Origin of the sequence: Marinomonas sp. S3726, from assembly GCF_000967665.1 — a bacterium.
Lineage (GTDB): Bacteria > Pseudomonadota > Gammaproteobacteria > Pseudomonadales > Marinomonadaceae > Marinomonas.
Genome location: NZ_JXYC01000006.1, coordinates 57,672 through 173,014 on the forward strand (window position 1 = coordinate 57,672; position 115,343 = coordinate 173,014).

General features: G+C 40.2%; 113 protein-coding genes (2 of these 113 cut by a window edge). 66 read left to right on the forward strand and 47 right to left on the reverse strand.

The window, feature by feature from the left end; translation table 11 throughout:
• Window positions 1-1,124, reverse strand: the 5' portion of a protein-coding gene (locus TW85_RS05630; RefSeq protein WP_084616138.1) for a TolC family protein. The gene continues 340 nt to the left of window position 1, outside the view; only the first 1,124 of its 1,464 coding nucleotides appear in the window; its start codon is at window positions 1,122-1,124; its stop codon lies beyond the left edge, outside the window.
• 277 nt (window positions 1,125-1,401) lie between these two features.
• Here TW85_RS05630 and TW85_RS05635 point away from each other — a divergent pair, with 277 nt between their 5' ends.
• Window positions 1,402-1,725: a hypothetical protein gene (locus tag TW85_RS05635; RefSeq protein WP_046016126.1), complete on the forward strand. Its 324-nt coding sequence runs from the start codon at window positions 1,402-1,404 to the stop codon at window positions 1,723-1,725.
• A gap of 66 nt (window positions 1,726-1,791) precedes the next feature.
• Here the strand turns inward: TW85_RS05635 and TW85_RS05640 are convergent, their stop codons facing one another.
• From TW85_RS05640 to TW85_RS05655, 4 genes are all read right to left on the reverse strand, one after another.
• Entirely contained in the window at window positions 1,792-3,723 is a 1,932-nt protein-coding gene (locus TW85_RS05640) for a calcium-binding protein (RefSeq protein WP_046016127.1), read from the reverse strand.
• A 47-nt stretch (window positions 3,724-3,770) separates the two neighbouring features.
• Window positions 3,771-4,259 (reverse strand): hypothetical protein, encoded by a 489-nt coding sequence (locus TW85_RS05645; protein WP_157196893.1) that lies wholly within the window; start codon window positions 4,257-4,259, stop codon window positions 3,771-3,773.
• Window positions 4,260-4,279: 20 nt separating this feature from the next.
• Entirely contained in the window at window positions 4,280-6,121 is a 1,842-nt protein-coding gene (locus tag TW85_RS05650; protein ID WP_046016129.1) for an ATP-binding cassette domain-containing protein, read from the reverse strand.
• 406 nt (window positions 6,122-6,527) lie between these two features.
• On the reverse strand, window positions 6,528-7,253 hold the full coding sequence (locus TW85_RS05655; RefSeq protein WP_046016130.1) for a sulfite exporter TauE/SafE family protein: 726 nt from the start codon (window positions 7,251-7,253) through the stop codon (window positions 6,528-6,530).
• Between the two features lie 160 nt (window positions 7,254-7,413).
• On the opposite strand from TW85_RS05655, the gene TW85_RS05660 reads away from it, so the two are divergent.
• Window positions 7,414-8,316 carry a LysR family transcriptional regulator gene (locus TW85_RS05660; protein ID WP_046016131.1) on the forward strand — a complete coding sequence of 301 codons (903 nt, stop codon included), beginning with the start codon at window positions 7,414-7,416 and terminating at the stop codon, window positions 8,314-8,316.
• A gap of 336 nt (window positions 8,317-8,652) precedes the next feature.
• On the opposite strand, the gene TW85_RS05665 is transcribed toward TW85_RS05660, so the two are convergent.
• Window positions 8,653-9,390: an SDR family oxidoreductase gene (locus tag TW85_RS05665; protein WP_046016132.1), complete on the reverse strand. Its 738-nt coding sequence runs from the start codon at window positions 9,388-9,390 to the stop codon at window positions 8,653-8,655.
• 68 nt (window positions 9,391-9,458) lie between these two features.
• Here TW85_RS05665 and TW85_RS05670 point away from each other — a divergent pair, with 68 nt between their 5' ends.
• Window positions 9,459-10,115 carry a TetR/AcrR family transcriptional regulator gene (locus TW85_RS05670; protein WP_202904833.1) on the forward strand — a complete coding sequence of 219 codons (657 nt, stop codon included), beginning with the start codon at window positions 9,459-9,461 and terminating at the stop codon, window positions 10,113-10,115.
• Here the strand turns inward: TW85_RS05670 and TW85_RS05675 are convergent.
• From TW85_RS05675 to TW85_RS05685, 3 genes are all read right to left on the reverse strand, one after another.
• The gene (locus TW85_RS05675) at window positions 10,112-10,489 is read right to left on the reverse strand and encodes a DUF427 domain-containing protein (protein ID WP_046016134.1); all 378 of its coding nucleotides are present in this window, start codon (window positions 10,487-10,489) and stop codon (window positions 10,112-10,114) included. The two genes, TW85_RS05670 and TW85_RS05675, sit on opposite strands and share 4 nt — an antisense overlap.
• A 366-nt stretch (window positions 10,490-10,855) precedes the next feature.
• Window positions 10,856-11,083 carry an EF-hand domain-containing protein gene (locus tag TW85_RS05680; RefSeq protein ID WP_046016135.1) on the reverse strand — a complete coding sequence of 76 codons (228 nt, stop codon included), beginning with the start codon at window positions 11,081-11,083 and terminating at the stop codon, window positions 10,856-10,858.
• Between the two features lie 141 nt (window positions 11,084-11,224).
• Window positions 11,225-11,788 (reverse strand): TetR family transcriptional regulator, encoded by a 564-nt coding sequence (locus TW85_RS05685; RefSeq protein WP_046016136.1) that lies wholly within the window; start codon window positions 11,786-11,788, stop codon window positions 11,225-11,227.
• A 178-nt stretch (window positions 11,789-11,966) separates the two neighbouring features.
• Between TW85_RS05685 and TW85_RS05690 the strand changes: the two genes are divergently transcribed.
• On the forward strand, window positions 11,967-12,533 hold the full coding sequence (locus tag TW85_RS05690; protein ID WP_046016137.1) for a dihydrofolate reductase family protein: 567 nt from the start codon (window positions 11,967-11,969) through the stop codon (window positions 12,531-12,533).
• 103 nt (window positions 12,534-12,636) lie between these two features.
• Here TW85_RS05690 and TW85_RS05695 read toward each other — a convergent pair whose 3' ends face one another.
• The gene (locus TW85_RS05695) at window positions 12,637-13,320 is read right to left on the reverse strand and encodes a type 1 glutamine amidotransferase domain-containing protein (protein WP_046016138.1); all 684 of its coding nucleotides are present in this window, start codon (window positions 13,318-13,320) and stop codon (window positions 12,637-12,639) included.
• A 44-nt stretch (window positions 13,321-13,364) separates the two neighbouring features.
• Between TW85_RS05695 and TW85_RS05700 the strand changes: the two genes are divergently transcribed.
• Complete coding sequence (locus TW85_RS05700) at window positions 13,365-14,414, forward strand: LysR family transcriptional regulator (RefSeq protein WP_238326169.1); 1,050 nt, start codon at window positions 13,365-13,367, stop codon at window positions 14,412-14,414.
• Between the two features lie 20 nt (window positions 14,415-14,434).
• On the opposite strand, the gene TW85_RS05705 is transcribed toward TW85_RS05700, so the two are convergent.
• Window positions 14,435-15,343 (reverse strand): EamA family transporter, encoded by a 909-nt coding sequence (locus TW85_RS05705; protein WP_046016139.1) that lies wholly within the window; start codon window positions 15,341-15,343, stop codon window positions 14,435-14,437.
• A gap of 125 nt (window positions 15,344-15,468) precedes the next feature.
• On the opposite strand from TW85_RS05705, the gene TW85_RS05710 reads away from it, so the two are divergent.
• The gene (locus TW85_RS05710; RefSeq protein WP_046016140.1) at window positions 15,469-16,374 is read left to right on the forward strand and encodes a LysR family transcriptional regulator; all 906 of its coding nucleotides are present in this window, start codon (window positions 15,469-15,471) and stop codon (window positions 16,372-16,374) included.
• 81 nt (window positions 16,375-16,455) lie between these two features.
• On the opposite strand, the gene TW85_RS05715 is transcribed toward TW85_RS05710, so the two are convergent.
• Window positions 16,456-16,908 carry a hypothetical protein gene (locus TW85_RS05715; RefSeq protein ID WP_046016141.1) on the reverse strand — a complete coding sequence of 151 codons (453 nt, stop codon included), beginning with the start codon at window positions 16,906-16,908 and terminating at the stop codon, window positions 16,456-16,458.
• 263 nt (window positions 16,909-17,171) lie between these two features.
• On the opposite strand from TW85_RS05715, the gene TW85_RS05720 reads away from it, so the two are divergent.
• From TW85_RS05720 to TW85_RS05800, 19 genes are all read left to right on the forward strand, one after another.
• The gene (locus TW85_RS05720; RefSeq protein ID WP_046016142.1) at window positions 17,172-17,447 is read left to right on the forward strand and encodes a hypothetical protein; all 276 of its coding nucleotides are present in this window, start codon (window positions 17,172-17,174) and stop codon (window positions 17,445-17,447) included.
• A gap of 188 nt (window positions 17,448-17,635) precedes the next feature.
• Window positions 17,636-18,334 (forward strand): 16S rRNA pseudouridine(516) synthase, encoded by a 699-nt coding sequence (locus tag TW85_RS05725; protein ID WP_046016143.1) that lies wholly within the window; start codon window positions 17,636-17,638, stop codon window positions 18,332-18,334.
• A 60-nt stretch (window positions 18,335-18,394) separates the two neighbouring features.
• Entirely contained in the window at window positions 18,395-18,604 is a 210-nt protein-coding gene (locus TW85_RS05730; protein ID WP_046016144.1) for a DUF3565 domain-containing protein, read from the forward strand.
• A gap of 85 nt (window positions 18,605-18,689) precedes the next feature.
• Window positions 18,690-18,836: a hypothetical protein gene (locus TW85_RS26140; RefSeq protein WP_157196895.1), complete on the forward strand. Its 147-nt coding sequence runs from the start codon at window positions 18,690-18,692 to the stop codon at window positions 18,834-18,836.
• A gap of 53 nt (window positions 18,837-18,889) precedes the next feature.
• Entirely contained in the window at window positions 18,890-19,618 is a 729-nt protein-coding gene (locus TW85_RS05735) for an START domain-containing protein (RefSeq protein ID WP_046016145.1), read from the forward strand.
• 113 nt (window positions 19,619-19,731) lie between these two features.
• Window positions 19,732-20,028 (forward strand): TfoX/Sxy family DNA transformation protein, encoded by a 297-nt coding sequence (locus TW85_RS05740; RefSeq protein ID WP_046016146.1) that lies wholly within the window; start codon window positions 19,732-19,734, stop codon window positions 20,026-20,028.
• A 24-nt stretch (window positions 20,029-20,052) separates the two neighbouring features.
• Window positions 20,053-21,057, forward strand: a complete 1,005-nt coding sequence (locus TW85_RS05745; RefSeq protein WP_046016147.1) for a hypothetical protein — start codon at window positions 20,053-20,055, stop codon at window positions 21,055-21,057.
• Between the two features lie 127 nt (window positions 21,058-21,184).
• Complete coding sequence (locus tag TW85_RS05750; RefSeq protein WP_046016148.1) at window positions 21,185-21,700, forward strand: ClbS/DfsB family four-helix bundle protein; 516 nt, start codon at window positions 21,185-21,187, stop codon at window positions 21,698-21,700.
• A 286-nt stretch (window positions 21,701-21,986) separates the two neighbouring features.
• Window positions 21,987-22,406, forward strand: a complete 420-nt coding sequence (gene rbsD / locus TW85_RS05755) for a D-ribose pyranase (protein WP_046016149.1) — start codon at window positions 21,987-21,989, stop codon at window positions 22,404-22,406.
• Window positions 22,407-22,450: 44 nt separating this feature from the next.
• Entirely contained in the window at window positions 22,451-23,956 is a 1,506-nt protein-coding gene (rbsA, locus tag TW85_RS05760) for a ribose ABC transporter ATP-binding protein RbsA (RefSeq protein ID WP_046016150.1), read from the forward strand.
• Window positions 23,953-24,945, forward strand: coding sequence for a ribose ABC transporter permease (gene rbsC / locus TW85_RS05765; protein ID WP_046016151.1), 993 nt, complete (start codon window positions 23,953-23,955; stop codon window positions 24,943-24,945). Before rbsA ends, rbsC begins: the two co-directional genes overlap by 4 nt.
• A 104-nt stretch (window positions 24,946-25,049) precedes the next feature.
• Complete coding sequence (gene rbsB / locus TW85_RS05770; protein WP_046016152.1) at window positions 25,050-25,928, forward strand: ribose ABC transporter substrate-binding protein RbsB; 879 nt, start codon at window positions 25,050-25,052, stop codon at window positions 25,926-25,928.
• 226 nt (window positions 25,929-26,154) lie between these two features.
• Entirely contained in the window at window positions 26,155-27,156 is a 1,002-nt protein-coding gene (locus tag TW85_RS05775) for a substrate-binding domain-containing protein (RefSeq protein ID WP_046016153.1), read from the forward strand.
• Window positions 27,157-27,200: 44 nt separating this feature from the next.
• Window positions 27,201-27,428, forward strand: coding sequence for an ACT domain-containing protein (locus tag TW85_RS26445; RefSeq protein ID WP_238326170.1), 228 nt, complete (start codon window positions 27,201-27,203; stop codon window positions 27,426-27,428).
• Window positions 27,425-27,598, forward strand: coding sequence for an ACT domain-containing protein (locus TW85_RS26450; RefSeq protein ID WP_238326176.1), 174 nt, complete (start codon window positions 27,425-27,427; stop codon window positions 27,596-27,598). Before TW85_RS26445 ends, TW85_RS26450 begins: the two co-directional genes overlap by 4 nt.
• A 13-nt stretch (window positions 27,599-27,611) precedes the next feature.
• Complete coding sequence (locus TW85_RS25330; protein ID WP_052701912.1) at window positions 27,612-28,388, forward strand: helix-turn-helix transcriptional regulator; 777 nt, start codon at window positions 27,612-27,614, stop codon at window positions 28,386-28,388.
• A 65-nt stretch (window positions 28,389-28,453) separates the two neighbouring features.
• The gene (gene fabA, locus TW85_RS05790) at window positions 28,454-28,948 is read left to right on the forward strand and encodes a bifunctional 3-hydroxydecanoyl-ACP dehydratase/trans-2-decenoyl-ACP isomerase (RefSeq protein ID WP_046016341.1); all 495 of its coding nucleotides are present in this window, start codon (window positions 28,454-28,456) and stop codon (window positions 28,946-28,948) included.
• A 170-nt stretch (window positions 28,949-29,118) separates the two neighbouring features.
• Window positions 29,119-29,919, forward strand: coding sequence for a transporter substrate-binding domain-containing protein (locus TW85_RS05795; RefSeq protein WP_052701914.1), 801 nt, complete (start codon window positions 29,119-29,121; stop codon window positions 29,917-29,919).
• 183 nt (window positions 29,920-30,102) lie between these two features.
• Window positions 30,103-30,468 carry a hypothetical protein gene (locus tag TW85_RS05800; RefSeq protein ID WP_046016154.1) on the forward strand — a complete coding sequence of 122 codons (366 nt, stop codon included), beginning with the start codon at window positions 30,103-30,105 and terminating at the stop codon, window positions 30,466-30,468.
• Window positions 30,469-30,542: 74 nt separating this feature from the next.
• On the opposite strand, the gene TW85_RS05805 is transcribed toward TW85_RS05800, so the two are convergent.
• Both TW85_RS05805 and TW85_RS05810 read right to left on the reverse strand, forming a co-directional pair.
• Window positions 30,543-31,325 (reverse strand): transporter substrate-binding domain-containing protein, encoded by a 783-nt coding sequence (locus tag TW85_RS05805; RefSeq protein ID WP_052701917.1) that lies wholly within the window; start codon window positions 31,323-31,325, stop codon window positions 30,543-30,545.
• 342 nt (window positions 31,326-31,667) lie between these two features.
• Window positions 31,668-32,582 (reverse strand): LysR family transcriptional regulator, encoded by a 915-nt coding sequence (locus tag TW85_RS05810; RefSeq protein ID WP_046016155.1) that lies wholly within the window; start codon window positions 32,580-32,582, stop codon window positions 31,668-31,670.
• Window positions 32,583-32,714: 132 nt separating this feature from the next.
• Between TW85_RS05810 and TW85_RS05815 the strand changes: the two genes are divergently transcribed.
• The 3 genes from TW85_RS05815 to TW85_RS05825 all read left to right on the forward strand — a co-directional run bounded on the left by TW85_RS05815 (window position 32,715) and on the right by TW85_RS05825 (window position 35,016).
• Window positions 32,715-33,659, forward strand: a complete 945-nt coding sequence (locus tag TW85_RS05815) for an NAD(P)H-dependent oxidoreductase (protein WP_046016156.1) — start codon at window positions 32,715-32,717, stop codon at window positions 33,657-33,659.
• A gap of 23 nt (window positions 33,660-33,682) precedes the next feature.
• On the forward strand, window positions 33,683-34,249 hold the full coding sequence (locus tag TW85_RS05820) for a nuclear transport factor 2 family protein (RefSeq protein ID WP_084616139.1): 567 nt from the start codon (window positions 33,683-33,685) through the stop codon (window positions 34,247-34,249).
• A gap of 71 nt (window positions 34,250-34,320) precedes the next feature.
• Entirely contained in the window at window positions 34,321-35,016 is a 696-nt protein-coding gene (locus TW85_RS05825; RefSeq protein ID WP_046016157.1) for an SDR family NAD(P)-dependent oxidoreductase, read from the forward strand.
• 322 nt (window positions 35,017-35,338) lie between these two features.
• Here the strand turns inward: TW85_RS05825 and TW85_RS05830 are convergent, their stop codons facing one another.
• A complete protein-coding gene (locus tag TW85_RS05830) occupies window positions 35,339-35,659 on the reverse strand; it encodes a nuclear transport factor 2 family protein (protein WP_157196896.1) in 321 nt (106 codons plus the stop codon).
• 361 nt (window positions 35,660-36,020) lie between these two features.
• Between TW85_RS05830 and TW85_RS05835 the strand changes: the two genes are divergently transcribed.
• On the forward strand, window positions 36,021-36,983 hold the full coding sequence (locus TW85_RS05835) for an aldo/keto reductase (protein WP_046016159.1): 963 nt from the start codon (window positions 36,021-36,023) through the stop codon (window positions 36,981-36,983).
• 253 nt (window positions 36,984-37,236) lie between these two features.
• Here TW85_RS05835 and TW85_RS05840 read toward each other — a convergent pair whose 3' ends face one another.
• Entirely contained in the window at window positions 37,237-37,899 is a 663-nt protein-coding gene (locus TW85_RS05840; RefSeq protein WP_046016160.1) for a GntR family transcriptional regulator, read from the reverse strand.
• 143 nt (window positions 37,900-38,042) lie between these two features.
• Here TW85_RS05840 and TW85_RS05845 point away from each other — a divergent pair, with 143 nt between their 5' ends.
• The 7 genes from TW85_RS05845 (at window position 38,043) to TW85_RS05875 (ending at window position 44,851) form a co-directional block, all read left to right on the forward strand.
• Window positions 38,043-38,555: a TRAP transporter small permease gene (locus tag TW85_RS05845; protein ID WP_052701919.1), complete on the forward strand. Its 513-nt coding sequence runs from the start codon at window positions 38,043-38,045 to the stop codon at window positions 38,553-38,555.
• A gap of 3 nt (window positions 38,556-38,558) precedes the next feature.
• Window positions 38,559-39,845: a TRAP transporter large permease gene (locus TW85_RS05850; RefSeq protein ID WP_046016162.1), complete on the forward strand. Its 1,287-nt coding sequence runs from the start codon at window positions 38,559-38,561 to the stop codon at window positions 39,843-39,845.
• 18 nt (window positions 39,846-39,863) lie between these two features.
• The gene (locus TW85_RS05855) at window positions 39,864-40,898 is read left to right on the forward strand and encodes a DctP family TRAP transporter solute-binding subunit (protein WP_046016163.1); all 1,035 of its coding nucleotides are present in this window, start codon (window positions 39,864-39,866) and stop codon (window positions 40,896-40,898) included.
• Window positions 40,899-40,905: 7 nt separating this feature from the next.
• Complete coding sequence (locus tag TW85_RS05860) at window positions 40,906-41,871, forward strand: C-terminal binding protein (protein WP_162197493.1); 966 nt, start codon at window positions 40,906-40,908, stop codon at window positions 41,869-41,871.
• 29 nt (window positions 41,872-41,900) lie between these two features.
• Complete coding sequence (locus TW85_RS05865; RefSeq protein ID WP_046016164.1) at window positions 41,901-42,551, forward strand: RraA family protein; 651 nt, start codon at window positions 41,901-41,903, stop codon at window positions 42,549-42,551.
• Window positions 42,552-42,624: 73 nt separating this feature from the next.
• Window positions 42,625-43,812, forward strand: coding sequence for an L-dopachrome tautomerase-related protein (locus TW85_RS05870; protein ID WP_046016165.1), 1,188 nt, complete (start codon window positions 42,625-42,627; stop codon window positions 43,810-43,812).
• Between the two features lie 121 nt (window positions 43,813-43,933).
• Window positions 43,934-44,851, forward strand: a complete 918-nt coding sequence (locus TW85_RS05875; protein WP_046016166.1) for a sugar kinase — start codon at window positions 43,934-43,936, stop codon at window positions 44,849-44,851.
• Window positions 44,852-45,129: 278 nt separating this feature from the next.
• Here TW85_RS05875 and TW85_RS05880 read toward each other — a convergent pair whose 3' ends face one another.
• Entirely contained in the window at window positions 45,130-46,032 is a 903-nt protein-coding gene (locus TW85_RS05880) for a LysR family transcriptional regulator (protein ID WP_046016167.1), read from the reverse strand.
• A gap of 163 nt (window positions 46,033-46,195) precedes the next feature.
• Here TW85_RS05880 and TW85_RS05885 point away from each other — a divergent pair, with 163 nt between their 5' ends.
• From TW85_RS05885 to TW85_RS05900, 4 genes are all read left to right on the forward strand, one after another.
• A complete protein-coding gene (locus TW85_RS05885; RefSeq protein WP_046016168.1) occupies window positions 46,196-46,471 on the forward strand; it encodes a DUF1330 domain-containing protein in 276 nt (91 codons plus the stop codon).
• A gap of 180 nt (window positions 46,472-46,651) precedes the next feature.
• On the forward strand, window positions 46,652-46,942 hold the full coding sequence (locus tag TW85_RS05890) for a hypothetical protein (protein WP_046016169.1): 291 nt from the start codon (window positions 46,652-46,654) through the stop codon (window positions 46,940-46,942).
• Between the two features lie 388 nt (window positions 46,943-47,330).
• Window positions 47,331-49,226: a HAMP domain-containing methyl-accepting chemotaxis protein gene (locus TW85_RS05895; RefSeq protein WP_046016170.1), complete on the forward strand. Its 1,896-nt coding sequence runs from the start codon at window positions 47,331-47,333 to the stop codon at window positions 49,224-49,226.
• Window positions 49,227-49,405: 179 nt separating this feature from the next.
• The gene (locus TW85_RS05900) at window positions 49,406-50,437 is read left to right on the forward strand and encodes an oxidoreductase (protein WP_046016171.1); all 1,032 of its coding nucleotides are present in this window, start codon (window positions 49,406-49,408) and stop codon (window positions 50,435-50,437) included.
• Window positions 50,438-50,545: 108 nt separating this feature from the next.
• Here the strand turns inward: TW85_RS05900 and TW85_RS05905 are convergent, their stop codons facing one another.
• A complete protein-coding gene (locus tag TW85_RS05905) occupies window positions 50,546-51,979 on the reverse strand; it encodes a PLP-dependent aminotransferase family protein (protein ID WP_046016172.1) in 1,434 nt (477 codons plus the stop codon).
• A gap of 248 nt (window positions 51,980-52,227) precedes the next feature.
• Here TW85_RS05905 and TW85_RS05910 point away from each other — a divergent pair, with 248 nt between their 5' ends.
• From TW85_RS05910 to TW85_RS05940, 7 genes are all read left to right on the forward strand, one after another.
• Window positions 52,228-52,431: a hypothetical protein gene (locus TW85_RS05910; protein WP_046016173.1), complete on the forward strand. Its 204-nt coding sequence runs from the start codon at window positions 52,228-52,230 to the stop codon at window positions 52,429-52,431.
• A 1-nt stretch (window position 52,432) separates the two neighbouring features.
• Window positions 52,433-53,044 (forward strand): LysE family translocator, encoded by a 612-nt coding sequence (locus TW85_RS05915; RefSeq protein WP_046016174.1) that lies wholly within the window; start codon window positions 52,433-52,435, stop codon window positions 53,042-53,044.
• A 91-nt stretch (window positions 53,045-53,135) separates the two neighbouring features.
• On the forward strand, window positions 53,136-53,477 hold the full coding sequence (locus TW85_RS05920) for a GIY-YIG nuclease family protein (RefSeq protein WP_046016175.1): 342 nt from the start codon (window positions 53,136-53,138) through the stop codon (window positions 53,475-53,477).
• 174 nt (window positions 53,478-53,651) lie between these two features.
• On the forward strand, window positions 53,652-54,464 hold the full coding sequence (locus TW85_RS05925) for an alkaline phosphatase family protein (protein WP_046016176.1): 813 nt from the start codon (window positions 53,652-53,654) through the stop codon (window positions 54,462-54,464).
• A gap of 2 nt (window positions 54,465-54,466) precedes the next feature.
• On the forward strand, window positions 54,467-55,177 hold the full coding sequence (locus TW85_RS05930; protein ID WP_046016177.1) for an HAD family hydrolase: 711 nt from the start codon (window positions 54,467-54,469) through the stop codon (window positions 55,175-55,177).
• 9 nt (window positions 55,178-55,186) lie between these two features.
• A complete protein-coding gene (locus tag TW85_RS05935) occupies window positions 55,187-56,068 on the forward strand; it encodes a LysR family transcriptional regulator (RefSeq protein WP_046016178.1) in 882 nt (293 codons plus the stop codon).
• Between the two features lie 263 nt (window positions 56,069-56,331).
• Window positions 56,332-56,727: a VOC family protein gene (locus TW85_RS05940; protein WP_046016179.1), complete on the forward strand. Its 396-nt coding sequence runs from the start codon at window positions 56,332-56,334 to the stop codon at window positions 56,725-56,727.
• 22 nt (window positions 56,728-56,749) lie between these two features.
• On the opposite strand, the gene TW85_RS05945 is transcribed toward TW85_RS05940, so the two are convergent.
• Together TW85_RS05945 and TW85_RS05950 are read right to left on the reverse strand one after the other, a co-directional pair.
• Entirely contained in the window at window positions 56,750-58,756 is a 2,007-nt protein-coding gene (locus TW85_RS05945) for a RecQ family ATP-dependent DNA helicase (protein WP_046016180.1), read from the reverse strand.
• Between the two features lie 67 nt (window positions 58,757-58,823).
• Window positions 58,824-59,807, reverse strand: coding sequence for a serine/threonine protein kinase (locus TW85_RS05950; RefSeq protein WP_046016181.1), 984 nt, complete (start codon window positions 59,805-59,807; stop codon window positions 58,824-58,826).
• Between the two features lie 167 nt (window positions 59,808-59,974).
• Between TW85_RS05950 and TW85_RS05955 the strand changes: the two genes are divergently transcribed.
• Window positions 59,975-61,732 carry an ABC transporter transmembrane domain-containing protein gene (locus tag TW85_RS05955; RefSeq protein WP_046016182.1) on the forward strand — a complete coding sequence of 586 codons (1,758 nt, stop codon included), beginning with the start codon at window positions 59,975-59,977 and terminating at the stop codon, window positions 61,730-61,732.
• Window positions 61,733-61,878: 146 nt separating this feature from the next.
• Here the strand turns inward: TW85_RS05955 and glgX are convergent, their stop codons facing one another.
• The 4 genes from glgX to TW85_RS05975 all read right to left on the reverse strand — a co-directional run bounded on the left by glgX (window position 61,879) and on the right by TW85_RS05975 (window position 71,400).
• Window positions 61,879-63,966, reverse strand: a complete 2,088-nt coding sequence (gene glgX / locus TW85_RS05960) for a glycogen debranching protein GlgX (RefSeq protein WP_046016183.1) — start codon at window positions 63,964-63,966, stop codon at window positions 61,879-61,881.
• Between the two features lie 73 nt (window positions 63,967-64,039).
• Entirely contained in the window at window positions 64,040-66,208 is a 2,169-nt protein-coding gene (glgB, locus tag TW85_RS05965; RefSeq protein ID WP_046016184.1) for a 1,4-alpha-glucan branching protein GlgB, read from the reverse strand.
• 63 nt (window positions 66,209-66,271) lie between these two features.
• Window positions 66,272-69,391: a glycoside hydrolase family 15 protein gene (locus TW85_RS05970; protein WP_046016185.1), complete on the reverse strand. Its 3,120-nt coding sequence runs from the start codon at window positions 69,389-69,391 to the stop codon at window positions 66,272-66,274.
• A gap of 374 nt (window positions 69,392-69,765) precedes the next feature.
• Entirely contained in the window at window positions 69,766-71,400 is a 1,635-nt protein-coding gene (locus TW85_RS05975; RefSeq protein WP_046016186.1) for a methyl-accepting chemotaxis protein, read from the reverse strand.
• Between the two features lie 284 nt (window positions 71,401-71,684).
• Here TW85_RS05975 and TW85_RS05980 point away from each other — a divergent pair, with 284 nt between their 5' ends.
• Window positions 71,685-72,101 carry a YqaA family protein gene (locus tag TW85_RS05980; RefSeq protein ID WP_046016187.1) on the forward strand — a complete coding sequence of 139 codons (417 nt, stop codon included), beginning with the start codon at window positions 71,685-71,687 and terminating at the stop codon, window positions 72,099-72,101.
• 122 nt (window positions 72,102-72,223) lie between these two features.
• Window positions 72,224-73,066 carry an SPOR domain-containing protein gene (locus tag TW85_RS05985; RefSeq protein ID WP_046016188.1) on the forward strand — a complete coding sequence of 281 codons (843 nt, stop codon included), beginning with the start codon at window positions 72,224-72,226 and terminating at the stop codon, window positions 73,064-73,066.
• An 83-nt stretch (window positions 73,067-73,149) separates the two neighbouring features.
• On the opposite strand, the gene TW85_RS05990 is transcribed toward TW85_RS05985, so the two are convergent.
• Complete coding sequence (locus TW85_RS05990; protein ID WP_046016189.1) at window positions 73,150-73,536, reverse strand: hypothetical protein; 387 nt, start codon at window positions 73,534-73,536, stop codon at window positions 73,150-73,152.
• Between the two features lie 163 nt (window positions 73,537-73,699).
• Between TW85_RS05990 and TW85_RS05995 the strand changes: the two genes are divergently transcribed.
• On the forward strand, window positions 73,700-74,581 hold the full coding sequence (locus TW85_RS05995; protein WP_046016190.1) for an AraC family transcriptional regulator: 882 nt from the start codon (window positions 73,700-73,702) through the stop codon (window positions 74,579-74,581).
• A 19-nt stretch (window positions 74,582-74,600) separates the two neighbouring features.
• On the opposite strand, the gene TW85_RS06000 is transcribed toward TW85_RS05995, so the two are convergent.
• From TW85_RS06000 to TW85_RS06010, 3 genes are all read right to left on the reverse strand, one after another.
• On the reverse strand, window positions 74,601-75,224 hold the full coding sequence (locus TW85_RS06000) for a LysE family translocator (RefSeq protein ID WP_046016191.1): 624 nt from the start codon (window positions 75,222-75,224) through the stop codon (window positions 74,601-74,603).
• Between the two features lie 155 nt (window positions 75,225-75,379).
• A complete protein-coding gene (locus TW85_RS06005; RefSeq protein WP_046016192.1) occupies window positions 75,380-76,180 on the reverse strand; it encodes an AraC family transcriptional regulator in 801 nt (266 codons plus the stop codon).
• Window positions 76,181-76,287: 107 nt separating this feature from the next.
• Window positions 76,288-76,734, reverse strand: a complete 447-nt coding sequence (locus tag TW85_RS06010) for a DUF2798 domain-containing protein (RefSeq protein WP_052701923.1) — start codon at window positions 76,732-76,734, stop codon at window positions 76,288-76,290.
• A 122-nt stretch (window positions 76,735-76,856) separates the two neighbouring features.
• On the opposite strand from TW85_RS06010, the gene TW85_RS06015 reads away from it, so the two are divergent.
• Entirely contained in the window at window positions 76,857-77,285 is a 429-nt protein-coding gene (locus TW85_RS06015) for a MarR family transcriptional regulator (protein ID WP_071210266.1), read from the forward strand.
• A gap of 63 nt (window positions 77,286-77,348) precedes the next feature.
• Here the strand turns inward: TW85_RS06015 and TW85_RS06020 are convergent, their stop codons facing one another.
• From TW85_RS06020 to TW85_RS06065, 10 genes are all read right to left on the reverse strand, one after another.
• Entirely contained in the window at window positions 77,349-78,737 is a 1,389-nt protein-coding gene (locus TW85_RS06020) for an ATP-binding cassette domain-containing protein (protein WP_046016194.1), read from the reverse strand.
• Entirely contained in the window at window positions 78,737-79,540 is an 804-nt protein-coding gene (locus TW85_RS06025) for an ABC transporter permease (protein ID WP_052701925.1), read from the reverse strand. Before TW85_RS06025 ends, TW85_RS06020 begins: the two co-directional genes overlap by 1 nt.
• Window positions 79,540-80,415, reverse strand: a complete 876-nt coding sequence (locus tag TW85_RS06030) for an ABC transporter permease (protein ID WP_238326171.1) — start codon at window positions 80,413-80,415, stop codon at window positions 79,540-79,542. The genes TW85_RS06025 and TW85_RS06030 overlap by 1 nt, the downstream gene beginning before the upstream one ends.
• A gap of 123 nt (window positions 80,416-80,538) precedes the next feature.
• Window positions 80,539-82,053, reverse strand: coding sequence for an ABC transporter substrate-binding protein (locus TW85_RS06035; protein ID WP_071210268.1), 1,515 nt, complete (start codon window positions 82,051-82,053; stop codon window positions 80,539-80,541).
• A 414-nt stretch (window positions 82,054-82,467) separates the two neighbouring features.
• Window positions 82,468-83,244, reverse strand: coding sequence for a hypothetical protein (locus tag TW85_RS06040; RefSeq protein ID WP_046016196.1), 777 nt, complete (start codon window positions 83,242-83,244; stop codon window positions 82,468-82,470).
• Complete coding sequence (locus TW85_RS06045) at window positions 83,234-84,460, reverse strand: electron transfer flavoprotein subunit alpha/FixB family protein (protein ID WP_046016197.1); 1,227 nt, start codon at window positions 84,458-84,460, stop codon at window positions 83,234-83,236. Before TW85_RS06045 ends, TW85_RS06040 begins: the two co-directional genes overlap by 11 nt.
• Window positions 84,460-86,442 carry a (Fe-S)-binding protein gene (locus TW85_RS06050; protein WP_046016198.1) on the reverse strand — a complete coding sequence of 661 codons (1,983 nt, stop codon included), beginning with the start codon at window positions 86,440-86,442 and terminating at the stop codon, window positions 84,460-84,462. Before TW85_RS06050 ends, TW85_RS06045 begins: the two co-directional genes overlap by 1 nt.
• Window positions 86,443-86,594: 152 nt before the next feature.
• Window positions 86,595-88,652 (reverse strand): NADH:flavin oxidoreductase, encoded by a 2,058-nt coding sequence (locus tag TW85_RS06055; RefSeq protein ID WP_046016199.1) that lies wholly within the window; start codon window positions 88,650-88,652, stop codon window positions 86,595-86,597.
• Window positions 88,653-88,787: 135 nt separating this feature from the next.
• Window positions 88,788-89,330 carry a DUF5943 domain-containing protein gene (locus TW85_RS06060; RefSeq protein WP_046016200.1) on the reverse strand — a complete coding sequence of 181 codons (543 nt, stop codon included), beginning with the start codon at window positions 89,328-89,330 and terminating at the stop codon, window positions 88,788-88,790.
• On the reverse strand, window positions 89,330-90,304 hold the full coding sequence (locus TW85_RS06065; RefSeq protein ID WP_046016349.1) for a dipeptidase: 975 nt from the start codon (window positions 90,302-90,304) through the stop codon (window positions 89,330-89,332). The genes TW85_RS06060 and TW85_RS06065 overlap by 1 nt, the downstream gene beginning before the upstream one ends.
• A gap of 443 nt (window positions 90,305-90,747) precedes the next feature.
• Between TW85_RS06065 and TW85_RS06070 the strand changes: the two genes are divergently transcribed.
• The 3 genes from TW85_RS06070 to TW85_RS06080 all read left to right on the forward strand — a co-directional run bounded on the left by TW85_RS06070 (window position 90,748) and on the right by TW85_RS06080 (window position 92,556).
• Window positions 90,748-91,194: a hypothetical protein gene (locus TW85_RS06070; RefSeq protein WP_046016201.1), complete on the forward strand. Its 447-nt coding sequence runs from the start codon at window positions 90,748-90,750 to the stop codon at window positions 91,192-91,194.
• Window positions 91,195-91,245: 51 nt separating this feature from the next.
• Complete coding sequence (locus tag TW85_RS06075; RefSeq protein WP_046016202.1) at window positions 91,246-91,590, forward strand: MerR family transcriptional regulator; 345 nt, start codon at window positions 91,246-91,248, stop codon at window positions 91,588-91,590.
• A gap of 87 nt (window positions 91,591-91,677) precedes the next feature.
• Window positions 91,678-92,556 carry a PhzF family phenazine biosynthesis protein gene (locus TW85_RS06080; RefSeq protein ID WP_046016203.1) on the forward strand — a complete coding sequence of 293 codons (879 nt, stop codon included), beginning with the start codon at window positions 91,678-91,680 and terminating at the stop codon, window positions 92,554-92,556.
• A gap of 91 nt (window positions 92,557-92,647) precedes the next feature.
• Here TW85_RS06080 and TW85_RS06085 read toward each other — a convergent pair whose 3' ends face one another.
• The 3 genes from TW85_RS06085 to TW85_RS06095 all read right to left on the reverse strand — a co-directional run bounded on the left by TW85_RS06085 (window position 92,648) and on the right by TW85_RS06095 (window position 96,987).
• Window positions 92,648-94,501, reverse strand: coding sequence for a hypothetical protein (locus TW85_RS06085; RefSeq protein ID WP_046016204.1), 1,854 nt, complete (start codon window positions 94,499-94,501; stop codon window positions 92,648-92,650).
• On the reverse strand, window positions 94,498-95,940 hold the full coding sequence (locus tag TW85_RS06090) for a hypothetical protein (protein ID WP_046016205.1): 1,443 nt from the start codon (window positions 95,938-95,940) through the stop codon (window positions 94,498-94,500). The genes TW85_RS06085 and TW85_RS06090 overlap by 4 nt, the downstream gene beginning before the upstream one ends.
• A 171-nt stretch (window positions 95,941-96,111) precedes the next feature.
• Entirely contained in the window at window positions 96,112-96,987 is an 876-nt protein-coding gene (locus TW85_RS06095; RefSeq protein ID WP_046016206.1) for a carboxylate/amino acid/amine transporter, read from the reverse strand.
• 138 nt (window positions 96,988-97,125) lie between these two features.
• On the opposite strand from TW85_RS06095, the gene TW85_RS06100 reads away from it, so the two are divergent.
• Complete coding sequence (locus TW85_RS06100; RefSeq protein ID WP_046016207.1) at window positions 97,126-98,064, forward strand: LysR family transcriptional regulator; 939 nt, start codon at window positions 97,126-97,128, stop codon at window positions 98,062-98,064.
• A gap of 82 nt (window positions 98,065-98,146) precedes the next feature.
• Window positions 98,147-98,761: a LysE family translocator gene (locus tag TW85_RS06105; protein ID WP_046016208.1), complete on the forward strand. Its 615-nt coding sequence runs from the start codon at window positions 98,147-98,149 to the stop codon at window positions 98,759-98,761.
• A gap of 60 nt (window positions 98,762-98,821) precedes the next feature.
• On the opposite strand, the gene TW85_RS25335 is transcribed toward TW85_RS06105, so the two are convergent.
• The 3 genes from TW85_RS25335 to TW85_RS06120 all read right to left on the reverse strand — a co-directional run bounded on the left by TW85_RS25335 (window position 98,822) and on the right by TW85_RS06120 (window position 102,192).
• On the reverse strand, window positions 98,822-99,538 hold the full coding sequence (locus TW85_RS25335) for a hypothetical protein (protein WP_052701929.1): 717 nt from the start codon (window positions 99,536-99,538) through the stop codon (window positions 98,822-98,824).
• A gap of 103 nt (window positions 99,539-99,641) precedes the next feature.
• Window positions 99,642-100,568, reverse strand: a complete 927-nt coding sequence (locus tag TW85_RS06115; RefSeq protein WP_157196898.1) for a leukocidin family pore-forming toxin — start codon at window positions 100,566-100,568, stop codon at window positions 99,642-99,644.
• Between the two features lie 694 nt (window positions 100,569-101,262).
• Complete coding sequence (locus tag TW85_RS06120) at window positions 101,263-102,192, reverse strand: endonuclease (RefSeq protein WP_046016209.1); 930 nt, start codon at window positions 102,190-102,192, stop codon at window positions 101,263-101,265.
• A gap of 461 nt (window positions 102,193-102,653) precedes the next feature.
• On the opposite strand from TW85_RS06120, the gene TW85_RS06125 reads away from it, so the two are divergent.
• Both TW85_RS06125 and TW85_RS06130 read left to right on the forward strand, forming a co-directional pair.
• Complete coding sequence (locus TW85_RS06125; RefSeq protein WP_046016210.1) at window positions 102,654-103,703, forward strand: endonuclease/exonuclease/phosphatase family protein; 1,050 nt, start codon at window positions 102,654-102,656, stop codon at window positions 103,701-103,703.
• A gap of 561 nt (window positions 103,704-104,264) precedes the next feature.
• A complete protein-coding gene (locus TW85_RS06130) occupies window positions 104,265-105,971 on the forward strand; it encodes a methyl-accepting chemotaxis protein (protein WP_046016211.1) in 1,707 nt (568 codons plus the stop codon).
• 66 nt (window positions 105,972-106,037) lie between these two features.
• Here TW85_RS06130 and TW85_RS06135 read toward each other — a convergent pair whose 3' ends face one another.
• Window positions 106,038-106,889: a transporter substrate-binding domain-containing protein gene (locus TW85_RS06135; RefSeq protein ID WP_052701931.1), complete on the reverse strand. Its 852-nt coding sequence runs from the start codon at window positions 106,887-106,889 to the stop codon at window positions 106,038-106,040.
• Between the two features lie 233 nt (window positions 106,890-107,122).
• Window positions 107,123-107,620, reverse strand: coding sequence for a MarR family transcriptional regulator (locus tag TW85_RS06140; protein WP_046016212.1), 498 nt, complete (start codon window positions 107,618-107,620; stop codon window positions 107,123-107,125).
• Between the two features lie 157 nt (window positions 107,621-107,777).
• Here TW85_RS06140 and TW85_RS06145 point away from each other — a divergent pair, with 157 nt between their 5' ends.
• From TW85_RS06145 to TW85_RS06165, 5 genes are all read left to right on the forward strand, one after another.
• On the forward strand, window positions 107,778-108,389 hold the full coding sequence (locus tag TW85_RS06145) for a LysE family translocator (RefSeq protein ID WP_046016213.1): 612 nt from the start codon (window positions 107,778-107,780) through the stop codon (window positions 108,387-108,389).
• A gap of 395 nt (window positions 108,390-108,784) precedes the next feature.
• A complete protein-coding gene (locus TW85_RS25340; protein WP_052701933.1) occupies window positions 108,785-110,773 on the forward strand; it encodes an ATP-binding protein in 1,989 nt (662 codons plus the stop codon).
• Between the two features lie 31 nt (window positions 110,774-110,804).
• The gene (locus tag TW85_RS06155) at window positions 110,805-111,233 is read left to right on the forward strand and encodes a response regulator (protein ID WP_046016214.1); all 429 of its coding nucleotides are present in this window, start codon (window positions 110,805-110,807) and stop codon (window positions 111,231-111,233) included.
• Window positions 111,234-111,244: 11 nt separating this feature from the next.
• Complete coding sequence (locus TW85_RS06160; protein WP_046016215.1) at window positions 111,245-111,964, forward strand: HAMP domain-containing sensor histidine kinase; 720 nt, start codon at window positions 111,245-111,247, stop codon at window positions 111,962-111,964.
• Window positions 111,965-111,972: 8 nt separating this feature from the next.
• The gene (locus TW85_RS06165; protein ID WP_046016216.1) at window positions 111,973-113,787 is read left to right on the forward strand and encodes a GGDEF domain-containing response regulator; all 1,815 of its coding nucleotides are present in this window, start codon (window positions 111,973-111,975) and stop codon (window positions 113,785-113,787) included.
• 33 nt (window positions 113,788-113,820) lie between these two features.
• Here TW85_RS06165 and TW85_RS25345 read toward each other — a convergent pair whose 3' ends face one another.
• Window positions 113,821-114,405 (reverse strand): TetR/AcrR family transcriptional regulator, encoded by a 585-nt coding sequence (locus TW85_RS25345; protein ID WP_052701935.1) that lies wholly within the window; start codon window positions 114,403-114,405, stop codon window positions 113,821-113,823.
• A gap of 162 nt (window positions 114,406-114,567) precedes the next feature.
• On the opposite strand from TW85_RS25345, the gene TW85_RS06175 reads away from it, so the two are divergent.
• Together TW85_RS06175 and TW85_RS06180 are read left to right on the forward strand one after the other, a co-directional pair.
• Window positions 114,568-114,933, forward strand: coding sequence for a hypothetical protein (locus tag TW85_RS06175; RefSeq protein ID WP_046016217.1), 366 nt, complete (start codon window positions 114,568-114,570; stop codon window positions 114,931-114,933).
• A 44-nt stretch (window positions 114,934-114,977) separates the two neighbouring features.
• Window positions 114,978-115,343, forward strand: the 5' portion of a protein-coding gene (locus TW85_RS06180) for a GFA family protein (RefSeq protein ID WP_046016355.1). 36 nt of this gene lie beyond the right edge of the window; the window shows 366 of its 402 coding nt (coding positions 1-366); its start codon is at window positions 114,978-114,980; its stop codon lies beyond the right edge, outside the window.

Genomic DNA, 115,343 nt, shown 5'->3' on the forward strand with positions numbered 1-115,343 from the left:
AGAGCCGCTCTATAGATCTGATAACTTTGTGCTGCTTCATATTTCGCTACATCAATCGCAAGGTCTAGCTTTCCTTGCTGGAACAGAGGAATGGTTAGTTGTCCTAATAGCCCCCATACAGGTGACGTAAAAAGTGCAGCAGTAGGAGAGTAAGCCACATCGGTTAAGCTAGCACTTAAACTCAGTGAAGGGAGTAGGTCTTTATAAGCAACTTGAACTTCTAAATCTGCTTGCTCAATGTCATAAAATGCAGACATAAGGTCAGGGCGACGCGCTAAGGTTTGCTCAGGTAATTGCGCTAAAGGAATGAGCACCTCAGGATAATCTGTTGGCATTTGAATATCTTCAATTTTGTTATACCCCAAAAGGCGCATTAAGCTACGTTGGTTTATAGCTAAATCTTCACGATACTGTTCGACCTTTTCTTTAGCACTGGATAAAGAGCTTCTTGCACCATCTAATCCTTCAAGATCACCATTACCATTTTTATAACGGTTTAATAATAGGGATTCGTTTTTTGCTAAGAGCTCAACTCTGTCTTCTTCAACCTTTAATGCTCTTGATTGAGCAATTACCCCTAGCCAAGCAGACATGATTTGAGCAACTAAGGAATCTAATGAGGCTTGATAAAGAGCTTGCTGGCTTGAAAAGGCTTTCGCTGTGGCTTTATTCCCATCTGCTATTTGAGACCATAAGTCAGCTTCCCAACTAACCGTAAGGCCGCCCGTATAGGTATTGTTTTTCTCTTCATCATTGTTGGCTTTAAATGAAGCGTCCACTGTTGGTAGCAAACTATCATCCGCTTGGTTCAACTGGGCCCGACGTATTTTAAGAGTAAGTAACACTTGTTGAAGGTCTGGGTTAGCGCTGATTCCTTGCTCAATCAAAGCCGTTAAGCCTTTATCATCAATTAACTCAGTTAGGCTGGTGGCTTCACCTGAAATCGGTGTGGATTGCCATTGCACTTTTTCTGCTTGCGCTTCAGAGGCTGCCAAACTATTAAAATTCGAAGGTTCATCATCAGAACTTGGCAGGCTTTGACAAGCTGACAGAGTCAAGGCTAATACAGACATGCCTGATAATTTAGCTAACTTGTTATGGGTATTTCTCTTAAAAAGAGGCATAAAGTGTATGGTCTCAAAGAGGATAAGTTAAAATAAAATATATAAGAGAATCATAATACTTAGCTAATACTGAGATGTTTAGCAAAAGCTTGGCTAAGTTGAATTATTTACTTTATTGACAATAAAACCTGAAGAAAGCTGACACAGGGTGCATGTTTGCCTGAAAAAAGGCTAACTTGATACATTTTGTGATATTTAGGCTGAAGGCAAAAGAAAAGGCTAGGAGTAAGGGCGTTAAGCTTCTTATTACACATAATGATAGGGATAATCAGAAATCATGCAATATAAATTGGAAATCTATGCCCCAGAAGCAGAGATAATCAAGATACGTGATCTGCTCATTGAAATGAAAGCGGGCATAGTGGGTAATTATGACAGTGTTATCTCGATTGTTAATATTTCAGGTTTTTGGCGACCTAATGATGCATCTGCGCCTGTCACAGGGGATAAAAACCTGATTAACTTTGGTCATGAAGTCCGTATCGAGGTGCGCTGTGACAAAGAGAGAGTTGCTGCGACGCTCAAAGCTATTCGTCATATCCACCCATACGAAGAGCCTGTTATCAATATTATTCCGCTTGCAAATCATGAGTTTGAATAGGTAGAAATTACCTTTTGGAAAATAACTAAATACGAACTTTCCCTGTTCGTATTATAAGTTGATTACTTAATCAAAGTAGGATTCCCAACAGCCACCATTTACAGTATCTGTTGGTAATAAGCTTAAGTCAGTTGAAGCCGCAACATAGTATTCATTGGAGCCATCAGTACTACATTGAAGTAACTCACTAAAGTAAAAAGTATTAATGCCATCTAGGTATACCCATGTTCCTGATGGATTTTCATCATTTTCCCACCAAATTTTTTGCCAAGTTGCACCATCGGCTTGATAAGGGCTAGCATGAACTGACTCATCAAAGTTCTCTCCCAGACGAATCATTATGATATCTTCTTTATTATTGTATCCAGAGATATCAAAGTTGAAGTCTTTAATAACATCATGAGAGCCGTCAACAACAAAGAGGTCTGTAGAGCCACCTTTAAATTCATTACTTGATGAACTAGTACTATCTCCATCTCCCCAAAGATAATCTTGCCCACCATGGCCAACAATAATATCAGCGCCTCTACCGCCATAAATATAATCTGTACCGCCTGCACCAATTAAAAGATCATCTCCGTCTAAGCCATATAGACGGCCTTCAATTGGATCATCGTCTGTATCGGTAAAGCCATGTACAGCCAAAGCATCTGCATTGTCTGTTCCTGCTATAAACCGGTCAGTGCCATTGCCTGTATCTGCAATATTTGCTCCTTGAAAAAATCGTCCAGCAAACGCGCCATAGATATACAAAGAGTCTCCACTCTCAAGCTCAAGACCGTTAAAAAAATCTTGAGCGCTAGTGTTTGAACTGACATTGAAAGCATCTAGCTGTGAGTCTATGGTGTTAGTATCATATTGGTTTCCATCACCGTCATAATAATTGCTTCCATCTCGAGTTATTTCTAATCGAGTTTTATCAACTACTTCAAAAATCTGCCCTAATGCTGTGTTAAGTGAAACTGAAGTACTATTTAAATTATTGTAAATGTAACTTGAGAAGGATGAGCTAGGGCTTAAAATCGCAACTATTCCGCCATTCCCACCACTTGTTTGGTCAGCGTTTACGGTGAAATCACCATGTGATGTACTTGGCACACCACGAATATCACCAAACTCATCAGAACTGGTAACAATAAATATATCTTGTTCATCAAAATCTAAAAAATCCACATAATCAGCTTGAGATACTTCACTTTGAGAGTCAGTGCCTGCGTTCATTAGACTATTTACAGATGTCATTAAAGCACTGGTACCGGTACTGTACATAGCAGAAACGAGTGGGTTTCCTTGCGTTGCTGTTGATGCGCCAAGGGCGGATGTCCGTAAAATAGTTTGACCAATCCCCCAGTTTTCCCAATCGACAGTAGAGCTAGAGTCTGCGATTGAGCTATCAAAATCGCCAGAGGTGACTATATCTTTACCTGTACCTCCATAAACTGTGTCAATGTCGCTACCGGTTCGTACGCCAGGATCAATAAAGTCGTTACCATCGCCTCCATCTAAGTAATCTTGGTCCCAACCACCAAAAAGAACATCATTATCCGCTCCGCCATAGAGATAATCCTCACCACGCCTTCCTGCTAAATAATCATCTCCATCACCACCATATAGATTTTCACTACCTTGTTCTCCTAGAGCAGTATCATCTCCTTCTTCTCCATATAACCAATGCTCCCTATCTTTATTACAGGTAATTTCCATTGTGTCATTTCCAGATCCTCCATAAACAGTAAAGCTAAAATTTGTAGCCAAATACTCACAGTCTTTGGCTAGAAAATCATCATTACCAGAGCCAAGTTCTGCATATAGGTCCTTGTTCTTATACCCATCAGCTAATCGTACAGCACCACCATTGTATTCCAAATAATCATTTCCGCTGCCCATATAAGCTTCCCAGCTATGGTTGCTATAAAAGCCGTCGTCGGTATTATAATAATACCTATAGAATACTTTAGTGTTGTCTTCATCATTTCCATTATATGTATGCGTTGTCATCTATTATCTCCAAAAAAATTAAAAATTATTCAATGATTTTTATTGTTTTACTCTCGCATTCCTTTCTCCTTTAAGTTGATTATTGAGTCCATTAAATATTCAAATAAAGTACGTTTTTTAGTTTGGATGAAAACTTCAACAGGCAAGCCTGCTCTTAATTTAATTACAGGGTTTTCGATAATGATTTTTTTCGATTCAATCGGAATTTTTACCGTATAATGAAATTTATTAGACCTAGGGTTAAACTCAGTATCCTTTGATATGAACTGAATCTTTCTTTCTATGGGGATTTGTTTTTTAAAGCTATAAGATGAAAAACTTAACCTTACAGAGCTACCTATTTTAACTTGATCAATATCGAGAGGATTTAGCTGTGCTATAACCTCAAAGCCCTTCGATGTATTAGGGCGTACCTCTCCTGAAGCAATAATTGCCCCTGATGTTGGTGCAAAATAAGACCAAATGCCTAATACACCGATAAAAAAGACTATTGCGCTTATACAGATTAAAAGAGGGAAGGTTAATTCACTTAACATAGCGCTTTTCTGAGGTAACATTATGCTTGGCCTATTGTTGAGTTTTTAGAGTTTCTCGAGGTGCCTATTTTCACTTTGTAACCATAGTCATAACGAGTGGCTTTGTTTTCAACACCTCTGTTACTCGTTGACTCTTGAGCTTTGTCATCTGCTTTAATTGACTTGGTGTTTAGCATATTAAGAACATCATCTTTTAAACCTTTTCCAAGTAAACGCCCTTTGTTTAAGACAATTGCTTTAGAGGCTAAATCAATCGTATTGGGTTTATGGCTTATAAAAATAATTAAGTGATTTTCTTGGCTTAAGGCTTTTAGGTTTGTTTTTAAAGACTCACATGCCTGAGCATCTAAAAAGGCATCAGGCTCATCAAGCACTAGAACAAAAGGGCTTTTATACAGTGCTCTAGCAAGCCCGATTCCTTGTTTTTGACCGCCAGATATTTGGGGAGTATTGAGTGCTAGCTTTGTGTTATAGCCATCGGGAAGTTGTTGGATAAAAGAATGTATTCCTGCTTTTTTTGCTGCTACATATACATCTTCCATAGATGCATTGGGATCTAGGCGGGCAATATTTTCCCAAATGGTTACAGGCGCTAGATTCACTTCCTGAGGGAGGTAGCCAATATGAGAAGCGAGATTTTTGGGTGACCATTGATCTAGCTCGTTCCCATCTAGCCTCACTTCTCCATAACTTGGCTTTAAAAGGCCAACAAGAGCTTTACATAAGGTTGTTTTGCCTGCTCCAGAGTGTCCTAAAACCGCTAATATATCGCCTTTTTCTAACTCAAAGTTTATCCCTTGTAATAAGTAACTAGAAGCATGCTTAGCTTGATAATTAGTGGACGATTTACCTGATTTTAAAAGTGTTAAGTTATTGATAGATAATGTGCTTATTGGGTCTTTAGGCTGCTTCTTAAGGGGGGCTTGGCTATGGTAGGTATCGAGTAGTTCAGTCAAGTTTATATAGGCATTGCGCCCAGTAAGTAATTGCGTCCAAGCACTCATAAGTTGCTCAATAGGGCTTAACGCTCGTGACATCAATATTGAGCCCGCAACTACTATTCCAGGAGAGACTTCTCCCTGTAACAATAGGTATGCAGCGATGCCCATAATACCTATTTGTGACAGCATTCTAATGGTTCTCGCTAAAGCTAATAAACTTGAAGATCGTTGCTGTGATATTTGATAATCTGCTTGAGCTTCTGAGAACTTTTCTTGATACCTCGCTATGAGCGAGTCATGCATACCAAGAGCAATTATTTCATCACTATTTTTAATACTTTGATCTAGCCAAATTTGGCTTTGGTTTTGTTTGTTCTGAAAGCTAATCTGGTGTTTTCGAGTACTGAACTCACTAATGCAAGTTAAGCCAATTAAAATGAGTGCAGATATCAGTGTGAATAAACCAAGCCATACATTCATGGAAAATAATAGAATAAGAAATATACAAGCCCATGGTGCATCTAGTATTGGGAGTAAAGACCTACCTCCTATTAAAGATTTAATTTGTGCTAAATCTCGAATCCCCTGAGCCCCTATGATTTTTCCATCATGTGTAGCCGAAAAACTTGCTTCAAGAGTTGTTGGGATTAAACTTTTCTCTAACCAATTTCCTGTTTTAAATAATAATTGAGAGCGGCACCATTCAATCACGCCATATGTGACCAGTGCTATTAAGGCTAATACGCTAATTAAGAAAAGAGTCTCTATTTGAAAGCTAAGCATCACTTTATCAAATATTGCCATCATATAAAGTGGAGCGGTTAAAAGAAGAATATTTGTTAGAGATGATATTAATAAGATTATTAAAAAAGAACGTGAAATATCTTTTTTTAATTTTCTGATTTTATTTGTTTTTTTCAATTTAAATATCCGATTCTATTTGTTTTTTCTAAATTAGAAATTTTTAAATTATTATTTTTATAAGAAATAATTGTTTAAATAAAATTTTTACGGATCGTATGAAAGAGATATTTGTTTGGATAGATACTTTTTTGCAACACTATGTTGCAAAAATAAACCATGAGAGAGAGTTTTAGTATTTTATAAAACGAGATTTTCACAAGAAAAATGTTTAATTTAAAAGAGTTTTTGTATTGCTTTATTTTTTATAACTTAAGTTATAGCTGTTGATAAAAATAATTTAATCTAAGGTGTTATTATATTTATGGCTCTAATTAAAGTTAATTGATTTAATTTTAATTAAATTAATTCTGACTCTGTTTTTTTGTTTTTTCTGCTTCTAGTTGAACTCTTTTTAACAATTGAATTAAGTGAAAAAAATCAACTTAACCGCTGCTATACAGGTCATTCCCCGAATCAAGGTTTTAAACTGTTTAAGGTTAAGTCGTTTGAGCAGTAAATAACCAATACCAGCACCGACTAAAAGAGCTGGTAGGGTAATCAGGCTTTGCTTAGCTAAAGGCCAACTAAGAATGCCTAAAGAAATGACCACGGTAATCTTAATGATATTAATGATTAAAAAGACCCAAGCCCGCGTCGCAACATAGCTGTTTTTACTCAGCTTTTGCTCTAATAAGTAGAGACTAATGATTGGGCCTGCAGCATTTGCCAAAATACTAATAACGCCAGCAAAAAAAGCCATAGAGCGAGAGACAGATTTAGTTTGCATAAAGCTGACTTTTTTCCACTCTAGGTAAGTGCCTAAACCTAAGGTGAAGAGAATAATGACACCAAGCAACTTACTAAAGGTGTTGGCATCAATATGGGCAAGTAGAAATGAGCCGAGCACAATACCCAGTGCCGCCAATGGTAATAAACGTTTTAAGCTTGGCCAAGATACATCAGTACGATAACTACTTACTGCAAGCATATCTGCCACTAAATACATGGGTAATAACACCACAATTGCTTCTGCGCTTGGAAATGCTGTCAAAGTAAGTGTGAGAATAATGAATCCCATCCCACCGGTTGAAAACTTAGAAATACCAGTAATAAAACCTGCAAGAAGCAATACGATTTGGCTGTTATCCATAAAGGTTAATGTATCCTCTAAAAATGAAATAGCTGTCTTAGTTTATGAGCGAAGCTCGAAAGACTAGGAATCTGATGAATTTGAATGAAGCCTATTTTAATTTGCAATATGATCGTAAGATAACGCTATTTTTTGATTAAGATGAAAGGTTTTATCTATCATGAATAATGTCCATCTTTATGCTTTTGTGGCCGTAGTTGAGCAGGGAAGTTTTAGAGCTGCCGCTAATTTTTTACATAAAACTCAATCAACCATAAGCGCTGCGATTGCAAGTTTAGAGCAAGAATTTGAAGTGCAATTACTCAGCCGAGATGCTTATCGACCTGAGCTTACGCCAGAAGGTAAGGTGTTTTATCAAGAAGCGCGTATCACGCTAGAAAAGATGCAAGGACTAAAGGCATTGGGTCATCAGCTAGCATCAGGTATAGGTCCAAATTTGGCCCTGACGCTAAGTGCATCTTGTGTGCAGTTACAAGGTTTAGTGCAGCTACAAATGTTTGTCGAAAAGCACCCAGAAATGCATTTAAGCATGAGTACAGAGCATCTATCTGGCGTATTAGAGTCTTTGCAATCAGGTAAAGCAGATATAGCAATTAGCCCAAATTATGGCTTAGGACAAGAGTTTGAGTTTGTTGAAATAGCCAAACTAAAATTAGTGACAGTGGCAGCCCCTCATTATCTTGAAAACCAAACACAGCGAATCATTCCTCAAGCTGAACTAAAAAACCGCCCTCAAGTTCTAATTGAAGATTCAGGTTCATTGCACCCAATAGAAAGGTTAAATGTGATCCCTAATGGCCAACGTTGGACGGTTAATGACTATATGATCAAACAGAGGCTAATTGTGTCAGGCTTGGCTTGGTCTCGGTTGCCTTATCACATGGTTGAAAAAGAGCTAAAAGAGGGGAGTGTCGAGATGATAGAGGTGGAAGATTTTGCTTCTAATGTTGTATTACCGATTTACCTTATTCGCTTAAAAAGCAATACCTCAGCTATCGCAAACAGTTTTTGGGATTATATGATTAAGGAACCTTCGAATAAGTCCTCCCGTCTCAGCGTGTAAATAAAAGTGCCTAGATTGATGGCGAGGTGTGAACTTAATAGTCATTCTATTGATAAGCACCTCAACATAAAGATAGGGCTTTTAGGCCACGCCCTGCGGGTCTTACAGAAAAAGCGTCACTCTGTGTTGTCCCTTTTCGAAAGGTACCTACATTACATCAAAGTGACGCCTTGCTTGACGCTTTTTCTGAAAAGACTGAGAAGAGGTTACTTAATCGCAGGTTCCTTAAACAATACCAACCAGGCTATAGCGACTAGCACCATGTTAATGAAAAATGGACCTAAGTTATTAATATGTTTAGGTCCATTTTAGAGATAACAAACTATTTAATATGCATTAGCTACCGAGATCTGCCAGTACAATCGATTTAGAAAATTCTTGATAAGCTGTTTCAAACTGTTTTGCCATTGGATCAGGAAATAGATGGAATTGACCTTCTGCTAAGGCTGAAATAACACCTTCGGCAACCGTATTTGCTGATTCACCCTCTGTCATGCCTGCTTTTGCAGCCATATCAGTATCAATAGGCCCAGGGTGTACACTTAAAACTTGAATGTTTTTATCTAAAAGCTGCTCTCTTAACCCTTGAGTAATGGAGTAAGAAGCCGCTTTTGAGGCTGAGTAAGCATCAACGCCTGAGAAGTTGCGGATAGAAACTATGGAATTTAATTGTACAAATGCGCCTCCACCATTTGCTTCGATTACAGGCGTTAATGCTCTTGCAATTCGGACTAAACCAAATAAGTTAATATCTAGCTGTTGTTCTAATGCTTGATCAAACTCCTCTTCGAATAGGTCAGCAATTTCTAGAATACCTGCATTGTTAATAACAACTTCAACATCCTTTGCAGATGTTGCAAGTGCTTTAATTTCTTCAGAATTGCTTATATCAAGCTTAAGGGTGACAACCTTATCACCATATTTTTCAACAAGGCTATCAGTGCTACTTAGGTCTCTTACGGCCAAATAAACTTTTTTAGTGCCATGCTTTAACAAACTTTCAGTGATGGCTTTGCCTATGCCACGGTTTGCGCCAGTTACTAATGCCACTTTATTTTCTACTAATATGCTCATTTTAAATCCTTAAAATATGAATTGTACCGATCGGTAAGGTTGAGCTATTCTGTACCTATCGGTATAGTTTGGTCAAGTGGTTTGATGAAAATAATTTTGAGGCAAGTATGGCGGGTGGTCGTAAGAAAGAATTTGATAAGCAGGAAGCCTTAGTTGAAGCGATGAAGGTATTCTGGAAAAAGGGCTACCTTGGTGCTTCACTCACAGATTTGATTCAGGCAATGGGTATTAATAAGCCCAGTATGTATGCGACCTTTGGAAATAAAGAGCAGTTGTTTTTAACCGTGACAGAGCATTATCTGACACATTTTGCTGCGCCTTCTGTTGTTTATTTATCAGATGAAAGTCTGACTCCCAAGCAAGGGTTGAAAGCATTTCTCATGGCAAGTATTGAAAACCAATGTCGTGATGACACACCTAGAGGGTGCTTTATATCCCTTTGTTCCGTTGAGGCAAAAGGAGATAACCTTCCAGAACAGGCCGAGTCTTGTATTAAAAAAGCAGGTGAAGATACTTTATTCACCTTGCATGCTTTTTTTACCAAACATCATTTAACTCATCATCAAGCGAACTCGAATGCAAAGCGACATAGTCAAACATCACAAGATAAAGCATTGGCAGTTTTTACTTTGTTGCAAGGAACCGCAACCATGGCCAAACTAGGAAAAGTCCCCAGTGAGTTAGAGGCAATGGTAGACATGTTGTTAGATGGTATGGATATCTAACCAATAAGCTCGATTTCTACTTTATTTTGATAAAAAGCGAGATGTCCAATTAAGCTTTCACATTCCAAGAAAGGTGTTTTATAACCCCAAGCAAGGTTTTCGACTGTCTCTTTTTCAAGCTTTAAAGACCAATAGCTTGCATGGCCTTTATAAGGGCAATAGGTAGTGTGCTTATTCTCAGCTAGGAGGGACATCTTGATATCTTTTTCTGGAATGTAAACCACTTTATTTAACCCAGCTTCATCCAAAATAAGTAAATTATTACTCATCGCAATAACGTGACCCTCATAGCTTACCGTTGCAGTTTTATTTGAGGGGGTGATAACAATTTTATGATGGGGGTTATCGATAAACCCTGGAGCCTTATTAAGCATATTTAACCTCTTCTAGATCTTTTAGATATTCGAAATCAATTGCATAAAATGCTGTTTAAATTGACCATAACTGAGTCAGAAAGGCCTTACCAGCAAAGGCTTTGTTCATAGATTTTTGAACAGAGATAGGAACTATTGTTTTACCTTCAGGTGTCCCAAACAGATTACCTTTTTTACCTATCCAACTCTGAGGCAAGCGAGTAATTATCCTGACTGATAAGTTTAGACTCTGAGCTATTCTAAATTTAGTCTAGGTTAGAAGAATACAAAGCGCGCTTGCCCAAAAGCGAGAATGTAAATAAATAGCATGAGCCAATTGCCTAGGATTGAAGCTGTCCCCCTAGGCACATGGCTTGGTGTTACGTGTTAAATCAATTCTTCTAAGCTGATAAAACCATCTTTGTTTTTATCTAACTTATCAAAATAATGGTTCGCCATGGCAATTAAATCGGGTCTGGTAAAATGCTGCTTAAGCTCTTCATCATTACAGTAGAAGCTTTCTAATTCATGCTTTGAAATTTTACCGTCATTGTTACTATCTCGAACAAGTAGGCGTTTATTCGCTAGTTCAATGGCTCTTTCTTGGTTTGTCATAAGTGGTTCCCTAATGTGTAAGCTAAGTTAATAGGCTTAATTTTGAATGCTTATTAAATACAAAAAAGGGAAGATGAACGCGGGCAAATACATGCTAATGAATAGCCTACCTAAATCCTAATTTAAGCCATTCTTCTTGGCTTATTTCACTCCAGAATTTATTCCCAGACAAATGATGTTGATAGGACCTGAAAGTTGTTGTTTATCTAGTTTAAGTGCCGGATTGCAGCTCATAGCAAGGGCATAGCCATGTAAATAATCTGCAAGGAGATCCAATGCACTTTTTTCTTTTTCAGTTGTTAGCTCCAAGGTTAAAAGGATGGCGTTAAAACGCTCTGCAAAAACCTTCGCAGGGTTGTCAGAGTTCATACGCAACAAGGTGTCTAGCAAACCTGGATATTTGGCTAAGAGTGAAAGGTAACTATGAGAGAGTTCTAATAGCTCTGCTTGCCAATCTTGATCTTGTTTAGGGGTGTAAATCTCATCGATAAGAGAAACGGCTATCGCCTCTAATAACGCCGCTTTATTCTTGTAGTAGTGATAAATTGCCATCGCATCTACATCGAGAGCTTGTGCCAGTTTTCGAATTGAAGGCGGTGCACCAGTTTGTGCAAGGAGTGTTTTTGCAGTAGTTAAAATACTTTGTGCATTTAGCCCGGAGCTACCTTTACTTGGGCGTCCTCGTTTCGTGTGTGCTGAACTCATATTGGCTCTTCTATAAAGTGGCGAATCATTCTTATCAATAGGCGATGTTAGATCAAGGGTTAATTATTAAATTTTTTCAGTAGGCATTTTCTTGAGTAAAGATTGACATGAATGAAATATAAATTCTACACTGTAGAAATAAAATATTAATTTCCATATTTAATTGAAGGAAGGTGTCATGAAGTGCTCCGTTTATATTGCGACTAGTCTTGATGGTTATATTGCAAAGCCTGACGGTAGTCTTGATTGGTTGATGAGTGCCGGAAACCCAGAAGCTGATCTAGGAGAAGACGCGGATATGGGTTTTAAAGAGCATATGACAAGCGTTGACTGCATGATAATGGGACGTAAATGCATGCAAGTGATAGATGCAATGGCATTAACATCAGAGCAATGGCCCTATGGTGACACCCGTATTATTGTGTTGAGCAAAACTTTGAAAGAGGTGCCTACAGGCTTAGTGGGTAGGGTCGAAATTTTCTCAGGAGGTATCCCAAGTTTGATGGAAAAACTCGGTGCTGAGGGCTTTAAACATGCTTATGTAGATGGTGGTGTGACCATTCAAAACTTTATTGCACTAGGTTTAATTAACGAAATGACGATTACTCGAGCCCCTGTTTTGATAGGCGAAGGTATTCCGTTATTTGGCAAAATACAAAAGGACATAAAGTTAGAGAAAACGAGCGTAAAAGCCTTTGCGAATGATTTTGTGCAGGAGTTTTATCAAGTAAATTATCTTAATTAATCGATAAAATAAGAAGATAGATAGCAAGTATTAGGCAGCTTAAAGCTGCCTAATCAGGGACCTGAAACTAATTTGTCACTTATTTAAAGCACGACTTAAAATGCTAAAGACGAGTAATAAGCTTTTCAGCTGCTTGTTCAGAACTTGCAGGGTTTTGGCCTGTAATAAGCAAACCGTCTTCTAATGTGAATACATTCCAATCATCTGTTTTTTGATAGTTAGCGCCACGTTTGATCAATTCATCTTCTAATAAGAAAGGCACGATATCTGTTAGTTGTACGGCATCTTCTTCTGTATTACTAAAACCTGTTACGGCTTTGCCTTTTACTAGGAATTCACCTTCTGCATCTTTCAGGTTTAGAAAAGCAGCGCTGGCATGGCAAACCGCAGCAATCGGTTTTTGTGCAGCAACAAAGTTTTCTAACAAACGAATAGAGTCTATATTTTCGGTTAAATCCCATAGTGGGCCATGGCCACCTGGATAGAAAACACCATCAAATTCATCTTGTTTTACATTTGCCAATACTAGGCTATTAGCAAGTTTTGCTTGAGTGTCACTATCGGCATCAAAACGGCGAGTTGCATCGGTTTGAAAATCCGCTAATTCGCTTTTCGGGTCAATTGGTGGCTGGCCGCCTGCTGGAGACGCCAAAGTGACTTCAATGCCTGCATCAATAAAAGCGTAATAAGGAGCTGCAAACTCTTCTACCCAAAAACCTGTTTTCTCTCCTGTATTCCCTAGCTCTGAATGAGAAGTAAGCACCATAAGCACGGATTTAGTTGTCATGTTTCTACCCTAATAATTGTTAAAAATTTAAATATGAATATCGAATGACAGGCAGTTTAGAGTTAAGAGTTAAGTTAAACAATAAGAGTAAATTTGACTTCATTGGTTTAATTATTGATACAATTCCTGAGCTATTAAATAAAATCTCTTTAATAAAAGCCCTAATAGATGTGCAGATGCGAGGTAAGGTGATGGATGTGTCATTTGAGCAACTAAAAAGTATGGTGGTCTTTGCTCAAGTTGTAGAACAGGGAAGCCTGGTGGGTGCCGCCAAGCATTTATCCTTATCCAGAGCAGTTGTTAGCTATCACCTTAAAAAGTTAGAGCAGCAACTAGGTGTGAAACTTCTGAATCGCTCGACCCGTTCCATTGGTTTAACCCAAGAAGGGGAGGCTTATTATCAAAGATGCCGTGTTATTGCTCAGCAAGCCCATGAAGCCAATCAAGCGATAGAGAACCTAAAAGACGAACCAGAAGGTTTGCTTAAAATCACCTGTCCTGTGAATGTTGGCTTACAGCTTATCGTGCCTGCTTTAAACGGTTTTCGTGATCTTTACCCAAAAATAAAGCTCGACCTTATGTTGAGTGATGACGTAGTCAATATTATGAAGCAAGGCATAGATTTGGCGATTCGCGGGGCCGAGTTAACAGACTCGGGTCTGCAGGCAAGTAAGCTTGCCAGTCTGCAAAACTGTTTATGCGCTGCGCCTGATTACCTGAATAAACAAGGGCGCCCTAATACACCTGATGACTTGATTCAGCACGACTGGGTTGTATACAAATTAGCGGCTAACAGCGTGAGTTTAACTAAAGGGAACCGTACTTTTGATATCAAGGTTAGCGGCAGTATTAGCACTAATAATGCCGCAGCACGTACCGCCTTTATTGAAGCGGGCCAAGGCATAGGGCGAGTTCCCTTGTATGATGCTGGCCCTAAAATAAAAGCCGGAAAACTAGAGCGAGTATTAGCCTCTTATAAATTATCTGATATCGAGCTTTATGCGGTATTTCCACCAGGGACAGGCGAGACTAAAAAACTCAGGCTCTTGCTCGATTATTTAAAGTCTCATCTGGCGAAAATAGCGAGTTACTAACTTTCGTTCTGGCTAGGGTTTTAGCTCTTAGTCTTCATTTGAGTAGCGTAACTGATACTTATAAATATCAGTGCGCCGCCTATTGCTTGTACCCAGGTAAAGCCTTCTCCTAAGAAAATAATGGCGAACAGGGCACCAAATAAAGGCTCGCTTCCCATTAGCAGTGATACTTTCGTAGCTGAAATTCGACGCACAGCATAATTTTGAATGAAAAAAGCGAAGAGAGTGCAAAAAAGCACCAAATACAGGGTTATCATCCAAAAGTTGGCATCTTTAGGAAGTTGTATTTGTTCTATCGGTAGGCTGATAAACGCCAAGACTAACGCCCCCAAGCCCACAATAAGAGATTGAATCGAGGTTAAGCTTAAGTTTGTAATCGTTTTATTCTGACATAAAGCCTTAGTGAGAATTACCATTAACCCTCTAAGAAACGCCGCTCCTAAAATCAACCAATCTCCTTGATTCATAGTAATATCCAAGCCTTCTTTATGGGTGAGTGCGATCACTCCCACTAGACTCATCAAGGCTAATAAATAGAGTCTTTTATCCATCCTCTGCTTTGATAAAAAACCTTCTAAGCCCGCTGTCATTATGATGGAAAGGCTAATTAAAAAAGCGGCATTGGCTGCGCTAGTGAGAGAGACCCCATAGACTTCACAGCAAAAAATACCTAAGAGTAAAAAGCCTGTGGGTAGAGCTATCGGCCAATCTTTATTTCGGCCTTCTTTAAAGTCTTTCAAGGTGACATAGAGCAAAATTAAATGGGTTGAAAGGAAACGGATAGCAATAAATAAAAGCACAGAGGTATAAAACAAAGCCGACTTAGTAAGCCCATAGCTTGTCCCCCAGAATAGGGCGACCAGTAATAAAAGCAGCTCCTCTTTAACAAAGAGTCTGAGTATAGGGTGAGTGATGGTTAAGCTTTTCATATAGACCTCTTGGTAGATTGATGCCTCAATAATTGAGGGAAATCGGTAATCGTGTTTGACAAGAGATAGCTTAATTAATAACTTCAAAGAGATAATCTGGTAAAAATGCAAAGGATAATTGCGCTATGGATATAAATAAGGTGATCTCTTTATTAACTGAAATGGCTGTTTTTGTCGCTGTGGTAGAGCAAGAGAGCTTTTCTAAAGCAGGTGAAAAGCTGAATTTAGCACCTTCTTCAATCAGCCGTTCTATTGCAAAATTAGAAGCCGCATTTGGTACTAAACTGTTAGAAAGAACCACGAGAAAAGTAAAACTTAACCCGAAAGGAGCGCAAGTATTCGAGCAATGTCAGTCTATGTTAGCCTCTGCTAAATTGGCTGCAAATGCTGCTCAGTCTTTGGCGGGGGAGGTCTCTGGTGTGTTACGTGTTGCAGCGCCAAAAGCCTTTGCCAAACAAGTGATTAGTCCAATAGCGCTAGACTTTGCAGAGGCTTATCCTAAAGTCACGGTAAAGTTAATGGCAGTAGATCATTTTATTGATCCAATTAGTGAAGAAGTCGATGTGATTATTCACTTTACTCACCACCCGATTGAAGGCTTAGTGGCTAAACACTTATCAACAACCAAGCTGATTGTGTGCGCTAGCCCTGATTACCTAGCAAAAAATGGTATTCCTAAAACACCTGATGATTTAAAGCAGCATGACTGTATTACCCTAGGGGAGGTCGCTGGCGATGATATTTGGCGCTTTCAAAAAGCTGGAGAAAGAGTCAAAGTCCAAGTGCCTGAGTCCTTTTCGGTAAACCACACTCAAGTAAGGCGCGATGCAGCATTAAGAGGTCTAGGAATTGCAACGTTTCCAGATTTCGCCATTCAAGAAACAATCGAAAAAGGTGCACTTATTCCTGTGTTAACGGATTGGCAGGTTTTAGAAAGATACCAAGGGGATATTGTTGCTCAATATGCTCAATCTAAATTTGTGCCTGTCCAGATCCGTACTTTTATTGAATTTCTACATGCTAGGTTTTAGTTCTTATTACCTTTCTTTTTTCTTTTCTGTTCTTTCTTCAGGTTAATCGCTATTCATCCAAAGCTTTTTATCTATGACTCTTTATAAGCTTTTAGAGGAAAGTGACTTTCTACCTCTTTTTAAGGTCATCGCATCACGAATATTCATACCCATTAGGCTTAAGTTAATAAAACCTGCTAATAGTTCAATAGTCTGAAGGGTATAAAAAAGACTATTAAATTCACCATTAATAGCCATTTCCTTCAGAAAATACGCCGCCGGCAATAAGACCAACAAACCATTTAACGCTACAAAAGGCATGCGTTTTTTCTTTGCACCAATCGGGCCAGAAGTGACCTTGGGTGCCATCTTCATTCCCGTCATACCTGTGATAGCCATCAATGGAATAAGTAACCAAATCGAAGCAAAAATGTTGCTTTTAACACTGATAACAGCCGTTTTATCGACAAAAAGCGAGCTAACAAAAAAAGAAGCAATCAAGATAAAGGCGATTAAACCAGAAACTTTATGAATGAGTGGGAGTAATTTTTTCATCTTAATACCTATAATAATTAAGTTGCTAATACAATTGTTGCGTATGCAACTATGTGTTGTCAAATAATTAATGCTCTCTTGTTATTGAGCTTTCGTGCTTTTGGCTGACGATTAACCTTAGAGATAGATAAGAGAGGTGATGGAAGGCAAAGCTTGATATGCTCAGGGAAGAGGCTGTAATTCAGTCTTTATCAGCCAGACTGGTTATTCAACTAGAATGAGTTGTTATCAGACCCGAAACACTAAACTGGCAGAGGCAAGTAATGAGACGATTAAAAGCATGTTTGATTTATTTCGCTATAGCCAGTTTAAGCACCGCATTAGTTGCTTCTCCGACCAAACATGACTTTGAAAAATGTAAAAAGCTTGCTGTTTCATATTTAGACTTTTGTTTACAGGGAAGTGAAAATAAATGTTGGGAAAAGTCCAAAGCGAGCCATAAAGCCTGTCGTATTAAAGTCATGAAAAGTTATCAAGAAATGGGGCCTAAGCGCAAAGCCGAAGAGAACAAACTCAAGCTGCTCAATAAAATGACCTAGCTAAGTCTAAATAGTGGAATCGAGGCTGTGAATGAAAAGAGACGAGCCTTCTTGCTTGCCGAAGAGATCTTTGGATAATGGCTTTCTCTTGATAATAGCTATTTCAAGATAAAACAGCTTTGTTATCTACTCTTACCCTAATGTTTAATGGTTAAACCTACCTATGACCTGCCCACCAGAGATTCTCCATGCGCCTTGATAAATTTGTTTGTAAAAGTACCGAATTAACCAAAGCCGAATCACATGCTTTTATCGAACAAGGGTTGGTGCAAGTAAATCATAAAGTAGTGACCGACATTAAGTCTCAAGTACACCAGAATAATCAGGTTAGCCTTAACCAAATAGCGCTTAACTTACGTCCGTTTCGCTATATTCTCATGCATAAACCTGCCAATACCATTTGCTCAAATTTGGATGAGGTTTATCCCTCTCTTTTTAACTTTCTAGAAACAGATCATAAAGAAGAGCTTCATATTGTTGGCCGTTTAGATGCTGATACCACAGGTATGGTCTTGATTACGGATGATGGGCATTGGTCTTTTAATATCACAAGGCCAGAGAAAGACTGCGTGAAAGAGTATAGAGTCGCTTTATCCCAGCCTCTTGCAGAAAGTGCAATTGAGAGGTTTCAACAAGGGATTAAGCTTCAAGGAGAGGCTGAGTTAACCTTACCTGCCAAGCTATCCTTTATCGATGAAAAGAATGTCACATTGGGTATCACTCAAGGGAAGTTTCATCAGGTTAAACGTATGTTCGCCGCAGTGGGTAACCGTGTTATTCAGCTACACAGACAGAGAATAGGCTCTCTTGAATTAGACCTTGAAGAAGGTCAGTGGCGTTATTTAACCCAAGCAGAAATTGATAGTTTTAAAACAAATGAAACTTAAAACATAATGTTAGGGTCCTACTTATTATCTGAAGTCAGGAGTTAAAGGAGAAGAATAAGCGTGAAACAAGGTATAAAGGCTTACCATCAAGATGAAGAGGCGGATTGGGTTGCTGTATTAGCGTGTGGCCACTTTCAGCATGTACGCCATAAACCGCCTTTTACTAATCGACCTTGGGTGATAACGCAAGAAGGGCGAGACAGTATGCTGGGTTTTGAGCTTAACTGTAAAAAGTGTGACCTTGGTGCACCAAAGGATGAGTTAGGTTAACTTATTAATCGAGTGAGATAAGCGGTAGACTCGTTTAACTTTGTACTTTTTTATTAATGACGTTTCAAGGAATGAGGAGAGTTATATGGAGAGTATGGGAATACTTGGTTTTTTTTTCGGGCTAGTTGCCTTTGCTTATGCACATAAAAGCAAAGCGGATATTGCTAAATTAGAGCAAGACATTGAAGGGCTCAAAACCATGCTCAAACAAATTCAAACGGATAAAAGCTAACGTTTAATAATGTGCTTAAGGCTAATTCATCTAACAACACGAGGTATTAAATATTGAAAGCAAAAATAAAAAATACCTTGTTAAATATGATGGGGAGTAGGTGTTTTAAACCCTTTATTTTGGGACTAACAATCTTGCTTTCCCCTGTTATTAGTTCCAGTTTGCTAGCCGCTGAAGCCGCATCTCAAAAGGTTGAAGATACTCCATGGACCCTATGGAAAGAGACTGACAAGTTAAACCTTTCATTTCGGCCTTATAAAAAGACAGGTTTAATCGAAATACAGGCACAAGCTCGTTTACCTTCTAGCCTGTCCGGCTTCTTATTATTTTTACAAGATTACCCACTTATCCCTAATTGGCTAGATAATGCCAAAGAGGCCTATTTGATAGAACAAGTATCAGATACAGAGAACCTCTTTGTGACTCGTTTTAAACGTATTTGGCCTGTGTCGGAAAGAGAAATGGTGATTCGTTCACGTTATTGGCAAAATCCTGATCTCTCGGTAGAGCTTGCGGTACAAGATGCTAGTCACGAAGTCGACAACCCATTAAATATTATTCGCATAAAACTGATTAAAGCCCATTGGTTACTTTCTCCTATTTCATCTAAGGAGATACAGATTCAACATACGATCATTGCGGACCCCGGTGGCAGCGTGCCTTTATGGTTAGCGAATAAAGTTTCTTTAAGGTCCATGTGGAACACGCTAAATGCCATGGATAAACAACTCAGCACATCCCCTTGGCAGCAAATGCCTATCCCTTGGATTAGAGAAAAGTAATAATAAAGCGCTAGATTCTAGCGATAAGGCATTAAAGGTTTTCTTAACCTAAGTTTTAATAAGCCTGACGCATTTTAATTACAAACAATTTACCTATTACAAAGTATTCAAACATGCCTTCTTCCAATACATTAAAACCTTCAAATAAAAGAATTAGAGACCTAAAAGGGTTTGGACCAAAAAGTGAAGAGATTTTTGCCAAAGTCGATATACATAGCGTTGAAGACTTCATGAATGCAGAACCCTTTGAGCTTTACGCTAGGCTAAAACGTGAAGTCAAAGGCACTGGTCTTAATTCAATTTATGCCATCATTGGTGCAAGAGAAGATCTGCATTGGCAAGAGGTGGCTCGTACACAAAAATCAGAAATACTCATGCGTTTAGATGACATGGGCCTAGCGCCAAAATAGATTAAAAATACTAAGAGACTCACTATGTACACGAATAAAGACTTAAACGATGCGGTGACGCAAGGGACTTTTACCCAGGAGGCGGTCGATAAATTTAAGTCCGATGTGGCGGCAAGAAAAGAGAGTGCCCAAGAGGATAACGAAAACTTTCGGTTAGTAGGGGGCTTTAATGACATCTTTGTTGTGATTGCCTGTGTTCTACTTTTGAGCTCGTCACTTTGGGTGGTGGATTTACAAAGCAAAGCCCTAAGTTATGTGATTTTCTCTGTTATCGCTTGGGGCTTGGCTGAGTTCTTTGTGCGTAAGCGTAAGATGGCACTTCCTGCGATTGTTTTATTGCTCTCCTTTGTCAGTGGTGTGTATTTTGCCAGTATGCACTTCTTCAGCTATTTAAGTTTTAACCAAGCATCCATGATATCTGCATGTCTTGCAGGAGCATTAACTTATGGCCATTGGTTGCGCTTTCGTGTGCCGATTACCATTGCCGCAGCGACTGGGGGTTTTATCATTTATGTTGTGGTCAAGCTTTTACTAAATTATCAAGTAGCGCAAGACTTCATCCTCGCTTTGTTATTTGCCTGTGGTTTTGTTGCTTTTGCTTTAGCCATGTTCTGGGATGCAAGAGACAGACGCAGAGTGACTCATAAGTCAGATGTCGCATTTTGGTTACACCTACTTTCTGCTCCTCTTATTATCCATCCTGTCTTTACGGGTCTTGGTATTTCACAAGGAAACGAAAGCCTCACAAGCATGCTAATTATCGTTAGCCTTTATGTATTGATGACTCTCATTTCTCTTATTGTCGATAGACGTGCTTTCATGGTGTCTTCTTTGGTTTATGTGATTTATGCTATTTTCGACGTGTTAAAAGTATATGGCGATGTGAGTTATGACCTTGCCCTGACTGGCTTTATCATAGGGGCTGCTTTATTGCTTTTATCTGCACTTTGGCAAAAGGCTCGTGCTGGGGTCGTTGCTCGCTTGCCTGAGCAAGTAAAAAATTATGTGCCTGTTATCCCTAATTCATAAACGCTTTGTGACATTTGGCAATAGGGGCTGCTAGTTAGGTTTGAGTTTTAGCGTTAAGCTAGCACTAGATTCAAACCCAAGCTCAAAGGCCCTAATAAGGACGTTTACTCGCATACAGGATGGCAAGATGTCTTCAGTCCCTAAGAACAAAACAGAACTCGAATTAGCGATAGAAACCGCTTTCGATAAGATATTTAAAGATTATCAAAGAGTGCCTGCAGAGTTGAGCCGAACCTTGGGTGTTGAGTCTGGCCATAAAGCCGGTTTGATTAGTGTGTCAGATAGCTTGGCTTACCTTATTGGTTGGGGGCGATTAGTATTAAATTGGCATCAACTCAAAGCCGATAATCAAGAAGTCGATTTCCCTGCGATAGGTTTTGCTTGGAATCAATTAGGTGAGCTTGCACAGCATTTTTATCACACTTATCAGGACTGGCAATACGATGATCTGTTGCAGGAGTTTGAGTCTGTTACCCAACAAGTGCTTTCTCTTATTAAAGCAAGTGATGCTGAAATCTTGTATCAAGCGGGTTGGTATAATGATTGGAGCCAAGGGCGCATGATTCAATTTAATACCTCTTCCCCCATGAAAAGTATGCGCACCAAAGTAAGGCGTTTTATTAAAACTCACAACCTCCCTTAGTTTTTTGAAATAAAGTTCATATCTTATTGTTTTTAAATAACTAAATAAAAAACTCTTTAGTTATTTAACGGTTTACTCCTTTCTTTTTTTATTTAGTTTCTACAATTTTTTTTCTACTTTCTTGTAAAAATATTGCAACTTTAAGGTGCATTTAAGAAAAAATTAACTTATATTTCGATTTATCGAAACGATTGCGCAAACGTTTCGACGATGCAAAATGAGAGATACTTTACGCTTTGTTCCCCAAGAGCAAAGCGGTTTTTTTAAACAGGGTTAGGCCGGATAGATGAAAAAGAGTGCACTGATTAATGCGGAAATATCACACCTGATCGCCAAACTAGGCCATCAGCAAGAGATCACTATTTGTGATGCTGGTTTACCAATTTTAAGTGATAGCAAACGTATCGATTTAGCCTTAATTCCTGGTGTGCCAGATTTTATTAGCAGTGTTAAAGCGACTTTGAGTGAAATGCAATTAGAAGGCGTAATTTTAGCCGAAGAGTTCATGGTTGAAAGTCCAGAATTGCATCAAGCACTACTCGATCTGATTAAAGAAGAGGAAGCGCTGATAGATAAAAAGATCTCCCTGAAATACGTGTCCCATGAGCATTTCAAAATTAGAAGCGCACAAAGTGAAGCAGTTATCAGAACGGGGGAGTTCACTCCTTACGCTAATGTGATTTTACAAGCTGGCGTCGTTTTCTAGTTTCTCTTTAATCGAATTTATCAAAACAAATAATAAGAATTGATATGAAACAAGCAATTTTAACCCTCAATAAAATTGAAAAATCCTTCCCTGGGGTAAAAGCTCTAGATGGTGCTTATTTGAATGTTTATCCGGGTAAAGTCATGGCTTTATTAGGGGAAAACGGTGCTGGCAAGTCGACCTTGATGAAGGTGCTGACGGGGATTTATCAAATGGACAAAGGTGGGATTGAATATCAAGGAAAGCAGGTTCGTTTTAATGACCCTCGCCACTCACAGCTCAGCGGCATTAGCATTATTCACCAAGAACTCAACCTTCTGCCTGAGCTAACCATCGCTGAAAACATCTTTCTTGGGCGTGAAAAGACCAATGTCTTTGGTGCCATTAGCTGGAACAAGATGTACCAAGAAGCCGATGCACTTTTACAAAGATTGAACGTAAAGCATAGTGCCCGCGAAAGGCTAGGCAATTTGAGTCTAGGCGAGCAGCAAATGGTTGAAATAGCCAAAGCGCTGTCGTTCAAATCTCAAGTTATTATCATGGATGAGCCAACAGATGCGCTGACAGATACAGAAACAGCATCGCTATTTGAAGTCATAAAAGAGCTACGCCAAGAAGGCTGTGGTGTGGTCTACATTTCTCACCGTCTAAAAGAAATCTTTGAAATTTGTGATGACATTACCGTATTAAGAGACGGTAAGTTTATCGCTGAACATCCAGTTGCGGATATAGACGAAGAAAGCCTAATAGAAAAAATGGTAGGTCGTCGTCTAGACGAGCTTTATCCACGTATTGGTGTACAAGAGGGTAAGCCTTCTTTAGAGGTAAAAAACCTTTGTGCAGAGGGTGTAAAAGACGTGAGCTTTCGCCTTAATCAAGGTGAAATTTTAGGTGTCTGCGGGCTCATGGGAGCAGGCCGTACCGAATTAATGAAAGTCATTTATGGTGCCCTAAAAAGGGATTCTGGTGAGGTACTTTTAGATAGTAAGTTAGTGAATGCTAACACACCTAAAAAAGCACTGGATTCGGGTATTGCATATATCTCAGAAGACAGAAAAGGTGATGGTCTCGTGCTTGGTTTATCGGTAAAAGAGAATATGTCTTTATGTTCTTTGTCAGACCTTTCCAAAGGCTTACAGCTTAAGCATCAAGAAGAAGCTTCCTCTGTGGCGGAGTTTATCCGTTTATTCAATGTGAAAACCCCAAGTCAAAATCAAATCATCGGTAACTTGTCTGGCGGTAATCAGCAAAAAGTAGCGATTGCCAAAGGTCTGATGACAGATCCAAAAGTGCTTATTTTAGATGAGCCAACCCGTGGCGTAGATGTTGGCGCCAAGAAAGAAATCTATCAACTGATTAACCAATTTAAAGCGAAAGGAATGAGCATTATTTTGGTCTCCTCTGAAATGCCAGAAGTGCTGGGAATGAGTGATCGTATTCTCGTTATGCATGAAGGGCGTGTGAGTGGTGAGTTTAACGCAGCGGATGCAAATCAAGAAAAGCTAATGGCCTGTGCTGTAGGTCGTCAATATAGTGAGGTAACCCAATGAGCTTATTGAATAAGCCAGCATCTGTGACCAATGAGTCATTAGGTAAAACAAACCTATTCAGTAAGGCTTGGTTAATCGAGCAGAAGTCGCTTATTGCGCTTATCTTACTGATAGTTATCGTTTCTTTTTTGAATCCTAACTTCTTTACCATGGGGAATATTCTCAATATTTTGAGACAAACCTCTGTCAACGCCATCATTGCTGTGGGCATGACGCTGGTGATTCTCACCGCAGGAATCGACTTAAGTGTGGGTTCTATTTTGGCTTTATGTGGTGCGTTTGCCGCGACTCTGATCGGCTTAGAAGTCCCTGTCATGTTTGCTGTGCCTATTGCCCTGATTGCAGGGGCGGCCTTAGGTGCGGCAAGTGGCATTATCATTTCCAAAGGTAAGGTGCAGGCATTTATCGCCACCTTAGTCGGGATGACATTACTTCGTGGTGTCACCATGGTTTACACCGATGGACGTCCTATTTCGACTGGCTTTACTGATGTTTCCGACACCTTCTCTCTCATCGGAACTGGCTATCTTTTTGGTATTCCTGTACCTGTCTGGCTCATGGTGTTTGTGTTCGCCAGCGTCTGGTATCTGCTTAATCACACTCGTTTTGGTCGTTATGTTTATGCGGTCGGGGGCAGTGAATCCGCCACCCGTTTATCCGGCATAAATGTGGATAGAGTCAAAATTGGAGTTTACGCCATTTGTGGTTTGCTAGCTGCTTTGGCTGGGCTCATCGTGACCTCAAGGCTGTCTTCGGCTCAACCAACAGCAGGTATGGGCTACGAACTAGATGCGATTGCCGCCGTAGTTCTTGGTGGTACCAGCCTAGCAGGTGGTAAGGGCCGCATTATGGGCACTCTCATAGGGGCGCTCATCATAGGCTTCTTGAATAATGCGTTAAATCTCTTAGATGTGTCTTCCTATTATCAAATGATAGCAAAAGCTGTCGTGATTCTGCTGGCCGTGCTGGTAGACAACAAAAACAAGTAACTCATCGTCACCCTGCCGCATTTATCTGAATGAAGGAATAGGTGGCAGAACCAAGGAAGGTGCCTTATTAGCACCTTCTCATAACTCTAAAAAAGGTAAATAGAATGAAAAAGTTAGTAAGCATGGTATCTGCTGTTTTGGTGTCTGCCTCAGTCAGCTCAACGGTATTAGCACAAGACACCTTGGCAATGGTTGTCTCGACATTAAATAACCCCTTCTTTGTCGCTATGAAAGGTGGCGCAGAAATCGAAGCCGCTAAACTAGGTTATAAACTGATTGTTTTGGACTCTCAAAATGATCCAAGTAAAGAGCTAGCAAACGTAGAAGATCTAACAGTTCGAGGTGTTAAAGCTATTCTAATTAACCCAACCGATTCTGATGCGGTATCGAATGCTATTCGTATCGCGAATCGTTCTGATATTCCTGTACTGACTTTGGACCGCGGTGCGACCCGTGGTGATGTTGTCAGCCACATCGCATCTGATAATGTTGCGGGTGGCGCAATGGCAGGTAAATACATTGCCGACAAACTAGGTGCTAACGTTAAAGTGTTACAACTAGAAGGTATTGCAGGTACCTCTGCTGCTCGTGAACGTGGCCAAGGCTTCATGCAAGCAGTTGATTCAAGCAAGATGAACCTGCTCGCTAGTCAGCCTGCTGATTTCGACAGAGCAAAAGGCCTAGATGTTATGGAAAACCTACTTGCGGCTAACCCGAATGTTGAAGCTGTTTTCGCTCAAAATGACGAAATGGCATTAGGCGCGCTACGTGCAATTAAAGCCTCTGGTAAAGATGTGATGATTGTTGGTTTTGATGGCACTGATGATGGTATTGCTGCGGTTAAACGTGGACTACTAGCCGCAACGGTTGCTCAACAGCCTGGTCTAATTGGCTCTTTGGGTGTAGCAACAGCAGATAAAATTCTTAAACAAGAAACGGTTGCTAAGAACATCGCAGTACCGTTAAAAATTATTGCGAAATAAGCATTTAACGGATTAGTAATGAGAAAGGGGCTTTCATTATAAAGCCCTTTTTTTATGTGTTAATTGTGTAATAGATATCGCTTAAATAGTGACTATCTTTTTGATATTCGGTACTTTTATTCTGCAAACTACAATAAGTTTGAAGAAACTGGGTATACTGGTTTAATTGGATGAAAAGCGCCAAAAGAATTCAGAGCCCTCAAGATGTTTTAAATAAGGTTAATCAATGGCGACAATAAAAGATGTAGCAAAGCATGCTGGTGTATCCACCTCAACAGTCAGTCATGTACTTAATAAAACCCGCTATGTCAGTGAAGATGTATCTAAGCGAGTATTAGCTTCAGTAGAAGATCTTCGTTACGCCCCATCGGCTTTAGCCCGCAGCCTCAAAGTCAATAATACCAAGACATTCGGTATGCTAGTGACCACCTCAGCTAACCCTTTTTTTAGTGAAGTATTAAAAGGCGTTGAAAGACGCTGTTACGAACAAGGCTACAACCTTATCTTGTGTAACACAGAAGATGATATTAACCGCATGAACGCCAACCTAGATACGCTGCTTCAAAAGCGTGTCGATGGACTTTTGCTCATGTGTAGCGAAGTAAACACCGAAGGCTTTTCGCTTTTCTCCCATCACAAACCCATACCAACCGTGGTAATGGATTGGGGGCCAACCGATTTTCCTTGCGACAAAATTCAAGATAATTCCCACCATGGGGGTTATTTAGCCACTCAATATCTTATCGAAAAAGGCCATAAAGACATTGGCTGCATCACAGGTGTGCTAGACAAACAAACTGCCATGCAGCGCTATTCTGGTTATTTAGAAGCCATGGAAGAAGCCAAGTTAACCGTCAATCAAGATTGGATTGCAACCGGTGATTTTGCTTGCGAAGGGGGCGAAAAAGCCTTCTTAGAAATCTATGAGAAAGGGCCATTGCCCAGCGCTTTATTTGTATGCAACGACATGATGGCCATGAGTGTGATTAACGCGGCCAGCAAGAAGGGCATTCGCGTACCTGATGATCTATCTATCATGGGCTACGATGACATTAACCTTGCTAAATATATCACGCCTTCATTGACGACTATACATCAGCCTAAATACGACTTAGGCAAACAAGCAGTAGACATGTTGCTGAAAAAAATTGAGACTAACTCGGATAATAATCAAATAGTTGAGCTTGAACCATGTTTGGTCGAACGAGACAGTGTGAAAAGTCTTTAAACCTAGTTAGAATCCATCGTAAACCTATGAAATGAGGCGTTATTATGTCAGGTGAAACGAATCTCGATACCTTACTCTCAAGCATGCAACCTAATGTATTAGAGCAAGACTATGTTTTTTGTACTGTTCAAAATACTGACCTTGCTAGCAGCCTCAACATGAAACCTATCGCCACCTTTATGGAAGAAGAGGGCCTCACCCTAGTGCTAGAACAGGCCATGGCGGATACTCACAGCTTGCTTACGAATCTGTTTTTAGCTGTATCACACTGACTGTCCATTCAAGCTTAGATGCGGTTGGACTCACCGCCGCCGTTGCCACTAAACTTGCCGAACATGACATTAGTGCCAATGTGATTGCCGCTTATTACCATGATCATATCTTTGTTCAAAAAGAGAAAGCAGACGCAGCGTTGCAGGCGTTAAAAAGCTTTCAAGCTTAATTGCTAACAGAATATGAGTGGTATCTATCAGCCATTTCAGCCTAGCTTAAGCCCGCAAGGGCTCGCTAAGCAGGGCTTTAGATTAAAGATGGCACCCTCTAGCTACCCTCTAAACCAAGTAGTTTATCGTTATTTACAAATCAGTGTGACGCAGGCTTCGCCATACCCTGTCATGCCTGACGGCACTCAAGCTCTCTACTTTTCAAATGCGGGTGTATTAGTTGGAGGGGCATTTGATCATGCCCAGAATATGCAACTACTCGAACCTGGTGATTACTTTGGTGTGTGGTTTTATCCAGCGGCTTTAAGGTCTTTCTTTTGCTTAGACCTTGCTGAGATACAAAACCAATTGGTTGATACGGCTTTCATTTCTAGCCAGCAATTTCATGGCTTACAAGAAGAGATTTATCTGCAAGATGATTTCTCTAATCGGGTAAGTGTTTGTGAGACTTGGCTATTAAAACGTTTTATTCCAGTGAGCCCAAACCAACTTGATCACGCCTTATCTCTTATTCTTCAAAGCAAGGGAACTAGCAAAATACAGCAGGTTTCAGATCAAATTGGTTGGAGTAGCCGTCATCTTAATCGTCAGTTTTTACAGCATACTGGGCTAAGTACAAAATCATTTTCACAAGTTATTCGCTTACAGGCCGCATGGCGTGATTTGGCGAATGTCTCTCAATCCCCAATAGATACGGCATTAGAGCTTGGTTACTTTGACCAAGCCCATTTTATAAAAAGTGTGAAAAAGCACTTGGGTAAAATGCAGTCATCTTTCGATTTTAGTTAATGTCCGATTTTTACAATCCATAAAGAGAACAAAGTTATATGCTGCCTTTTTTAACGGAGGCAGATATGACATTTTCTAACGAAGCAGTATTAGCTCTTTCACAGGGGGATTATTTTGGCAAAGGCAATGCTCAGCTTCCCAGTGATCAAATGTTGATGATTGATGAGATTGACCAACTCAGCAAAGAAGGAGGGCGTTTTAATCGAGGTTATCTAAGTGCCAAGTTTAAAATAATGCCTGAGCATTGGTTTTTTGCTTGTCACTTTAAAGGTGACCCTGTGATGCCCGGATGTTTAGGTCTCGATGCGCTTTGGCAATTATTAGGTGTGTTTTTAGGTTGGTCAGGCCTGCCAGGAAAAGGGCGGGCTTTAGGCGTTGGGAAAGTGAAATTTAGCGGGCAAATTTATCCAGATGCAAAAGAAATACAGTATCAATTGGATATTAAACGAATCATTAAAAAGCCTTTAGCCATGGGAATTGCAGATGGAGTGGTATTGCTTAATGGGCAAGTGATTTATCAAGCAACCGATTTAAAAGTAGGGTTATTAAAGCCTCTTTAGTTTTATTATCTCAGCTAACAACTTTTGAATATCAATATTATATTAGTTAAATCGAATTTAAAGGGTGGATACAGCTTAATGAGTATTGGTTCACCTTTTAATTACTGATAGGATCAAAGAATAAGAGACGATGAACAGTATTCATTAATCCATTATAAATTGAGTTGTTAATGATAAGAAAAATTATAATTACCGGCTTACTCCTCAGCTTTAGTTTAGTGACTCTCGCCACGCAAGAACACACAGTTACCATCTATGGTGATGCTTCATACCGCCCTTATTCATGGGAAGAAAATGGTGTCTTTAAAGGTGTTTATATCGATGTGCTGACGCAAGCCTTTGATAAAATGGATGATTACCATGTAGATTTGGTTGCCGTCCCTTGGGAGAGAGGCTTAAATCTGCTCAACACAGGTAAAGCATTTGCGCTTTTTCCACCTTATTATTACCCAAATCGACGTCCTTATATCGAGCCTTACTCAGCACCTATCTTCACCGAAAAAACCATCTTGGTTTGTAACAAAAGTGTTGATTCATTCAATCGAAAAAGATGGCCAGAAGACTATTTTGGTTTAACCATAGGGCAGAGCAGTGGTTACTTATTAGGTGGTGACGCATTTTTAGATGCCGTAAAAAACAAAAAAATATATATGTCGGAATCACTACGCGCAGAACAAAACTTATTAATGGTAGGAACAGGCAGAATAGATTGTTACGTTAACGATCAGCTAGCCATTGAAACAGAGTTAGAAAGAATTAAAACACGCTTTTCCCATTATAATGCACTGGAAAATATCGATTCAGGGAAAATGGTTTCTTACGAAGAAAGTTACCTAGGTTTTACCAATGTGAATGAAGGAAAGTACCCTTTCAAACAGGCCTTTATTAAAGAGTTTAATCAAATCATCGAAGATATGAAGCTAAACGGCGACATAGACCTCATCATCCAAAAGTATATTCAGCAGCCTTAGTAAAATAGCGCCTTTTTCAACTCACCAATGTGCCTCGTTCCCATTTTCTATTTGGTAAATGGATTAGTTCGAACTCTATTCGACTTGATACCAATATTAGAAAAAGAAGATGTGAGAAGGCTATTTAATGTTTAATAAAGGCTTTATTATTTCTGCTCTTATCAAAAGCAAGAATGGACGCTTATGAAGTTTCTATTATTACTCACACTTTTATTTAATGCAGGTACGCTAATGGCTTACGAACTTCGTATTACGGAAACAAATAAAACATTAGCACAATGGGATGAATATGTTGCTAACAGTGCAGCTCTTACTCGACAAGATAAGGCTGTGATGACCAATCCAAATACGGGCGAAGTAATATCGATCAATACACCAAATGCAGCCGTTGCTCAGAATGGATTGTATTTTTCTCCTATAGTTAATAGAAGAACGGGTGAGCTGAAAATTACGATTGGTAATCCCGATACCCAAGATATTCCATTGATTAAAACTGTGGCCGAGGCGCTTGGTGGCATAGTCACTGGGGAGGAAGGTGAGCTTTATTAATTGTGGTAAAGCTATCGTTAAGTGGATTAGAAAGCGCTATTAATAATGGCGCTTTCTAAGAATAGCCCAGCAATTTAATTACCTAAATAATGCTTCTCTAGCGCTTTATATTCTGATGTTTTTTTATAAGCTTCTATCGCGTTATCGTATTTATCAACTTGGTTAACTAGATTTCCTGCATGGGGAAAGGTGATATAGGCTGGCGTAGTATTTAACGGAGGTGAGAGCACCTCAACTTGATCTAACAAACCAAGCTCTCTTAATTTATATGCTGATGTTAAATCATTCTCGATATAGGCATCTATGCGGTTTGCTAAAAGCATTTTGATTGCCTGTTCTATTTGATTTACCTCTTCAAGTTTCGCCCAAGGCTGTTTGCGGTAATACTCAAATTTGTCATCCACTCGTTTGTCACGATAAAGGGCAATGTCGTGCTTACGCATGAATGCTTCTAAGTCTCCCGAATATTGTATCTTCTTACCCTTAGCTTTAACCAAGACATTTTTTTGATTAATAATATAGGACTTAGGAAAGGTCATATATTCAGAATAATCTCCTTTATCCAGTACTGTCATCATTAGGTCGCACTTACCACTTTTTGCATGACTGACTACTCGCATCCAAGGGCTGTATATAAAGGTTAGCTTCCAATTTAATTGCTTGGATACGCCTTGAAGAATGCGCACGGCAAAACCATCTGGCTCGCCTTCATTATTTAGCATGGTTTGAGGAGGCAGTTGTAATGAGCAAACGCGTACTTCATTTGTCTCTGCTAAAGATGTTGCGCTAATAGTGAAAAGGGTGGTTGCTAAGGTGATACTTGAAAGTGTTTTTTTGGCTAGTTTTTCAAAATTCATAAAGACATTCTTTCTAACGTTTTTAATTATTTTTCTGCTGTCTTTATTATTCTAACGTGTCTCATTGTAAATTTTCCGTCAAATTTAACGCATTTAGTGCTAAATTCGGTTTGATTTTGACTAAGATATCTCTGCTTTTAACCATTCCATAAATACTTTTAAACGGGATAGCTTGGCAGAGTGGGAGTCATAAACCATCTAGTCTTTTGAAAGTCATTGTGCGTATAAGCTGAATCTTTAAGCTATTTGTAGCCAATTGAGCCCTTATATTAAGTGAGAAATATTATGTGTTGAGCAGATGATAATTTTCATGCTTAATGTTAGAAGGTAACAATCTAACTTTTAAATTTCGTTAAGCTCTGTGTTCTCGATAAGAAAATCAACAAGAACACGTATTCTTTTTGCTTTTTGACTATTTTGAGAGAAATAGAGGTATAAGCCTGGATATTCATGCCAGTAGGGGCGAAGAAATGGGATCAATGTTCCTTGTTCGAAATGTTTTTCTACTAAAGGTGCCAGAAAACGTCCAATTCCTACATTCTCAAGTGCTGCGTCAATAATAATATCAGTATCATTAACTATCATTGCACTGGCCATTTCAATCGTAACTGTGCTGCCATTTTGTTCTAGTAGAGTAGGCGCAAGCCTGTTTGAAGTGCCAAATCTGTATTGAATAAGTTTATGCTTTTCCAAATCCTTAAGTGATTGAGGTTTTCCGTATCTTTTTAAATAGGCAGGTGAGGCGAAAAGGGCCTCTTTAAAGGGAGGTGTGAGTTTCCTTGCAACTAATCCTTCTTCAATTCGATCTCCAAATCTAATCCCAATATCAATTCCTTCTTTGATAATATTTACAGAGGCTTCTGATATAGATATTTCAAGTTCAATATCTGGAAATTGCTGACAAAACTTAGGAAAAATTGGACGTATAATGCTTTGATAAACAAATCTTGGAACTGTCATACTAACTTTGCCAGAGGGTGCGCTACTTAAATCATGTACACCTTCAAGAGCATAATCAAGCGTAGCTATTGCTTCTGTAGTGCTTTCCAGTAAGTACTTCCCTGCTTCTGTGAGACTCATTTGACGAGTAGAGCGTCTAAATAGAGGAAGGCCAAGTTTGTTCTCCAATAATTTCAGAGACTGACTTATAGAAGGTGCTGCCATTTCAAGTTTACGAGCTGCACCTCTGATACTTCCTTCATTTGCAATCGTATGAAATATTACTATTTGATTATAGCTTGCCCCCGCGCCTTTCATTTCCCCTCCTTAAATGTTTATTAATGTTAGGAAAAAACTAACAGTCCATTAGCTTTTTGTCATCTAGAAATTAACATAATAGAACTTAGAATAGAATTGTTCACTAAGACAAGGTTCAACATTGGAGTATATATGAGCAACGTAGTCGTAATTTCTGGTCACCCTAATTTAGATGAATCTTGGACAAATAAAGTTATTTTACAGCAACTAAATCAAAGTGCTGAAAGCATTGATATTCGTCGTTTGGATGAACTCTATCAGGACTTCAATATTGATATTGAAGCTGAACAAAATGCTCTGCTTAAAGCTGATATTGTGGTTTTACAGTACCCATATTATTGGTATTCAGTGCCAGCACTTCTTAAAAAGTGGATTGATGATGTTTTTGCTTTTAACTTTGCATATGGTCCAGAAGGAGACAAGTTAAAGAATAAACAGTTTATTCTTTCTTTCACTATTGGTGGACCAGAAAGCTCTTATGATCCGCTTGGCTATAATCACTTTACCATTGAACAACTTGCATATCCTCTGCAGCAATTATGCTATTTATCAGGAATGGTTTATCAGCCTCCGGTTTATTCACACCGTATGGTTTACATCCCAGGTATATATAACACTCAAGAAGAAGTTGAAGAACGTGCTAGAAATCATGCTGATCGCTTATTAAGTCAAATAAACCTATTAGCAAACTCGATTGAAGCTAAATTTGAATTATTTGTTAAACAATGGTTTTACAGGTTTGATGAGTTGCCAGATGTGAACGACTATTTCCTTGAATATTTATCTGAAGATTTTGAGCTAAATTCGTTTGGAGAGATCTTTAAAGGTACTGCTGGATTTAACGATTGGTACAGATCGCTGTTGAACACGTTTAAACCTAGCGTAACGCACCTCATTGAGCAGGTATCTTTAAAACCTGCTGACGGTTCAAAGTATGATGCCGAACTGCGTATACGTGTAAAAGGAGAGCTGAAAAACGGTGAGAGCATTAATCAGCTAGTAAATGAAAACTGGAAAGTATCTGTGAATGAAGCAGGTTCTTTTACTATTCATAGTTATCAGGTGATAGCTGTATAAATTTGACTAAAAGAGGTCTCACTATGAAAAATGTATTAACTCATGTCTTATTACTCGCTGGTATACTTTCTGTTACAGCGAACGCAGGAAATACAAGCTTTACGAACCCTAAAGCAGTGCAGAATACTGTTGAAATTAATAACCCTGCTTTATGGCCAAAGCCAGCTAATCCAGTAGCATCCGGATCTGAAAATAGCGCCGCATTACAAGTCGTTCAAGGCTTTTTTGGGGCTTATGGTAAAGGCGATACGGATGGATTAAGAGAGTTTGTAGCCGATGATGTAGAGTGGCATATTCCGGGGAGACATCAACTTGCAGGAACCAAGCGTGGTATTGATGAATTCGTAGCTTTCTTTAACCAATTGGGTGAAGCCGGTTTTGCTGCAGAGGTAATGATACTTGCTGCCAATGATACTTATGTTATCGATGCTCATCGTGGTTGGAGTACAAAAGCTAAAGATAGCGTTGATTTAAATTGGATCCTTCTTTATCAGATTGAGAACGGCAAGATTAAGCGTGTGCAGAATTTCTCAGGTGATCTTTATGAATCAGACATGTTTTTCAATAAATTTGCTGAATCAATAAAGTAAATATAATGTAGCCTTTTATTAATTACCTTCGAAAGAGTTAATAAAAGGCTACTACCTTATCAAGGTAAGCTATGAAGAATACAAATAACCAAAAAACAGCTTTAGTTACAGGTGGTAATCGAGGTATTGGTAGGGCAATAGTCCAATCGCTTGCTAGTAAGGGGTATAAAGTTATCCTTGCTTGTCGTGATATTGAAGAAGGTTTACAAGTATCCAGAGACATAAAAGGAGATGTTTCAGTCGTTCAGATAGAGCTCTCAACCCCTAAAATACTAGCTAAGCAAATCCGTAAAATTGATGCGAATTTTCCACAAATAGACATTCTTGTGAATAATGCTGGTGTTTGTGAAGAGCGTAATTTCTCGACACTTAGTACATCTGATCTTATGTATTCTATGCAGGTGAATGCTTTATCTGTATATGAACTTATTCAATTCTTCGCAAATAATATGTCCCAAAGGGGCTATGGACGTATTGTAAATGTATCTTCAGGGTGGGGAACTTTTTATGAGGGTCTATGTGGTCCAACAGCTTATTCTATTAGCAAAGCGACATTGAATGCGATAACTAAAGTTGCAGCTCAAAATTATTCCTCTGTTGTTAAAATAAATGCAATGTGTCCAGGGTGGGTGAGAACGCGTATGGGGAGCAATGCCGCAACAAAGCCACCTGAGCAAGCAGCAGAAACCGTTATTTGGTTGGCGACATTAAATGAAGATGGTCCGAGTGGGAAGATTTTTCGTGATAAAAAGCCTATCAATTGGTAGCTATTTGCTTGAAGGTTTTATCTATAGAAAATTTCATATTTGAATTTTTAATTACTTTATCTTAGCTAGGATAAAGAATTTTTAAATTAACACTGTTTCTCAAAGTATATGGTGTACTTTTTGACAAGAATAATATTGAGACTTGGTAATAAAGTTAATTAGTATGAGGGCTATTTTTGTAATTTACGCCTACATTTATGTACTGTATTTAGGTAAGCCTTCAATTAATTGTAGGGTTGTGAATAATAACTGCTTAATTCACAGTCAGCCTTTCGGCTGACTGCATAAGATATCTCTGCAATGATGGTTTCGTAATCGCTTTTTAGCGATAATGTCCAGACCAGTTAATAATTTTCCCTTCTTTAATTTTAAATTTGTATTCAATTGCTGGTTCTGGAAAAGGCCACCCTATAGGCCAGAAAAGGCAATGAACAGAATCTGTTTCAGTACCTTTTAGAACTTTTTCTACTTTGTATTTTCCACCGTAAACATCGCGTTTTACAAACTTAAGTACTTCGTCTTTACCTTCAAAGACCATACCAGCAATATTAACTGTTACTTGTCTGTTAAAGCAGGATAGTAACTTTGTATCATTTTTTTCGGCAACGGCGTCAAAATAACAACGAACAGGCACAGATAACATACTAACTTCACTATTTACATCGAAGTCTTTGAAAGACTGTTGGGCCCAACCGGAGTATGTAATTACAAAAATGATTGAAGCTAGTAGAAAGTGTCGAAATGAAAGTATACGTATGATCATTAAATTTTTCCCTCTCAGATTTAAGAATTTGCTTTAACAATCTACTCAGTAAGTGGCATCTACATAAGGCTGAATTATCCAAACAGTCTGTTAGATATTTATTCACATTAATAAACTTAATTATTGAATGTTGTTAGTTATTACCTAACGGTCTATTAGGTATCCATCACCTAGAACTAATCAATGAAAGCCCTAAAATGTAATTACGAACTGAATAGAACTCTTTAGCGAGGACAGAAATATGAGTAACAATTTTCAAGCAGTTAAACAAATTGGTTATGGTGCTATGGGGCTAGAGGGGTACTATGGTGCAAGTGAAGATGAAGCCGCTATAAAAACTTTGGCGTATGCTATTGATAAGGGCATGATGATTGATACTGCTGATGCTTATGGTGGTGGCCACAATGAAGATTTGATTAAACAAGCGCTGATGAAAGCTGATAAGAAAGCGTTTATTGCTACCAAATTTGGTCTTGTTTTCGAAGAAGATCAAACCGGCAGCACAGTCGACACTGGTTGGGGGTTCCCTTTAACCATTAATGGCACAAAAGAGTATGTAACGCGTGCTATCGACAATAGCCTCAAGCGCCTTGGTGTTGATTGTATTGATCTTGTGTACGCACATTATTTAGACCCTCAAACCTCATTGGTAGAGACTGTATCGGCAATGGCGGACGCAGTAAAAGCTGGAAAAGTAAAAGCTATTGGACTATCTAATGTCACCGCTCAGGAAGTTATTGAGGCGCATAAAATACACCCAATTACGGCAGTTCAGTATGAGTACTCTCTTTTCCGCCGAGAAGCTGAAATTGATATTCTACCTGCAATTAATCGAATTGGCGCATCGCTTGTTTGCTGGTCACCACTTGGCGCTGGCTTCTTAACTGGTCAGGTTCAGCAACTGGAAGAAAATGACTTTCGTAATAACAATCCAAAGATGCAAGGAGAGAACTTTACTAATAATCTACAACGATTAGAAGAAATCAAAAAGGTCGCTGAGGAATATAGTATCACTCCAGCCCAATTAGCTCTCGCTTGGCTGGTTGCTCAGGGTGATAACATCATACCAATTCCAGGAAGCAGAAAAATCACTCGTATAGATGAAAACCTACAAGCGTTATCAGTGAATCTTCGACCTGAAACACTTGCAAAGTTGAATGAAATAGCCCCAGTTGGCGCATTTAAAGGTGGAACTCTAGTTTAATTAATCTGGCTTTATACTAATATTTACCCATGGCTAACGTATATTAGTCATGGGGGTTTTTTATTAAAATTGTATTTTATTCTTGTTAGAGATTTAGTTTATTAGACTAAGATTATATTTTTTATGAACACTAATATCAGTTAAATAACTGAATAACACCATTAACTAGAGTAGAGCAGTAAACTTATGAGTATTAAGTTGAATTTAGTAAATATTTAAAAATATTAATTAGTATGAAAATCAAACAAAAAAATCAAATTGATTTTTTTGTTTCTGCTGACCAATATTCACCTTCTTTTCTATCAATATGTAAATGCAAGATTTTTAAAGCTTTTTCTTCATTTTTTTCTTCGATTGCAGTAAGAATTTCTAAATGTTCTTTATAGCTTTTTGACATATGATCGGGATGTCTTCCTAGCATATTCCTAACTGTTGACATTTTTTGAGAAATTGTCTGATAAGCATCATTTAAGAAACGATTTCCAGAGTGGTCGAAGAATAATTGATGGAACTTTGAATCTAATATTAAATACTCTGTATCATTCTGTTCATTTCGAGCAGAAGTCATTTTATTTGTACATTCTCTAATACTGTTTGAAAAATCTTTAGGGTTATTTTGTATTGCAGATATTAAAGCAGCAGACTCTAAACATGTTCGTGCATCACATAATTGAGCTAATTCATCAGGCTCTAAGCAAAATACAAAAGTTCCTCTTTGGGGTTCAACTGTAACTAACCCTTCCATCTCTAATCTATTGATAGCTTCTCTGACAGGTGTTCGACTTACATTAAATTCTTTAGCAATTTTTACTTCAGAAATCTGGCTTCCAAGCTTCAGTTTCCCAGAAATAATGTCTTCAGTTAACTTTTCAGTAACAAGTTCTGTTAATGATTTAGGCCTTACTATCGAGCTCATTTAACACTCCAGAAAAAAATAACTCTAACTATACGTTAATTTTGTATTCGAAATTTAATCTTTTGAAAAAAAACAATGATTGACGAGTTAGCATACTGTATGCCAGTCTATAAGGACAATAAAAATTAAAGATTGGAACTATTGTGAAAAGAATCGAAAATTTAATTACATCTGCTAATAAAGTGCTCATAGCAGCTTTGCTTGGAATCACATTTTCTATCGTTTTTGTAAATGTGATTGGTCGATATGGCTTTGGGGTTTCAATTTCATGGGCTGAAGAGGTTGCACGTCACTTGATGATTCTTTGTGCTTTTTCTGCTTCAGGTCTTGCTTTGAGACAAGGTCGGTTAGTATCTATAACTATACTCCCAGATATTCTTCCTCAACGTTTTCAATTAGTCCTTCGTTGGTTAATAGTCATTGTAATGTTTGTCTTCATGTCAACCGTTCTATGGCTAGGTGTGGAGTTCGTTCAATTTGGCTGGAATAAAGAAACAATGGCCACAGGGATTTCACGAGGAATACCTTATTTATCCATTCCAATCGGATGCTTTATTTTTCTAGTACAACTTATATTTTTCGCAAAACGTTTTACTCGTTACGAATTTGAGTTTGAAAAAGAAAGTATTGATACCAACCAGGAATTGGAGCGTTAAGTTATGACAAAAACATTAATTATATTATTTTTTTGTACGCTAATATTAGGTGTACCCGTTGCTTTCACAATGGGGATAGCTGGTTTAGTTTCAATTATTGCTTTCGATGTAGTTAACCCGCTAATAGCAGTACAAAGACTATTTAATGGTATTGATAGTTTCCCATTAATGGCTGTTCCTTTTTTTATATTAGCCTCAGAGTTAATGGCTGTTTGTGGGCTTACAACCTCTTTACTAAGGTTTGCAAATGCATTGGTTGGTCATTTAAAAGGGGGCTTAGGTCATGTAAATGTAATGACATCGATGCTTTTTGCTGGTATTTCTGGGTCAGCATTAGCTGACGCAGCAGGTCCTTCAGCTATAGTGATGAGAATGATGCGTAATGCTGGTTATTGCAAATATTATGCAGGTGCTTTGTCTTCAGCTACTGCCACAATAGGGCCAATAATCCCTCCTTCAATACTTGCTGTGATATTTGCTATTTCAACAAGTGGAGTAACGGTTGCAGGGCTATTTTTAGCAGGAATCATCCCCGGCCTATTGCTAGGGGCTGCTCTATCAATAACTAATCATATCATTTCTAAACGAAATAATTATAAAGGCAGAAGTAATAAGGCTTCTTTAAAAGAGCTACGGGTTGCTCTCTTTGAAGCCGCTCCTGCTTTGATTATGCCAGGTATTATTTTAGGCGGAATTATTTTCGGGGTTTTTACTCCAACAGAGGCTGGTGCTGTTGCTTCAGCATATGCATTAATGCTTGGTGTAGCGAAAAAGAAGCTATCTATTAATTCTGTCTATCATGCTTTTACTAAGGCAGCAGTGATTACGTCTTCTGTTTTTCTAATAATTGCAATGGCGTCAATATTTGCTTGGATGCTTACTTATTTACAAATTCCACAACAATTAGCATCAGCTATTAGTGGTCTGACGAGTAATACAATAGCAATTCTCTTTATTTTAGCTGGCTTCGCTCTAATTTGTGGCTTCTTCATTGATACTCTTCCTGCCCTAATAATACTGACTCCTATACTTGGCCCGATAGCTTATAGCGCAGGTATTGACCCACTTCACTTTGGCATGATGCTTATTCTTAACCTCACCATAGGAATGATAACTCCGCCTGTAGGCCCTGTTTTATTCGTCACTGCAACAGTTGGTCAGCTTAAATTAGAAGGGCTTTTTAAAGCAATTTTACCCTTATTGTTTGCAGAGATCCTTGTTCTTTTGCTGGTTATTCTCATTCCTGAGATCAGCACCTTCATCCCAAAGGTATTGGGTTATAGCAATTAATAACATCTGGAGAAAATAATGAAAAAAATATCCAAAGTAATAAATGTAACCGCTGCAATTACTCTTTCTTTATCGGCAGTAACCGCTGCAGCAGAAAGCTCGAAGGTATTAAAGTATGCACACTTTCAATCAGCGGATATGCAATCTCCTAAACATGCAGCAGCTTTAGCTTTTGAAAGCTGTGTAGAAGGAAAAACATCGAACTCTATAGACGTACAAATTTATCCCGCATCTCAACTTGGTGGTGGTACTGCAATTATGGAAGGTCTGGAATTTGGCGTTGTTCAAATGGCAGCAATTCATGATGGACCAATCTCTGCTGCATACAAACCTTTTTCGGTATTAGCAATGCCATATTTATTTGATGACCAAGCTATGGCGTGGTCAGTTATGGATGGCGAATTTGGGCAGAGCATGGCTGAAGATATGCGTAAGAAACTTGGTATTCGAATGTTTGGAGTCGCTGATAATGGCGTTAGAAACTTTACAAATAATGTTCGACCAGTTTCTTCTCCTGAAGATATGAAAGGATTAAAGCTTCGCGTTATGACTGCTCCGGTTTGGATAAAACTTGTTGAGAGTTTAAACGCTTCAGCTATTCCTGTTTCTTGGCCTGAATTACCTGGTGCTCTTCAGCAAGGAGTAGTAGATGGGCAAGAAAATGGTGTAACGAATATTGTTAATGCCTCGTTATACCAACACCAAAAATATGTCTCATTGGATGGGCATGTTTTTAGTTGGCATGCGTATTTAATGAACGATAGCTTTTATGACAGCCTGTCAAATAATGAAAAAAGCTCTGTAAATCAATGCGCTACTATTTCAAAAGTAATTCACAGAGGAATGACTGCATCTCAAGATGCTAATGCCGCTGCAATTCTTTCTGATAAAGGGATGACAGTAGTGCCAGTAAGTCCTGAAGATAAAGCTAAATTTAGAGAATTGGCCCAACCTGTTGTAAGGCAGTTTATTGTCCAAGAAATTGGTGAGGAATGGCCAAACAAACTTGATGCCGCAGTTCAAGATTATCGCAATGAGTTTATTAATAAATAGGTTAACTATGAAATTGTCAAAAATTGTTGTACTCGAGCCCGGTTATTCTTCCTATAAAACTGAATTATCCATTTTGGCTAATCTCAATGTAGAAATGATATCGGTGAGTATGGACTCTAATGTGATAGAAGAGTTGAGAGCGATAGATCCTGATATTGTGTTTTTGAGGGAGAGTAATTTTAAAAAAAATGAAATTGATGCTTGCTCAAATTTAAAGGGGATTATTCGTTATGGAGTAGGGGTAGACAATATAGATTTGCCCTATGCAAAATCTAAGAACATATATGTCGCTAACGTTCCTGACTACGGTGCAGAGATAGAGGTTAGTGAGCATGCTTTAGCTCTTTATCTATCTATACAAAGGAGAATAAGTACACGAGATCGAGAAGTTCGCGAGGGTGTTTGGGGGGTTGGTCAAAATGCGATTATTCCATCTAGAGATAAAGCCATTTTAGGCTTAATTGGATGTGGAAAGATCGGATTAGAGAGCGCTAAAAAATTTAGGGCTCTAGGTTTCTCAAAGGTTATTGCGTTTGATCCATACCTTTCTGAATCTGTAGCTAGCAAAAATGATATTGAAAAAGTTGAACTACCTCATCTTTGCTCTTTATCGGATGTAATTAGTTTACATGCCCCTTTAACGGAAGAGACACATCATATTTTAAATAAAGAAATGCTTGATCTTATGAAGCCAACGACAATTTTGATTAACGTTTCTCGTGGTGGGTTGATAGATGAGCTAGCTCTAGCTAAATCACTTAGCGAAAATAAAATATTTGGGGCTGGAATAGATGTATTTGAGTCAGAAAAAACACCTATTGTTAGCCCCCTTTTATCTGCACCAAACACTATTGTAAGTGACCATACTGCATGGTATTCCGAGCGCTCAGTAGAGATGCTGCAACGTAAGGCTGCAGAGTGTGCTTATGATATTTTAACTGGAAAAGAACCTAACTCTTGGGTAAATCCATAAAATTAAATTAAATATATTAGGAGTATATTATGAATTTTGAAGACTTAATTAGTGGTTTCAGGTCAGTAGCAACTGCTTCAGTTGCTGATGCTGTAGATAAAGTTTCTGGGCATACAGGGTTTCTACCTGAGCAATATAAGCCAAGAATTAATGAAAAGAAAATTGTTGGTCCTGCGGTTACTGTCTTGGAAGGGCCTACAGTTGAATTTCTTCCTCCTGAGCATGCTTTAGATGCAATTGATGAAGCTGAAGATGGATCGGTAATTGTCATTTCAACTAATGGGACTACAGATGTTGCTCTTTGGGGTGGCCTGATGACTGCTGGTGCAGTAGCTAATAAGCTTGAAGCGGCTGTATTAGATGGTGGGGTACGTGATCTAGTTGAAATCAAAAGAGATTTTGATTTTCCTGTTTACTCTAGAGCTGTTCGTCCTGGAACAACTCTTGGAAGAATTAAGACAATCGCCTCAAATGTTGAAGTATCTTTAGGGGGGGTAATAGTGAATCCAGGAGATATCATTGTAGGGGATATTGACGGTGTAGTAGTCGTTCCAAAAGACGACGCTGAAGAAGTATTAGCATTAGCTAAAGAGATTGATTTAAAAGAGGCTGAACAGGCTCGTTTGATCTTAGAGAGTGGCTCTTTAAGAGAGGGCTTAGCTAAGTACGGCCGTATTTAAAGTAATGAGAGTACCTTCGTAGTGCTGCAACACTACGAAGATACAAAATAATAAAAAAACGTGAGAAAAAACTATGAATAAAAAAATTATCCTGATGGTTTTTTGTGCTTTTTTATCGAAATCTATTCTAGCACAGGCAAATGCAGAAAAAGTAATAGAATGGAATAGCCTTCCCTACAAAGTCCAAGATAATAAAGTCAAAGCTTTATGGGAAAAAAGTGATATTTATGGGAAGGCCCTTGTTCAAGGAGTGAAAGTAGACTCAAGAGGAGATATATATGTATCCACCGCTAGGTGGGGAGGAAAAAGTATTCCATCTACTCTTTCAAAACTTGTTAAAAATGAGGAAGAATGGCAATTAGAAGCATTCCCAAATGAATCATTAAATAACCCATCGAATCCTTTAGGTTTAAAATCTGTTCTTGGTTTTGAAATCGATAGAAATGATGTTATGTGGATTTTAGATCAGGGCCATATTAGTGGAAAAATGTCTAAAGGCGATGCTAAATTAATATTATGGGATTTAAAAAAAGATAAAGAGGTACAAAGGTATGTATTCACAGAAAACGAAGCAAACCAGAAATGTTCTTTTTTAAATGACCTTTCTGTAGATAATGATTCAGGCATTGCTTATATTTCTGATAGTGGAATTTTCTGTAATCCATTACATGGCGGAATTGTAGTTTATGATAGTAATACAAAGGCTGCTAAAAGGGTTTTAGATCAGTCAAAATTTACTAATGATGATCCAAATTTCTTTTTTAATATAGATGATCGCGCTGTATTAAAAAATGGAAAAATGCGAACCGGAGCAGATGGGATAACACTTTCATCAGATTACAAAACACTATATTGGACGAACTTAACAGGAAATGCCCTATATAGCTTACCTACTGAAATACTGCGTGATCCTACTTCTAATTCAACAATTATTGAAAACTCTGTAACCTTAGAAACCATATTGCCTTCTAATACTGACGGAATTACTGCTGACAATGCTGGTAACTTATATATGACTGCTTTGTCGTTAGATGGAGTGATGAAATATGACACTTCAACCAGAAAAGTTTCACGATTCATACATAATCCAGAAATGAATTGGCCAGACACACTATCTTGGGGGCCTGATAATTCTCTCTACATTATTTCAAATAATTTAAATGTTTGGGTTGATGGTGATATGAATTTTGATAATCCAAAAGAATCAAACTTTATAATTTGGAAAGCTAATAATGTAGGAAAAAGCTATACCTCTAAATAAAAAACTAAAATTTAGATTATTTAATAAATTAATCATTAGTTAATAAATTACCCTTATTTGATTAATAAAATAAGTATTGCTTTTAAATAAAGTTAATAATTTTTGGATTCAGGAAAAAATCATGTCGACTGAAATACTATGCATTGGTGAGCCGTTATTAGAATTTAATCAAATGGAGAATGGTCATTATGTTCCGGGACACGGTGGTGACACTTCTAATTGTGCAATAGCTGCTGCACGCCAAGGTGCTAAAGTAGGTTATTTTACCTTGATTGGAGATGACTCTTTTGGACAATCATTCAAAGAGTTATGGAAAAAAGAAAACGTTGATACATCTTCAATAAAAGTGTGTAAAAAATCACATACAGGAGTCTATTTCGTGACTCATTCTGAAAAAGGTCATGAGTTTAGCTATTTTCGTGAGGGATCTGCTGCAAGTAAAATGAGCCCCTTAGATCTTCCTGAAAAGGAGCTGAAGAAAGTAAAAATTCTGCATGTTTCAGCAATAAGTCAGGCGATTTCAGATACTGCTGCCGATACAATTTTTAGAGCTATAGAAATAGTTAAAGAAGCTGGGGGCTTAGTTTCTTATGATACTAATCTACGTTTGAAGCTTTGGTCTTTAAATAAAGCTAAATCTATAACACATGAAGCAATGAAGAAATGTGATATTGCTTTGCCTGGTTTAGATGATGCACAGCAGTTAACTGGGTTAAGAGATCCAGATCAAATTGTTGATTTTTATATGAAGCTTGGTGCAAAAATTGTAGCTTTAACACTGGGAAGTGAAGGGTGTTTGGTTGCAACCCAGACAAATCGACAGCTCATTCAGGGTATTAAAGTGGACTCTGTTGATGCAACTGCAGCAGGTGACACTTTCGATGGTGCATTTTTAGCAAGATTAGTTGCAGGAGATGATCCTTTTAGTGCTGCTATTTATGCAAATACAGCCGCAGCTATTTCTACTCAAAATTATGGTGCAGTTAGTCCAATGCCAACTACAGAGGAGGTGAGGTTGTTTATGAAGCCTAGTTTTTAAATTTCATGCATTGTGTTTTTAAACTAAGTTAGAGCCTTTCTGTAATAACTTATTGATAGGGTTCGAAATGACTTTCTACTCTCTTTGCCCTGTAACAAGGGCTTTTTTAAATTGAAAAAAATTGGGAAGATAAAGTTTAATATAAGAATTTGAACTTATTTTAAATATGGCATTTATAATACTTTCTAACAGCAGAATCTTATTATCTTCTTATATAAAAATCATGTCGGTATTTGAGGTGATTGAAAACCTTTAACTTTAAGCTGCAAAACTATTATTTACCGTATCCTCTTTTGAAAGTAGTGCACAACTAGCTGGTAAAAGCGTGTCACATGGGCGGGCTTTTCGGCCATAAATTGATGCAAAAAATAAAAGTGCCAAGCTCTTCCTCTAGTCTCTGGTAACAGGAGTTCAAGCTCTTGTTCTAGAAGGTGGGGTTGTAAGAGAAACTCTGGCAATATAGCAATGCCCATATCATTTAATACCATCTCTAGGGCGGTATTTGGGGTGTTGGTTTTAGCATAATGTGTTGCTTGGTGTGAGATGCTTTCTTCTGTTTTTACATCTAAAAGTTGTAGCTTGTTTTGTTGCCAAGGTGTGGCAATAAACCTGTGTTTATCTAGGTCTTTAAGTCGGTTAGGTATGCCAAATTGTTTCAGGTAACGAGGTGATGCACAAAAGTGTTCGCTTACTTTGCCTATAGATAAAGCACGGTAGTTAGAGTCTTTTAGATTTCCTCCAAAAATAGCGGCATCTAGGTTGTGTTCGATTAAGTCTTGCCAGCGGCCGTTTACCAATATCTCAGGGCTGATTAGCGGAAATTCAGTACACAGCTGAGCCATGGCAGGCACGACAATATTCTTCTCAAAAAAGGGCGGGACTGATACGCGAAAACTGCCACTGGGCTGTTCTTTTTCACTGTCTAATTCTGTGAGTGTCATGCTTAATTGTTCGCTGAGTAACTCACTTTTCGCTAGGAGTTTTTCGCCAACTGAAGTCAGTACCACGCCACGAGTATTTCTTACTAAAAGCTGCTGATCTGTTGCGGTTTCCAGCCGTTTAATTTGCTGACTAATCGCGGACTTGCTCATACCTAGCTTTTTAGCTGCTTGGGTAAAAGAGCGCATTTTGGCTACTTCAACAAAGATAAGTAAGAGAGGAGCAAGTTTAATTGTATTCATGGATTTTATGCTTCTGTGTACATGCTTTTTCATTTTGATTTTATTGTTCATAAATATAAACACTGAGTCTATTTTATGGTTATTGTTTAATAATCTTTGTGTTTCTAAACTAAGTCAACTTTATCGCGCTTTGAGCGCTTTTTAACACTTAGGAGTAATACGAATGACTTGTTTAGTGATTGTTGAATCAAACTTAATCGACCTTGAAGAGCTAGCTAAATACAGTGAGCAAGCCGTGAAAACGCTTGCTGCTTTTGATGGGCACTTTATTACCAAAGGGGATGTGGAAGTACTTCACGGTGACGCTGCTTTTGGGAAAAAAGCGGTTATTCAGTTCCCAAATAAAGACGCTGCTCGTAACTGGTACGAGAGTGAAGAATATCAGGCGCTTATTCCACAGCGTGAAAAAGGTATGAAGAGTCAGTTTCACCTGGTCTAACGCGATAAGCGCGAAACCGCTAACGGCTCCCTTTTACCTACTCTCTTTATGATATTAATGAAGAGAGTAGATGCTTGAGGCTCAATAATGTTCAGGCTCAATTGCGACATAGGTTACTATGGGCGATGATTGTAAAACTTGAGGCTTTATCTCGTATTCCTCAAACCATAGGAAGCTGACATGATACAACTCATCCTACTCTTACTTGTTGCCCTAGCTATTTTGCTGCTGCTAAAAATGGCCAAGAGCACGAAAAGCCAAAAAGCGACCTTAGAAGAAGCCAGAACCTTAGGCTTACAAGAGGCAAGCTTGCATATTAATAACCCTATTTTGTTTGAAGATTATGTTCAGGCAAAAGGCCTACCTAATGATGTTTTAATCACCTTGATAGAAGAAGGAAAAATGCCTTTTTATGAATGGCGTGGCTATACCTTTGTTGAAAACCGTGAACTGGCTCATGCTAGAAAATAGCCATCAGAGCTTTTTGCCACTTCGGCTTTCCCCCCCCTTATTGCTAATCACAATACTTGGTGTTTCTTGAAAGGCTGTAACTATTACTTTTTGTAAACAGATTTTTAAGCATATATCTCATTTTTTATTTTTATTTTTATAGATTTTTGATGAATTAAACCTACTTTAGTAGCAATTTTAAGCTTTTTAGCCGAGATAATATTATTTTTCAGGGTCAAGCTTAACTTTATGCTTTAGACGCTTTTAGACAAAATGATTACGTATAGATTACAAAAAGCTGCTTAACTTCACATTATGCTGATTTGAACTATTATTATTTTTATCAGTGCCCTACATGGATGTTTCTGGCTAATCGCAATCTTTTAGCAGATGAAATAGGTGTACGAGTATGTTTGAGAATCTTAGTTTTAGAATAAAGCTCATTATTTTACTTTTTTGTACAATAAGTGGCTTCATCGTCGTTACCTTAGTTTCCCTCAATGGTTTGAATACCCAACAAGCAGCCTCTGATCGGTTGCAAACCTTGTCCAATATCGAAAGTAATTTAGATTCCCTAGTTTTTTCTATGATGGAAAAACATGACGGCATGTCATCCCTCAATGATGAGAATTATGCGGCTTATGTAGAAGCGATTAACGCGAACAAAGTCGCTTTTTTAGAGAGTTTAGAATTAGACATTGCCAATATAGAGACTGAGCAAGGCCGGGTTGAGCTTGAGAGTACTAAGACTAGCTTGATGGGATACTCTGATTCCCTAACCAATATTATTGAGCAGAGGCATAGCTTAGGTTTTGATAGTAAGTCTGGTATCAAGAATCAGGTGCAAGTGCAGGGTGATATTGTTTTGGCTGAAATTGCATTTTTAAGCTTGGTAAAACGTGAATTTATTAAGGTTCGTGAAGCAGAGAAAATTTATATTTTTGAAACCACACCAGATAATCTGGCTTTATTTGAAGAGACTTTTCAAGGCTTTATAAAACGTATTCAGAACTTTGGTTTAGAGGAAAAGTTTGGTGGCAATATTAATTTATATCTTACTGAGATAGGTAAGTTGACTCAGCAAAACGAAGCGACCCATCTTGCTGAAGAGGCCTTTGTCGGTCAGAAAAAACAGTTTGTCGACAATAGGGTCTCTGTTTCTGAATACCTAGGTAGCTTAAACGCAGAGGCAAAACATTTAGCCAATAAGAGCTTTGATAATGCGATTTATACTTTAATTTTAGTGAGTGTTTTGGTCGCTGTATTCTCTGGTGTCATCATGCTGGCAATAGGTAAGAGCGTGAATAAAACCTTAAGTGAAATCATTAGTGACTTGGTAAAAGTAAAAGAGGGTGACCTTAATGTCAGGCTCTCGATTAATAACAAGCGTAATGATGAATTCGATGCCTTATGTGGCTCGGTCAATGATATGTCTGAAGGCTTAAATAACGTGGTAAGTGGTGTTGTAAATACCACAACGGATGTGAATGAAAAGGTCGCCAATTTACATCTCGCAGTAAACAATATTGCTGACAGTAACCAATCTATCAATACTCAAACTTCGTCTTTAGTGGCTGCTACAGAAGAGATTTCTAATAATATTTCGAGTATTTCAGATACCACGGATAATTTAAGTGCTCAGTCGAAAGATACCTATGAGTCGGCTAAAAGTGGTGCTAAGACAATGGAGGAAGCGCTTCATAATCTGTCTAAAACCACTGAGTTTGTGAATAAAACAGGAGAGCAACTTAATGAGTTGGGTCAGTTATCATTAGATATTGATAGCGTCATTTCTATGATTAATGATTTAGCTGAGCAAACAAACTTGTTAGCACTTAATGCTGCCATTGAGGCGGCACGGGCAGGTGAAGCCGGTCGTGGTTTTTCTGTGGTGGCTGATGAGGTTCGTGCTCTCGCTGAAAAGACCGTGGATGCGACTGCTAAGATAACAAATATCGTCAGTACAATTCAGAACTCAACCAATTCTGCCATTACCACCATGAAGACAGGTCAAGAGAACCTCTTGGCGATTGAAGAGTCTGGTGAAAAAGCAGAAAAGGTCATGCGTGAAATTGAAGGCCTAGCTAAAACAGGGGCTGAATCTGCCAACCATATGGCCCAGTCTATTTTAGAGGTATCCAAAACGGCTGTTTTGATGAATGATGATATGGATAAAATTGCCCAGCAGCTTCAAGTAGATACAGATTCTATTACTATTATTTCAGACAACACTAACCAGATTTACCAACTGGTTGAGCATTTGGATAAGAAAACCAGCGTTTTTAATATTGAACAGCAAGCCTAGAATCACGTTTATCTTGGCTCAAGGACGAGCCTCATAAGGCCTGATAGGCTTTACCTCTATTTTAATCTTCTATTTTTTATCCTGCTTTTTTGGTGTAAATAAGAGATACTAGTTATCTCTACTCCTTAACTTAAACGCTTGTCTTAACAGCAACTTAAGCACACAAACAGGATTAAAACATGAGCATTAAAACGGCCATTGTTGGTTATGGCTTCTCATCGAAAACATTTCATATTCCTTTTATTACGACTACAGACGCTTTTCGTTTTGTGGCTGTGAGCAGTTCCAAGAAAGACGCGGTACTGGCGGATTGGCCAGAGGTCTCTCATTACCAAAGTGCTGATGAGATGATAGTGAACACAGAGGCTGACCTAATCATTATCACTGCACCCAATGACGTGCATTATGCTTTAGCAAAGTTAGCGTTGGAGAATGGTAAGCATGTATTAATCGAAAAACCTTTTGTGACTCGCTCGCAAGATGGTGAAGCGCTAATCAAACTGGCTAAAGAAAAGGGCTTGTTATTGAGTGTCTATCAGAACCGTCGTTATGACGGTGATTTCCTGACGGTTAAGCGTCTGATAGAGGAAGAAAAATTAGGTGAGGTTAGAGTCTATGAGTCTCACTTTGATCGCTTTCGTCCAAATGTACAGCAGCGTTGGCGTGAAGTAGCAACTGATGGCGGTGGTATCTTGTATGATCTAGCGCCACACCTTTTGGATCAAGTAATAACCTTATTTGGTTTACCGCAAAGCCTGAGTGCCAGTTGTAAGGTAATGCGTAAAGGAGGCAGTACAACGGACTATTTCCATTTAACCCTGCATTATCCAGAACGAGAAGTTATTCTAGTTGCTAACCTATTTTGCTCTGGGCCTAACTTAAGGTTTCAAGTACAGGGAGATAAGGCCAGCTACCTTAAGTATGGACTGGACCCTCAAGAAGATTGTTTGAGAGCGGGAGAGCTGCCTCTTGGTGATAACTGGGGTGCCGAGAAGTTAACTGAATTTGGTAAACTTTACGATGACGAAAATGTTGAGCTAATTCCAACAGAAAAAGGCTGTTATCAGAACTTCTTTGCTGATTTGGCTAAGGCAATCAGTACAGGTGATTTTGACCCTATGGGGGCTGAACAGAGCTTGAATAGCATTCGATTGATAGAGTTAGCCCTTGAAAGTGAAGCACAAGGTCAGAGGTTGGATGTGAACTTCTAAGGACTTTTTTATAGTGAAAAGGCTTTTATCTAAAGGCTTTTCACTTAAGTTATCTGTTTTAAAAAGCCCAGTTTTATACCTTGTATGAAATTGGGCTTTTTAGGTTCTTTAATGTGTTTCAGACGCTAGACTTGCCTCTTGTTGTTTAATTAAGAAAGCCAGTTTTCGTATGCCGTCTTCTCGGGTTCTCATATCTTTTTCGCTAAAGTTAAGGCGCATACAATGTCTGTACTTCCCTGTGACTGAGAAGAGTGTACCAGGGGCAATATTGATCTCATGCTTTTGGCATTCCTCTGAGAGCTTCACCACATCGATATGCTTAGGTAACTCAACCCATAGAATAAACCCCCCTTCTGGGAGGCTGATTTTTGTCTCCGCTGGGAAATACTTGTTAAGTGTTTGAATAAAGTGATCTCTGGCTTGACGGTATTCTTGGCGAGAGCGCCTTATGTGCCTGTCATAGCCCCCTGTTTTGATAAAGTCAGCAATGGCGAGCTGTGGCAAAGTTGGGCACATAGAATTACTGACATATTTAATATGAGTCACTTTATCGCGATAACGCCCCGGTGCTATCCAGCCAACTCTTAAGCCTGGTGCGATCGTTTTAGAAAAAGAGGAGCAAAACATGACACGGCCGTCTTCATCAAAGGTTTTGACTGTTTTAGGCCTTGGGAATTGGTAAGAAATATCCCCGTAAATATCATCTTCAATAATGGCAATATCATAACTTTGAGCCAGCTTATAAAGCTTTTGTTTGTTCTCGTTTGGCATGGTGTAGCCAAAAGGGTTGTTACAGGTTGGTGTAACGAGAATGGCTTTAATAGGCCACTGATCAAGAGCCAGTTCTAGCGCTTCTAAACTAAGGCCTGTTACTGGGTGAGTAGGAATCTCAATGGCTTTTAGGTTGGCGGCTTTAATTGCTTGGATCGAACCATAAAAACTTGGGGATTCGATGGCGATAATTTCACCCGCATCAGCAACGGCTCTTAGGCAAACGGATAAGGCTTCTTGGCAGCCAGAAGTGACAACCAAATCACTAGGATGAAGGTGACAGCCAAAACCTAAAGCAAGACGACACAGTTGCTCTCTTAATACTAACGCTCCTTTCACATCGCCATAAGATAAGCTATCGCTAATGTTGTGTTTGGTGAGGTCTGAAAGCTTTTTAAGGAGAGGCTTTAGTGAAGAGCTATCCATATTGGGCATAGCGTGTTGTAGCTGGATATTGCCTTTATTCTCTCTGTTGATCAGCTGGGTGAGTACTTGTTCCCACTGTGACACTTCCATAGGTCTTTGTGGCGGTCGTGAAACCTCGGGCAAGCTATGGTTGTTGCTATTAGGTGTCGCAAAGTAACCTGACTTAGGTCTTGCCTCTACCAAACTCTCCATCTCAAGGTGACGATAGGCTTCCTGTACTGTGGAAATGCTCACCTCATGTTGGCTTGCTAACTGTCTGACAGAGGGCATTTTATCGCCAGTTTGAAAGTAACCTTGTTGGATATGCTCACGTAATTCGTTGGCCAGTTTTTGATAGAGTTTCATAGTGACTGTCTGTTATCAAAGGGAAGTTAGCTTGAATATTAATCAAGATGTTCTATTTATTCCAATACAGATGATGTTTAAAAAGACAATACAGGGCAATTTTAACTTCATCTGTATGGTTTAAATAAGGTGTTTTTGGGTCTGTATTGTTTTTTGAATATTTTTTAAACTGAGTTCACTTAATCAAACCCCATTTATTAGTAATTTAAGTGGGTAATCATAATGTATGAGACAAGAAGGAGAAGACGATGCTATTAATTGCTTTATTTCACAATATCCAAGGCGCAATGAAAACTTATTCAACACGCCGTCAACTCTGCCATTTAAGCCAAGCGCAGCTAAAAGATGTGGCGATTGCACCTCAGGCTGCGATGAAAGAAGCGAAAAAGGCTAATCTATGGTGTCTATTACATGATGTGATGAAACGACAATCAAAAGGTAAGGAGGATTAATATGGAGCTGTCATTTTTCTTTGCCATTGCTTTATTTGCTTTTGTGATGTCGGTAACGCCAGGGCCTAACAACTTAATGTTGCTGGCTTCGGGTGCTCAGTTTGGTTACATACGCACCTTGCCACATATGTTTGGCATCATAATAGGTATGGCGTGTCTGATTAGCTCTGTGCTGGTTGGTTTAGGTGCGGCGTTTGAACTTTACCCTGTTTTGTATGATGTGCTTAAGGTTGTGGGTAGTCTGTATTTGTTATGGTTAGCATGGAAGATTGCTAACGCACCAACGGATGACAATGCTTTGCAATCGGGTGATGTAAAAGCCAGACCCATGCGTTTGCATTCGGCCTCCTTATTTCAGTTTGTGAACCCTAAGGCTTGGACTATGGCGATTGGTAGTGTGAGTACCTTTACGCTAACAGGGGACATGTATTGGCAGTCTGGAATCTGGATCTTGATAGCCTTTGCAACCATGGGCTTTATTGCGATTAGTCTTTGGGCGGGTCTTGGTGTGGCGATTAGACAGTGGCTCACTTCGGTAAAGCGTAAACGTAACTTTAATTGGTTTATGGGGATGATGACGGCAGCAACTTTGATTTTCATTCTGGTAGATTAGTTATATCCTTAGTGGCTGACCATTAGATTTAACCACGCCCATGTAAGCTTAAATACATGGGCTTGATGATGAATACGCGATACAAAAAATTATGACAATAGATGCAGAAGTCCCTCAAGTTAAGGTAACAACTTGTTCTGACGATGAGCAGGTTTGGAGTGTGTATTTAATACGTACACGCCTGAATACCTTGTATGCTGGGGTGACAACAGATGTAGATAGGCGCTTTAAAGAGCACGCCTCAAACTCTAAAAAAGGCGCTCGATACCTAAGAGGTAAAGGGCCTTTGGCGCTTATGTGGCACCAAGCTATAGGTGATAAGCGAGAAGCTATGTCGATCGAATATAAAATCAAACAAATAGATCGTAAGAAAAAGCTTTCGCTTATTCACGGCTCACTCACCTTAGATGATATTTTAGCTCATAATAAGTGAGTTATATTTCATAAAATAACCTTATGTTATAAATATAAGGTTTTCTTGCCAATATTCATAACTAAAACTTTTATTTTTATATATTCTGCTCCTCAAACACTTGGTTGTCTTTTTATTGCTTGGCTTTCTCTTTAAGGAAACAGCTAGCAGAGTTACTTGGTAGGAGCAGAAAGTATGAATAAAGTAATTTTAATTGTGATTGATGGTTTGAACTACCAAGTCGCAAAAGAGTGTATGGGCTTTTTAGCGGCGCTTGAGCAAGCTGGGCAGGGCAAGCTTTATAAAATGGCCTGTGAACTGCCTTCCTTATCTCGCCCTTTATACGAATGTATTTTAACGGGTAGAACACCTTTAGAAAGTGGTATTGTCGATAACACCACGATTCGTTTATCCACTGAAAAAAGCATCTTCCACCTAGCCCAAAAAGCCGGACTTAAAACCGCAGCCGCAGCCTACCACTGGATTAGTGAGCTTTATAATACTTGTCCTTATGATGCGATTAAGCACAGGTTCACTGATAATGAGACTATGCCAATTCAACAAGGTATTTTTTATCATCAAGACCATTATCCTGATCATCACACCTTGTTGGATGGTGAGCATTTAAGACAAAAGCATGACCCAGATTTTTTGTTGATTCATACCATGAACGTGGATGATATTGGCCATAAATTTGCGTTAGATAGCCAGCAGTATCGTAATTCAGCTCGCCGCATGGATGGTTATTTATCTCACTTTTTACCCATGTGGTTAGAGCAGGGTTATCAGATTATGATCACGGCAGACCATGGTATGAACAATGATCATTCACACGGTGGTACCCTCCCTGAGGAAATTGAAGTACCCTTTATGGTCCTTGGCCAGGAATTTTGTCCGCAATCAGATCTACAACCGGTTAAGCAAACTGATATTTGTGGACTCGCCTGCCAACTACTCGGTATAGAAGGGCATGATAAGCATTTTGCTCAGAATATTTTGAAGGGTTAAGCATGACTGATTTACATATTTTTGATCTTGATGAAACCTTAATCGCAGGCGATAGCTCGTCTTTATTTTGCGAATTTATGTGTGATCAAGGTTGGATGGATAAGACAAACTTTTTGGCAGAAGAAGCAAGGCTGATGGATCTCTACCATAAAGGCGAACTCTTGATGCAGGATTATGTGAATCTTCAGGTTGAACCGCTCAAGCAATTCTCAAAACCTTTATTAGAGGCCGGAATTCAAACTTTTGTTAGCCAAGTGATGTTGCAAAAGTTTTACCCTCAGGCGATTGAGCTAATCAAACGGATTAAGCAACAAGGTGATGAGGTGTTAGTCATTTCAGCAACAGTGACCTTCTTGGTTAAGCCTATTGCGGCCTTACTTGAGTTAGATAATGTGTTGGCGATAGATCTTGTGATGGATGAAAACGATATGCCTACCAAGCAAATTGCTGGACAGGTGAGTTACCGTGAAGGCAAGGTTATTCGCCTACAAGAATGGCTGACTGATAATGGGCGTGAATTTGAACATAGCCATTTCTATTCTGACTCGATTAATGATTTGCCTTTGCTTGAGTATGTGGATTTTCCAATCGTTACCAACCCTGATGAACGCTTGGCGCAAATCGCCAATGATAAAAAGTGGCCTATCTTAGATTGGCGCCGTGATGAGGCACTTTCAACAGAATTGCATCGCTCACAAACGACAAGCAATTAACCTTATAAAATGAGTATTAGCCTGTCTGAAATTCGTGCTTTTAATGCTGTGGTTGAACATGGCAATTTTACACGAGCGGCGAGTGCGTTAGAGGTTAGTCAGCCTGCGGTAACGGCTCAAATCCGTAAGTTAGAATCTCGTTCTGGCCATTATTTATTAGAACGAACACCAAACGGATTTGAGCTCACGAATCATGGTAAGCGCCTATATCAAGTTTCTAGACAATATACGGACTTAGGCAATGCTTTAGATGCGGTGCTTTCAGCCGAAAACCAAGGCACTTTACCAAGCATTAAGATTGCTACAGCATCTGCTCTTATTTTTATGCCTTTATTAGCAGAGTTTCGACACCAGTATGGGGAAACCTGCCTAGAGATTAACTCTACAAGCAGTGCCGATTGTTTGTCTCAAGTGCTAAATCGTGAAGTGGATATTGGTTTGTTTCCTCTTGCTAAAAAGCATGCGTCTTTATCTAGCTTCGAGTTTCATCGTCATAAGTTAGTGGCAATTGTTGCTAAGTCCAGTCCACTGCACAAGTTAAAAGAAGTGAGTATCAAAACCTTGGCAGAATATCCTTTAATCTTTTCTGCTCATTCTTGTTACACCCAAGTATGCCTAGAAAAGCTCTTATCTGCGCATGATATCCAAGGTCATAGCCAAATTCGTTTAGATCATAGACATGAAATTTGTGAGGCTGTGATCCATGGCTTAGGAGTCGGTTTTGCGTTTGAACATGATATTCGTGCCGATGATAGATACCTCACTCTCGATATTATTGAAGCAGATGAGCCGGCTGTCGAACATGTGGTTTGGTTAAAAAACCGCAGTGTGATGCCTGCCGTACAAGAGTTTGTTCAGCTTGCTCTTGAGCAAGTGGCCGCTAAGGCCTAGGTAAGCTGAAAGTAAGCCCTCTCGCCTTAGACCCTTGATAAAAACATCTAGATTATTTACCTGTTTGATGACAAGTGTCTTGGTCTTTTAACCTAATAAAAAGAAACCCTAATTAACTTGAAGTTTGCTCTCACTCAAGGCTTGTTTTGCATACGCTCTGGGCCTAAACTGGAGATCGATAACGATTTTGAAGACTAGGAGCTGTCTGATTTTTCAGCGCTTTTTAGTACTGTTTTACACCTTAGGGATAAATTGAGCCTTCTATGATTAGTCATATAGATCATCTAGTGTTAACAGTTTCCGATATTGATGCCTCAGTGAACTTCTTTGTTGAAGTGCTTGGCATGACACCCATTATATTTGCCAATGGTCGCAAGGCGGTGAGTTTTGGTGAACAGAAAATTAATTTTCAAACTGCGGGTCAAGAAATGCGTAATCATGCGCTTGAAGGCTCGGGAGATCTTTGTCTGATTGCTAAGATTAGCCTAGACGAAGTGATTGCTCATCTAAAACATAAACAAGTGGATATTCTAGAAGGGCCTGTCGAGAAGACTGGCGCTATGGGACCTATGATGTCTGTGTATATTAATGATCTGGATAATAACCTGATCGAAATAAGCCGCTACCCTGAAGATGAAGCAGCGGCTCTATCTGATTAAGTTTTAGAAGGCAGGCCTTAGTTTATAAGCCTTGTACTAATTGCCTTAACTTGGCATAGCTTTGATCTTGATAACGAGCAAAACCTGATAAACGTTTTGCTCGACATTTTGTTAGATAAGGCGTGCTGATCCCTGCGAGAAAGCGGCATTTGGTATCTAGGCTCATACTATCTGGATGAAGCTTAAGGGCTGACTGAAAGGCGCTAGCGAGTTCGCTGAGATCTTGTCTAACTTGCTCTGAGTCGATGTCATTCTCATTCATACCTCGCCCGCTAAGTTTGCCTATGCTATTTCCTAAGCAACTTGAACAGTGGCCGCATTGGGCTTGTATGCTTGTATTCTCAGTGCTTTCATTACCAACGCTTTTGTCTCCAAAACTCTCATCACCAAAATAGCGCGCCAAACTTCTGTTTAAGCAGGTGTCTTGTTCGAAGAAGGCAATGAGCTTGGCAATTCGATCAATCTCTGCGTCTTCCTTTTGTTTGAAATAGTCACCAAGCTGAGCCGCAACCTGTTCTTTCTGAGAAAGGTCATATACCTCATAAACTTGTGTTAACTGTTTTGTTTCTAGCTCGATCAAACCTTTTTCACTTAAGTAATCTAAGGCTTTAATTGCTCTGTCTTTAGCGTCTTGTGCCCAAAACTCAAAGTTAGGCTCGCCCCAAACTTTTTTGAACTTGGTCGCTTCGAAAACCTGCATTAAAAAAGCGCATCTATCGGCATCGAATTGGCTGAGTACTTGTGCCATAGGCGTGACAAACTTGTAGCGAAAATGCGCGTAATAGGCGTATTTAGGGCTGATAATGCCCATCAGCTCAAGTTGTACTAACAATGTTTTTAAAGGAAGTTGACGAATATTGGTTTCATTAGAAAGCGCATACAGCTGCATCTCCCAAGTCAGAGTGCGTTGCATCACACTTTGTTGATCAATCAGATCTAATAAATAGGCAATGCTTTCAAGCTCTGGCGTATCCCCATAAACAAAGTTTTCTAAGGTCGAAAGGCCTTCAAGGTTTGCCAAAGTGACACAGTTTGAGGCTTGCCCATCTCGACCTGCACGGCCAATCTCTTGGCTATAGTTTTCGATCGATTTTGGTAGATCATAGTGAATGACATGACGAATATTGGATTTGTCGATTCCCATGCCAAAAGCAATAGTAGCCACTACGGTATTGAGTTTGCCTGACATGAAATCTTGCTGGATTTGCTCACGGCGTTCGCTATCTAATCCTGCATGGTAAGCCTGAGCGGATACTTGGTTGGCTCTTAGCCATTGGGCGATTTCTTCCGCGCTATATTGCAAGGTGACATAGACAATGGCTGGCTCTGCTTCATTTGTTTGAGGAGAAAGGCGTTGTTTCAATGCATTTAATAAGGCTGCTTTTTTATCTACTTGAGGGACACTTAAGACAGTTAAATTCAAGTTGGAACGATAGAAGCCTGTTTGCACTATGTGCTGTTCGTCTATGGCGAATTTTGCCGCCATATCTCGCTTTACTTTAGGAGCCGCTGTGGCGGTTAAAAGCAATACCAAAGGAATATTGAACTGGCGTTGGTAATCAGGGAGCTTTAAATAATCAGGGCGGAAGTTATGACCCCATTCTGAAATACAGTGAGCTTCATCGACTACCAATAACGAGATAGACAGGGTGTGCAGAAAATTACGGAAACTCTCATTATTAAAACGTTCTACCGATACCATGAGTATCTTAATTTGGCCTTCACGTACTTGACGCATAATATCGCGATTTTGATCAGGTGTCTGGCTTGAGTCTAAGCTGGCAGCACCTATGCCTTTGCTTTGTAGAAACTCGACCTGATCTTTAATGAGCGCCAGCAAGGGCGATACGACCAGTGTAATACCGCTAAGCTGAGTGGCACTAAATTGATAACATAAGGATTTACCTGCACCCGTTGGAAAGATAGCTAGGCTAGATTGCCCTGTTAAAACTTGGCGGACACATTGCTCTTGTCCGCCACGAAATTGATCAAATCCAAAGTGTTGCTGTAGGGCAGGTATGAGATTCATAGTTAGCTAATTTTGTCTTATGTTTGTGTGAATTGGTTTTTAATCTATCGCGCTATCTTAGTATTAATTAGTAAGCAGGTGCAGCGAGTTTGCCCCAGTCTTGTATGATGAGCTCTAGGTCATTTAATAGGTTGAGCCAATAGTCTTCACCACTAAACCAAGGGAAGGCCATCGGGAAGGCGGGATCATCCCAGCGGGCATCTAACCAAGCGGCATATTGTACTAGTCGAATGGCTTTTAAACTGTCGATGAGTTCCAACTCTTTTTCATTAAACTCAAAATAGCTTTCATAACCTTCAATTAACTCACTCAATTGTTGCTTTTGTTGTGTCAGATTACCTGAAAGGTGTAACCATAAATCCTGAACGGCTGGCCCTGATTTCGCATCATCAAAATCTAATAAATAGATATCATCAGACCCGTCAACGAGTAAGTTGGATCTGTGGCAGTCCCCATGAATTGGGTACTGTTTAGTAGGCCAAAACTTATCAATTTGAGTTTGAATGAGAGGCAATAACTTTGCATTTATTTTCTCCAATCTCTCATGCAGAAATTTAGGTAAATGCTGGCACTCTTTTAATTGCGTTATTGCCTTGGTGAAGTCAGCAACGGGCGCCATAGCGGGACGTGTTTTAAAATCTGCTGCTTGTAGCCCTTGGTGGATTTGAGCCAAGGTTTCACCGGTAACAAAAAGGTGGTCCATATTATCTGCATCGGGTGCTTTGCCGATAAGTTTGTCATAAACACAGAAGTAGAAACCCTCATATAAAAACAGGCTTTCTCCTTCAATCTGCTTAGGGGCAATCACCTTGATGTCAGCCTGAGCGAGAGCAAAAAGCGCGTCATGCTCTTCTAGAATTTGTTCTTTGCTCCAGCGGTTAGGGCGATAAAATTTTGCGACTAAGGGTGTGCTATCTTCAATACCCACCTGATAAACCCGATTCTCATAACTGTTAAGTGGATAGATTCTGGCATCGCACCAAAGGCCAATGCTTTCAACGGCATTAATGACAAAATCTGGAGTGAGGGCAGAAAAGGGATGATCAGACATAGGAGGCTCAGTTAGCGTAAAAAATAAAACAAGGAAATAACAAGGTAAAGACTGCCTAGAGTAGCAAGCCCATAGGTATTAAGGCCAGTGTTTGTTACTTTAATCATACCTTCCCTAAAGAGTGTTTTATCTAATTGAGAGTTTGGGAAATAGAGTAAGGATTATTAATGAAAAATACCGCAAGTTTGAGCCACTTATTGCCTTTTATTTTGCCTTATAAGAAGCAAATCTTTTTTGCCAGTTTGGCCCTTATTGTGACTGCTGGGGTGACCTTAAGTTTAGGGCAAGGAGTGAGATATCTTATTGATAATGGTATCGCATCAGGTTCGAGTGAAGCCTTATTGGACAGCATAGCCATCTTCTTGGGCTTGGTGGGTTTATTAGCATTAGGTAGCTTTATTCGGTTTTTTCTAGTGTCTTGGATTGGTGAGAAGGTCGTTGCTGATCTGCGTAAAGCCGTGTTCTCTCATTTGATTAATTTGCACCCTGCTTTTTTTGAAGAGCAAAAAAGTGGTGAGATTCAATCTCGTATTACCACGGATACGACACTTTTACAGAGCGTAATTGGTTCATCGGTTTCCATTGCTCTGCGTAATATTTTGATGCTGATTGGTGGCTGCGTGCTCTTGATGGTGACCAATGCCAAACTCACCTTTATTGTGCTTTTGAGTGTGCCCTTGGTGATAGTGCCTATTCTATTTTTTGGTCGTAAAGTACGAAAACTTTCGCGTGATACACAAGATGAAATCGCCAAGGTAGGTGGCCATGTGGGCGAGTCTCTTCGTCATATCAAGGTCGTGCAAAGTCATAACCAGCAAGATCATGATATCGGGCTTTTTTCTAATGTGGTCGAACGTGCTTTTAATGTAAGCGTACAGCGTATTCGGCAAAGGGCCTTTCTTTCTGTTGTTGTCATCGTACTTTCTATGTCGGCCATTGCTGCTATGTTGTGGGTTGGTGGTAACGATGTCATGCAAGGGCGCATCACTGGAGGTGAGCTTGCGAGCTTCTTGTTTTACGCCATTATGGTGGCCGCTGCGGTAGCTGCTATCTCAGAAGTGATGGGTGAATTACAGCGTGCAGCAGGGGCAGCTGAGCGTTTAATCGAGCTGCTACACACACCTAACAAAATCCCCCCAAATGCCGATACGCCGACACAAATTGAAGATGTGCATGGTACTGGTCTTGGTGAAGAAATGATTCGTTTTAATCAGGTGGATTTTGCTTATTCAAGCCGATCTGATAAGGCTATTAGTGAGTTAGATTTAAGCCTGCGAAAAGGCGAGAGAGTCGCGCTGGTGGGGCCATCAGGTGCAGGTAAATCTACCTTGTTAGAACTCTTGTTACGTTTTTATGATGTGGACTCTGGGGCTATCAGTCTATTGGGGCAAAATATTCGTCAGCTTGGCTTAAGTGCTTTACGTGAAAATATGGCCATAGTGCCGCAACATGCCGCCTTATTCGATATTAGTGTGGCTCAGAACATTGCCTATGCAAGACCTGAAGCCAGTATGGAAGATATAGTAAAAGCAGCTAAAGCGGCCTTTGCCCATGATTTTATTATGCAGTTACCAGAAGGTTATGACTCTGATCTTGGTGAAAATGGCGTTAAGCTCTCAGGTGGTCAAATGCAGCGAATTGCCATTGCTAGAGCGATTTTAAAAGATGCGCCAATATTGTTACTTGATGAGGCAACCAGTGCGCTAGATGCGCAAAGTGAGCATCATGTACAGCAAGCGCTTGAGCATTTAATGCAGGGTCGAACCAGTTTAATTATCGCCCATAGGCTGTCTACTGTGGTGAATGCCGATCGTATTATTCTGATGGAGCAAGGCAAGCTGGTGGCTCAAGGTACTCATGCTGAGTTGTTAGAAAACTCACCGCTTTATGCCAAGTTAGCCAAGCTGCAATTTCAGCATGCTTAGTGCTCTTTATTAGGTTTTTTTTCTTTTTTCGTTTTGTATTGTGTTTAAAGAGCCAGTGAATTCACTGGCTCAGTCTTTCCTTTCACTCTCTGCTTTTTGCTTTCTATTTTAGTTCTCTATTTTAGCGCTTTATTCTAGAGAGCGCCTTAGCTTAGTTGGGCCACAAAAACAGATGCATGAGCACACTTAAGGCTAGTGTCATCCAGACTCACACCTTGAGTAGCAAAGAGCAATTTAGTTTGCCATTTGAGTGGTATTTCAAGTGGTGAGTCAGCTAAACGGTTTTCTTTATCAGATGGTGCATTAACCAGGCCGCCCCGATAAAAGCCTAACCAGAGCCTGTCTAAGCTACCTGCATCCTTGCGCCTCTCAAGAATCAAAGAGATAAAATCTCTGTCTTCTTGGTGCCAATCATCATGTGTCATTGGTTCGTTTTTTTGATTGAGCCAGATAACATTGTCTTTAATGTCATGATGAAAAAGCGCGTCATCTTCAAGGCGGCATTCGGCCAAAATTGGATGCTGCTTTCTCAGAGCTAAAAGCTGACTTATTTGGCTTTCTAGCAGATTGCGCTTTGCTGATGTTTTCCAATCTAACCAAGAGATCTCATTATCTTGGCAATAGGCGTTGTTATTGCCCATTTGCGTATTGGATAGCTCATCCCCTGCTAAAATGTGAGGCGTGCCTTGGCTTAAAAGGAGAGTAGCGATCAAGCAGCTTTGTTGATTTAGCCGTTCTTGGTTAATTTGATCCTTGTCGGTTTCCCCTTCATGTCCAAAGTTTCGACTAATATTTTCCCCATGACCATCACGGTTACTCTCTTGGTTAGCGAGGTTGTGTCGACTCTCATAGCTCACTAAATCGTGTAGGGTAAAACCATCGTGATAGCTGACATAGTTAACCGACTGCACCGCGCTTTTATGACCTTTATGAAAGATATCTCGAGACCCCATAATGCGTGTTGCAAACTCTTGCACTTGGGCTTTATCTCCACGCCAAAAGCGTTTGATGTTATCTCTGTATTTATCATTACATTCTAAAAAGGCAGTCGGGAATTGGCCGAGTTGATAGCCATCTGGCCCTATGTCCCAAGGTTCAGAAATGAGGCACGCTTGTGAGATGATAGGGTCTTGTAGCATGGCGCTTAATAAAGGCGCTCGGCTATCAAAGCCATGTTGAGTTCGGCCAAGATCGACCCCAAGGTCAAAGCGGAAGCCATCTACTCCCATTACTTCTAGCCAATAACGCATGCTGTCCATAATGAGCTGAATGCTCTTTGGGTGGTAAGTATCAAAACAGTTGCCGCAGCCTGTGAAGTTTAAGTATTCACCTTGTTCTGAGCGATAGTAGCTCTTGTTATCGATTCCCTTAAAGCTGACATTTGCTTGGTCTAGCTCCCCTTCGTAGGTGTGGTTATAAACCACGTCCAAGATGACCTCAAAGCCTGCTTTATGTAAGCCTTCTACCATGAGCTTAAATTCGGTCACAGGATCTTCAATGGCATACTCATAATCAGGTGTGAAAAAGTTGATTGGGTTGTAGCCCCAATAGTTTGTAAGCCCGAGAGCTTGTAAGCGCAGCTCACTGGCAAAGGCAAAGCAAGGCATTATTTGTAAGCTGGTAATCCCCAAGGCTTTTAGATGCGCTAGGCTTTTAGGCTCAATGAGGCCTAGGTACTTACCTTTGAGTCTCTCATCTATGTCTAGCTGTTGGCTAAAGCCTTTAATATGAAGTTCGTAAAGACTACGACTTTCTGCTTTTATCTTTTTACTAAGGGCTTGCGTGGCTCTTTCATCTTGCTGGCTAACAATGCATTTAGGTACTGAGTGAGCTGAATCTTGCGTATTCATTGCGCCTGTCTTTAGCATGGCGCTTTGATCTGGATGCCAATGGAGCTTGCCGCTGAGCTTTTTCGCATAAGGATCGAGTAGCAACTTATGAGGATTAAAGAGGTGCTGCTCTTTGGGATTAAACTCCCCATCAATACGATAGCCATACAATTGGCCGTCTTTTAGACCGTGTATCTCTGCATGCCAAATACCTTGTGTCTTTTGTTTGAGGGCTATTTGGCACTCGCCTTCTTGATCGTCTGAAGCAAACAAACAAAGGCTAACTTGTTTGGCGTGATGAGAGTAAATCGCAAAATTGACACCTGCCTCAGTGAGGCTTGCTCCCAGTGGGTGAGGATGTCCGGGTGTTTGAATATACTGGTTTTGAGGTTTTTGGTTCTGCATTTATCTACCTGTTTTATCCTTGTTGACTTGTTGGCCCTTTTCATTGAAAAGGGCCTGTACAAGGATTGCTTCGCTAAGCCTTAAGCTTAAGCGCAATTGCTGCAAGAGGCGGAACCTGTAGGCAAAGGCTTTGATCTTTACCATGGCTCGCAATAGCGTCAGTGTTACAACTTGTCGGAATTGGGTACTGACTACCTTTATAGTGCTCAGCATCCGTATTAAATACCATTTGATACTCACCTTCGTCAGGCACACCCACTCGGTATTCATTGTGTGGGTTTGGAGTGAAATTGATGAGTACGACTATCTTTTCATCAGAGTCTTTGGCGCGGCGGATAAAGCTTAGAATGCTGTTGCCTTTATCATCATAGCTTATCCACTCAAAGCCTTGATAACTATGGTCGTAATGCAATGCGGCTTCATCTTGGTAAAGCTGGTTAAGGTCTCGGCAAAGGGACTGCTGAGCTTGATGGTAATCTATGTCTAATAAGTGCCAATCTAGACTCGTATCATGATTCCACTCTCTACCTTGAGCAAGTTCATTACCCATGAAATTAAGCTTCTTACCCGGATGGAAATACATATAAGCCGTAAAGGCTCTCAGGTTAGCGAACTGCTGCCAAGTATCTCCTGGCATCTTGGTTAGCATAGAGCCTTTACCATGTACCACTTCATCATGAGACAAGGGCAATACAAACTGCTCGTCGAAGGCATAGGCTAAGGAGAAGGTCATTTCTCCATGGTGATATTGACGGTGAATTGGATCTTTAGATATGTATTGAAGGGAGTCATTCATCCAGCCCATATTCCACTTAAAACCAAAACCAAGCCCATCAAGGTAGGTAGGCTTTGAGACACCTGCAAAGGCGGTAGACTCTTCCGCTACGGTAAAGCAGCGAGGATGGTTGAGGTAGATGGTTTCATTAAGGCGACGTAAAAAGCTAATGGCTTCATAGTTATGATTGCCACCATCCACATTAGGAATCCATTCCCCTTCTTCACGGGAGTAATCCAGATACAACATAGAAGCGACAGCGTCGACTCGTAGGCCATCAATGTGGAACTCTTCTAACCAGTAAACCGCATTACTGATGAGGTAGTTCACCACATGCTCTTTACCAAAGTCATAGATCAAAGATTGCCATTCAGGGTGAAAACCTTTTTTAGGATCTGGGTATTCGTACTGCTTATCCCCATCAAAGTTGGCTAAGCCATGGCTGTCTGCCGGGAAGTGTGCAGGTACCCAGTCGACAATCACACCTATGCCTGCTTGGTGGAATTTATCCACTAAGAATTTAAAGTCATCAGGATTACCAAAGCGAGAGGTTACCGCATAAAGCCCAACCGGCTGATAACCCCAGGAGCCATCAAACGGATGTTCGGACACAGGTAATAACTCTACATGGGTGTAGGCCATCTCTTTTACATAATTTACCAGTTCGTCAGCATGTTCACGAAAGGTCAAAGGCTGTCCATGTTTGCGACGCCAAGAGCCTAAATGCACTTCATAGATACTCATTGCCTTGTGGTAATGATCAGGCTTTTCTTGGGACATCCAGCTTTTATCTTGCCAAGCATATTGTCCGTTATCCCAAGTTACGCTGGAAAAAGAAGGGTATTGCTCAATTAATCTGGCATAAGGGTCTGTTTTATGAGGAATGAGTTCCCCATGCTTATCTCTTATTTCATATTTGTACTTTTGACCTGTGCCCACATCTGGAATAAATAAACGCCATAGACCTTCGCCGCTGCTGGCCATAGGATGAGCACGGCCATCCCAAGCATTAAAGTCCCCCACCACACTAATAGAGCGGGCGGCTGGGGCATACACACAAAAGCGAGTGCCATCGATTCTAAGCTCGTTGCTAATCTGGCAAAACGCTGGGTTAGCCCCCTGATTAAGGTACATGGTGGCGCTATGATGCGGTACATCATTAAAGGTGGTATCTGTGAATTGATAGGGGTCGAGGCGAATCAGTTCATGATCTTGATATTGGATCTTAAGGCGATAGTGAAAACGCTCTTTTCGCTCTGGCCAGTCTATGTAGAAAAGACCGTTATTTTCTTTACTTACCATGGCGCCAAGTAGGGTGTCGTCTTCAAGGGCGAGGATATCAATCGCCATAGCGCCAGGTTGCCAAACAGTAAGGCTTAACCCTTTTGTCTTTGGGTTGTCTTGTAATCCAAGACAAGCAAAAGGGTCAGCACATCTGGCTTGTTGCAAATCATCTAGTAAATCCATTTCTATCTCCAACTGTTAAATCTGAAAGCATCACCCTTAATCAAGGGTTAAGGCTGATGCGTGCTAACCATGTAGTGCTGCCACAGAAAGCAATAAATACTGGTTGATTTTGCTTGGTGGAAGTTGGGCAAACTCGATTAAAGCGGCATTCTCTTCTTCAGTAAGTGAATAATCATGATGGCTGTTTTGACGCACAAACTCTTCCACACAGTGACTGACAATCAGTGGTAGGTTTACATCGGCTTCAAAAGTGCAATCAGGGTATGTCTCACAGTAAAGTAAATATGCATTCAATGCTTCAAATATCAGGCTTTTATACCAGCTTGGGTGTATGTCATAGGTTAAACGCTCAATTAAGAGTGCAAAGGTGTCTTCCCCTGCGGTCATAGACTTTAACGTGAGCTGACAATTCAATACGGTATCACTTTGTTTGTCGCCAAAAATAATACTTGGAGCATGCTTAAGGCCAGACCATATTTTAGTTAAGAAGGCTTCTGGCAATTTGGTGATCATGCCTTGCTCTAAACGCCAATCAAACCAATCTAGATCTGTCATATCTAAATCATTTTCATCACGTTGTGAGCTGAACATTTCACCATAAGAAAAGCCTGACATCCCCTTATTATGTGCCTGATGTTTCTGGTCTAACACACGCTCAAATATGCGATAAAGCTGATGGGGAGAAAGCTGAGCCAAGGTTAAAAAGGCATCTTCTCCCTCATCCATGCCAGCTTGTTTGGCACAAAGCAGTGCAAAGTGATGCAAGCGAATGGTGCGAACCCCATTGAAATAGTCAGGTTTTGCCCGAATTAGTGCACCTGTTATCGCAATTAACTCGTGGTAAATCACCTTAGCGATGGGGTTAGGTGAGATTCTTTCTATCAGTTCAAAGATCTCGTTTTGATGCAATGGGTTGCGAATATGTATCTCAGCCTTATGGGCTTCGCCTAAAATAAGCTGGCGTTGACGCACTGTGATATCGGCAATATAGGTCGCAAGGTCTGTAGTTGGTTGCATTAAAATCGCAAACAGTTGCCTTACGGCTCCCCAGTTCTCGTGAAGCAGGGCTTGGGTGTAAACAGACTCAAGCACCTTATAAGCGGTAATGGCTGGCGAGCTAAATGGCATGGTTTGCACCAAGGCTTGGCGCTTATGTAGCTCTAGTAAGCAATCAACTGCTAAGGTCATGTTTGGCTTTTGGTTAAGAAGCAATAACAGCTCATCATTAGACTTTAATACCAAAGACATGGATGGATGTTCAAACTCATCTTGTGTGACAGGCCAAGGGGCTTGATGCACACTGAGTTTCGCTTCTAAAGCGTGGCTCTTATCTTTATCTAGGGTGATGCTTCGGCGAATACCAGACTTAAAGGCGTTCTTCGCTGATTGAGGTAAGACTTCATAATTTTCTGTTTCATGATTCTGTAATTGACGCAAAAACTCGAATAGCTGATCACTGTGTTTCATCGCGGCAACAGCATCTTCGATGAAGAGGGTAAACACAGGATTTGCTGGGTAATACCAGTGCTCGTGAATGCTGTCTAATTCGTTGCAGATATAGTCTTTGATTAAGTCTGGGTCTAGCTTGCGATAGTCTTTGTCTTCGTTCTGAATCCAAGATAAACACAGGTAATTCTGCTCATTAATGCAAAACAGCTGTGAGGTTGCCATGCTATTTAAGGCACGAGAAGGGCGGCCGCTTAAACCTAAGCTACTAGATACCCCAAGGTGGCGATAAGTATCAATAAGCTGCTCGCAACTCATGACTTTTAAAGGGGCTATGTCTTCTAAGGTTTGACATAAAACCCCCGCATCAAGCAGACGTTGTTTAGTTGCCTCCGTTTGCGCCAAAATCACCATAGAGGTTTTAACCACGGGCTTTTGGTGTTGTCTTGGATGCAAGCCGATAGGGTCTAGATCTCGGGTAGTGATGAGTTCTTCATCCAGCATTTTACCCACAAGATAAAGGCTCTGAGCCCACACAAGCGGGAGGTTGTCATTGGCGACACGCTTTTGCGAACCTGGGTTTTCTTTTTCTGCTTGTACCTTATCAAAGGGCACAGAATACAACTCTGGTAATAACATTTGACCATCTTTTTCTATCATCAAGCTTTCTAGTTTTCGACGATAGTGATTGGCGCTCTCCCAGTCTCTGGCAAATAAGCGGTCGATATAGAGATAGGTAAAAAAGAGCGGCCACTCGGACTCAATATGCTCAAAGTTGATGAGTTCATCATACTCATAATAAATACGGTTTTGATCTTCAAGAGCTACTTGGTGTCCATCAAGTAAGAAGCGCTTACAGCCGTATTCGCCTCCTAGCTTATCGATAATTTCAAGGCGTGTTTTACGAGCAAGTTTAATGTCTCTCACGGCAAAAGCAGGGAAGCTAATAATACTTAAAAGGGCGCTATCGACCTCTTTAGAGCGGGACTCTTTTGGCAATAAGGACGCCAGTACAGATGACGCTCGTGCAACCGCATCAGCAAAGGAGTGAATCTCTGCCCACTTAGGGCCATCATCACCGAAGAGGTTAAGGCCATCTAATGCTTCCATCGCGGCTTTTGCCATGCCGACAGAACTGGCGTTTATCTCTGCTTTACCATTATTTACCTTGTTGCCTCGCTCCCAAATTCCATAATCAGGAGTGCGGTAAGTTCTTGAAATATAATAAATTAAGTTTTGAATGAAGTTGACTTCGTCGCGGGAGAAAATGATTTTAGAGCCCGCTTTTGTCATTTGCGCCAGCATCAATAAATAAAAGCTGGTGGCATCGATTTGCAAATGGCCCCAAGCATCATCCGCTACGGCTTCTAAGCCAGTTTTTGTATCGTATTTTGCGTGTAGTGCATCAGCAGGATTAAGGCTGTGTTTAAATGCTTCTACTTTGCGAGTTTGTCTCATCATGGCGGATAAAAGGCCGCGCATCATTTTGATACAGGAGTGCTCTAATTCGTAGGCACGTTTTTGTGGGTTGCCGTTACGTTTATTGGCAAGGTAAAGCGCCCAAATAGCTTGAATGCTATAGACGTTATCCCTCACCCAGGCATCAGTATAGTTACCATGGTTATTAATACTGGTACTGGCAGGAAATAGACCAGTCACAGGGTGCTGCCGAGATAAAATAACCTGATTAATATGTTGATAGAGAGCTTCTAACTTATCAGGTATTACAGACGTCATTGGTAAGTTCCTTTGATTTGAGAAAACGCTTAAGTTCTAAAAAACAATGCTAAAAAATTTCCGTCAGCGTCAGTTTAGTGCTTAGCCAATCATTATTATTAACACCTAGGTGTTGCAAAAATATGTTTCGCCAGAAGCAATTTGTTATCGACAGACAAATAAACATCTACTCAGGTAAAACGATCGAGCCATGCTATCGCATCTTATTATCTTGCCTGTCTAAAATAGTCTTATGCAAGTTCTATGACAAAGTGTAAAAATAAAAAAAGCGGTTAATCATACGATAAACCGCTTTTTTTATTTTGCTTAATCTTTTCTAAATACGAGGGAACCTACGATTAAGTCCTCCCGCCTCAGCGTGTGGATAAAAGCACCTAGGTTGAGAATTCAGTGATTAAGTTTCTCAGTTGGCCAGCGCATTGTTTTAATTCTACGATGTTGCTTTCCATCGCCTTATTGTCTTGAGAGGTATCTTCAGTCACCGAATTAATGTTGTTTATGTTACGGCTAATCTCTTCGGCCACTTGGGTTTGCTCATGGGAGGCTAAGGTGATCTGCTGGTTTAAGTGTGAGATCTCTTTGATGCCATGGTTAATATCAGAGAAGCTAGTGCCTGCTTGTACGGCTTGCTCAACCCCTTCTTGGGCCATGGTCTGTGCTTTTTCCATGATATCTACAGTAGCGAGTGTTTGGTTCCTCAAACTTTCTATCATGTCTTGAATCTCAACTGCAGAGCCTTGTGATCTTTGAGCTAGGTGCCTGACTTCATCCGCTACCACGGCAAAGCCTCGTCCTTGTTCTCCCGCTCTTGCTGCTTCAATAGCGGCATTTAAGGCGAGTAGGTTGGTTTGATCCGATACCTGACCTATTACCTCAAGCACGGTTTCGATATTCATCACATTGTTTCTAAGTTGGTGAATAGAGTTGGTAGCATGGGCGACATTTTCAGCCAAGCCTTTAATGCTATCGTTGGAGCTGGTGATAATGGCTAGACCTTGTTTTGATTGTTGTTGTACTTCTTGAGCCTTATTACTTGCCTCGGCGGAAATGTCATTAGCTTGCTGAGCGCTGGCCGCCATTTGGAGCATAGCACTGGCGGTTTGCTCGGTTTCTTTAAGTTGGGTTTCAACCCCATGTGTGGTCTTGTCGCTGATCTGGTTTGACTGCACTACGATATGATCAAGCTGAGAACTAGAGCTGCCGACCTTGTTTACGATTTGTTGGAAGGATTCCATCATTTGATTATAAGACGAGGCCATTACACCAAGTTCATCTTTGCTCGAAAAATCAACACGCTGGGTTAGATCACCTGACTCAGCAACACTTAACATAATGTCTTTAAGCATAATGACCCGAGAGGTTACTAAATAGATGATGAATAGGGCGGTCCCACCAATGAAAAGCGTCAGTAGGATAACCGCAATGCCAAAACGTATGAGATTATGGAAGAACTGCTGATGTAAGGCGTCCAGATAAACACCCGTACCGATAATAATGCTCCAAGGCTCAAAGGCTTTCACATAAGCATTTTTAGCAGTAGCGTCTGTTTCACCTGCTTTGGGCCACATGTAATCGACAAAACCAGCACCATCTTTTTCGACGACTTTTAAGAATTCTGCAAAGACTCTCACCCCATTCACATCTTCAAATTGGCTCATATCTTTGCCTTCGAGAGCCGGAGTAATAGGGTGCATTAACATGGTGGAGTTCATGTCATTTATCCAGAAGTACTCTTTGCCTTCGTAGCGTAATTCTCGGATTACTTCGAATGCTTGTTGTCTTGCTTGGTCTTGGTTTGTGCCTTTTTCTAGGGCATCTTGATAATAGTGAGAGAGGGTACTGTGTGCGACTTCGACCAAATCCTTGGTCCTATCTTGCCTGTCTTGAAATTGGGTCATATAAAGGGAGTAAAGCGAAACGCCTATTAAGCCTGAAGTACCTAACGACATAAGTACTATGATGGCCCAAAGCTTGTAACGTATTTGAATATTATTTAATGCATTAAACATTTTTCATCCTACTTGTTCGCAGCTTCCTAGAGAAACGAGGGAACATTTTTCTATGTTAAAAAGTGAATCACCTATAAGTAATTCTTATTTCTAACGACAAGCTTACTGGTATGTTTGAGCCAAGACTTGATGTAAATCAAGCTAACAGGCTTCTTCAATGAAGTTGTGATTTTATGGAATGAAATGCTAAATACATAAAAAAATCTTATATCTCATATGTGAACTTGGTTCTTTATTTATGAGAAGTGCTAGTATGACGCGGTCTTAGTTTACTGCTGATTGATATGGAATATTTATACCTAGCGCTGACGGCTTTTTTAAGTGCAACCTTGTTGCCTATGGGGTCCGAAGCTCTACTACTGCTTTATGCAAATGATACGAGTCTTTCTCTTATTGGATTGGCTGTTGTCGCAAGTCTTTTCAATACCTTTGGTTCGTGTGTGAACTGGTGGTTAGGTGGATATCTTGAGCACTTTCAAGAGAAGAAGTGGTTTCCTGTTTCTCAAGAACAGCTAAATAAAGCCCAGATAAGGTTTAATAAATATGGCAGAGCAAGTTTGTTATTTGCTTGGTTGCCAATTATTGGAGACCCGCTTTGCTTTGTGGCTGGCTTGCTTAAGGTTAACTTTGCTTCCTTTTTCGTTTTGGTGCTAATTGGAAAGTCATTGCGATACTCAATGCTCTTATTCTTGGTTATTTAGGTTCAATTCATTGTTTGATCACGATTTATTCTAAGCTAAGTGCTTTTTTAGGGTGACGTCAAAATTTAATCCCGCTAGAATCATGATTAAGAATTGAACGCTGATAACGCTAAGGAATTCACGTGAAACTAGAACTCGCTGCTACTTCAACCAAAAAACTGACTAAGCTATCTGCATTTGCATTAGCCGTCACAGCTCTACAGGGCTGTTCTATGTTATCACCAGCAGGCAATGTTGTTGAGACACAACCTATCACAATGGAACAGCAAATGGCTCAGTCCGTTGCTGAGTGGGAAAGCATCAAACCTAAGATTGATAATGTACTTCAGCTTGAAGCTAAAATCGCCAAGTTAGAAGGTGAAATTGCTGAACTTCAGTCTGGTAATACAACAGCTGGTACTAAAATGGCGCCTGCTGAAAAAATGGCTGCCAGTGAAAAAATGGACAAGGAAGACATGACAGCAGAGAAGATTAAGGCACAAGCCGCCCCTCTTCGTGAAGAACCTGTTGTTGCGAAAATGAATAAAATTGATGCTGAAGATCTGATGATGACAGATCTTGAAATGAGTCTAATGGAAGAAGCGAAAGCAGAAGAAGCCATGGCTCGTGAAAAAGAATACGAAGTACCGAATGATAACTATGTTCGTGCTGAGTTCATGAAAAAAGCAGCAGAACAAAAAACAACTAAGCGTAAGAAAACGCCAGGTGAGTATGGCTTACAGCTAGTTTCTCATCGTTCAGAAGCAGGCGCTAACCGAGCTTGGGCACCAATCTCAACTAAGTTTAGAACCCTGTTAGCAGGTAAAGAGCCTGTGATTGAGATGGCCACTGTGAAAGGTAAGCAGTACTATCGCTTAAAAGTTGGCCCTTATTACGATAAGCGAATTGCTGTTGATACTTGCAAGCAGCTAGTACTAAGCCGCCAAGATTGCCTTGTGAGTGATTATTATGGCGAACCCTTCTAAGCAAACTCGCTAAGAAACAAGCCAGTTAAAAAAGGACCGAGAGGTCCTTTTTTAATGCCTGACACTTAGTATCTAGGCTTTGTTTAGTATGCTTTTTTCACCATTAAATAAGCTACGATGGGAAACTGAATCCAGAAAGAAAAATAGAAGAATGTTAGGTACCAATAAGGATAAACAAATTCTATGCCCTGCCCTTGATACCAAGCCAATAATAGATAATCGAACAGAAATAGCGGCAAGGTGAGGTAAAGCGCAAGCCAAAGCGAGTTCTTAAGATAACGGCCATCATTCCAAAACTTCTTAAGCGAGTAACGGGTGACAGGGAAGTAGAGTAAGGTTACCAAGACACAGATTATAAACTTTATCTCCAAGGCCCTTCCTTGGTAATAATCTGGTAATCCTAAAATGTAAAAACTTGCCCAAGTAACAAAGGCATAAAAGAATAAATGAATGTGCTTTTTTAATGGCATAAGAAACCTCTTATTTGACTTAATATGCTTAGCTATTCTAGGTTGAGCTCTATTTTTAAGAAGATCTAAAACTTGCAAACACCTGCCTAATCCTCTCTCATTCTTGAACTTGTTTTTCTCTGCTTATAAGCTTGCTAATCAAAACGCTAAACAATGGTTATGTATGGATAATGTGATTCAGGTCTTGAGCTCTCTGGCGATCAATGAAGGTTTTAATCCAAGTAATATCGAGGGAGTTAGTGTATTTAAGGCATCTCAGCACTACATTAGTGAGCCTATTACTTATGCTCAGGGAATCATTTTCATCTTGCAAGGCTCGGAAGATGTTTATCTAGGAGGGCAAAAATATGTTTATGATGAACAAAACTATCTTGTCATCCCTGTGCCTATTATTGCTGAGTGTAAGATTCTAGCGACCTCGACTAATCCTATGTTGGCCATAGCTTTGGATATTGATTTAGAGCAATTGACTAAAATTGTCTTCGAGCTAAACCAAGTGGAAAGTTTCAAACATCAGCTTAAGGGTATTGAAACCGAACAAGCCAGCCGAGGTATTTTTGTTTCGCCCATTGTCGATGATATTCAAGCTACTTTATGTCGCTTGATACTTATGCTTAATAACCCCCAAGAAAGTGCTTTATTAGGTAAGCAAACTCTTAGGGAGCTTTTATATCGGGTCTTGGTGAGTAATCAAGGGCGTGAATTTTATCAGTTAACCTTGATGGATACTGACTTAGCTAGGATTGATCAGGCATTAAAATGGATGCATCAATTTTATGATCAAAGTATCAGCATCACGGAACTGGCGAGTAAAGTGAATATGGGAGAGTCGACTTTTCATCGTGTGTTTAAACGAATTACGCAACACTCTCCCGGCCAGTATTTGAAAAAGCTTAGATTGGATAAGGCCAAAGTCTTGCTGGAAGAAAAAGGCTGTCAGGTGCAAGAAGCCGCTTTTTATACTGGATATAAAAGTACAACTCAATTTGCCCGAGAGTTTAAACGCCTCTATGGCAAAAGCCCGAGTGACTACTTGAAACCCTAAAGCAATGATTAAGTACGGATTAGCTCAAGAGTGTTATCAGCATAGGATTCTCAATCAGTAGCCAAGCACTAACAAGGGCTAAGCTAGCGGCATAAAGGTAATTCAGTGCCATTTCATAGGTAGAGCTACGCGATATTTTTGACAATAAATCGCCAATGGAAACCCAAAGAAAGTGGATAGAAATGTTTAAGATGGCGAGCCAGATAATTAGCAGCATGATGCCTTGCTGTCCAAATTCTTGTTGGGCTTGATCAGAAAATAGCGTGAACATTAAAAAGACCATTAGCCAGCCCTTAGAGTTTAATGCCTGCACTATTAGTCCATCAATGAAACCAAGGGACTGTGACTCTTTATCAAGTTTAGAAGTGCTGCTCTGAACAAATTTATAGGCTAAATAAAATAAGTAAAAAGCGCCTAATAATTGCATAGTGTTCATCAGTTCAGGCTGAGATTTTAACACTTCACCTAGCCCAAAGCCTATGATGATGGACTTCACTAAAAAGACTGTATCGACACCCGCGATTAATGGAATAGATCGTTTCACACCAACACTTGCACCTGATGCTGCAAATACTATGTTTGCAGGGCCTGGGCTAAACACTAGGGGAAACATCACCCCTAACCAAATTAAAAATAAACTCATACAGATCCTCCTAATAATGAAGGTGAATTTTATTCGATAGAAGCCTGAGTCTCTTGTATGAAATTGACCCTTGAGGTTTGAAGAGATTACTTAGGTTAGTGCTGATAGTGTGAAGCGTTACTTATAGAGAGCTTATAAAGTAGAGCGTTTAATAACTAGAGGATTTGATAATTTGATGGAGAGGTACCAAAGGCCTTTTTAAAATTACGAGTGAAGTGGCTTTGATCATAAAAACCGCAAGCAAGCGAGGCATCTACACAGCTTGCGCCATTAGCGAGAAGCCCTTTCGCTTTTTGTACTTTTATGAGGATTAAGTATTGATGTGGCGTGATGCCAAACAGGGTTTTAAAGTGTTTGATCAATTGAAACTTTGAGCAATTCGTGACAGCTTCTAGCTCAGTTAATGATGGGTTAGCTTCAAAATTATCATGGATATAATCTCTTGCCCTATAGCTTGCCGCTTTTGATATCCCTAGATAAGCCTGTTCTTTAGCTGAGCCATACTGAGTGAAAAGTTTATCAAGTGCCAATACAAATAAAGACTCTTTACTTAACAGGAAAGCTGGTTCCTCTAAGGATATATGCAGCTGTCGTAAGCTATCAAAGAGTGCTTCATCATAGATCTTTGGAGAATCAATAATAGGGTCAATAGGTAAGTCTCGCTGGGAAAATTGAGTGGCAAGTTCAGCTAAATTAAAGTAGAACATACGGTACTGCCAGCCCTGCTTTGAGCCTGAGAAGCCAGTATGTACTTCGCCAGGATTAATCGCGACTATATGTCTTTTGGAAATGACTAAGTTTTGGCCGCGATAATATAACCCTTCAGCACCTTCTTCAATCATGCCAATGGCTAGTTCATCATGCCAATGCTTTGAAAACTCAAATTTGTTGTAGCGAGCAGAGAGAAGCTCGACGCCTTTAAACGTATCGCTCCTCCATATTTTTGATGTTTCCATGCTCATGTTCTCGTTTTCTCACTAACTTAAATGACCTCTATTTAAAGAGATTATAGCCTTGGAACTGGTAAAGCCGTATAGGATAAAATTGAGCGGTGAAAATCTCCCTAGCTTGCCATGTATCTTTCTAGTCTGGGCTTGATGAAAAGGGTCATCATTAAGGCAATGAAAATACCTAGAGGTAGCGCTAGAGTGAAAGCGCCAAACCAGTTTTGAGCGAATTCAGCAGCATTTGTCATACCTAAATTATTTAAGGTCGTTACGAATGCCATGACGCTTTCCATTATGACAGCCATGCTAAAACCAACGACAAAATTGCGTTTCAGGTCGCTAGTATTGGGTAAGCACTTTTTAACAAAACGGCTTACTAAGGTCATGAGTAAGAAGCCAATGGGAGCCATGATAAGTGCGGCTAGTGCTAATGATGATAGCCATTGGTGGACAAAATTATCGGTGAAACCAATATTTTGATAGGTCATAACAAAGGTCAGGCTACCCACTAGAGTAACTATGATTGATGCTACAATGGCGATCTTTTTCAATAACTTAGGCATAATTGTATTTCCTCTCATTAGTGAGATTTTAAAGTGCACTCTGAATATGGTTGATAATATCAACTAGATTGGAGCGCATCCTAAGAAATATAATTGATAATGTCAACTACTTTGGAATGCTTATGTCAGAATTAAAGATGCCAAACCCTTTTATGGTGCTTGCTCATAAATTTAAATCTATGGTGTTAAGGGCGTTAAGAGACCAAGGCATTGATATTGTTCCTATGCATATCAAATCTTTATTTTGTGTGAATCGTTTAGAAAGCTGTACTGCGGTTGATATTGCTGAAGCGTTAGATAGAGATAAAGCGCAAATTACCCGCCTTATCAAAGAGTTAATTGATAAGGAACTGGTTCGTAAAGAGCCGAACCCAAATGATAAACGCAGCCAATTGATTGTATTAACTGAGCATGGGCGGGCTACTTTGAACAAGGTATTGAGCATTGAAAAAACCATTATTGAGAAGATGCATCAAGGCATGCCACAGGAGAAAATTGATCAGTTTGATCAACTCTCAAGTCAAATGGTTGAGAATTTACAGAAGAGTTAAATAAAAAAACCAGCCGAGGCTGGTTTTTTTATACTCATAGCTTCAACTAAAGCGTCAGAATAGTTACAAGGTAATCAATTCATCACAAACACTGCTTAGTAAGGCCTTATCATGGCTCACAATCATAATGGCGACGTCACTGTGTTTTACCACATTGACTAGCGCTTCAATGACAGCTTTTTGAGTTAACATATCAAGACGTGAAGTAGGCTCATCAGCAAAAATAAATGTGGGGTCGAGTAACATCACACGGACAATTGCTAAGCGCTGTAACTCTCCCCCTGAGACTTGATCAGGGTTACGGTCAATCAGCCCTTCATCCAGTCGTAATTCGGCAAGTAACCCTGTTAGCTTATCTTGGCCGATGTGATATTTTTTCATCAGATCATTGAAGCTAGTTCTTAAAGGAACATGAGCAGAAAACACATCTGTTGGATCCTGGAAGAGTTTTTGTGCTTTATGTTTCTCGTTATTTTTATGTGCCCACTCGATTGTACCGCTGTCGCTTGGTAGTAGGCCTAATAACATATCTCCCAGTGTGCTTTTTCCACAGCCACTGTCGCCACTGACACCAATAATTTGCCCTGGATGTAAGCTAAGTGATACATCGCTGAAAAGTGCTTTTCCACCTCGGCTTTTACTGAGGTTTTTCGCATTTACTATGGATGGACCCTTGTTGCTTTTCGCTTCTCTTTTTGGCCAGCGACGTGGATCGGCATCAATAAGCTCTTGCGTATAGGGATGGGCAGGGTGGCTGAGAACCTGCTGGCTCTCTCCCACTTCTATGATGTCGCCTTTACGCATAATCATCACGCGCCCACCAAGCTGATGGGCAACGTCAATGTCATGGGTGATCGTAAAGACACCTTCATTTTTTTCAATGAGTGAGCGCAATTGCTTGGCGATATCATCACGACGATTAGCGTCCAACCCTTTGGTTGGCTCATCAGCAACAGTGAAGGTTGCTCCGCCTGAACGTGATGCTAAAAACGCAACCCTTTGTGCCATACCGCCAGATAACTCAAATGGGTATTTATGTGTGGCATGGGGCAGTTTAACGCTTTCAAAATCATGGGAGGCTTGAGCGGTTGCGTCACTCGCGTTTAAACCTTTAACTATCTGATAGCCTTCTTTAACCTGCTTGATCGCATGCATAGTAGGGTCTAACGAGCGTGTCGGTTCCTGTGGGAGAACACAGATGGTTTTCCCCCATAAGGCATTGCGGTCGTCAGCAGATATGGTGTGAATGGCTTGATCGTGTAAGTAAATCTCACCCTCAGCGATTAGGCCTTCAGGTAGATTATTGGCGATGGCTTGAGCCAATAAGGTTTTGCCTGAACCGGTTTCGCCGACAATGGTCAGCGCTTCGCCAGCAACTAATTCAAATGATACTGGGTTAACGATAATGTTCCCATCAAGCGTCTTAACGCTTAGATTCTTTACAACGAGCATTATTTTTTCTTCCCAATCATTAGATTTAATCCTAGAACTAATATAAATAAAGCAATTATTGGCTGTAGTATGATCCACGGTGCTTCGTAGTAATAAGGCATGAGTTCAATCATCATGAGGCCTAATTCTGCACGGGGTGGTTTTACACCAACGTTAATAAAACCAAGGGATGCGACGGATAAAACGGTGGTTGCCAAGGTAAAAGCCGCCAAACGTAAGATAATCGGACGCAACTCTGGGAAATAGTGCCTCTGTAGTAAATACCATGGCGTGAATCCCAATAACTGAGAGGCGGCGACTGCATCACGGTTAGCGATAATCATGGATTGCGCTCGCACGACACGATACATTTCGATGCTGGCAATCAAAGAGACACCCAAAAAGAGTGGCCATAGCTTTCCCGGTGCAATCGTTGCGAACAGCAATATAAATAACAATCCAGGAACAGCCAAAAATAAATTGGAAATTAAATTTAAGACTTTATCCGCTGTTTTTGGATATTGCGCGGACAGAACGCCCATTAGCGTGCCGAACCCAGTGGCAAAAAAGGTACTGATCAAAGCGATACCAAGAGACACTTGCAGCGCAGAGGCCAAGCGCAACCACATGTCACGTCCCAAATGGTCAGTACCAAACCAGTGTTCAGCACTTGGTGCTTGGAGTGTATCCATCAAAGATTGATCATGTGGACTACCCGCAACAAGCAAGGGTGCGACTAAGGCAAAAATACAAGGCACTATGAAGAGTAAAAGTCCGATTTTTTGCTTGAAATAAAGTAGGCTAAAAGAGGTAATGATATTCATTATGACTTACCTCCTTCACGTGGATCGAGCAGCAGTACGGCGATATCCACTAATGCATTCATCGCCACAAAAATTAATCCCATTGCCACCGCAGCACCTTGAACGATAGGAATATCCCTTGCAAAGATGGCATGGACTAAACTGTGGCCAATACCCGGCCATGCAAATAAGGTTTCAATCACCACAACGCCTTCAACAATCGTAATAAACTGAATGCCTAAAAAGGCCACGACAGGGACGAGCAAATTACGCCAACCATGACGTTGGAATGTTTGCGCATCCGATAAACCTTTAATTCGCGAAAACAAAAAGTATGTCGAGTTACGTACGCCTAGTGTGCTATCTCTCACTACTTGCACAGAGACAGCAGCAAGCCCTAACGCCAGTGTCAAAGTAGGTAAAATTAAGTAGGAAAAATCACCATGTCCGGCAGCAGGCAGCAGTTTCATCTGCACCGCAAACAACATGACTAATAAAATACCAATCACAAAATTCGGTACGGATTTTAATGACACGCTACAAAATAACAGAGTCTTGTCGAACCAAGAGTTCGGGTGTTTTGCTGCCAAGACGCCCAAAGGTACGGCAATAAAAACCGATAACACAATACTCGCACCGGCAAGTGTTAATGAATGGCCCAAAGTGTGCCCAACTTCTTCAATGACAGGGGAACCACTGACTAATGAGTTACCGAAGTTGAAGGTTAAGCTATCGCCTAACCATTCAACCAATCGAACCCATAAACTGCGGTCTAACCCTAATTCGCGCGCAACGCTTTCAGCTGTGCTCGAATCCATCAAATCAATGCCATAGCGCCCACCTGCAATGCGATAAGCCATGTTTCCACCTAAGCCTTGTGCTGCAAAAAAGCACACAATGCCGACGAAAAGCGCGACAAAAACAGCTTGGATGGACCGCCAAGCGAGAATGTTGAGTAGAGTGTTAACGGTTTGTCTTTTCATACTGAGTTCAGTCTTTTCCTTTAGTCTAAATGGGTGTTATTTCACTAACTCAATTTCATTTAAGCGGTATGTCGTATCGAAAGGATCAAGAGAAACGCCTTTTAGGTTTTTTGATACAACAACAGATTGCTTATACCAAATGACAGGAATAACAGGCAGTTCTTCTTGAATGGCACGGGTTACCAAGGCACGGTTAGCATCGGCTGCATCATCGGCATTATCTAATTTAAGTGCGTCCAACGCTTTGGCAACCGCTTCATTTTCCCAGTTCATTGCACCCCAATCCGCGCCACCACGGCCAAAATCGCTGGCGATGTTGTTAAGTGGTGATTGTACGGTTGCGTAGTTACGTGACATTAGCGCGACTTCTAACGTACCGTCTTGGTGGCCACCTGGTACTTCTGTATAGCTGCCGATAGAAATGTCCATTTTAATACCAATTTTTTTGAATTGATCTTGGATCGCATTAGCGATTAATGGCAGTTCAGGGCGGTCAGAGTAGGTTCTCATTGTGATTTCGAAAACTTTGCCGTCTTTTTCAGCATAGCCTTCAGCATTAAAGGTAAAACCGGCTTTTTCTAACAAGGCTTTGGCGTTATCAGCGTTGTATTGGAAAGGTTCTAAATCTGTGTTGTGCCATTGTGAAAGGCTTGGTGGTAACAGTTGCGTAGTTTTAATTTCAGGTGAACGAAGCAAAGAGGCCGCAATACCATTTCGATTGATGGCTTGGCTCATGGCTTGACGAACGTTTATATCCTGCATGAAGGGGTGTTTATGGTTTACTTTTATGGTGATAACACGTGGCAACATGATACTCATCACATCGAGTTTTGGATTATGCTTCAAACGGCTAATGCTGGCTGCATCAAGGCTGTATGCGATAATGGAAGGCTTGCTTTCAGCCATCAATGCACGAGTTACGCTACGAGATGCCGCAATGTATTCAATTTCATCAATGCTGGCTTTTTCTCCCCAATAATCGTCTTTTTTAACAATACTCAAACGCTGTGGCGGAGTGAACTCTTTAACATTAAATGGACCTGTACCAACCACCTGATTGACATCACCATCTTTGTCATACGCTTTAGGTGATAAAATCATCGTAGTATGGTGTCCTAATGCTGCGGGCAGCAAGGTATAAGGTTTTTCTAAGGTAAAGACGACAGAGTTATTCTTGCTCTGCATAGAAAGAATTGGTACGCCTTTCAAAGGGCCCGGTTTCTCTTTGGCTACTTCTAGGGAATGAATTACCGCATCCGCAGTAAGGGCTTCACCATCACTGAATGTGACGTTGTTGCGTAAAGTAAAAGTCCACACTTTTTTATCATCACTGACAGACCAATCAGTAGCAAGTTGAGGCTTCAGTCCTCCTGCTTTATTGATGCTAACTAATGTTTCCGTTATCCCCATACGTGTGAATGCATAACCGCCAACGGTTGGATCCTTGGATTTAAGCTCCCATGGGGAAGTAATGGTTATAGTTTGTGCCTGTAAAAACAAAGCTGCGCCTGCCAAAGCGGCAATGATCAAGGATTTCTTTAAATATTTCATAGAGGTATTTGCTCTTGGATCAACGAAGGGGAATGTAATTTTTAGAAAAACGTTATGATATAACATAGCATTAATGCCTGTAAGACTTTTTTCTGTATTTGTATGTAATTATGAGGGGTTATAGCCGATGTTTTATTACAGAAAAATCAATAATCAAAACGTTTTGAATGATCTAAAATCAGTAATATGAGTAAATCTAACGAAACTAGATTTTTGTTTGAGGTGTTTTCTAGTCGGTCTTCTCGCCCCAATGTGTGTATGAAATGCCTGAGATTTAGGGAGAGATTCGCAACTTAATCCTTACTCTATTGACTATGTTTTGACATAAAAAGACCCCCAATAATTGGATGTCCAACTATTGGGGGTCAGTTTAAAAGTTAGGTTTTTTTTATCTATGAAGAGTGGGCTAAAACTTTAATTTGTTTTTACTAAGCCTTCTTCTTTTAATAGCTTCAAAATCGCTTCTGCCCCTTCTTGGCTAGTCTTAGGCTCAATTACCTGACCGCCTTTAGCTTGGGACACTGTTGCTGCTTTAAAGCGATCAGCAGCGGTTTTCGCTTTGATCTTCTTCATACGTTTAGGCTTTTTACGGGCGTCTTCAAAGTTAAAATTCGCCGCATCGGAATCGGCTTCATTATAACCTTGTAGCTTACCCACTTCGGCACGCATAGCTGCGCCATAGGCGGTTTGTCTGGCTTCAGGTGCACTCTCATCTATGATGAGAATACAAGGTGGCTTAACACTTAATGCGCGTCTTGCCCCCCTTGGTAAAGCTTGAGTGATATTCAGCCCTGTTTCTGTTTGCTCCACTTCACAAACTTGGTTAATCACAGGTAGGTCCAAGGATTTTCCGAGTAGGTAGGGCAGCATGCCTGAGCTTTCGCCTCTTTCAGCTTGGCTACCTGTGAGTATGATATCGCTCTTAGTTTGCTTGAAATAAGCGCTAAGAGCAGCCACTGGATCAGAGCTTTGCTCTATCTCAAGGATGCAGACAGGGGCAATAGACATGCCAGCAAAAGACTTAAGCGCATCAGCATCTTGGTAGTTACCGGCATGTAAGCCAAGGCATTGACCTAGCTTTGCGGCGAGTTCAAAGGCTTTAGCGTCTTGCTCTGCACGACGTGTTCGACCAGAAAGCGGGTGTTTACCTAAAGAGAGAAGCGTATGTGTCGTTAGTTGACTAAGCGGCATGTGATTCTCCCTCGCTAACTTCTTGGGCTTGCACTAGTTCAACTAGGGCGTTAAGAATATCAGTACTGTCTGCAATGATGCTCAAATCGGCACGTTTAATCATGTCACATTTGGTATTGGTATTAATGGCAATGACCTTATCTACCTGAGAGATACCTTGAAGGTGCTGTACCGCACCTGAAATCCCCACGGCAATATAGACACGAGCGCTAACCCAAATACCAGATGCACCCACTTGGCGATGTCTTGGCATAAAGCCATCATCCACTGCCACACGGCTTGCACCTTCGGTTGCTCCCAAGACGCTTGCTGCTTGATGGAAAGTATCCCAGTCGCGAATACCATTACCACCAGAGAGAATAAATGGTGCAACAGAAAGGCTAATATCAGCAGGGTTAACTGCTAACATGCCAAGGTCATTAATTAAGGCTTTAGCAGAAACGGCTAATTCAAGCTCATCCAGGGTGCTGGCAGCATGTTGCGTTTCGTCAATCGGATCAGCTACCTCGGCATCAAGCAACATAACTTTGCTTAATGTTTTGGTAAGATCTTGGGTGCCAGCAGAAGCACGACAAATAATGCTGTCTTCTAGTGGCTTCCAGCCGTGAGTCACAGGGCGAGAGTCCAGCTCAGCCGCAAAACGACGGCCTAGATCTGCACCACCATCAATAGAATCTGGGAATAAGAAATGGGCAACATCAAGAGATTGCTCAATTTGTACTAGAGCTTGAATACGGGCTTCTGGCGAGAAACCTTGGTAAATATCGTCATTTAATTCTAATAAACGATCTACTCCAGCATCTTGCCAACCTGTTTCTTTGTGCTCACCAAACGCAATGGCAATAACCGCCGTATTTTCATTCGCGAGACTATGGGCATAACCCAATACATCTTTATCGTGTGATGATAAACGCCCAGCGGCAAGGTCTGGTAATACCACGATATAACGTGTGGGTGATTCGATAATATGTTTCGGTTTTTGCTCTTCAATTTGCATCTGGCTAACAGAGCTGCCAGAGGCCTGATTCAAGTTAGCACGGTCAATACGTTTGATACCGTTTGGCCCCATAAAGCCGATCTTATGAGGGTCCTTTCTGATGACACCGTTAGGCCCCATGGAGATAGCCGTTGCGGTTAGCTCCAAATGCCTTGGGTGTAAACGGTTACGTTTGATTCGCTCTATATGCGGATCAACGCGTTTAACATGATTAGCCATTAATGAACCTCCGCAGGCGCTTGTTTATTAGCCTCAGCAGCATCTTGTATCACTAACTGCTCTACTAATAACTCAGCAATGTCTTTAATTTCTGGCCTAGGTGTTACGACACCTTCTAGCATGAGAGCACATTGAGGACAGGCAACCGCGACTATCTCAGCGCCAGTGGCATTCGCATCATCGATACGCATATCTGGGATACGTTTCTCACCTGGAATATCGGTAATAGGGGCTGCGCCACCACCGCCACAACAGCGTGAACGGAAATTACTTCGTTCCATCTCAACGAAATCTGCACCCATGGATTTAAGCAATGATCTTGGGGCTTCAAATTCGCCATTATAACGACCAAGGTAACAGGGGTCGTGATAGGTCACTTTGCCGCGTAAATCATCCTTTAAGTGTAGACGACCAGACTCGCTTAGTTCGTTCATAAAGGTGGTGTGGTGCAAGACTTTATATTGACCACCTAACTCACCATACTCATTGCCAATAACATGGAAAGAGTGTGGGTCGGCTGTGACTATCATATCAAAGTGATATTGGCGTAATGTGGCAATATTGGCATTAGCAAGACGCTGGAAAGTGGCTTCATCCCCTAAACGGCGGGCTAAATCACCTGAATCTTTCTCTTCATTGCCCAACACAGCAAACTCAACATTAGCAGAGCGTAATAATTTCACGACGGCTCTTAATGTACGTTGACCACGCATATCAAAGGCAGCATCACCCATCCATAATAAAACTTGTGTACGTTTAACGTCTTTCATTAGCGGTAGGTTTTGGTCAGCCGCCCAGTTCATTCTATGGGTTGGGTTATAACCATTCGGGTTATCTGTGGCAATCAAGTTGTCGATAACCTGTGAACCTTGTCCAGGTGTTTGGCCTTTTTCTAAGGTTAAGAAGCGGCGCATATCAACAATGGCATCCACATGCTCGATGAACATAGGGCATTCTTCAACACAGGAGCGGCAAGTGGTACAGGACCAAAGCGTTTCAGGTTCGATCAAACCATTGACGATAGGCTGGTGCATATCCCCTTTATGATCTTTAACTTCGACCCCTTGGTTTTCCGGATAAGGAGAGCCATAGTAATTAGCTTCTGTGGTGGCATCCTGCGCATGGCTCATGCCGATCACAATGTCTTGAATGACTTTTTTCGGATTTAGCGGCTGACCTGCAGCAAAAGCAGGGCACATAGATTCGCAGCGACCGCATTGCACGCAGGCATCAAAGCCTAATAACTGGTTCCATTTAAAGTCAGCAGGCATTTCAACACCGAGTTTGGCGTCTTTATCTACCATAGGGCGATTCAGGTCTAAGGCTTTAAGGCCAGTGGAACGACCGCCGTTGAATCTGTCTTGGCGTGGGTGAAAACCTAAATGCAGTGCACCGGCAAAGGCGTGCTTCATCGGACCGCCCCAAGTCATACCAAATAGCATTTCAGTTAAGCCCATAAAGCTAAAGGCTGAAAGGATCACAACAAGTACCCAGCCAAAAGCATCTGCCGAAATCACACCGGAAGCAGGTAAGGTTAGAATGAAAAAGCTTAGAGAAAAGCTAATCAGGCTTTTAGGTAAACGCATCCAAGGCCCTTTAGATAAGCGGCTTGGAGGATTAATGCGACGTTTAGCAACAAAATACGCACCGACAAACATCATCGCAAGGGAAGCCAGTAAAAGCTTGCCTAAAATCTCTGGTGCAAGGCCAAAGACATACACAAGAATAATCAGCACCATGGATAAAACAAAACCGCCTGCGGTGGCAACATGGGTATTACTTATGTATTTATCACGCTCCACCACATGGTGAAGGTCATTAAGGTAACGAGGAATAATGGCTTTTATCGCAGGGAAAAAAGCAACCGGGTTGTCTTGTCCTTGACGCCACATGTTAATGCGTCGAATGGCACCAATTACCCATAAACTTAGGGTTAGGACAACCAAGAAGGGTAGTAATGAAGGTAATAGCGAATTTAGCATGCTAACTCATCCATCTAAAGAAAAGGGCCTATAAATGTAAGATCTAGGCTCAATTTAGCTGTGTTAAAACTTCCCCTAAACTGAGTAGCAATCTAGAGGAAGGGAGTTAAAGCTGTGTTAAGGTGCTCACCTTAGTGAACACCTAGTAGGCTTTAGATTTCTTTACATAAACGTAATGCGTCATAGATAGCCGCGTGTGTATTTCGCTGTGACACACAGTCACCAATACGGAATAACACCATGCCATCAGCATCTTTAATGGCAGGCTGAAGCTTGCCTTCATAAAGGGCTTCGATGTCCATCTGACCCTTGTTGATAGAGTCTGCTTTTAGCTCGTAGTAAAGCACTTCGTTTGGACGCACACCGTTTTCAACGACAACTTGGTCAATTAAGCGTTCTTCCTGCTGACCTGTGTATTCGTTTTCAAGCAGCGCCACTAACTTGTCACCTTCGCGGTAAACTTTTTCAAGAATCATATCTGAGGTCATGATGACTTCTTTTTGGTACAAGCTTCTGTAGTAAGTCGGGAAGGTCGTACCACCGATACCCACACCTGGTTTAGTATCGTCAGTAACAAGCTCAACTTTCGCACCATTGCTTGATAGGTAATCAGCCGCAGACATACCTGAGAATTCACAGATAGTATCGTAAACCAAGACGTTTTCGCCCGGTGCAACTGTGCCATTTAGGATATCCCAAGAGCTGACAACTAACCCTTCAGCCGCACCCCAATGAGGGTTTTGCTCAAGGAAAGGTGTGCCCCCTGTTGCCAAGATAACAAGATCCGCATTCATATCACGAATCATGGCCGCATCGGCTGCTGTATCCAGTTTTAGATCTACCCCAAGGCGAGCTAATTCAAGTGCAAACCAACGCGTGATACCTGCAATCTGGTCACGTTGTGGTGCTTTCGCTGCGATCGTGATCTGGCCACCTAGTTCTGGTGCTCTTTCAATAAGAGTCACCTTGTGTCCGCGTTCAGCCAGCACACGTGCTGCTTCCATACCCGCAGGACCACCACCGACTACAACCGCATTTTGAATTTTGCCTGTAGTCTTTTCAAATAGGTGAGGCATATCCATGTGTTCACGGGAGGTTGCCGCGTTTTGAATACAAAGTACGTCCAAACCTTGATACTGACGGTCGATACAATAGTTAGCCCCCACACATTGACGGATTTGGTCAACTTGGTTCATCTTGATTTTGGCAATCAAATGAGGGTCAGCAATGTGAGCACGTGTCATACCGACGAAGTCCACATAACCCGCATCTAGAATACGCTCAGCTTGGTTTGGATCTTTAATGTTTTGTGCGTGGATAACAGGCACATCAACAATTTCTTTAATGCCAGCAGCCAAGTGTAGGAATGGCTCAGGCGGGTAACTCATGTTAGGAATAACGTTAGCCAAGGTGTTGTGAGTATCACAACCAGAACCAACAACACCAAAGAAATCAACAAGACCTGTGTCATTGTAGTATTTCGCAATTTCTTTCATATCGTCTTGGTTAAGGCCATCTGGGTGGAATTCATCACCACAGATACGTAAGCCAACAACAAAGTCAGGACCCACTTCTTCACGGACAGCTTTAAGCACTTCCATACCAAAACGCATACGGTTTTCGAAACTGCCACCCCATTGGTCGTCCCTTTGGTTAACACGAGGAGACCAGAATTGGTCGATCAAGTGTTGGTGTACAGCCGATAATTCGACACCGTCTAAACCACCTTCTTTGGCACGACGAGCGGCTTGCGCATAGTCTTTGATGATGCGATGAATTTCTTCTTCTTCGATGACTTTACAAGTAGCACGGTGAACAGGTTCACGAATACCAGAAGGTGAAAGCAGGTTAGACCAGTTACCACCATCCCAACGAGAGCGACGGCCCATGTGGGTAATTTGAATCATGATACGGCCACCGTGCTTATGCACAGCATCCGCTAAATTTTGGAAATGGGGAATAATACGATCGGTAGATAGGTTAACCGAGCTCCACCATCCTTGAGGACTATCAATGGAAACCACACTGGAACCACCACAAATACACAGACCACAGCCACCTTTGGCTTTTTCTTCATAGTATTTAACATAACGGTCGGTTGTCATACCGCCATCAGTTGCATAAACCTCAGCGTGGGCGGTACTGACAATTCGGTTACGAATGGTCAATTTATTAATGTTTAGTGGTTGAAAAAGGGATTCATAAGCCATGTGTACTGTCCTCAAACAAATCGGGCGGACTTTATTCTGTGTCCGCCTCAGTGACTCGTTATATTTATAATAGTAAGTAGATTCGTCAGTGAAATCTTAAATTAGCTAAAACGGCCACCTAGATGGCCATCCAATTTATAGGGGAGTAACTTCAAATAGACCAAACTCAATGCCTTCTTCGGCCGCACACTGGGTTTGAAGCGCTTGAGTTTTCACTTTATAGCCTAAGCTTTGTGCAATCTGATCCATGGCACCGGCAAACCAGCCTGTGAACATGTAATCAACTTTACGGTTAACTTGGCCCATTTGTAGAACAAACGCAGAGTGATCAAGACGAACAGTACAAGTACCCGCTTCTAGATCGATTGACTGAGTTGTAAATATGCCCCAACCACGCTGAGAAAGGCGCTTCATGTAGTGTTCGAATACATCAACACCGCTGATACCGTGACACTCAGCTTCTTTTTCACACCAGTAGTAAGCTGATTTATAGCCTGCTTTATATAGCACTTGTGCGTAAACTTCTGCGCCTAACTCTTCTTCAATACCCATGTGGTTATTGATGAAGAAGTGACGAGGCACATACAGCATAGGTAGTGCGTCGGTTGTCCATACGCCAGTTTCGTCGTTAACTTCGATTGGCATTTCTGGTGCGTGAGTACCTGGTTTTTGTGACATTATTTTTCTCCCCATACATCTGCAAGAACGTTGACCCAGTTTTGGCCCATGATTTTTTCAACTTTAGAATCTGACCAGCCGCGTGCACTTAGGGCGTCAGTTAGGTTAGGGAATTCGCCAATGGTGCGAATACCAAGTGGATTAACGATTTCGCCAAAACGAGTTAGGCGACGAGCATAGCCCTTGTCGTGTGTTAACCACTCAAAGAATTGTTGGTCTTGTCCTTGAGTAAAGTCAGTACCGATACCAACACTGTCTTCACCACAAAGGTTGACGACGTATTCGATTGCTTCGACATAGTCATGGACTGTGGCGTGAATACCCGCTTTAAGGAAAGGTGTGAACATGGTAACGCCAACAAAGCCGCCGTGGTCGGCAATGAATTTAAGTTCTTCATCAGACTTGTTACGTGGATGCTCTTTCAAGCCAGAAGGTAGGCAGTGTGAGTAACAAACTGGTTTCTTAGAAGCTAGGATGACTTCTTCAGAGGTTTTGCTACCTACGTGAGATAGGTCACACATCACACCAACACGGTTCATTTCGGCAACGATTTCATGGCCGAAACCAGATAAACCGCCATCTCTTTCATAACAACCAGTACCCACAAGGTTCTGAGTGTTATAAGCCATTTGCACGATACCCACACCTAGCTTTTTGAAGATTTCCACATAACCGATTTGATCTTCAAATGCGTGAGCGTTTTGGAAACCGTAGATGATGCCTGTTTTACCAAGCTCTTTTGCTTTTAAAATGTCCTTTGTGGAATGAACTTGCATCACCAAATCATTGCTTTCTTCGATGAGGTTGTTCATCTCAACCAAATTATTAACCGTACCTTGAAATCCTTCCCAAACTGACACCGTGCAGTTAGCCGCGGTTAGGCCGCCTTTATGCATGTCTTCGAATAGCTCCCTGTTAACTTTAGCGATAACAAGTCCATCAATAATAATAGAATCCTTGTGTAAGCTGCTCATAAAAGTCTCCGGTTGTAATTTGCTTGTGATGCAAGAGTGTTTGACCTGTGACAAACAAAGCTCAGTTGCATCTTCTTTAGATTGCATCAGTCTGCCACTGCACCTTAATGGTGATCTGCTTAAAAACGACAGAGCTTATCTCGCTTGCGTCAGTACTCATGAATTTGCGTCAATGCCTTATAAAGAGCGGGTTCTAGGTGAGATGGGTTCTTATTTGGTAGGCTTGCAGGGTTGAATAAGGGGCCTTTTTTGCCCATTAGCGTCCTATTTTTGTGTGTTTTCAGTTTGTTTCTTGGGCATTTTTTATCGGAAAAAGAATACGCTAGATTTAGGTTTGTCGTTTATAGGTATATGGAGGGCGCTAATCAAACTTGTCTCTATATTAGCGGTGACTTGTTTAGTATTATTCCAACCCTGTAATTTGAATAAATTAGGAAAATCTCTTGCTACTTTCTTCCCATGATACGGATGAAGATTCTCGACTTACGGTGAAAAAACCGACCTTGTTATGCTTGTATATCGTCTTTTTTGCTTTGATGATTTGCCATTGTTTTGTCGTTATCTTGGTACATAGTTTTGATGTGATGCCAAGTGAGTTCGCTTACCAAGCCCTTTTTAGCAATACCAGCTTTTTAGTAAAGTTTATTGGCAATATATCCTTAGCTAGCTTGGTGTTAATTTCTTTATATCAGATGAAGCAAAGTGCCATTTTTTGGTGTTTAACCTTGCTGATTTTTGACATGAGCTCCATTGTGTTTTGGATATTCACTCAAAACTGGTTAGATGTGGCCGGCAGCCTAGGTGTGACTATTGTCAGTATTGTTTGGGGTGGTTGTTTGACCTGTACTATCTACCTTAAGTATTTAAAGAAGCGGGGAAAACTGCTTTAAACATAAACTTTTTAGGTCTCACCTTTTTGGATTAAGGAAGCTTGTTTATTCATGAAGATCGCTGATGTAAGCCGTAAAACAGGCCTTAGTGCCCATACCATACGTTATTATGAAAAGCAGGGATTGGTTAAAACACCTGCTAAAGATGCCAGTGGTCATAGAGCCTTTAGTGAAAAAGAAGTTGATCTATTAAATTGGGTTGCCTGCTTAAAAAAGTCGGGCATGTCCCTTAATAAAATTAAGACCTATGTTGCTGCTTTTGAAGCAGATGATAGCCCCTTAGCGACGGATATTTTGGAACAACACTTGTTGAAGCTTAAAAATCAGCAAGAAGATATTCATCATTATATTGATGTGACCAGCGAGAAAATTAAACGCTTAAAAGGTTTGACTTAGAGTATGCTCTAACTTGTTAACCTCACTTTATCGCCTTCAGGAGTACATGAACTCCTAGGCAAAATATATAAAGTAGGAGTTAATAAAATGAAACTAGATGTCGCTATTGTGAATGCCTTTGTTACTCAAACTCAGGATGGGAAATCAGTGGGAGGTAACCCTGCTGGAGTTGTGCTTAATGCGGATGATTTAAGTCACGCACAAAAATTGAGCATAGCTAAGCAAGTGGGCTTATCTGAAACCGCATTTGTTTCTTTATCTGATGTTGCGGATTTTAAGTTAGATTTTTTCACACCAACTCGTCAAATAGCCCATTGTGGCCATGCAACCATTGCGACTTTTAATCTGCTTGCTAGTAAAGGTTTAATTCCGCAAGAAAATACCTCAAAAGAAACGATAGATGGTATCCGTGCTGTCTCTGTTACTGATGGGACTGCTTTTATGACGCAACTGGCACCAAGTTATCAAGCCTTACCTGAGTATCAAGCGCGAGTTCTAAGCTCTCTTAACCTAACCTCAGAAGAGGTAAGTGACGAGGCTCTTCTGGTGAATACAGGGAATTCCTTCTTATTAGTCGGAGTGAAGGATAAACAGGCATTAGCCAATATTTCACCTGATTATGATTTGATTCAAACCATCTCTGAAGAGTTAGACCTGATTGGCTATTATGTTTTCAGTCTAGATACCCACCTAGCGTCTTCTGCTGCGACCAGTCGCATGTTTGCTCCGAGGTATGGGATTTTAGAAGAGGCGGCAACTGGCATGGCTGCAGGCCCGCTTGCTTGCTATCTCTATGATCAAAAAAAGGTAAACCAAACAAGCTTCATCATAGAGCAAGGTTATGCCATGAAAGTCCCTTCCCCGAGCCTTTTAAAGGCTGAACTAAAGCTCGAAGATGATGAGATAAAAAGCCTCAGTGTGGGCGGTAGGGCCAAAGTGAGCCGTTGGTTAAGTGTGAATGTTTGAATTGATTAACATGAATTTTTTATCATGGAATAAACTTAAAAGCGTGAAAATCATGGCTATTTAATCTAGCCATGATTTTTACTATCTCTGCTTATATATCCTGAGGAATATTGTTTATAAGCGCATCCATTTCTTCTTGGGACAAAGGTAAGCGTTTAAATTCTTCACCTTGATTTTGCATATTTTCCAAATCCAATACCGCACCAGGTGATATGTCACTGTCACTATTTACAGCGCCTTTAACACTGTATACGACCCAATTTGCACCTTCCATTGATAGCACTAAGTATGATGCATCACTGACAGCTAATAAGCTGTGAGCGGCAATTTGGGATAAGGATGCATAGCCAAGAACTACTCCAGAGCCTAAAGAGTAGGAGCTAGGTATTACAACAGATTTCGATACTTGATAAACGCCATACCCTGCACCGACAGCTGTGGAGGCGACAGTGCCTGTGCCAAGGGTTGCTAGGGCAGCACCACTCCCAATGACATTGGCTGAAGCCGCTGCTGCTTCACCTGCAATATAACTGCTTCCTCCTGCTATCGCTTCTGCGCTAGCAACCGTTGCACCTGTTAGACCACCTGCTACTACAACCCCTGATGAAACAATGGGAACACCTATGTATTTAATGCCTTTACCTGAAGCATAACCAACAGTGGCAACTGACCCTGCCGCGACTTTAGTCCCAGCATATTGAGCACCTGATAATAATGCACCGCCTGTTACTATTGCTCCTCCAGCGATACTTCCACCAAGGGCTTCCGTTGACGATATCACACTGGCAAGAGCGGCATGTCCCGTTGGGGCAACAACATCGTATGCCATGGCTGCACTATTCCAGCTGACTTTAACCGCCAACTCAGCGGCTGAAGATACACCATTTCCAACAAATACAACGGGATAGATAACACCATTGACTGCTACATAAGACAATGCGCCAGTAGTTAATTTTCCAATGGGTTTAATGACTCCTTGCCAAACAACACCATGGATAGCCCATCCTAGAGATTTTAAAACGGCGAGACTGCCATGTTGAGAAGTATCATTTAACTCTTTCTGACTTTTATCTAAAGACTCATTGATATCGTCAAAGTAAGTATCTCGGGTGTCATTTAAAACGTCGGTATATTCAGCTGAGGTTGTTTTTCGCCACTCTTCTATATCTTGTGTGGTTTGACTTAAATCCTGCCAAGTTGTTGTGCTGTCCATGTTATCAAGACGTTTTGATAATTGGTCGGGCAACCTAATATAACCTTGTACAAAACTCTCTTTGCCTTGATCAAATGTCTTTTCAGCTTTTTCAATACTAGATTTGGCTAATGTACTCCCTTTCTGCCATGAGTAATTCAAGGTCTTTTGACTACTTTCTTGTCCGGTCTCATTGATTTCAGAGGCTGCATTAAGCGAGTTTTCTGAGAGCGAATCTCCTGACTCAGACAAGCTATTAGCGATGCTTCTTGAGGAGTCCCATGAGGTACCAATAATCTTATTAGCATGATCATAAGAGTTGTAAATTAATTGAGTCGACCCTGGACGAGAGTGCTCTCTTATCCAGTTTGCAAAATCATTACTTCCTTCAAAAATATCCTTACTAAATTCGTAAGTTTTTTGCGTACCAACACTGACTATTGTGACAGAGTCTTTTGCCGCTTTGATTGACTCTGAAAAGGATTGCTTTGCTTTTAACCCTGTAAGCTCCTTTGCTAGCCCTATTGCATCATTGCCTGCAGGGATAAGCTTAATTGAGGTGTTTGGAATCTGTAATGCACCTTCTTTGTATAGTGATGTATGCCCTTGGGTAACTAGCTTTTTTGTATTTTTTAGTGGGTCAATACTTGCATTTGAACTAGGTGTATTTGAACTAGGTGTATTTGAGCAAGCTAATAAAGTAACGCTTGCAGCACATAATATGATTGGTTTTGTTGCTTGATAAATCATCATAAACGCAAATCCTTTGGCAGTTGATCTAACACTTTATCAATTAAGCTAGGGTCGTCACTTAGTACTTCTAATTTACCAGGGTTCTCTGCTTGTAACTCTTTCAAGTCAATGACACTACCTACAGGAATTGAACCTGGGTCCAGTATTTTCCCTTTATAGCGAATTTCACCATTGAGAGTCGCTAAGGTTAACTTTGGTCCATCCCATACTAGAAATATCGCTGAATTCACAGAACCTAGTAGTAATTGGCTCGGGATAGCGGTTAAAGCGTTATAACCAAGAACAACACCTGATTTTATTTGATTGACAAAAACTTTTGTACTGCCTTTAAATGCATCATAAGTAACTAGTGCACCATACTCTAATGTATCTGATGCTGTTTTAACGGTAGCTTCAGCCGCTCCTGCCACTGGAGCTGAGACATAAGTACCAACTTGATTTACCATTCCAAGGCTAGTTCCGGCTAGGTATGTTAAAGGAACCGAACCTGAAGAAAGTAGAGACAAACTGGTTAAATAGCCTCCCTTTAATGTTGGTGAAACGACTTCGATTGCAGTTTTGCCTGTGTAATACATAGCAAGACCTGCTGACTGAACTGTATTTTTAGTTAGTATGTAGCTACTTGAAAGGGGTAAAAATACGGCTTCACCCGCAATGGTTGCTGTGTACTTTGAAACTTGCCAGCTACTTCCTATTGCGGGTTTGACTATGCCTTTGTAGGTGCCTGAAACATATCCGCTTAGCAGGGTCCATAGGCCTGACATAGAGTTCGCCTCATCTCCAGAATCTAAATAAGCATTTTTAAATTCAGTTTCAGCACTTTCTAAAGCGTCATCCCATTGGGCTAGAATTTGAGGGTCATTCTCCTTATGGAAGGCCTTTAAGCTGTTCCACATTTCAGAATGTTCTTGATAAACCTTGTCTGAATAATTACCGGGTAATTTTTTAATTTCGTTTAAACTTTCCTGACTTGATTGTCCTAAATAGACATAACCTGAAATAACTGATTGCCAAGCTTCAGCTGCTTTCTCTTTACTATATGTCCATTCATCACGAGCGATATTATTGGTTTTATCGAGAATAGTGTCAGTTAATCTTGAGCCTGACTGATAAAGAGACTCACTGGTTTTTTTTGAATCAGTAACATTTTGAGATAAGCCTTCTAAATAGTTATTCGATCTTTCTGTAATTGTTTTTGAGGCTTTTTGAATGGCTTGAAAAGATGAGTCGATACTTTGCTCTTTAGCATAATTTATCGCTTTCTCACTGGATGTGATGATAAACCATCCTTCTTTATATAAGTTTTTTTGGCCTTCTATATTGGCTACTGTCATAGGGATGACATCTTGAATATTTTGCTTGTTAGTTACTTCTGCATGAGCAAAAGGCAAGCAAACTGTATTGATAGTTAACAGCGCAATATTTAATTTCCTATTCACTGATCTTATTCCTTAAGATGGATTCAGTCATCATAATGCCAATAAGTGAACTTGCTTGGAAGCTTTTTGAGAGGGTTAAGCTTTAATAGGTGATGTTTAAACTGATCAAAAACAAGGTGTTAGAGATCAGTTTAAAGGGGGATGTTAAGTATAGATGTGGCTTGTAAAGAACTAAGCTTGGTTTGCTGTGTTAAATCTAAAATTGCCTTTAGCCAACCACTGGTTCAGTACAAGTGCAAACATTATGATGCCAGCACCTAGGCTGAGTCTTAAAATATCTGCATCACGATTCCAGATAATCAGATTCACCAAGATACCTGCTGGAATCAGTAAGTTGTTCATTACCGCAAGAGCGCCTACATTGACCTTGGTTGCTCCCATGTTCCAAGCGAAATAGCCAAGCCCTGAAGCAACTATGCCAAGGTAAATTAGAACGCCCCACTGTAAGTTAGTACTAGGAAGTTTTTCTGGGTTACCAAAAGCCAGGTAGCAAAGGCTGGCGACGATAAAGGCACCAATAAAGAACCAGCCAAACACGGTTTTTTGATCCAAATCTGAATCTTGTAACAGGCGTTTGTAACTAACTTGCCCAGTGGCAAAGCAGAGGTTCGCCATCTGTACGATAAGAAAGCCGGTAATAAAGTTTGCATCTATACCTTGATAACGAATCGCAATAGCACCTGAGGTGGCTATCATGGCGGTGATGAGAAAGCTTAAGTTAAATTTACGATCAAAGGCATCATTTAGAAGTGTGACATAAATAGGGGTCATTACAGTAAATAAGAGAACTTCTGGTACGGATAAATACAAGAAGGAGTGATAATAAAACACATACATTAGGCCTAATTGAATGGCGCCAATTAGCATTAATTTGAGTATGTTTTTAGTCGGAATCTTGCCAAGGCGTAAAAAGGGCAAAAAGACGAGGGTGGCTAATCCGATACGCAGTAATACTGAAAACCATGCATCGACTTGCCCTGCTAAATAAACGCCTATGAGGCTAAAAGAAAAGGCCCAAAGTAGGGTGACGGCAAATAAATAGGGCATGATTTTCATTCCTTTTGAAAGTGTAGGGCGAACTCTAAATGAGAATGATTGCTAAATAAAGCTTTTTGTATAAAGCCCTGTAAATTTGGCTAAGCTGCAAGGTAAGATAATGCTCATCATCCTGATGGCAGCTAGCTTGTGAATAACTACAAACTTCTTCCCGCACTTGTTTCTATTTTACAAACGCGCAATTTAACCGCTTCAGCGGCAGAGCTTAATGTTACTCAATCGGCCATGAGTAAAACCTTGTCGCAAATACGCGAAGCCTTTCATGACAAGATACTCATACGAGAAGGCAATCAGTTTGTACTTACTCAAAGAGGGGAACAGCTTAAAACACAACTGCCTGAATTGATGCAAACTCTTGATGGGCTTTATGCTCCAAACACTATGGAGCTTGAGCTTTGTCAGCGCCGTTTTTCAATTGCCTCCAGTGATTATGTGGCCCAAGCGGTCGTCCCTATGATTACCCGTGAAATGCATGATAAAGCACCTAACGTTAGCCTTGAATTTCAAGCATGGCAGCCATCAAAACTCACAGAGCTTGCTGATACTCAGATAGATCTTGTGACAACTATTGCAGACGAAGTACCTGAGAACCTTCAAGGCAGATGGTTTGCAGAAGATGAACTTGTGGTTATGTTAAGGCAAGACCATCCTATCCTTAATAAACAGCAGGCTTTTAGCCTTGATGACTATTGTCAGAGCAAGCACATTCTTATTAGCGGTGGTGGGGATAAAAATAGTCCGTTAGATCAAGCGCTTTTAGCACAGGGCTTGAAAAGGCAAGTGCTGATTCAAGTGCCATTTTATCAGGCCGCAATTGAATTGGTTTTAAACACGGATGCCTTATTAACCTTGCCTATGCATATAGCGGGAGACTTTGCGCAAAGGCATGATGTGACATTAAGGCGTTTGCCTATCTCGCTTGCCGCCAATCAATACTATCTACTTTGGCATGCTAAGCATCATCATGACCCTGAACATAAATGGTTTCGAGAGCTTTGTACTGGCTTGCTGCAAAAGCATCTGATTCAAACTATTAAAGATGGTGTGAAATTTATTCATGCTAGTTAGTAATAAATGTGATTTTAACTCATGTTTAGAATGTCATAGGATAAGGCATCGAGTGATTTAAGCTGTTTTATGGAGAATGAAGATGAGTTTTAGTACCTGGTTAGGGCTACTTGCGATTTGTTGTTTAGGTGCCATGTCACCTGGGCCGAGTTTGGCCATGGTTGTGCGACATACCCTAGGTGGTGGTCGAGCAAAAGGCATTGTCTGTGCTTGGGCTCACTCTTTGGGGATCGGCTTTTATGCCTTACTAACCTTACTAGGCTTGGCGGCAATTTTAAAACACTCGCCTTTAATTTTTAATGGTATTGCAATATTTGGTGCCCTGTATTTGGCTTGGATAGGTGTACAGGCATTAAGATCAAAAGGTGGGATGTCTGATAAATTGGCGGCGGGCGAAAGCACAAGCTATTTAAAAGCAGCACAAGATGGTATAGCGATTTCTATTTTTAACCCTAAGATTATCTTGTTTTTTTTGGCCTTATTTAGCCAATTTGTCAAAGTGGCAGATGATAATTTAGGTAATGCTCTTGTTGTGCTAACGCCACTGTTAGTGGATGGGCTTTGGTATACAATCATTGCGCTTATTCTTTCTCATAAGGCGGTATTACCTAAGTTGAGAGAGAAGGCATCCCTGATTGATAAACTATCGGGATTGGTGTTAATCGGTTTGGCTAGTCGTGTTATTTTTACGCTCTAGTTTATAGCGAGAGAGCTCTAACTAAGCCAGTCAACCGAAAGGTGACTGGCTTTTGTGTCTTTAACTATTGGCGTTTGCTTCTTGTTTTTTCTCTTGTTCTTTTTCAAAAAGCTCTATGGCGAGTTTTACTTTCTCAGATAGGTCTTCTTCACTTTCTTGATCCGACGTTGAAACTGGCAATACCATGTATTCAATCCCACCATTGGCAAGCTTAATGCTAGTGGCTATTGTCATAGACGACTCAGAGCCTGTGCCGTAATAGTCTGATACCAGATCACCACTTGTTTTGTTGAACTCTAAAAGGTTTTCTTTGGCTTGCGTATTATCAAATAGCAGCATCTTTCCACTATTGGCATAGCGTCTTAAAATCTCATCGGTTTGGGCATCAAAGGGGTAATATGATGAGTCTAAATAAGCAATATCATGTTCTTCGAGAAAACTATCTAAGCGAGCACCTGCTTCGGTATAGCTACTGAGTACTCTAGGTAATGACGCTTCTTCAACGGCTATGTTTTCTGGGTCTATCTGACTTAGCGCTTCTTGCGCTAATAAGTCATCAGCTATCTTGTCTGATTTCAGTTCATTCGTGATAAAGCCCGTCGTGGTTTCTGAGGTTAGATCTGTTTGCTTTAACGGTTTTTTCTGAACCAAATTAGGGGATGATTCTTGGTTATTTGCTTGGCCATTAGAGAGTAATCTAGTGGCTAAACTCGCCCCTAGAGTGAGGCAGAGAGCTAAAACTACCCAAAATGATTTTGAACCTGTGTTAATCCGCATTGTGGCTCCATGAGATATTTACTTATCCGTTTTATCAAAGAGCAAGAGAACACATCTTCTCTTGCTCTTACGCAAACTCGTGTGTGGGAGACGAGTCTTGTTTTTAGTGATAGAGACTATCGCTCCAACCTATGCTGACAACTCTTTCAGCAGCAGAGGTTTGGCTATAGTCTGAATGGTTTTTCCAGCTAAAGTTTGAGTAGAAGGTGCACCAGTCACGGGCGAAGTGATAATGGGTTTTAGTCCAAGCGGCCCTTAGACCTAAACGGGTATTACTTTGTCCGTCTGTGACTGAATCTTTACGATAAAGGACAGAGGCTTCAGGTCTAAAGTCTGAACGCATCACAACGGGTAACTCATTTGTTGGAATGAGGTTGTTAAAGTTACATTTTCCTAAATTCGTCCAAGCATAGATTAAGTTATTTTTAGGGGGCGTTTTGTGTCTAATCGACTGATTTTGAATATTCCAAGTGATAGCGTTTTGATTCTGATTATAATCGGCGATAGTGGTAAATTCAGCCTGATCATAACGTACACTCGTACTCCAAGATGCACCGCCTGAAATAACCGGTATTTGCCCTGAGGTGATACCAAGACTAAATTCAGAGGTTTCAGAAACCGAAGCAGAACTAATGGTATTAGAAGGCTTGTGATCCCAATGCCTTACATTTGCCCCATCATGATAATTTACTTTTAGTTGAAAAGAGGTGGGGATGGAATAGCGATAGTCTGCTGAAGTACCGTATTCATAAAGCGTGGTTCTTTGGGGAACATTCGTCATATCAAAACCAGATCCGCCGGATAAAACTAATTTAACCTCTTTAATAGATTCTGGAATATGATCTAAATTCCAAGCATTTTGAACCGCATAAAGTAATCTGATTCTTTTATTATTGGCATCAGTGTCATCTAAATCATATAAGGTTGATGTATAAGATTTAATTGTATCAGCTGCAATCGTTAAACTACTTACCGAACTTAATGAAACAGCCAATATACCTAAAAAAATTGTGGGTTTAATTTTTTGCATTTATCTCTTCCTTGTTTTCAGCATTGAAAGAATTGACTCAAAAAGTCAATCGCTTTTAAAGACTAAAAGCCTTTAAATCAGAAATAAGTTGTTCAATGCTAGAAATTGATGCTCTCTGCTTTTTGCTTGTATTGTGCAGAATTATCAAAAACATGCAGTTTTAATGTATTTAATTTGGTTTTTGAGCATTGATCTTGTAAGGATTGTGTAAGTAAAAAAGAGAGATGTCTAGACCAAAAAAACTAATTAATAATTAATTTTATTATTTCACATAATGATATTTTATAAGTTACTGATTTTAAAAATATAAAAAACATTTAAATAAAATGTGAATTTTTTAATTATTTTAACGTTCAGTTTGCAGTGAGAGTTTTTGAATAGTTTTTCTATATAAGTCTTTAGATAAACTGAATGGGTTATAAGGATTACTTTCTTTATGATAGGTTTTATTTATTTAAAAATGCTTACCTTCTTTATATTAGAAGGAGGTGAAGTGTATTTTTCCCCTTATCAGGAAGAGAGGTTTTCTAATATGTCGTTAAATAGAAAGAGTATGTCGTACTTATTATCTGACTTTAGATGTAATCTCTAGGGAAGCTGCTTACATTACTTCAAAGTAATGTCTCGTGTGATAACTTTTCCCCATATGGCTTAGAAGAACAGACTGAGAGGAGGTGACTTATTCGCAGGTTCCTTAGCATTGATCCCAAATTGCATCCACCCACTGGCTATTATCAATAAAAGGGTTTCGATTACCTTGTAGTTCTTGCACTCTATTATTACGCCTTTTTTCAAATGTGGTGACAGGGAAAGATTGGTTCCATTTCACCAAGGTACATAAGTCGCCTATCCAAGGCTGACCTGTTTGTTTTAGGTTAGTATCTTTAAGGTAGAGGTCTGGCATTTTTTCTTGTCCGCTATTGTCTCTAAGCTCATATCGGGTTGCCATATAAAATACCATACGTGCAACCTGGCCTTTCGCTCTATCACTTGGCTCAAAAGATTGATTTTTCTTATCGACAAAAGTGCCGCTGGCTTGTTTAGTGCCATCTGCTTTTTTATCCATGAAAGGCTTACCGCCTTCGTCATAACCATAATTGCTATGGGCGCCATTGATATTACGATCAGCAGGCCTTAGGTGATGTAAATCTGTATAGCCATCTTGGCTTTGCTTTTTAAAGCCGCGTGACTTTGGCCAAACATGTTCTCTATCCCAACTATCGGCCGTGCCTTTACCGCGATTAGCTTGGTTAATATGGCGGGTTTCATCTAAATATAATAGCTGGATTAAGCCGCATTTAGGCTTGTGTCTTGGGCAAGCGGAGTCTGTATAAGTGAGGGCTTCCCATACATCTAGGTGTTTGCCATCGTACCAGTCAGTGTTCTTACTACGGGTATATTTAAGCGGTTTCTGACCATCAATAATGTCATGTAATTTATCTTTCAAAGCACTAGAGGTGAGGCCTTCCGTCCCCGACCAATACTGCTTGAGTGATTCCCCTTTAGACGCTGAGAAAGGGGTTTCAAATAAGGTTGCGCTAAAAGCAGGAGAAATCTGAGAAAAGGCTAATAAAATAATTAAGCGGCTAAATATGGCCAAATTTGGAGAGAGGTGTTGCTTCATTTGAAAACCTTTTAATCATGAATAAATGAAAGCAATCAATAGCGTTAAGCGCTGTCATTGATTGACTTATAACTATCCATGTAAAAAGTTCACGCACGTAAAAAAGCCCCATCCAAGACTTTTCTCTACTCTATATTCCCCTAAAGAGGTGTTAGTAGCTGGCGCAATATAACCATAAAAAAGCCGATTGAAAAGGCTAAAGATAAAGCTTTTGTATAGGTATTCATTTTCAAACTTGGTATAACGGCTGGCTCTGATTTGATTAAAAGTAAGCGTAAAAAAACTCTTTCAATAAAAAGCTAATTAAGACATGAAATTAGCCTCCAATATTGAGAAAACGGCACTTTATATATAGATGACTGAAAAGCTATTTCTGTTACGCATTTTTTGTTTAATTTTTCTTAGTCCTCTCCAAGAGAGGAGTGTCTTTTATCTATTTTGACAACTAAGGAAAAATAACAATGCGAATGACTCTGCTTAAAAAATACCTATTACCCGCTTCTTTCATCGGCTTTACCTGCTTCTATCAAAGCTCGGCTTACGCTCTTTGTGGCTTAACTGAATATGAGTTTTCAGCGACAGGCACTAAAAGCTCTAAAGGGTATGATTATCAAGAGAGTGGGGCTCCCAGCTATGAAAGTGCTGATTCAGGGAGTTTTGACTTAGTGGTTTATAATATTGATGGTTTTCCAGAATGTATCGGAGGGAACTCAAAATCTGATTTGAAAGAGCTCCTTAAAAGACTTGAAAGTGAAAACTATAATCTAGTTTTGATGCAGGAAATGTTCAGTGAGTCTAAACACGACTTGGTAAAAGATGAAGGTAGACTCAGTAAGCAAGCTTACCCATATCGTTCGAAACATTGGCGTGGGGGCATGACATCTTATGGTGATGGGCTACTGCGTTTATCCGACTTTCCTTTTGATATGGCCAATCGAGATAACAATGATTACAGCTTAGACTCTAATGAGTTTGAAGAGTATACCGCTTGTCACGGTAGCTTATTTGATAACAGCCCAGATTGCTGGACAGAAAAGGGTTTTAGTGTGGCAGTACATGAAATCACTCCAGACTTTGCTGTGCATGTTTATAACACTCATATGAATGCCGGCCGAGATGAAGATGATTATAACGCTCGTCGTAAGCAGTTTTTACAGTTGGCCGACTTTATTAATAGTTATTCTGCCAATACGACTGTGATCATGGGAGGAGACTTTAATAATAAGTGGTCTGATTATCCATTTGCTGATGAACAGCGACAAGTTTGGGAGATGTTCTTATCTACCACTGGCATGAGGTTAGCGTGTCAGGACTTTATAGAAAGCACGGATGACAGCATAGCTAACTGCGCAACTAGCTCGAGTGAAAGCACGGACCAAGTAGCTTATTTGAATCGTGATTTTGCATCTTACCAGCTCGAATTGGCTGAGTATGAAGAGTTGGATACCTTCACTGAATTAAGTGACCATGAACCTATTCGAGCTAAGTTTAATTGGTATAAAAAGGACTAATCTTACGCTTTAGCTCACTCAAATTTTGTCTCCTTTCTGATATAAGTCAGCTGTAAAAAAGTTAACTTTTTATGGCTGATACTTTATCCATTTAATAAAACAAAAATACTTCTCACTCGATTTCTGGCATTCAATAAATGGCGTATATTTACTTTATATCTGTATCTTTGTGTAAATATTAATTTATTTAATCCTACTTAAGTTCAGAATTAAGCTAATTTTTATGTCATAAATTAAAGTGATTTCTCTCATAATTGTAAATAATCGTAATGCTTTTATAATTATTTATTTCTTAATAATCAATTGGTTAATATTTTTTAAAGTTTTAGAAAGGCGATTTTTATCGCTAATTTAACCTTACATTTACCTTGGTTTCTATCAAGATAGATAAAGTTTTCTTATACTCTCTATCCTTCAATTTAAATGTGAAGAAATGTGACAATATTTGTATTGGAAAAATATAAAACTGAGCGCTTATTTAAATGCGTACTGGAGATAAATTTTATTCACTAGGTTTGATTCTATTTTCCGAAAAACCTTTCATTGCTAAAGGATGTTGAAATGAAAATTAAAACACGTCTTATCGCTATCCTCATTGCGATTATGTTACTCATGTTAACTGCCATCATTAGTCAAAATATCGCCACCTTTAAAAACGAAGATCAAAAGCTCAGTAGTCAAACACGTTATCTCTCTTATCTCCTCGCTGACGAATTTAGACACACCTCCATGGACTTAACTCGATTAAGCCGCACTTATGTTAAAACTGGCGACAAAAAGTATTTTGATGCCTACTGGGAAATAGTTAATTGGCGTGCTGGTAAAGCCAAAAGACCAAGCGAATTTCACCCTAAGCTTTATCCAGGGCAAGTGAAGAAGCAAAGTGAAATAATGGCCGAGCTTAACTTTTCTAAACAAGAATTAGACCTTTTAGCGCAAGCGGCAAGTAATTCTAATTTATTGATAGATACTGAAACTCAAGCTATGGAATCCATTCGTACAGGCAAGATAGTGTCTGGTCCTTTTGCCCCTAAAACAGGTGAATCGGTTGAAGACTTTGCTGCCAGAATTGTATTTGATCAGCAGTATCACAAAGAAGTAAAAGCCATATTTGTGCCAGTAAATGCCTTTTTCGAAGCCTTAGACCAACGTACGGCAGAGCATCTAGCTGACTCACAAGATGCGGCCTCATTATGGTTAAAAGCCAGTTTTGCTAGCCAAATTATTGTTGCCTTGCTCATTATTAGTTTGATCTTTTTCATTATGCAGGCGCTGTTTAAGCCTTTACAGTCAGCAATAAATGCCATGCTTAATATCGGAGAGGGGGATGGTGACTTAAGTAAGCGATTGCATGAAGTGGGTAGTAATGAACTGTCGAGTTTAGGTCGAGGCTTTAACCTCTTTGCCAATCAAATACAGCATGTTGTGATTGAGTTAAGGCATGTGATCGACGATATATCCTCTTCTTCTAGCCAATTAAGTGCGACTGCTAATTCAACAGATAAGGCGGTTGCAGAGCAAAAGGTGGGGATAGAGCAATTGTTAGTTGCTCTAGAGCAAATATTGCCAGCGGTGCAAGAGGTTGCATCGAATGCGGCGAAAGGGGCTGAATTAGCGAATAACTCGGATAAGGCTGCCACTAATGGACTCGCCGTAGTGGATGCCAGTATCGATAATATTAACTTGCTGCAAAGTGATATTGATACCGCCTCAGGGGTGATAGACAGGTTAGCAAATGACTCGGATGCCATAGGCTCTGTATTGGATGTGATTCGAGGAATCGCGGATCAAACAAACCTGCTAGCACTTAATGCTGCCATTGAGGCCGCCAGAGCTGGCGAGCAGGGTCGAGGCTTTGCCGTCGTTGCAGACGAAGTGCGAACATTAGCGAAACGCACTCAAGATTCCACGTCAGAAATACAGATCATGATAGAAAAGCTACAGCATGGAGCAAAAGAAGCAGTTGAAAGAATAGCCTTTAGTAAGGAGCGTGCTATTGCTTGTGTTGAAAACAGCAAGGAATCAGGTGATGCCTTAAATGAGATCACCCAGTCTGTGGCTTCTATTAGCCAAATAAACCACCAGATCGCGGCCGCAACCGAAGAGCAGAATAATGCCATTGAAGAAATACGTCGTACGGTAGAAGTGATTAATGAACATGTGGAAGAAACCGCAGCAGGTTCACGAGAAACGGCCAGTAATAGTCAGCACACCACTGAGTTGAGTAGCAAGATTCAGCTATTAGTGGGTAAGTTTAAAACGGAATAGTGCTGATTAAAAAACTAACCGGGGTTTAAGAGCAGTTTTAAAAGCAGAATAGGGTTGAGTGGCATCTTATTCTGCTGTACCAAACCATTTTTCATGTATCTGCTTTAATCTGCCTTGTCTCATTAAGCGTCGCTTACCAAGGTCGAAATCTGCGAGTAAGGCTTTGGCATTGGGGTTAGTTTTCAAGGCTGCTAGGTACTCATTAGAACTATCAAAGGCTGGCATCTTTTTAAACTTACCCTGCCAATTCTCTTGCTTAAGGGTGTAATCCCAATTTGTCTCATAACCCAAAAAGCCATCAAGGTGTTTCGCCTCTAGCATTTTAAACCCTTGGGTGATGGTGGTGATCTTGATGATATTAATATCCTTTACGGCATCCCATTTATCACCATAGTTAAAGCCTCGCTTTACACCAATAGAGAGGTTTTTTAATGATGTTAAATCTTGCCATTCTAAAGCAGAGTCTTGGTTCACATATACTTTAAATTTAGCGCTATTAATCGCTTCTTCTGAAAAATGAAAGGTGTTAAGTCTTTCTGAGTTAATCCCTGTCGGAAAGAGAATATCGGCATTACCTGATTTGACAGTTGATACCGCCCTTGCCCAAGGGACAATCTTAAGCTGTATTGTGTAGCCCATTTCTTGAAAACTTTCACGCAGCACATCCCAGCTATAGCCAAGAAAACCAACGGCATCTTCGCCTAGGTGAATAAGTTGATCACTTTGATAACCTTCATCAGCCATACAATAAGGTGCGTAATCAAACAGGGTCACAATCTTGATGGTTTTATACTTAGCAAAGGCTGGGTTTATCAGGATAAAAAAAAGGCAGGCAATAACAGATAGAAACTTAATAGAATTAAAGCATCCTGGAATTTTAGTTTGCTCAAAAATGAAATTGGACTGACTAGATGGCATCACTAATTAGCTCCTTGTTTTCTTTCATTGAGTGCAGGACCTGTCGGAATCTAAGCGATAAACTTTGTTATTAAGACACAGCTTAATGGCTTCATATTAGAAGTGCTTTTAGCTTTAAGGGCGATCCAAGTTTATCTTATCCATTTGATTATCATGGATAAGATGAAGATAAATTTAATTAATACTGACCTTATCTTAGCTAGCAGAGACAGATATGGCTATTTAGCGCTAGATTATTTGCTATTGGCGAGGTGTTTAAGAATCTTTCGTGAAAGGGGCTCACCTTGCATCACTTCTTCCGCTTCTTCTAAGGTTTGCCAAAATCCTATGCTCTGATCTGGTAGACAATCATTGGTTACCTGCTTTATGGCTTGCCAAATAGGCGTTAATTCGTTTTCAACAAAGTTGAGAACCTCAGAAGTAGGCCTGACAATAATCGCACGTTCATCCCTTGGGTCCGTTTCACGAGTGCAAAAACCAATGGATTCAAGTTTGGTAACTGTTTGGCTAATGGATGAATGAGTGAGACCGGTTTCTTCGGCGAGCTCTCGTATGGAGAGCAGTTCACTGCTATGGGCACAAATTAATGACACCACAGGAAAGTGTCTAGGGTTAAAATCTATGCCCTTGGCCTTATACACAGCTTTGATTTCAGAAGAGAGGTAATCACTAAAACGGCGCATCCTGGAGCCTAGGGCAAGCCCTTCCATTTCTGAAATCCAATCTGACATAGCATTTTCTCTTTTGCAGTTATTTGCAGCAAACTCTAAAGGGTTTGACTCAGTTTCTCAATATCATTTATATTACTTGTAATATAAATGTTTATACAAAAGCATTTCTCACTAGGGAACTTAAAGTGAGAATGGCTAATAAGATAGAGGAAACCGCATGGATTTTAATACTTGGATTATTTTTACTGTCACCATCGCTTTGGTGATTGCGATTCCTGGTCCCTTAACCTTATTAATGGTGAATAGCTCTATTAATGTGGGTATGCGTAAATCTATGCCAATTATTTTAGGGGGCAGTACTGCCTCTTCTATTTTGATTAGTATTTCTGCCATAGGTTTAGGTGCTGTTATTGCGGCATCAGAAACCTTCTTTTATCTGATTAAATATCTAGGGGCTGCTTACCTTATCTATCTTGGTTTTAACCTTTGGATGTCTTCAAAACCAGCGAACGAAGAAGGGCAAGAAGAAGCCCCAAAAAAGCATCAAAACCTCTTATTAAAGAGCTTCACCTTAGGGATTACTAACCCAAAAGATATTGTATTCTTCATTGCTTTTTTACCTCAGTTTATTTCCACCCAAGAGAGCTATGCCACTCAGCTAGCTGTGATAGTTGTAACTTGGTTTGCTGTCGATTTTCTATGTAAGGTGCTCTACGGTATCTTATCTAGAATGATAGTGGGGCGTATTAATAGTGTTCGTAAGACCAGTGTGCTTGATAGGGTTTCTGCTGTGATTTTTGTGGCGGCAGGCGTAGCGGCCACTATTTAGTGCTTATTTATGAAGAGAGCTTAAACGAAAGTTTAGGCGCTCTTAAATATAGGTATGCTGTATGATTAAATTGAAACAGCTGAGTGTCTTTATCTTATAATGATAAACACCACTTTATTAGACGGGTATTAACTTAGTCTAATCCTCTCTTTTTTGACTTTTACGTATTAAATGTAAGGTTATTCAAGGTAATCTAGCGCCCATATTGCGCTATTTCACGTCTAGTTTACTTAAGATAAACTAATTTTATGGACAAGGGTTCATAAGGTGTTTACTCTTTCCCATCGCAATAAAATACCTCCTTTTTCCTAGCGGGAAAAAGTCATTGTTTAACCTAGGTTTTTTTATAAAAAAACACCTAACAAAAGTTAAAAAATAGGGAACACATTGCTGTGATGGCGTCTAATAAGCTTCATATAAAATGGTATCTTGCAGCCATTGGTGTGTTATTACTGGCCATTGTTTTCTATATCAATATTCTAATTGTTAATAATCAACAACAAGAACTTTCCCGTGTTAGCCAAGATTTACGTGCTTCTATTATTGGTAAGCTGCAAGGCAATCTTGACTATATAAATTTATTGGCTGAAATGCGGCGTCGAAATGAAGTGGATGCCCAAAGTTTTGAAAGCCGAAGTAGTGCTTATCTAAAAGCCCACCCTGAACTGATTAACTTTACCTGGGTTGATCAAGATTTTTACATACGCTCTGTATCGCCCTTAAGGGGTAATCGCCAAATTTTAGGTTTGCATCTAGATCTGGCAGAGCCCGCCCGTGTTTCTGCTTTAGCAAAAAAAACCAAGCAGGCCCATTACACCAAGGCCTTCGAAGCCATCCAAGGAGATTGCTCCTTTGAGGTCTGGTATCCGGTTTATCGTGATAACGAATTCTTAGGCTTGATCGCTGGTGTTTATTCTTGCGAAAAACTGCTTAGATCCGTATCTGTTTCAGTTTCTTCTATCTCAAACCATTATCTGGTGGGGTTAACTGACAGCAAAGATTCTTTCTTTATCTCTCTGAATCAAAGACAAAATGCAGATATGGATAATAACCATAAGGTCAAGCTAGGCTTGGAAAATGACCTTGTGGTTTCTGTCACTCGACTTAAAACAAGCTTTGGCGATATCAACTTATATATCTTGTTTTTGGCAATTGTTTTATTGATTGTACTTGCCTCTATTACAGGTCTTAAGCTGAAGCGCGATATGGCTAAACGAGAAACCTTGTTAGAAGAGCTAAGGCAAGCTAACCATTACATATCTGAATCCGAATCTCGATTTAAGCTAATTTTTGATTCCTCTCCTGTCGGCATGATCTTGGTTGATGATGCGGGGCACATAGTGGATGTAAACCAGTTTATTTGCCAGATATTTGGCTATGATGTGCAGCACCTGTTGCAGAAGTCTATTGATTACCTAGTGCCAGAAGAACAAAGAACGGGCTACATTTGGGAGCAAGGTAAGTACCGCCCTATCAGTCCAGATGTAGATAAAGCCCTGATGTCTGATCTTGATGCTTTTACCGGTCTATGTGCCAATGGTGAAGTCATCTCAGTACAAGTCGCCTTGGCACCTATCAAGTTATTGAGTCGCTGGCATACCTTGGTTAGCGTGATTGATAACACAGAGCGTAATCAGTTGTTTGATCAACTTAAAATACAAAATAATAAGTTAAACCAAAGTAACTCTAGCTTGGTTAAGGTCAACGAACAATTAGAGCGTTTTGCTTATATTTGCTCCCATGACTTACAAGAGCCTGTGCGTATGGTACAAGGCTTCGGCCCTCTATTAGAGACGCAACTCGAAGGTAAACTAGACGAAAAGAGTCAGAAATACCTCCATTACATGGTTGATGGGGCGAATAGAGCGCGGGATATGATAGACGACATTCTCGAATATTGTCGCTCAGATAAGGTGATTACTAACTATCAAAGTGTTGATCTAGGAAAGACTTGTCAGCATGTTAATGAAACCCTATTAAATCAATTTGCTCAGCGTAATGGGCAATTTATTTGGGAAGAAAATCTGCCTCACTTGCCTGCTGTACCTTCTCAGTTGTTCCAGTTGATACTGAATATAGTGAACAATGGTCTCAAGTTTAATCATAGTGAAACGCCGCTGGTGGCACTTAAGGTGCTTTCAATTGATGATCACTGGCAAATTCGTATTACTGATAATGGCATAGGCATCGCGTCCCAGTATCAAAAACAAATTTTTAATATCTTTGAGCGCTTACATGGCAATAGTGAGTTCCCGGGTACAGGGATAGGCTTAGCCAGTTGTCAGAAGATAGTAGAACGTCATTTTGGCTCTATACACTTAGAGTCACAACTAGAGCAGGGCAGTACCTTTATTATTAACTGGCCTAAGCAACAAAAAATCTAGCAACAAATTAAAGAGGTAAATAAAAAGGCTGATGGAATCGATTAACATCTTATTGGTAGAAGACAACAAAGGTGACATTGAATTAACAAAAGAGTCTCTAAGTCGTGGTAAGTTGAAAAACACACTAACCGTGATTGAAGATGGAGAGTCGGCGTTAAATTACTTAAATAAGCGAGCACCTTATGAGGATGTTGAACGTCCAGATATTGTTTTGCTTGATTTAAACTTGCCAAAAGTGAGTGGTCGTGATGTTTTAAAATCTTTAAAACAGGATGAGCATTTAAAGGATATTCCTGTGATTATCCTATCCAGTTCTAAGGATGCTTTTGACATTAAAGAAGCCTATCAGCTGCATGCAAACTGCTTTGTCAGCAAGCCTGTGTCTTTAGATAGCTTTATTCAAGTGGTTCAAAGCATAGAATCTTTTTGGATTGATATTGTTAAATTGCCAAGTAAATAGGTCGCATTAATATGTCCGAACAAGCCAAGACTGACGAGATGTATACGCCCAAGTTGCAAGAATTCTCCTATGCCATTTCTCACGATTTGGGAGCGGCGATTCGGGGGATTAGTCAGTTAACTGGCTTGTTAGAGCAAGACATAAGCGAAAAGGTAAGTGACAAAGAGCGTTATTGGATGCAGCTGATAAAAGGCAGTGCTGATAAGGCTCAGGCCATGATAGATGCGATGACTCTTTATACGCGCCTGGAATCGACTCGAGAAGCGAGTGTAGAGATCAATCTTCATCTCTTGATTGAAACAATGCTGGCGAAATGTTTAGATGAAAACGCTGAGTTACTGAATACCAATTCACCTGATGTTAGTTTGAACTTGCAAGAGGTAAATTTGCTAGCGATTACAAGCCATTGGAAACTGCTTTTAACCTCATTAATTAATAATGCTTTGCAGTTTCAACAGTCAGATCAGACTGGCAAAGTGGTAATTAGCCTGAATAGGCTGACAGAACAAAGGGCGAAATTGGTTATTGAAGATAATGGTATTGGTGTGAGTGAATCTAAGTTGGCAGGTTTAACAAAGCCTTTTAGTACCACAAGAAATCACCAAGACTCACCCAATCTTGGTATGGGGTTGAGTTATTGCGCGCGTATTGCACAACTTAATCAAGCAGGTTTATATTTCGGTGAATCAGAGTTAGGTGGATTCAAGGTTGAATATGAGTTTTCTATATAGGACGTAAAATGTATAACTCGCTACTAGAGCATGACAGTCATAATGAAAATGTCTTCCTACTCGCCGAAGATAATCCGGTAGATGCTGAAATCGTCAGGGCCATGCTGGACGAGGCCTACGATGGTAAGTTTACTCTTGTGTGTGTGGATCAGTACTCTGAGATCGCAGGCGCACTGGCAAAACAAGCTTTTGATCTACTCATACTGGATATGAACTTGCCTGATAGCACAGGTTCAAGAAGTGTAACCTTGCTAAGAGAAGCCTACCCAGATTTGCCCATAGTGGTTTTGACAGGACAAACAGACCTCGAAATCGCGGTAGAATCACTTAAGCTTGGGGCGCAAGACTTCCTCACTAAAAACGATATTACACCTCCTCTTCTTGCCCGCAGTTTTTATTATGCTAAAGAGCGCAGAAAGTCTGAACAGGCATTACAGCAATCCTTAATTGATATTGCCGATCGTAATGAGCAACTTAACCAGCTCGCTTATACAGACCATCTCACCAAGCTACCCAATCGCACTCAATTTGAAGCAGAAATAAATCATAGGCTGAAAAACGCTCAAGCAGAAAAAAAGCAGTTTGCACTTCTTTATTTGGATCTAAATAACTTTAAAACGGTGAATGATAATTTTGGTCATATTGTAGGGGATGAGCTACTGATTCAGGTGGCAAACCGGTTGCAAATAACCTTAGAAGCAGGGGACTTTATTGCTCGTATGGGAGGCGATGAGTTTCTTATTTTCACCGATCTTATTGATAGCAGTAATAGAGAAAGGGTAGATCAGCTGATTGAAAACATACTCTCAGCCTTTGATGCACCATTTACGATAGATCGTAAAGAGATTCAAAGTCAGCCAGCTATTGGCGTTGCGTTTTATCCAGAAGCGCATAGTGCCGAACTTCTGATGAAGCATGCCGATTGTGCTATGTATGAGGTAAAAGCGAACCCAGAGTCAGGCCAATTTGTACGTTTTTATACTGGGGAAATGGAAGAGAAATATAATCGCAAAGTGATGATAGCCGCTCAGCTTGATCATGCGATTAAGCAAGATGAGTTTGATGTTTTCTTCCAACGTATTGAGGACATTCACCAGCCAAACAGCTTGAATTATGAAGCCTTACTTCGCTGGAACTCTGAGCAGATGGGGCCTGTCCGCCCAGAGGAGTTTATCCCAGTATTTGAAGACAGCCCGATTATTAATCAGCTCACCAAGATAGTGTTGAAAAAGTCTCAGAGACTTATCAAGCAGCTAGATGCCTCAAATATTAAGCTAGCTAGCATTAAAATTAATGTGACAGCTTCACAATTATCCAGTGCGAATTTTAGCCGTATGTTTTTATCTTGGCTGGAAGAGCTTAGCCTTTCACCTTCAGCTTTTTGTGTGGAGTTAACCGAAAGGCAAATGGTTAAAAATGTTGCTACCTGTATTAATCAAATTGAAGAATTACGTGAGGCAGGGGTAAAAATTGCCTTAGATGACTTTGGTGCAGGTTATTCCTCTATCAAGCTGTTGCTTGAGTTTGCCATTGATTATCTCAAGCTAGATATGTCTTTGATTAAAGACATTGAAAAACACAGACGTAATCAAGCCTTGGTATCTGGCATTATTGAAATTGGCCATAGAATGGGCATGAAGGTTGTGGCTGAAGGAGTGGAAACGCTAGATGAATATCAGACGTGTAAAAAACTGCAATGCGACATGATACAAGGCTACTACTTACACAGGCCTGAGCCACAAGAAAGTCTTTTAGAGAAGACATTAGAGAGTCAAACGTCAAACAAAACAGCGTTAAACAAACAAGCACCAGAGTTAGCTTAACTTTGGCGCAGTAAGTGTACTTTCTCGGGCAAACTAGGTGTTGAAAATAGCCGCTAATAAACCGCGATAGGCGTTGTTTCCTGCTTGTTTATCGCCACGGCCACGGTTTAAAACTATGGCTCCACGGTTAACTGAAATTATCATGGCGGCAAGTTCGTCTGCTTGCCACTTACTGCTTAGTTGGCCTTGTTCTATCGCCAGCTGGCACCTTCTCTCAAGGCATATAAGCATATCATCTAAACCATTTTTGATTGAGTCTTTGGCAATAGAGTCTTGGGCACTCATTTCCAAAGCCGCTAGGCTGGCTAGACAACCTTGATCCATTTTATCGTCATCAAACCCACCAACAAGATAATCGCAATATTCATAAATAGCGGTTTTAAAGTCGGCCTGTTCAAGCTTAGCTAAGGCCTTGCTTGTGTAATGTAAGCGAAACCTTTCAAGGCAGGCTGTGTATAGACCATCCTTATTACCAAAAGCATTATAAATACTTGATTTATTTAACTTTGTTGCCTTCTCTAAATCAGAAAGTGAGGTGCCAGAAAACCCTTTATCTTTAAAAAGTGACATGGCTGAGTCAATCGCAGCATCGGTATTGAATTGTTTATTTCCACTCATAGCCTATTTTTCCATTCAAAAAATAACATTGACATCTTGAACTGATCGTTCCAAAATAATCTTGAACCGATTGGTTCAAGACTTGGTTAGTGTAATTTATTCTATCCACTTTGTCTTTAGAACTAGTCGGTAATTTTTAATTTAAGTAAATATGGTAATCCTATGACTAGCCCAAATTTAACCCAAGATCTCCCCAAAAAACCTATCCCACTAAGAGTTACTTTCATTTTGAATGCCCTAATGATGGTACTGCCTTTTGTATTTTATGCCGTTTTTACTAGCCAAAATATTCAAGTTGGTACGCTAGACCCTCAATGGTTCTTGTATACAGGCGCCGCTTATATTGCGAGTTTCGCTTTTTTAGTGAGTTTTATTTTAAAGCGTAACTTTGTCGGCTTTAGAACCATGTTCTTTGTTAATTTTGTGATTGCTATTCCTTCTGGCGCTTACATAGGTATGGTTATCGCACTGGTATCTTTTGGGTTAAGTTTTAATCAAAAAATCAAAGCGTATTTTTTAGTAGATTAGACTTGATAGCAGATGAAAATCACCTAAAAGAAGAGGTAAGCAAAATGGCATCCTACCTACATGGATCATGTATTTGTGAAAAGGTTAAATATGAAGTCAAAGATGACTTTATGAGCTTTAAGCTTTGCCATTGTCGCTTATGCCAAAAAGCGTCAGGCTCTTCGAATGTAGCCAATGCATTTACCTTGGTAGAGAATATAAATTGGCAGCAAGGAAAGAGGCATTTGAAAAGTTTTGATGTACCCAATAGTCAGGTAAGACGGGTATTTTGTAAAACCTGTGGGACTTCCATGCCATTTGTAACACAAAATGAAAGGTTACTGGTTGTCCCTGTTGGTACGCTTTCAGTCCAGCCTAAACTTCCTCCTCAGGAAGTTAGGGTCTGGCATGAAAGGATGTCTTGGTATGAT

Coding starts and splice junctions, on each gene's coding strand:
- TW85_RS05915 (WP_046016174.1), top strand. CDS start 52,433: ATGGAGCTGTCATTTTTCTTTGCCATTGCTTTATTTGCTTTTGTGATG.
- rbsA (WP_046016150.1), top strand. CDS start 22,451: ATGAAACAAGCAATTTTAACCCTCAATAAAATTGAAAAATCCTTCCCT.
- TW85_RS05835 (WP_046016159.1), top strand. CDS start 36,021: ATGAGTAACAATTTTCAAGCAGTTAAACAAATTGGTTATGGTGCTATG.
- TW85_RS05925 (WP_046016176.1), top strand. CDS start 53,652: ATGAATAAAGTAATTTTAATTGTGATTGATGGTTTGAACTACCAAGTC.
- TW85_RS05660 (WP_046016131.1), top strand. CDS start 7,414: ATGAATAATGTCCATCTTTATGCTTTTGTGGCCGTAGTTGAGCAGGGA.
- TW85_RS26445 (WP_238326170.1), top strand. CDS start 27,201: ATGTCAGGTGAAACGAATCTCGATACCTTACTCTCAAGCATGCAACCT.
- TW85_RS06165 (WP_046016216.1), top strand. CDS start 111,973: ATGTATAACTCGCTACTAGAGCATGACAGTCATAATGAAAATGTCTTC.
- TW85_RS06045 (WP_046016197.1), bottom strand. CDS start 84,460: ATGGCTAATCATGTTAAACGCGTTGATCCGCATATAGAGCGAATCAAA.
- TW85_RS06130 (WP_046016211.1), top strand. CDS start 104,265: ATGAAAATTAAAACACGTCTTATCGCTATCCTCATTGCGATTATGTTA.
- TW85_RS05675 (WP_046016134.1), bottom strand. CDS start 10,489: ATGCTTAATAAGGCTCCAGGGTTTATCGATAACCCCCATCATAAAATT.
- TW85_RS05800 (WP_046016154.1), top strand. CDS start 30,103: ATGAAGTTTCTATTATTACTCACACTTTTATTTAATGCAGGTACGCTA.
- TW85_RS05740 (WP_046016146.1), top strand. CDS start 19,732: ATGCCTTCTTCCAATACATTAAAACCTTCAAATAAAAGAATTAGAGAC.
- TW85_RS05850 (WP_046016162.1), top strand. CDS start 38,559: ATGACAAAAACATTAATTATATTATTTTTTTGTACGCTAATATTAGGT.
- TW85_RS05750 (WP_046016148.1), top strand. CDS start 21,185: ATGTCTTCAGTCCCTAAGAACAAAACAGAACTCGAATTAGCGATAGAA.
- TW85_RS06135 (WP_052701931.1), bottom strand. CDS start 106,889: ATGCCATCTAGTCAGTCCAATTTCATTTTTGAGCAAACTAAAATTCCA.
- TW85_RS05905 (WP_046016172.1), bottom strand. CDS start 51,979: ATGAAACTCTATCAAAAACTGGCCAACGAATTACGTGAGCATATCCAA.
- TW85_RS05680 (WP_046016135.1), bottom strand. CDS start 11,083: ATGACAAACCAAGAAAGAGCCATTGAACTAGCGAATAAACGCCTACTT.
- TW85_RS05975 (WP_046016186.1), bottom strand. CDS start 71,400: ATGTTTAATGCATTAAATAATATTCAAATACGTTACAAGCTTTGGGCC.
- TW85_RS06075 (WP_046016202.1), top strand. CDS start 91,246: ATGAAGATCGCTGATGTAAGCCGTAAAACAGGCCTTAGTGCCCATACC.
- TW85_RS06050 (WP_046016198.1), bottom strand. CDS start 86,442: ATGCTAAATTCGCTATTACCTTCATTACTACCCTTCTTGGTTGTCCTA.
- TW85_RS05995 (WP_046016190.1), top strand. CDS start 73,700: ATGGATAATGTGATTCAGGTCTTGAGCTCTCTGGCGATCAATGAAGGT.
- TW85_RS26140 (WP_157196895.1), top strand. CDS start 18,690: ATGGAGAGTATGGGAATACTTGGTTTTTTTTTCGGGCTAGTTGCCTTT.
- TW85_RS05695 (WP_046016138.1), bottom strand. CDS start 13,320: ATGACAACTAAATCCGTGCTTATGGTGCTTACTTCTCATTCAGAGCTA.
- TW85_RS25345 (WP_052701935.1), bottom strand. CDS start 114,405: ATGAGTGGAAATAAACAATTCAATACCGATGCTGCGATTGACTCAGCC.
- TW85_RS05825 (WP_046016157.1), top strand. CDS start 34,321: ATGAAGAATACAAATAACCAAAAAACAGCTTTAGTTACAGGTGGTAAT.
- TW85_RS06080 (WP_046016203.1), top strand. CDS start 91,678: ATGAAACTAGATGTCGCTATTGTGAATGCCTTTGTTACTCAAACTCAG.
- TW85_RS05870 (WP_046016165.1), top strand. CDS start 42,625: ATGAATAAAAAAATTATCCTGATGGTTTTTTGTGCTTTTTTATCGAAA.
- rbsB (WP_046016152.1), top strand. CDS start 25,050: ATGAAAAAGTTAGTAAGCATGGTATCTGCTGTTTTGGTGTCTGCCTCA.
- TW85_RS05900 (WP_046016171.1), top strand. CDS start 49,406: ATGAGCATTAAAACGGCCATTGTTGGTTATGGCTTCTCATCGAAAACA.
- TW85_RS05810 (WP_046016155.1), bottom strand. CDS start 32,582: ATGAAAGGCGCGGGGGCAAGCTATAATCAAATAGTAATATTTCATACG.
- TW85_RS05895 (WP_046016170.1), top strand. CDS start 47,331: ATGTTTGAGAATCTTAGTTTTAGAATAAAGCTCATTATTTTACTTTTT.
- TW85_RS05820 (WP_084616139.1), top strand. CDS start 33,683: ATGAAAAATGTATTAACTCATGTCTTATTACTCGCTGGTATACTTTCT.
- TW85_RS05855 (WP_046016163.1), top strand. CDS start 39,864: ATGAAAAAAATATCCAAAGTAATAAATGTAACCGCTGCAATTACTCTT.
- TW85_RS05920 (WP_046016175.1), top strand. CDS start 53,136: ATGACAATAGATGCAGAAGTCCCTCAAGTTAAGGTAACAACTTGTTCT.
- TW85_RS06160 (WP_046016215.1), top strand. CDS start 111,245: ATGTCCGAACAAGCCAAGACTGACGAGATGTATACGCCCAAGTTGCAA.
- TW85_RS05950 (WP_046016181.1), bottom strand. CDS start 59,807: ATGTCTGATCATCCCTTTTCTGCCCTCACTCCAGATTTTGTCATTAAT.
- TW85_RS05955 (WP_046016182.1), top strand. CDS start 59,975: ATGAAAAATACCGCAAGTTTGAGCCACTTATTGCCTTTTATTTTGCCT.
- TW85_RS05990 (WP_046016189.1), bottom strand. CDS start 73,536: ATGCCATTAAAAAAGCACATTCATTTATTCTTTTATGCCTTTGTTACT.
- TW85_RS05775 (WP_046016153.1), top strand. CDS start 26,155: ATGGCGACAATAAAAGATGTAGCAAAGCATGCTGGTGTATCCACCTCA.
- TW85_RS05865 (WP_046016164.1), top strand. CDS start 41,901: ATGAATTTTGAAGACTTAATTAGTGGTTTCAGGTCAGTAGCAACTGCT.
- TW85_RS05930 (WP_046016177.1), top strand. CDS start 54,467: ATGACTGATTTACATATTTTTGATCTTGATGAAACCTTAATCGCAGGC.
- TW85_RS06020 (WP_046016194.1), bottom strand. CDS start 78,737: ATGCTCGTTGTAAAGAATCTAAGCGTTAAGACGCTTGATGGGAACATT.
- TW85_RS05830 (WP_157196896.1), bottom strand. CDS start 35,659: ATGTTATCTGTGCCTGTTCGTTGTTATTTTGACGCCGTTGCCGAAAAA.
- TW85_RS06010 (WP_052701923.1), bottom strand. CDS start 76,734: ATGCCTAAGTTATTGAAAAAGATCGCCATTGTAGCATCAATCATAGTT.
- TW85_RS06155 (WP_046016214.1), top strand. CDS start 110,805: ATGGAATCGATTAACATCTTATTGGTAGAAGACAACAAAGGTGACATT.
- TW85_RS05665 (WP_046016132.1), bottom strand. CDS start 9,390: ATGAGCATATTAGTAGAAAATAAAGTGGCATTAGTAACTGGCGCAAAC.
- TW85_RS05940 (WP_046016179.1), top strand. CDS start 56,332: ATGATTAGTCATATAGATCATCTAGTGTTAACAGTTTCCGATATTGAT.
- TW85_RS05655 (WP_046016130.1), bottom strand. CDS start 7,253: ATGGATAACAGCCAAATCGTATTGCTTCTTGCAGGTTTTATTACTGGT.
- TW85_RS06085 (WP_046016204.1), bottom strand. CDS start 94,501: ATGATGATTTATCAAGCAACAAAACCAATCATATTATGTGCTGCAAGC.
- TW85_RS05715 (WP_046016141.1), bottom strand. CDS start 16,908: ATGAAAAAATTACTCCCACTCATTCATAAAGTTTCTGGTTTAATCGCC.
- TW85_RS05935 (WP_046016178.1), top strand. CDS start 55,187: ATGAGTATTAGCCTGTCTGAAATTCGTGCTTTTAATGCTGTGGTTGAA.
- TW85_RS06055 (WP_046016199.1), bottom strand. CDS start 88,652: ATGGCTTATGAATCCCTTTTTCAACCACTAAACATTAATAAATTGACC.
- TW85_RS06095 (WP_046016206.1), bottom strand. CDS start 96,987: ATGCCCTATTTATTTGCCGTCACCCTACTTTGGGCCTTTTCTTTTAGC.
- TW85_RS06140 (WP_046016212.1), bottom strand. CDS start 107,620: ATGTCAGATTGGATTTCAGAAATGGAAGGGCTTGCCCTAGGCTCCAGG.
- TW85_RS05640 (WP_046016127.1), bottom strand. CDS start 3,723: ATGACAACGCATACATATAATGGAAATGATGAAGACAACACTAAAGTA.
- TW85_RS25330 (WP_052701912.1), top strand. CDS start 27,612: ATGAGTGGTATCTATCAGCCATTTCAGCCTAGCTTAAGCCCGCAAGGG.
- TW85_RS25335 (WP_052701929.1), bottom strand. CDS start 99,538: ATGCGGATTAACACAGGTTCAAAATCATTTTGGGTAGTTTTAGCTCTC.
- TW85_RS05705 (WP_046016139.1), bottom strand. CDS start 15,343: ATGAAAAGCTTAACCATCACTCACCCTATACTCAGACTCTTTGTTAAA.
- TW85_RS05945 (WP_046016180.1), bottom strand. CDS start 58,756: ATGAATCTCATACCTGCCCTACAGCAACACTTTGGATTTGATCAATTT.
- TW85_RS05980 (WP_046016187.1), top strand. CDS start 71,685: ATGGAATATTTATACCTAGCGCTGACGGCTTTTTTAAGTGCAACCTTG.
- TW85_RS05880 (WP_046016167.1), bottom strand. CDS start 46,032: ATGAATACAATTAAACTTGCTCCTCTCTTACTTATCTTTGTTGAAGTA.
- TW85_RS06120 (WP_046016209.1), bottom strand. CDS start 102,192: ATGAAGCAACACCTCTCTCCAAATTTGGCCATATTTAGCCGCTTAATT.
- TW85_RS05710 (WP_046016140.1), top strand. CDS start 15,469: ATGGATATAAATAAGGTGATCTCTTTATTAACTGAAATGGCTGTTTTT.
- TW85_RS06000 (WP_046016191.1), bottom strand. CDS start 75,224: ATGAGTTTATTTTTAATTTGGTTAGGGGTGATGTTTCCCCTAGTGTTT.
- rbsD (WP_046016149.1), top strand. CDS start 21,987: ATGAAAAAGAGTGCACTGATTAATGCGGAAATATCACACCTGATCGCC.
- glgX (WP_046016183.1), bottom strand. CDS start 63,966: ATGCAGAACCAAAAACCTCAAAACCAGTATATTCAAACACCCGGACAT.
- TW85_RS06125 (WP_046016210.1), top strand. CDS start 102,654: ATGCGAATGACTCTGCTTAAAAAATACCTATTACCCGCTTCTTTCATC.
- TW85_RS05840 (WP_046016160.1), bottom strand. CDS start 37,899: ATGAGCTCGATAGTAAGGCCTAAATCATTAACAGAACTTGTTACTGAA.
- TW85_RS06040 (WP_046016196.1), bottom strand. CDS start 83,244: ATGCCGCTTAGTCAACTAACGACACATACGCTTCTCTCTTTAGGTAAA.
- TW85_RS05795 (WP_052701914.1), top strand. CDS start 29,119: ATGATAAGAAAAATTATAATTACCGGCTTACTCCTCAGCTTTAGTTTA.
- TW85_RS05910 (WP_046016173.1), top strand. CDS start 52,228: ATGCTATTAATTGCTTTATTTCACAATATCCAAGGCGCAATGAAAACT.
- TW85_RS05875 (WP_046016166.1), top strand. CDS start 43,934: ATGTCGACTGAAATACTATGCATTGGTGAGCCGTTATTAGAATTTAAT.
- glgB (WP_046016184.1), bottom strand. CDS start 66,208: ATGGATTTACTAGATGATTTGCAACAAGCCAGATGTGCTGACCCTTTT.
- TW85_RS06015 (WP_071210266.1), top strand. CDS start 76,857: ATGTCAGAATTAAAGATGCCAAACCCTTTTATGGTGCTTGCTCATAAA.
- TW85_RS06115 (WP_157196898.1), bottom strand. CDS start 100,568: ATGCAAAAAATTAAACCCACAATTTTTTTAGGTATATTGGCTGTTTCA.
- TW85_RS05815 (WP_046016156.1), top strand. CDS start 32,715: ATGAGCAACGTAGTCGTAATTTCTGGTCACCCTAATTTAGATGAATCT.
- TW85_RS06145 (WP_046016213.1), top strand. CDS start 107,778: ATGGATTTTAATACTTGGATTATTTTTACTGTCACCATCGCTTTGGTG.
- TW85_RS06060 (WP_046016200.1), bottom strand. CDS start 89,330: ATGTCACAAAAACCAGGTACTCACGCACCAGAAATGCCAATCGAAGTT.
- TW85_RS05970 (WP_046016185.1), bottom strand. CDS start 69,391: ATGACGTCTGTAATACCTGATAAGTTAGAAGCTCTCTATCAACATATT.
- TW85_RS05725 (WP_046016143.1), top strand. CDS start 17,636: ATGCGCCTTGATAAATTTGTTTGTAAAAGTACCGAATTAACCAAAGCC.
- TW85_RS05645 (WP_157196893.1), bottom strand. CDS start 4,259: ATGTTAAGTGAATTAACCTTCCCTCTTTTAATCTGTATAAGCGCAATA.
- fabA (WP_046016341.1), top strand. CDS start 28,454: ATGACATTTTCTAACGAAGCAGTATTAGCTCTTTCACAGGGGGATTAT.
- TW85_RS06005 (WP_046016192.1), bottom strand. CDS start 76,180: ATGGAAACATCAAAAATATGGAGGAGCGATACGTTTAAAGGCGTCGAG.
- TW85_RS05635 (WP_046016126.1), top strand. CDS start 1,402: ATGCAATATAAATTGGAAATCTATGCCCCAGAAGCAGAGATAATCAAG.
- TW85_RS05700 (WP_238326169.1), top strand. CDS start 13,365: ATGACAGGCAGTTTAGAGTTAAGAGTTAAGTTAAACAATAAGAGTAAA.
- TW85_RS06065 (WP_046016349.1), bottom strand. CDS start 90,304: ATGAGCAGCTTACACAAGGATTCTATTATTATTGATGGACTTGTTATC.
- TW85_RS06025 (WP_052701925.1), bottom strand. CDS start 79,540: ATGAATATCATTACCTCTTTTAGCCTACTTTATTTCAAGCAAAAAATC.
- TW85_RS05745 (WP_046016147.1), top strand. CDS start 20,053: ATGTACACGAATAAAGACTTAAACGATGCGGTGACGCAAGGGACTTTT.
- TW85_RS05690 (WP_046016137.1), top strand. CDS start 11,967: ATGAAGTGCTCCGTTTATATTGCGACTAGTCTTGATGGTTATATTGCA.
- TW85_RS05890 (WP_046016169.1), top strand. CDS start 46,652: ATGATACAACTCATCCTACTCTTACTTGTTGCCCTAGCTATTTTGCTG.
- TW85_RS05860 (WP_162197493.1), top strand. CDS start 40,906: ATGAAATTGTCAAAAATTGTTGTACTCGAGCCCGGTTATTCTTCCTAT.
- TW85_RS06035 (WP_071210268.1), bottom strand. CDS start 82,053: ATGAAATATTTAAAGAAATCCTTGATCATTGCCGCTTTGGCAGGCGCA.
- TW85_RS06175 (WP_046016217.1), top strand. CDS start 114,568: ATGACTAGCCCAAATTTAACCCAAGATCTCCCCAAAAAACCTATCCCA.
- rbsC (WP_046016151.1), top strand. CDS start 23,953: ATGAGCTTATTGAATAAGCCAGCATCTGTGACCAATGAGTCATTAGGT.
- TW85_RS05885 (WP_046016168.1), top strand. CDS start 46,196: ATGACTTGTTTAGTGATTGTTGAATCAAACTTAATCGACCTTGAAGAG.
- TW85_RS05720 (WP_046016142.1), top strand. CDS start 17,172: ATGAGACGATTAAAAGCATGTTTGATTTATTTCGCTATAGCCAGTTTA.
- TW85_RS25340 (WP_052701933.1), top strand. CDS start 108,785: ATGGCGTCTAATAAGCTTCATATAAAATGGTATCTTGCAGCCATTGGT.
- TW85_RS05805 (WP_052701917.1), bottom strand. CDS start 31,325: ATGAATTTTGAAAAACTAGCCAAAAAAACACTTTCAAGTATCACCTTA.
- TW85_RS05685 (WP_046016136.1), bottom strand. CDS start 11,788: ATGAGTTCAGCACACACGAAACGAGGACGCCCAAGTAAAGGTAGCTCC.
- TW85_RS06105 (WP_046016208.1), top strand. CDS start 98,147: ATGAGTTTTAGTACCTGGTTAGGGCTACTTGCGATTTGTTGTTTAGGT.